Origin of the sequence: Pseudomonas sp. 18175, from assembly GCF_050432925.1 — a bacterium.
Lineage (GTDB): Bacteria > Pseudomonadota > Gammaproteobacteria > Pseudomonadales > Pseudomonadaceae > Aquipseudomonas.
On the sequence record NZ_JBKFTO010000016.1, the window covers coordinates 1 to 115343 of the forward strand.

Consider the following 115343-nt stretch of genomic DNA (forward strand, 5'->3'; position numbering starts at 1 on the left):
GCGAGCGCGAGCCTGTGAATAAACAAGTCACTTGAGATCTGACGCGACAACTACGTTGACACACACCGCTCTTTTCCAAAAGTGACCCGCCGTAAGGGCGGAACCCATATCAGCCTTAACCTAAACAATGGATATGTACTCCGACCAAACCCCTCTAGCGCCTAACACATAGCCATCGGGAGCAAGCCCCCTCCCACATGTTGACCCAGTGAAGCCCTCAGGATCTGTTTGGCAATTGCCCCCCAGCCAATCCAAAATGAAGCTTTCATGACAAAAGTTCGGTAGCTCCCGCCCATCCCCGTCTTGCCTATGTAACGCGCTGGATACGATCAAAAGTCGTCTCCGCAGCCGTCAGCAGGACGCCAGGAGTGGGGCAAATGGGAACTATGGAACGTTACTCGAAAGTCGGCATGCAGGAGCTCGATCAGCGCCTGTCAAAGATCGTCGAAGCCGCGCGCAAGAAGCCGGTTTCGGTATACCGCTACGGCGCGCCGTGGGTGTGGATCGTCTCCCAGGAAGACTGGCAGGGCGCCCTGAAGGAAGTCTCCAGCTACATCCCGGCGGGGCATTCGCTGGTGTTGTTGCGCCCACAGATCGACGAGGTGCTCGACCAGCATCGCGACTGGTTGATGGCCGAGCCCGGCATGTTGATCGCGCCCCACACCCTGGTGCACATCCTGCTGTTGCAACTGCTGTATTCGGTACCCAGCGAACAGCAACTGCATGAACAGCTCAACTACAACCTGCTGTTTCGCTGGTTCGTCGGCCTGGACCTGAACCAGAAGGTCTGGAGCATCCACGTGCTGACCCGCGACATCGCCACGCTGCTGGGCAGCCCGCGTGCGGTGCAACTCATCCAGAAAATCATCGGTGAAGTGTTTTGTGGCGCCTTGCTGCACATGCCGGAGTTCTCGCTGAACTTCGCCTTGCTGCACACCTGGCTGGCCCGGCACAGCCATCTTTCGACAACCGGCAATTGAGCAGGCCAGACGCCGTGTACACGGCGATGGCGCAAAAACTTAGGAAATCAGGGGGCGGTGTGGAGCATCTGTTCAAGTCAACGCTGGCGCTGTGCTGCCTGACGCTGTGGGCTTCATCCCACACTGCGCAGGCCGACGAAGAGGGCGCGGCACGCCGGGTAGACGTCAATGAGTACTTTGTGCGCGGCAATACCGTGCTGGATGCGGCGGCCATCGAAGAAGCGGTGTACCCGTTCCTGGGCCCGCAGAAGACCTTAGGCGATATCGAAGGCGCCCGTGACGCGTTGCAAAAAATCTACCAGGCGCGGGGCTACCAGTCGGTGTTTGTCGAGCTGCCGGAGCAGAAGGTTGATGACGGCATCGTCTACCTGCAAGTCAGCGAAACCAAGGTGGGGCGTGTGCGCGTGGTGGGCGCCAAGCATTACTCGCCGGTGGAAATCCGCGACGAAGTACCGGGGCTCAAGGAAGGCGCGGTGCCGGACTTCAATAGCGTGCAAACCCAGTTGGCTGGGCTCAACCGCGGTGTCGGCCGGCAGGTCACGCCGCTGGTGCGCGAAGGCCAGCGCGCCGGCACCATGGACGTGGATTTGCAGGTGGAAGACCAGAACCCCTGGCACGCCAGCCTCGGCCTGAACAACGACTACAGCGCCGACACCGAAAAACTGCGCTCGGTCGCCACCCTCGGCTACGACAACCTCTGGCAACTGGGCCACAGCATTTCCCTGACCTACTTCACCGCGCCCCAGGACAGCAACAACGCCAAGGTGTGGTCCGGCTCCTACAGCGCGCCGCTGGATGAGCGCTGGACCTTGCAGTTCTCCGGCTACCAGTCCGACAGCAACATCGCCACCGTGGGCGGCAGCAACGTGTTGGGCAAGGGCCATTCCTACGGTGTGTCGGCGATCTACAGCCTGCCGGCTGCTGGCAACTGGAGTAACTCGTTCTCCTTTGGCATCGACTTCAAAGACTTTGAAGAACAGTTGAAGTTCGGCTCCAGCAACGACCAGGTGCCACTCAAATACGCACCGTTCACCCTGGGCTACAACGGCTATCGCTACACCGAGCAATCCCAACTGGGCCTGGGCCTGAACCTGGTGGTGGGCACCCGTGCGTTCTTTGGCTACGGCAGCGACGCCGACGAGTTCGACTACAAGCGCTACAAGGCCAGCGCCAGTTTTGCGGTGCTCAAGGGCGACCTCAATTACACCTACACCTTCGCCAACGACTGGCAGTCGGCCTCCAAGGGCGCGTTCCAGTTGGCTTCGGGACCACTGGTGTCCAACGAGCAATATTCCGCCGGCGGCGCCACCTCGATACGCGGTTACCTCGCGGCGGAACGTACGGGGGACGAGGGTTACTTGCTCTCCCAGGAATTGCGCACGCCCTCGGTGGCCAAGTACCTGGGCAGTTATGTGAAGGAGTGGCGTTTCTACGCCTTTGCCGAAGGCGCACGCCTGCGCCTGCATGACCCACTGCCCGAGCAGGAAGACGAATACAGCCTGGCCAGTGTCGGCCTGGGCACCCGCGCCAGTTTGAGCCAATGGTTGTCCGGCAGCCTGGATTGGGGTTACCCGCTGCTCGATGGACCGAACACCCAGAAACAGGACGCGCGACTGCACTTCAGTGTGCAAGCGACTTTCTGACTTTTTCTTCCGGAGACTTCACCCATGCAACGCCTATTCCTGAGCCTGTTGATCTGCCTGGGCTTCACGCTCCCGGCCACCGCCCATGCCTGGTGGCAAGACGACTGGCACTACCGCAAACAGATCACCGTGGACACCACCGCCCAAGGCGCCGCGATCAACCAGGCTTTGGGCCGCACCGCGCTGCTGGTGCGCCTGCACACCGGTAATTTCACCTTTGATGGGGTCAAGGACGACGGCGCCGACCTGCGCTTTGTGAGTGCCGACGACAAGACCGTGTTCAACCACCAGATCGAAAGCTTCGACCCGCTGATGGGCATGGCCTTGATCTGGGTGGATGTGCCTAAGGTCGAAGGCGCCCAGCGCCAGGACCTGTGGATGTACTACGGCAACCAGAAGGCCCCGGCCACCAGTAACGGCCAGTTGGCGTTCGACCCGAGCTACACCGCGCTGTATCACTTTGACGGTGCCAACGGCACGCCGCCACGGGACACCACGGCCTACGCCAACACCGCGCTCAATGCCACCGGCGCGAGCATTGATGGGGTGATCGGCCGCGCCTTGCAGTTTGGCGGCCAGGCCCTGATGTTGCCGGCCAGCCCGTCGTTGCAACATGCCGCCGGTGGTGCGTTCACCTTCAGCGCCTGGCTGCGCCTGGACCAGGCCAGTGGCGAGCAAGTGGTACTGGCCCGTCGCGACGGCCCCCACAGCCTGCTGCTGGGGCTGAACCAGGGCACGCCGTTTGTGGAAGTCGACGGCCAGCGCGCCGTGTCGAACCAGCCGCTGAACCCTGGCCAATGGCAGCACCTGGCGTTCACCGCCGAGGGTGAAAAAATCGCGCTGTATGTGAACGGCCGCGAAACCGCCAACCTGGCCGTGGCGTTGCCGGCGTTCAATTCCCAACTCGCCGTGGGCGCCGACCAGCCGGACGCGGGCAGCACGCACCTGCCATTTGCCGGGGCCATGGATGAACTGCGTCTGTCCAAGGTCGCACGCCCGGCCACCTTACTGCTGGCCGATGCCAGTGCCCAAGGCGCCGAGTCGAAACTGGTGGCCTACGGGGTGGATGAAGAACAGTCCGGCTTTGGTTTCGGCAGCCTGGGCTTCTTGCTCAATGCTGTGCCGGTGGACGCCTGGGTGATCATCCTGGTGCTGGTGGCGATGATGTTCCAGTCGTGGGTGATCATGCTGCGCAAGAACCGTCAGGTCGGTCGCGTCAGCAGTGCCAACGAGGTGTTCCGCGAACATTTCGCGCAGATCGGCACGCGCTTGGAGATGTACGCCGACGACGCGCAACTGAGCGAACGCCTGACCCATTCGTCGCTGTGGCGCTTGTACCTGGTGGCGGTCAAGGAGATCCGCACCCGTCGCGCCCAAGGGGCGGACACGTCGTCGGTGTCGGCGGCCACCATCGAAGCGATCCGCTGCTCCATGGACGGCGTGCGCACCCGCGAAAACCAGGCCCTCAGTTCCAAACTATCGACCCTGTCCAACGCCATTGCCGGCGGCCCGTATATCGGCCTGCTCGGTACGGTGCTGGGGATCATGGTGGTGTTCCTCGGCACGGCCATGGCCGGTGACGTGAACATCAACGCGATCGCCCCGGGTATGGCGGCAGCCTTGCTGGCCACGGCCATGGGCCTGTTTGTCGCGATCCCGGCACTGTTTGGCTACAACCGCCTGATCACGCGCAACAAGGAAGTGAGTGCGGATATGCGTGTGTTCGTCGACGAGTTCATCACCCGTCTGGCGGAGATGCACGGCGAGAGCCAATCCAGTGAAGCCGCGCACCGCCGCGAGCATCACGCTGCCGTTCCGGCCTGAGGAGAATCGCCATGGCTAGCGTAAATGCCTCCCACGACGATGAAGACGATGCCGCCGTCGACAGCATCAACATCACGCCCCTGGTGGACGTGCTGATGGTGGTGCTGGTGATGTTTATCCTCACCGCCACCGCCCAGGTCTCGGGTATCCAGATTCATCTGCCCAAGGCCAGCGCCTCGGTGTCGTTGTCGGAGGCCAAGACCAAGGCCATCTCCGTCAACGATGGCGGCCAGGTGTTCCTCGATGCTTACCCGGTGACCCTCGGCGAGCTGGAAGAACGCTTGCGTATCGAGAAAGCGCTGAACCCGGACTTCCCGGTGATCGTGCGCGGTGACGCGATGGTGCAGTACCAGAAGGTGATCGAGGTGCTCGATTTACTGCGGCGGCTGGAGCTGTCCCAGGTCGGGCTGGTCACCGGCAAACCGAGCCAGGGCTGAGTCATGACTGCACAGATCCCGATTGCGTCGTTGCCGGTGAAAAAGAAGCCGCCATTGCGCCCGCTCAAGTGGGGCGCAGGCCTGTTGCTGGGCGCGGTGGCGGCCTGGTTTTTATGGCAGTGGGCCAATGACATGAGTGGCATACGCCGCGAAGCGCCGAAGGTGCCGACCATTATTCCATTGCCACCACCGCCGCCACCGCCCCCGGAAAAGCCCAAGGAGCCTGAGCCCCAGGTGGAGGAGAAAGTCCCGGAGCCGGTGCCTACGCCTGAGCCTGAGGAGGTCAAGCCGGCGGAGGAAGCGCCTCCTTCGCCGGCCGATGACTTGGCCAACCCGATGCAGATCGATGGCGATGCCCAGTCCGGCAATGACGGTTTCAACATTGGCGCTGGCAAGGGCGGCGGCATGGCCGGTTCCGGTGGCGGCGGCTTGGGTACTGGCACTTACAAGCAGTACCTGGCGGGCGTGTTCCAGCGCCTGCTGCGTGAAGACCCGGAGCTGCGCAAGAAGGCTTACAGCGTACAGGCGGACTTGTGGTTGAGCGCCGATGGCCAGGTCACCCGTGCGGAGTTGGCCAAGTCCAGCGGCGATGCGCAAACCGATGCCCAGGTGCTGGCCGCGCTGCGTGCGCCCCATGCCACGCAGCGGGTGCCGGCCTCCATCAACATGCCGGTACGCCTGTCCCTCAAGGGCCGTCGCCCGGATTGATCGAACCTTATTTTTGGCAATTTTCTACAGGAGTTGCGTACACATGATTTCCCCCGTGAATCGACTGACCCTGGCGGTTGGCATGGTCATCGCGACCCTGGTCGGCCAGGCGGCAGCAGCCCCGGTCGCGCCCTCGGAAAACGTCACCATCAACCTGATCCGCCTGTTGGTGCAGCAGGGTGTGCTGACCCAAGACACCGCCAACGGGCTGATCGCCCAGGCCGAAAAAGAAGCCTTGCAGGCACGCCAGGCCAACGCCGCGCCGGTGGTTGCCGCAGGCCCCACGGCGGCGCCCGGCGATGTGCGCGTGCAGTACGTGCCGCAGGCGGTGCGCGATCAGATTCGTGACCAGGTGAAGGCCGAAGTCATGGCCACCGCCAAGCAGGAAAATTGGGCCCAGCCCAACACCTTTCCGGACTGGGTCTCCCGCGTGACCTTTGACGGCGATATCCGCCTGCGGGACGAGTCGCGCTATTTCTCGGGCCGCAACGACAACACCATCACCGACTACGCCAAGGTCAACAGTTCGGGCCCTTACGACGTCAACGAAGTCACCAACTTCGAGTTCCCGCCCTTGCTCAACACCCGTGAAGACCGCGAAAACCTGTTCCGCCTGCGTGCACGCCTGGGCATGAAGGCCGTGCTCTCGCCTGAGTGGACCGCCGGCTTTCGCATCGGCACGGGCTCGGACAATAACCCGGTCTCCACCACCCAGACCTTGGGCGGCGGGTTTGGCAAAAAGGACATCTGGCTCGACCAGGGTTACCTGACCTGGAAGGCCACCGACTCCATGAGCCTGACCGGCGGGCGCATGGGCAACCCGTTCTATTCCACCGACATGATGTATTCCAACGACCTGAACTTCGACGGCGTGGCCGCCAACTTCAACCATGCGCTCAACCGCGATTGGGGGTTGTTCGGTACGCTGGGGGCGTTCCCGGTGGAGTACACCTCCGACACCGCCAGCAGCAATGGCCAGGATAAAGAAAGCAGCGACACCAAGTGGCTGTTCGGTGGGCAGATTGGCGCCGACTGGAAGATCAACCCAAGCAACAAGCTCAAGCTTGCCGCTGCCTACTACCAGTTCCAGGACATCGAGGGCAAACGCTCAAGCCCTTGCGAGCCCTACTCGGGTGCCCCCGGCTGCGACACCGATGGCACGCGCCTGGCCTTTATGCAAAAGGGCAACAGCGTGTTCCGCCTGCGCAACATCACGCCGCAGGCGAGCGACCCTGCGCGCACGCCGAACCCGCAGTTCGTCGGCCTGGCTTCCAAGTTCGACGTGCTCGACCTCAACGCGGTGTGGGACAGCGAGTTGCCCAGCGATTTCAAGCTGCGCAGCCAAGCCAACTTCATCCACAACCTGGCCTACGACAAGGGCGAAATGCTCAAGCGCAGCGAAGGCGAGATCGTCAACAACATCAACAGCGACGGCCAGTTTGAAAGTGGCGGTAATGCGCTGATGGTCTCGTTCACCCTCGGCAATGCCCTGGAAATGCGCAAGCGCGGCGACTGGAACGTATTGGCCGGCTACAAGTACATCCAGCCCGACGCCTTGCCGGACGGTTTCAACGATTCCTCGTTCCACCTGGGCGGCACCAACGCCAAGGGTTACTTCATTGGCGGCAGCTACGGCATCGACAAGAACATCTACGCCAGTGCGCGTTGGTTGAGCGCCTCCGAAGTGTACGGCCAGCCGTTTGAAGTGGATGTGATGCAACTGGAACTCAACACGCGCTTCTGATGCGCACAGGAGATGCCACATGAACACGCGAATCTGCGGGCTGCTGTTGTTGTTCCTTGCCACCGGTGCCAGCGCCGAAGGCATGGAGGAACGCCTGCGTACTCAACTGCGCAGCACCACCCAGCAGTTGCAGGCGTTGCAAAGCGAGCAGGCCCAGGCCAGTGCCGCACGTATCGCCGCTGAAACCCAGGCCAAACAGGCCCAGGCGCAAATCAAGCAGTTGACCGCCGAGCTGGAAAAGACCCGTGGCGTGGCCGAGCAAATGGCCGGCCAGCAACAAAGCCTGCACAGCCAGGCGCAAGCCCAGGTGGCGGCGAGCAACGAGCAGATCGGCAAGTTCAAGAAGGCCTACGACGAGCTGTTGGTACTGGCCAAAGGCAAGGAAACCGAGCGTGCGCGCTTGCAGGCACAACTGGCTGAACGTGACACACAAGTGCAGCAATGTTCGGTCAAGAATCAACAGATGTACGGGGTGGCCCAGCAGTTACTCGCGGCCTACGAAAAGATCGATGTGGCCGAGGTGATGAGTATCCGCCAGCCCTTCGCCAGCAGCGCCCGGGTCAAGTTCGAAGAACTGGCTCAAGGCTTTGGCGACGATCTGTACAAGAGCCGTTTCGATGCGCCCCAGGCAACCGCCAATCACTGACACACAGGGAAGAAATCACCATGAGCGAATTGATCACCAGCGTCACCACCCAAAGCCTGACCGAGTTGCTGCAGGAGGCCGGTTACCGGGTTAACCAGACCGAACAGAACGGCATTGTGCAGTTGCTCAGCGCTAGCCAGGGCATCGGGTTTGCCGTGCGTTTCGGTAACCCAGCGGCCGAGCAGGGCAGTTATGTGGACTTCACTTACAGCTGCGCGCTGCGTATCCAGGGCGAGTTGCCTGAGGGCCTGGCCCAGGTGTGGAACGCGTCCCGCCGTTTTGCGCGGTTGTCGGTGCAGGGCGAATTCCTGCTGATGGAAATGGATGTGGTGGTGGCCGGCGTCGGCGCTACGCACCTGCGCAGCCAGTTGGAACTGTGGGATCGGCTGTTGCAGGAGTTCATCGTGTACCTGCGCGAGTACAGCCAGCAGGCCGCGCAATTGCAGGCTCAGACAGCGGTTGAAGCGGTTGGCGAGGAGGCACCTGTACTGTGAAAAAACCTACCCTGATGGTCGGCGCGGGTGCGCTGGCCTTGCTGGTGGTGGCGGTGGGGTTGAGCCTGCGACCGGGCAGCGACCCGGTGGCGGCCCAGCAACCGGCGCCGGTGACCAACCCGCAACTGGCTGGGCCTGCCGTGGCGCGCCTGGGCAACCAGCAGATCGATCTGCCGGAACTGAAAACCGTGCTGGCGGCACTGCCGGCCGAGTCCCGCGAGCAATTGCGCGGCAACCGTGGCGCGCTGGAAACCTGGATTCGCTCCCGATTAGCGCAAAAGGCCGTATTGGAGCAGGCCGATGCCCAGGGCTGGCGCCAGCGCCCGGAGGTGGAGCAACAGACCCGCGCCGCCACCGAGCAGATTGTGTTCCGCGACTACATGCTGTCGGTCAGCCAAGTGCCGGCGGATTATCCCAGCGCTGCCGAGTTGCAGCAGGCCTATGACAGTGGCAAGGCGCAGTGGGTGACGCCGCCGCTGTACCGGGTGAGCCAGATATTCCTCGCGGTCAATGACCCGCAGACGGCTGACGCGGTACGCCGCCAGGCTCAGGAACTGAGTCGCCGTGCCCAGGCTGCACCGGGGGATTTCGCCGCACTGGCCACGCAGTTTTCCCAGGACCCGCAAACCGCTCCCCGTGGTGGTGATTCGGGCATGCAGCCGTTGCAGCAGTTAGTGCCGGAGGTACGTGGGGCGGTATCGCGGCTCAAGGTCGGCGCCGTGTCGGAGGTGGTGCAAAGCGCTGCCGGGTTCCATGTGCTCAAACTCACCGGCCAACAACCGGCACGCACCGCGAGCCTGGATGAATTGCGTGAGCGGCTGACCGAGGCCCTGCGTGCCCAGCGCCAGGAACAGATCGCCAAGGCCTATCTGGAAGGCATGCTCAACACCGCTACCTTGAGTATCGACGGTGCTGAATTGAACAAAGTGCTGGAGTAACAGGCGTCAACCCGCATTGGATGCACAGACCAACAAGACAGGGAGTCTCCCATGGCATTTCTAGAACCGTCTGCCCCCCACGGACCCGCTGCGTATCGCGCGCCGGGCGAAACCTACGACACCTGGCGAGGCCTGGCCCGAGAGATCGACCCGGAAGTGGCGCGCTATTTTATGGTGAGTGCGCGGTGTGGCTGTTTCATGCAGGCGGCGCGCAGTTTGAATATCAAGGCGACGTTGTTGCGCAAACGGCTGGCGCAGTTGGAGGAACACCTGCGCCATTCGCTGTTCACCTACCAGGGCAATGGCCTGGTGCTCAGCCGCGATGGCTTGCAATTGCAGGCGCAACTGATCGCCCTGGCCCATGAACGGCGCTTACCAGTGGTGGAACAGCCGCTGATCCGCCTGGCGGTGGCCGAGCCGATCCTGCATGACATCCTCGGCCGCGACCTGATCGCCTTGCTGCGCCGCAACGCCAGCGTGCGGTTGGAGATCATCTCTCTCGACAGCCATATGTCCTTGCAAGCGGTCGAGGTGGACGTGGTGCTGTGGCTCTCGGACGCCGATGGCCCGGTGCCCGGCCCCGGTTTCGCCACCGAGCCGCCGCGTTTGCTGGCGCGCCTTGAGTACCTGCCGCATATCGCCAAGCGCTATTCACGCTTGACCACGCGCCCGGACAGCGTGGACGACCTGAATGACTACATGCTGGTGCAATGGCAGCCGGACGCGCAGGTCGATGCCTTGCGGCCCTGGAACCAGGTGATTGAGCAACGCCTGGCCGCGGTGGTGCAGGTGCAGGCCTATTCGTTGATGCTGGAGATGATCCGCTGCGGCGCCTGCATCGGTTTGCTGCCGCACTACATGGCCAGCTTCGACCGCGGCCTGGTGGCCTTGCCGGGGTTGCTCGACCAAAGCATGCAGCGTCAGGTGTGGCTGGCGGTGAATGCCCAGGTGCAGCATGCCGAGGCGGTGCAGGTGATTGTGGAGTTGATCACCAGCACGTTCGAGGGGCGGCGGGAGTGGTTTGATTGAGGGTGAAATGTGGGGGATGTGTACTCATCCTCAAGGTCTGGCCCAAATCCAAATGTGGGAGTGGGCTTGCCCGCGATGGCGGTGGATCAGCTGGCATATGCAGGGACTGACCCGCCGCCTTCGCGGGCAAGCCCCAATGCCAGTCAGTTAAGGGTTAGAAAGAGTAAAAGCTAACCTGTGGCGAGGGAGCTTGCTCCCGCTGGACTGCGCAGCAGTCCCATCTTTGGGGCCGCTACGCGGCCCAGCGGGAGCAAGCTCCCTCGCCACACTGACGGTGTTTGCCCTTAACTGACTGGCATTAGGGCAAGCCCGCTCCCACAGGTAGGCCGGTGTAGCCACTGGTTCGGCGAGGCTCAGCGTTGCAGCACACCGCGAAACGTTGCACTCAATGCGCGTAATGTCTCCCGCGAGCGCGCATCACTGATGCGGCTGTAGAGCACCACCTCGCTCACCGGCAGCGCTGGCAACCCATGCAGCTCACTGACCTCCACCGCTCCCGCCGGTGCCACACGGTGGGCGAGGGCGGCCACCCCCAGCCCGGCGCTGACGGCTGCGCCTACGGCCATCACGCCGCCGCCGACGAACACTTCGGTCCAGTCGATGCGGGCTTCATCCAGCGCCCGGGTGGCCAAATGCCGAACCCCACACGGCGCCGCCATGGTCGCCATGCGCAGCGGCGTGCCGGGTGTGTGTTGCCAGGTGGGCGAGGCGAACCAGCCAAAGCGTTCCACTACCAACACTTCGCCGTCCTGGCGCTCGCCTTCGTTGCGCACGATTACCGCGTCCAGCTCATTGCGCTCGAACGCGGCCACCAGGTCGCGGGAGGAGGCGATACGGACTTCCAGAATCACCAGCGGGTCGTAGGCCGCCAGGCGGCTGAGCCATAACGGCAGGTCCGGCCCGGCCACATGGTCGCTGATGCCGATCACCAGGCGTCGTGGTGCGTGAGTGCCCATAGCGCCAAGAGCGCGTTCATGGGCATTGAGCAGCGCGCGTGCAGCGACGATAAAGTGTTCACCCTGGGGCGACAGGCGCACATGGCGCGGCGTGCGTTCCAGCAGGCGATAGCCCAGGCGTTCCTCCAGGCGCTTGAGCTTGAGGCTGATGGCCGCCTGGGACGTATCGAGCGCGTGGGCGGCACGGGTGAAACTGGCGAAATCGGCCACCAGGACGAAGGCTTGTACGGTGTCGATATCCAAAGGCTTGGGCGCATCAGTCATATCGGGTCCTTATCGCACATATATCTAGTCATATCTTGTTGAAATCATCAGCGCTGCGCAAGCTGCAGGCTCATCTTGCATGGGAGCTTTTATATGTTCGCCAAACAGTATTCACACCGCTTGCCTGCCGACTACGACATGAATGTGATCCGCCGCCGCGCCGAGCAATTGGGGCCATCGTGGGATCACGCTGAAGGGTTGCTCTTCAAAGCGTTTATCGCCCAGGAACACGCAGGCAACGTGTATTCGTCGGTATACCTGTGGGCTGACCCGCTGCAGGCCGCCGATTTTTTGCTCGGTGAGCGCTTCCAGAAAGTGCTCGACAGCTTTGGTCGCCCGCACATCGAAAGTTGGTTGCCGCTGGACGTGCAGCGTGGGCCGGCGCAGGGCGCGTTGAGTCTGTATCGCGAGGAGTGGCCATTGGCGCCGGGGGCGGACAGGGCTGGGATATTGGCCGAGGAGAAACAACACAATCAGCAGGTGGCGGATAACAGCGATACGTTTGCGGTGTTGCTGGCGCTGGATGTGCAGGCGTGGCGCCTGGTGCGCATCACGTTGTCGGCCAAGGCGCTGGACGATGGGCGTCCCGGGTCGGGCTATCAGGTGCTTTACCTGGCCCGAGCCGGGATGTTGGCACAGCGTTAATTGAATACTTTCAACGACTGTAAGGTGTCATGCATCCACTTGGGGTTGTCGGCGTCAATCTAGGCGCCGTCAGTGGTATGAGTCTGTTGGCCTCTTTAGGTGGGAGTATTCTTGGCGGGGCCGGAATAGCGAGGCCGGTAATCGACAAACTCTTCCTGTAATTCCGGAGTTTCGAGCGTTCCGGTGTTGACGACGACGCGGGCGCCGACATCTTTCCTTATGTCGTGAAGATGCTTGTTTTTGCCGAAATCCAGGCTGACTTTAGTGTTGGCCAGTCGTTTTATGTCGCGATCAGACAGCGAAGGGAAACGAGTTTTGTATTCGTCACGGTATTTTTTGAACAGCAGCACCGGGTTTTCACCAAAGATGTAGTCGATGATGATTGGGCCTTCGAACGACTTGGTACGTATGTTGGTCAGTTTGTAAATTTCGTCGCCAAGAGAGTTGGGGCCGTTTGCTCCCGAGTAACAAACGCGTAACACGATATTCTTGTACCTGCTCAGATCGAGATTTTCCGCACGCAGCTTGGCGACAATATCTTGAGCTGAGTACAACCTGCCCTTTTCCCCGACTATTTTTGCCGGCTCGCCAGGCTTGGGCTCAGCCGCATGGCCAATGATGTTGAGCCGGGGAGCATAGTTGTATGTGTCCTCTGCCGTCTGGATATCACCGTCAATCGCTTTTAGGCCCCGCCAGGGAGCGTCCATTTTGATGAGCTCATGAAACGGTGGTGCTTTAGGCTTTTCAATCAATTGGCCACTCTTGTTCATCGATTGCGCGGTGGCAGGCCGCCTGGTGTTGATGTGAAGCAGCAATGTCGCCAAGTTGACCAACAAATCTGTCGCCGCCGCCTGTTTGCCGTCTTCTGCATTGCTGGTCAGCGTGTTGATGTCGCCGAGAATGCCCTCCAATTGAAGCGCCAGGCCAATAAATGCCGCAGGCCCGCGAAGGGCGGGCAATACAGCGTTGAGCACCAGAAAACCACCTTCTTTGAAGGTCGCCCAGCGACTTTCCGAGTTGGAGACCGATTGCTGTTCGGCCAATGTGGCCAGTGCTTTGGCATTGGCTTCATAAAGGTGTTTCATCAATTCCCCGGCGCTCAGCTTGGACTCCAGCGCATGGAGGGCAGCACCTTCGGTAGCCAGTGTGGGCGCTTGAGGTGTACCCGATGCGTTGAAGTCATCGTCCACCACATTTCTACTGCGAAGGTGGGGTTCGCTGAAGCCGCCGTTGTCATAGATCGCACGGGTCAAGTCATCTGGCAGCCAGGCCAGAATATCGCTCTGCAACTTGCCTGGTTTCTGTATGGCCTCCATCAACGCCTTACGTGACGGGAACTGTTGCAGAGGAGCGTCGGCCATCAATGGCCGATACAGCAGATGCGGGCCCAGCGTGCTGTCCTTCGGCTCGATGAGGTACATGTTTTCGACCACGTCGGGCGTTGCTCCAGGCTCGCGCACGAACGCAAGCGGGCGCATCAGGATTTGTTTGCCGTCGACTATTTTTGCGCCCGGCTTGGGGTCGAGTACCGCCTTGAGATACCTGAACCCCATCGCGTTATCAAATCCGGATTCACCTTTGGCCGTCAGCTCCAGTGCCTTTATCTGTAGTTCGATCGGTATTTGCTGGGCGAACAGTGACTGGCGCTCGGTGCGTGTGGCAGGGGTGTCAAGCAGCTCGCGTTTTAGCAATGCAGGGTAGTTTTTACCGATGTCGATTGTCTGGATCAGCTCATTGAGCGCACCCTCTTTTTCCAGCGCAGGTATTGGCACTTTCGTGACTTTGTGACGAACCTCCCGACGGCCTATGGGTAACCCCGCCAGGTTCTGGATGAATGCGTCGGCCAGGGGCATGGTGCTCGGTTCGATATACCCGCTGCCCAAGGTGCCTACCGGGGTGTGGAAGACAACCTCCAGGTCGTTGATGTCGTCTGTAAAGGGTGGTGGTGATAGCGCGCTGAGTTGTTCGTTGAGGTAGGTGCGCAGGCCTGGAATGTCGCTGTTGTAGGTGCGCTCCTTGTTGCGCTGCATATAACTGGCAAGTTCCAGGCTGAGATCACGCAAAGTGATGCGCTCAGCGTCGTTGGCGTTAGTTATCCACTCGGCGGTCTTGCGTTGGGGGTGTTCTGTTGGTGTCGGACTGAGTAAAACGGGCGCGGTAGCGAGTGCGTCGTGTAATTGTTGATTGACGATGATGCTTGCCTGGGTGTGGAAGACGTCTGCCTCAGTCTTCATCAATGAGTTTTGGGCCGATTCTGAAGGGTTTTGTGCCCGAAATGTCTGCTCCAATGCTTGCCTTGCGGTATCGAGTGAGTCGTAGGGGGTTACCTGGCCGTCAGGCCCGCAGGCCAGGATGAGGGAGCGGTCTTTTAGCGTGCGTTCGATCACCACGGTTGGCATCAGAAATTGCTGGGATACCTGGTCTGACTTCGCGGCGGTGGTAAACATATAGACGTTCACGGCGGATTGTTCAGCTAGGGCCGGCCTGCCTGCCGCCTTCGGATACTTGATGACGTGCTGCAAGGTTTGGCGTTGCTGGTCATCCAATCCTGGGTGTTTCAAGCTGGCTAATAACAGGTTGCTACGCGCCATGTCGGCGATCAAGGCGCGGCGATCGCCCGCAAACAGGGGCGTGACACTGACGGCTGAATTGGGGGTCAAGCCTGGGGCAGGTTGGCTGAAAGGGGACTCGCTCCAATATTTGAGCAAGGCCGCGCGGTGCGTTTCGTTCACTTTGCCAGGCAATTCACGCAGCACGCGTTCCAGCGCCGTTTTGTCGATTGCCAGCGGCGTACCCGGAGCATTGCCGGTATGGGCCAGCAGGTCCGGCCGCGTGTCGACAAACTTGCCCTGGCCACCAAACGTCGGGGGTTCACCGCCAGCAATGTGGTTGAGCACAAGCTCTGTCAACGGGGTATGCATGAATTGCCCAGGGGTTTGCGGGTCCGGCGTGGCAAAGGCAAGTTGGTTGACGTCGACGTCGAGCTCTGGGGCTACCTGCTTGATGGCTTCGCCAAGCAGTTGGGTAACTGCGGCGTCCAAGTCGGGGGCTTCGTCAAACAGGCGGTGCGAAATCTTGGCAACCGGGTCGGCCTCTGTGCTGGCGGCATGGGCTGGCTTCACTGCCGGCAGCGCGTCTGCGGCCAACTGCTGCTTGACTGCCTGCTGCGTGGCCTGGACTTCAGCGGCTTTCGGGTGAGCGGGTGTCGCCTCTCGACGCAAGGCCGGGAATCCATCGTTACCGAGCAGCGCTTCGGCTTGTTGGACAATCGCCTTCAACGAATTTCCAGCGGGGGGCTGCCCGTAAAAGTTCAGGACTTGATCGAGTTTCACCGGGTACGCAGTATCGGGTTGAATGTATTCGTTCGTGCCAGCGGCCAGGCGCCGGACTTTTTCCATGATCGGCGCCGATACGTCCTTCCAACCGGATGTGTCCTCCAGGGTGAAGATGCGGCGTACTCCTTTGTTGTCGTAGACGGTTAACTGCCCGCTGGCCGGGTCAATTGCATGCCCCGACAGGTCGCTGGTGTCATGCTTTTTCAGGAACGCAGTCACGGCGTCGCCGGTGAGGTCGGCGAACAAGGCATTGCGTGTTTGAGCGAAAGTGGAAAACTCTGGGAGGCGACTCAGCTCGGCGGTGGCCAAGACGCCGGCGCTGCGCGTTTCTGGGCGCAGCGTCAATAGGAGGGCGCTGCATATCTGGGCCAGTTCGCGGTCTGCCTCGTCGACTTGGGAGGTGGGGGCTGGATCGGTGCTGGGGAAAAACAGAGCGTCGAATTGGGTACGGTCCAGGTTTTCGAGCTGAGATACGGCATCTTGCTGGCGCTTTCGTACTGCTGCGTATTCTGGGTTTTGCGCATTGCGCTCATCTAGAGATTCGAAAGATCTGGAGCTGACAAGTTGGCTGAGAGTGTTACGTATGCTTTCCTTCGGGTTGTTACCGTAATAGTTTGCGACGGTTTGATAGTCAGCAACCCCCTTGGCTTCATAAACCACGTCCTCCCTGCTAGCGGCTGCCACATCCTTCAACGCCGCCAGGACCTTTTGGGAAACACGGGCCCAGTCAGGATGGGACGACAGGGTGAACGTATTCCATACGCCATCGCATCGAACCTTCAGGTCCCCTGTTCCGGGGTTGAGTTGGATGTAGGGGCCATCCATCTGGTGCTCTTTTGCAAAGCTCAAGAACGGTTCGGCTTCGAACGCGTCACTGAGTCGGTGCCACGCTTGGCCAAAGCTGGAGTGGGGCGGAACTTCGTGGACATAAGGCTGAAACGTGTCGATTGTGTTTTTTTCGTTCGCGAGCATCCATTTCATCAATGTTCTGGCGGCCTGGACGGCGATCTGTTCGTCGCCTTTTTGCACCAGGTTTTTGGCCTTCTGGTGAGTTTGGCTGGCGATGATGTTGGAAATACTTCGGCGGGGACGGGAGGAGGGCGCACTCGATGGGAGCGGTGCCTGATCAGCGGTTTTGGCGTTTTCTGTAGGCTGTTGGCTTTTCGGTATTGAGGCGTTGACCAGCTGTATCGGCGCGTGTGAGCGAACGTGAATAGTGCTCATGGGACATCCTCGTATTGGTGTCGGCATCAGTGGCTTTTCACCTTCAGAGGGTTCCGCCCGCGCTAGGAGAAGGCCATCCGCCGCCTTTAGTGCGTATGTCATCGTTTGCACCCATCGGCGTCGAACCGGCTGCCTGCTTCATGTTCGTTGTAATATGTTGAAGCAGATGAGTGAATCTGCGCTGACTGCGCGTCGATACAGAGTGAAATTCTGATGCTAGCCACCCGTTTGACATTGATCTGCCATGCCGTCACACCGCTGCAAAAGCAAGGGCGTTTTTGCGATGACGAGGCAGTGGTAATGGACTGGCAAGGCGCGGCGTTATCCCTGGCGGGGCGCTACAAGAAACCCCATCGCCTGTTATGCGCACCCGAGGTCAGGGCCCACCAGACGGCACAGCTGTTCGGTGCTGATGCAGTGGTTGAGGACGCGCTACGCGACGGCGATGTGGGGCAATGGAAAGGCCAGCAGATCGCTCAACTGGAGAGCGACCTGTTGGGCGCCTGGCTTGCCGACAGCAGTAGCGCGCCCCACGGCGGCGAATCGGTGGACCAGCTATGCGCACGAGTCGGGCAATGGATGACATCCCTTGAATCCCAACCCGGCCATATCGTGGCCATCACCCATCCCTTTGTGATCCGCGCTGCGGTGCTACACGTCATGCAGTTTCCGGTTTCGATGTTCTATCGAATCGACGTTGAGCCCTTGTCTGCCACCGAGTTGCGCTTCAACACCGTCTGGCGCTTGCGCCTGGAAACTGACATGGCAAAATCCACGCCCCGCAATGAGAGCAACCCATGAAACGCATCCTGATCATCGGCATTGGCGCCGGCAACCCTGACTACATCACGATGCAGGCCGTGAAGGCGCTGAACCGCACCGACGTGTTTTTCCTGATGGACAAGGGCCAGAGCAAAGACAAGCTGATCGACCTGCGCCGCGAGATCTGCGAGACCTACATCACCGAGCCCGGCTACCGCTTCGTCGAGGCCGACTGCCCCGAGCGCGTGCGCGGCGATATCGACTACACCACCGCCGTGCAGGACCTGAACCGCGACAAGCAACACACCTTCGAGCGCATGATCAACGAGGAAATGGCCGACGGTGAAGTGGGCGCCTTCCTGGCGTGGGGCGACCCGGCGTTGTACGACAGCACTATCCGTATCCTGCAGGCGATCCTGGCCAGTGGCCGCAGCACCTTTGAATTCGAAGTGATCCCCGGCATCACCAGCGTGCAGGCCCTGGCGGCCCAGCACAAAGTGCCGCTGAACCGCATCGGCCGCTCCATCGAGATCACCACCGGACGCCGGCTGGCGGCGGGGCAGGCGAGTGATGCCGACACGCTGGTGGTCATGCTTGACGCGGAAGATTCCTACCGCACCGTGGCCGACCAGGACCTGGATATCTACTGGGGCGCTTACCTGGGCACGCCGGACGAGATCCTGATCAGCGGCAAAGTCGGCGAAGTGGCCGAAGAAATCGAACGGGTGCGCAAGGCCGCGCGCCAGGAAAACGGCTGGATCATGGACACTTATCTGCTGCGCAAACCTTGAGGGACCGTCCCATGCTCAAACTGTTTGCCCTGGCGCTGACCCTGGTGGCCGGCAGCGCCCATGCCGACGCGACGCTGCACACCGATTTGCCGCTGTCGTACCTGGAGCAGACCCAGGGCGATGCACGCAACGAGCCCTTGGTGATTTTCCTGCACGGGTTTGGCAGCGACGAGCAAGACCTGTTTGGTATCAAGGACGCGTTGCCGTCCACCTGGACCTACCTGTCGGCGCGGGCACCGATGCCGGTGGACCCCAGTGGCTATCGCTGGTTTGCCAAGAAACCCGGTGACGGTGACTACGATGGCGAGACGGCCGATTTGCAACGCAGCGCCAGGTTGATTGAAGACTTTGTGACCCAGGCTACCGCCAAGTACCACACCCAGAGTGACCGAGTGTTCTTGGTGGGCTTTAGCCAGGGCGCGATCATGTCCTACGAAGTGGGGTTGCGTAAGCCGACACTGGTGCGTGGGATTGCAGCGTTGAGTGGCAGTGTGTTGCCGGTGTTGAAGGCTGAGCTGAAACCGGACGCCTCATTGGACAGGCTGGCGATCTTTATCGGCCATGGCACGTTGGATCAGGCGCTGCCGTACGCCTCGGCAACCCGGGCCAATGAGGTGTTGCTGGGGTTGGGGTTGAAGCCTGCGTTTCATGGGTATGTGGGGATGCCCCATACCGTCAGTGAGGCGGAGATTCAGGACTTGAAGGCCTGGTTGGAACACAGCTTGAAATGAGCACGGTAAAAATGTGGGAGCTGGCTCGCCTGCGATAGCGGTACATCAGTCACCCAAGAGGTTGACTGGTAAATAGCTATCGCAGGCAAGCCAGCTCCCACATTTGATGTTTGGTGACTGGGAGGGCTGGTTACTTCCCGCCCGTAATCTGCTTCACCAGTTCAGCATGCCCCTTGGCATCATCCCCCCGGGAAATCGCCTGGATCACCAGCAAGTGGTTGCCCGAACCGCCCAGGAACGTGGAGTTCAAGGTCTTGCCGCCGCCCTGGGTGGCGGTGCTGTCTACCTGGCGTAGGCCGAGGCCCTTGAAACTCAGTTTCTTTTCACTTTGCTTCTTGAAGTCTGGCAGGGCAGCGCTCTGGTCCTTGATAAAGCCGGCGACGGCGCCGTCGAGAAACTGGGTGTCGTTGTCCTGGATCTTTACCCCGTCGTTACGCACGGTTTCGGCGACGATCACCACGCTTTTTGTGGTCTGGTTGGCGTACATCGTGCCTTGGGTATCAGCGGTGCCATCTTCGGCCTTGCCCGCCGGTAGGGTGTCGGCGGCGTACGCCTTGGGCAAGGAGAAGGTGAACTTACCGCCCAGGGTGGAGATGGTCTGGGTGGCCGGTTTGGTCGCGGCGAACACGCTGCCGGCGGCAAGCGCAAGGGCCAGCAGGGCGGCGGTCTTGGTGAAAGTGGCCATGAAGCGCTCCAGGGGATGAACGAAATTGCGGAACATTCTGTCAGAAATTTCGCAAGATCGTTCACCTGTGGCCTCACACCTTGTCGGACTCTTCCTCGAGCCGGTCCATCTCAAACAGTCGCGCCAGTTCCGTCCGCGCTTCCTGGGCGCTTTGCATCACTTTGGCGGCGTCGTCATACACCGCGTGTTGGGCGGCCAACAGTTGCAGGTCGTGGTTCTTGAAGCGGGTGATGCGTGCATCGGCCTGGGCCTGGGTCAATCCGAGGCCCACCAGGGTGCGGCGGCTCATTTCCAGGCTGGAATAGAACGTCTCGCGCACCGGTGAGGCGTCCAGGTCCACCAGGCGGTGCACATGCTGGCGGTTACGGGCGCGGGCGATGATCTTCATGTGCGGGTAGAGGTTGCGCACCAGTTCGGCGGTCTTGATGTTGATCTCCGGGTCGTCCATGGCGATCACGAAGAACTCCGCCTGATCGACCTTGGCCGCGTGCAGGATCTCGGGGCGTTGCGGGTCGCCGTAGAACACCGGCATGCCGCCGAAGCTACGGGTCAGTTCGATGGTTTCCACCGAGGTGTCCAGGGCGATGAACGAGATGTTCTGCGCGCGCAGGATCCGCGCGACGATCTGGCCCATCCGGCCCATGCCGGCGATGACCACGCGGGGCGCATCGCTTTCGATGGTGCGGTATTCCTCGGGGATTTCCACCGGTTTGACCTTGGGTTTGAACAGCTTCGGGCATACCAGCAACAGCAGTGGGGTCACGGCCATGGACAGGGTGATGGTGAGCACCAGCACGTCATAGAGGTGGGGTTCGAACAGGCCCTGGTCGCGGCCGATCTTGAAGACCACGAAGGCAAATTCACCGCCCGCCGCCAGTACCACGCCCAGGCGCAGCGCGCTTTCGCGATTGAGGTCGCCCACCAAGCGACCGACTGCATAGAGCAGGGGCAGCTTCAAACCGATCAGCAACAAGGTCAGGCCGATCACCACCAGCGGTGAACTGAGCAGCAGGCTGAGGTTGGCGCCCATGCCCACGCTGATAAAGAACAGTCCCAGCAGCAGGCCCTTGAACGGTTCGATCTGGGATTCGAGTTCGTGGCGGTATTCCGAGTCCGCCAGCAGCAAACCGGCGAGGAACGCCCCTAACGCCATGGACACGCCCACCAGCTCCATCAGCCAGGCGGTGCCGATCACCACCAGCAACGCGGTGGCGGTGGACACTTCCCGCAGCCCGGTCTTGGCGACGATGCGAAACACCGGTCGCAACAGGTAGCGCCCACCGATGATCACCACGGCAATGCTGCCGAGGATTTGCAGCACATGTTGCAGGCCCTGGGCTTCGGTGGTGGGGTGATCGCTGCCGGCGAGCAGCGGCACCATGGCGATCAGCGGGATGGCGGCGATGTCCTGGAACAGCAAAATTGCGAACGCCAGGCGCCCATGGGGTTGGTTCAACTCCTTGCGCTCGGCCAGGCTTTGCAGGCCAAACGCGGTGGACGACAACGCCAGGCCCAGGCCCAGCACGATGGCGCTGTTCCACGACTGGCCAAACAACCATAGCGCCACCACGCCCATCACCAGGCCGGTGAGCAACACCTGGGCCAGGCCGACACCGAACACCGCCTTGCGCATCACCCATAAGCGCTTGGGCGATAGCTCCAGGCCGATGATGAACAGCAGCAGCACCACCCCAAGCTCCGAGAACTGCGCCACGCTTTGCGGGTTACCCACCAAGCCTAGAACCGATGGGCCGATGAGCACACCGGCGAACAGGTAGCCCAGCACGGCGCCCAATTGCAGGCGCTTGGCCAGCGGCACGGTGAGCACGGCCGCGAGCAAAAACACCACGGCTGCTTGTAACAGGTTGCCTTCATGGGGCATGGGGAACTCCAGGATCTTCAAAACCAATCAACAGGAGCGTATTAGAGCGCTTTTTACATTTTGAAAATTGTGTTTTTGCTGCGTGTGGACGTGATATCGCGCCTTTTCTCAAAGGGATCGGCGTTCAATGCCGGGTTGGAAAGACGTACAGACAATTTCCCAGGGGCGGTGGATGGAAGCCTGGCCGCTTCATCTTCTACTTTTTAAGTTCTTGAGTTTATATTCCTTGGATGGAATATTTCATGAGCTGGGAAATTGAATACACGGATGAATTCGCAAGCTGGTGGGATGAACTCGGAACAAAGGAGCAGATTTCGGTCTCCGCCAGCGTTGATCTACTTGGGCTGTTCGGGCCAGGCTTGGGCTTCCCCCATAGCAGCGATATCAAGGGCTCCCGGCATGGCAACTTGAGGGAGTTACGCGTACAGCACGCAGGCCGGCCATTTCGAGAGTTGTATGCATTTGATCCACGACGATGCGCGTTATTGCTAATCGGCGGGGATAAGACTGGGCGACGTCGCTGGTATGAGGAGCACGTGCCGACGGCAGAAAAACTGTATGACGTACATTTGGAAACATTGCGTAAAGAGGGCCGTAACCATGGCTAAGAAATTCGCTGAGCTGCAAGCGCTTATGACGCCCGAATCCCGAGCGCAAGCCAAGCTGTTGTTCCAGCAACACCTGCAGGAAATGCCCCTGCATGAGCTGCGCAAGGCTCAGAAACTGAGTCAGCAAAGCCTGGCCAAGGCTTTGAATATCAACCAGGCGGCGGTCTCCAAGATGGAGCGGCGCACCGATATGTACATCAGCACGTTGCGTGACTACATTCGCGCAATGGGCGGTGAGCTGGAAATTATTGCGACGTTTCCCGATGGTCAGGTGAAAATCGACAATTTCGGTTGTTGAGTCAGCCGCATTGATCTTGTGTTGGCAGCGCGGGCTTGCGATACAACCCCACCGCCAACCCCACGAGGATGATGCCGATGCAGATCAGGTTCGGCATAGAAATCCGCTCACCCAGAATCACCATCGAGCTGGCAATGCCAAACACCGGAATCAGCAACGACAGCGGCGCCACGGTGGAGACCGGGTAGAGCTTGAGCAGCGAATTCCAGCCCCAGTAGGCAAAGTGGGTGGCCAGGTACACCTGGAACAGGATCGATCCGATGGCCGTGGCGTCAAGGCTCGCTGGCAGGCCTTCGAATGTGGCGCTGCCTTGCATCCACCAAGCCATCAGGAACAGGGGGATCGGCGGGAACAGGCTGGCCCACACCATGAACGAGAAGATTTCCTGCACCCCCGATTGTTTGATGATGACGTTGCCGATGCTCCAGGCCAGCGCGCTGAGCACGATCAGCATGACCCCCAGCACGGCGTGGCTGCCGTCTTGGGTGAGGATGATTCCCGACAGGCCGATCAAGGCAAGGCCGGCGCCGACCAGTTGGGCGTCACGCAGGTTTTCATTGAACAGCACGACACCCCAACCCAAGGTGAAAAAGACGCTGAGCTGGATGATCAACGAGGCGATCCCCGGACTGACGCCAGCCTGAATGCCGTAGTTGACCACCCCCCACATGCCCAGACCGAAAATCACCCCGTAAGCGGCTACATAGCGAAAGGGCACGGCGGGCCGCTTGATGAAGAACACCAGCGGTAAGGCGGCGAGGGCAAAGCGGATGCCGGTCAGTACAAAGGGGTCAATGCCGCGCAGGCCGAGTTTGGTAATGGGAAAGTTCAGGCCCCAGACGAGGGTGACGAGTACGGCAAGTGCGAGGTGTTTTTTCAGCATGGACAATCCCTTGTTCAAGCAGGCGTGATTGAAGGCGTCAAGGTTATTGCGCAACGCAGTGGCCCGCTTGCTATGCCAGGTCATAGTTTGACAATATCGGGCCATGATCCCGATTTTTACCCCTGATGACCCCCATGCAGTAGTGACGCTGCACGAATATGCGTCCGGCACGGTGTTTGCGCGGCACACCCATGATCGTGGCCAGTTCGCCTACGCCTCCACGGGTGCCTTGAAGATGTTTACCGATCTGGGCAATTGGGTCGTGCCGCCGCAGCGTGCGATCTGGGTGCCCCCTGGCGTCGCCCACGAAATGCATATGCGCGGTGATGTGGTCATGCTCAACGTCTACCTGGATGAGTGCGCCGCCCGGGCAGCCGGTTTGCAGGCGCACTGTCAGGTGTTCGAGGTGTCGCCGCTGCTCAGGCATTTGCTGGAAGCGGCGCTGGCAATCGACCCGGCTGCACCGTCCAGTGTCCGGCAGCGTTGTGTGTTGACGCTGCTGATCGATGAAATCGGCGCCATGCCCGAATTACCCCTTAGCGCGCCGCTACCCGCCGAACCTCGGTTGGCCCGTGCCTGCCAGCGCTTTCTGGAGGCCCCCATGCAATCGCTGTCACTCGATGCGATGGCTCAATGGTCGAGCATGAGCCGGCGCACTTTTACTCGACAGTTCCTTGAGCACACGGGCATGACCTTCGTGGCCTGGCGGCAACAGGTGTGCCTGCTGGAAGCCACCGCCCGGCTCAGCCATGGCGCGTCTATCACCGAGGTGGCGTTGGCATTGGGTTTCAGCAGCTCCAGTGCGTTTACCTCAGTGTTCCGCCGCAACCTGGGGGACTCCCCGGCACGCTACCTGGCCAAGTCCAGGGCCGCCTCGCTGTTCTGATGACTACACGCGCCGGTCAGGATTCATCTCGCTCTCAGCCACGCTTTGTTACTATCGCCGTCCCTTGTCACCAGGAGTCACCGGCCCATGCAGCACCAGTGGGATGAAATGCACCGCACCCGCAAGCCCACGTTTGTACTGTGTGGCGAGCCCCAGGGGGATGTGCTCAATCTCTATGTTCACGGTTATTCGGCGTTCTTTAACCGGCAACAACTGGGCAACTTCAAGCAACAGCTGGCGAGCATCGAAGGCTCGACCAACCTGATGCTGTTCTGGCCGGCGGGGCATTTCCTGGAAAACCTGTTTGCCCCGTTCAAGGACGTGATCGGCGCCATGCTCGGCGGCGGCAGCCTGGGGGCGGCGACGGTGGGGGTGGGCAAGGCGATTGCGTATTTTCTCGACCATTATAAAAGTGTCGAGGCGCGGGTGGACGAGGTGGCCAAGAGCTTGTTGCCGGAGTTGGCCAGCTACCTGCACGGTGAGTCCTTGGAGGTGCGGCGTATCAACCTGATCGGGCACTCCCTGGGGGCCAGGATTTTGGTCAAGAGCCTGCTGGCCAGCCCGGAAACCGCCCGCGAATTGCCGTTGGACAACCTGTTGCTGATGGGCGGGGCGATCTGTACGTCCAGCCCATGGGACGAAGTGGCGGCGCCGCTGAAGGGGCGGGTGATCAACTGTCACTCCAGCAAGGACTGGGCCCTGGCCATGAAGCCGGACACCGAGCGTTGCATCGGTCGTTATGCGATTCCGGTCACGCCGGCGCTCAAGGCCAAGGTCAGCAACGTGCATTTGGCCACCTTCGATCACGCAGCCTATTGGCCGCAGTTGCAGACCGTGGTGCAGTACACCGACCTGTTGCACGAGCGGCGCGGCATGATTCGCGCTGACCAGCGCAGCAGCGAGGTGCGTTTTGCCGAGGAGGATGCAGACCTGTTTGCGGCCTTGGTGCAGGCACGGCCGGAGGAATTGACGTTTCTCGCCGAGTTGATGGCGCAAAAGCGCAGTGCATCCATCGATGCCAGTGTGCGTGAGCCGCTCAAGCTGGCCATCGAGTTGCAACGCATGGGCGGCGATACCTTTATGAACCTGGCCCGTGGGCATGGCGTGAGTTACCGCCAGATCGCCGAAGATGTGGTGCAACGGCTGGGGATCAAGTTTGATGGTCCCTTGGGTAGCGTGGCGCTGGCGGACCTGGAAGCCCTGGCCGCGGAAAAACTCATCGAGCAGTACAAAGACAAACTCAGTAGCGCCGACCGGCTAATGTTCGACGCCGAACTCAAGGCCGCTGCGCAAAAAGAGCAAGGCCTGTTCAGCCGGTTCGATATCGGCCGCTCGGCCACCACCGCCTTGAGCGGTACGGCACTGGCGGGGCTGACCGGGTTTATCGTGCGTCGGGGAGCGGCCACGGCAATCCCGGTGGTAGGCCAGGCGTTGGCGGCGGCGATGCTGCTGGTGAGCGGCGTCCGCGCGTTTTCCGGCCCGGCGTATTCGATCACCACCCTGGCGGTGCTGGTGGTCGGCGTGATTCGCCAGCGCATGGAGCGTGAGGCGCTGAACCAGGAAATGGACCTGGTGGTGCAAGTGGTCGAAGCCTTCGACCTGCCGCGGGACACGGTAATGCGCACGGTTGTGTCCGACTGCTAAGCTGCGCGTCTATCGAGTGTGTTTGCCTGGGATACCGCGTGAAATTCAGCCTGCCGAAAATCGCTACCGCCCCGTTCTGCCCGCCGGAAGTGGCCGGCTCCGTCGCCGTTGACCCCAAGGCGTCTTTTTTTAAACGCATGCTGATGTTCGCCGGCCCCGGCCTGTTGATCTCCATCGGCTACATGGACCCGGGCAACTGGGCCACGGCCATCGAGGCTGGGTCGCGCTACGGCTACAACCTCTTATTTGTGGTGTTGCTGGCCAGCCTGGCCGGGATGGCCGTGCAATGCCTGTGTTCTCGGCTGGGCATCGCCACCGGCAAGGATTTGGCGCAACTGTGCCGCGAGCGCTACAGCAAACGCTCGGCCCGTACTCAATGGCTGCTGGCGGAAATCTCTATCATTGCCACGGACCTCGCCGAAGTGCTGGGTTGTGCCCTGGCGTTTCACCTGCTGCTGGGCGTATCGCTGACCACCGGCATCGTTATCACCGCCTTCGACACCTTGCTGATCCTGGCCCTGCAAAATCGAGGGTTCCGCCGCTTGGAAGCGATCATGCTGGCGCTGGTGGCAACCATTGGCGTGTGTTTCTTTATCGAGCTGGTGCTGATCAAACCCTATTGGCCGGATGTGCTCAGCGGCTTTACGCCGTCACTGTCGGCCATCAGCGATGCCGCGCCGCTGTACCTGGCCATCGGCATTCTCGGTGCCACGGTGATGCCCCATAACCTCTACCTGCACACCTCCATTGTGCAGACCCGCCTGTTCGGCAAGGACCTGGCCAGCAAGCAGGACGCGGTCAAGCTGGCGCGCATCGACACCATCGGCTCCCTGGCCTTGGCGTTGTTGGTGAACGCGGCGATCCTGGTCCTGGCGGCTGCGGCGTTTCACAACACCGGCCACGCAGATGTGGTCGAGATCCAGGATGCCTACCACCTGCTCGACCCACTGGTCGGCGGCGCATTCGCCAGCATTCTGTTCGGCGTTGCGCTGCTGGCCTCCGGGCAAAGCTCGACCTTCACCGGTACCATCGCCGGGCAAGTGATCATGGAGGGCTATCTCAATTTGCGTATTCCCTGCTGGCAACGGCGCTTGATCACTCGGGGTTTGGCGCTGATCCCCGCGTTTCTCGGTGTGTGGCTGATGGGCGACGAGGCCATTGGCAAATTGCTGATCCTCAGCCAAGTGGTGCTCAGCCTGCAGTTGCCGTTTGCGCTGTATCCGTTGATTCGCATGACGGGCGACAAACAGCTGATGGGGCCGTTTGTGAATCGGCTGCCGACCAAGGTGCTGGCGTGGTTTTTGTTTACGGTGATCAGTGGTGCGAATGCGTGGTTGATTGGGCAGTGGGTGTTTTGAGTCAGTGAGGGATCGCCCTACACCAAAATCGCCAGGGATGTGTATTGGGCGACCTGCGGATCGGCGGTTACCAGTCGCATTGGCTCGTTCAGGGCGACTGAGACAATGAGTCGATCAAATGGATCTTTGTGGTGACGTTCAAGATCTTTAACGGCTACGGCGTGTTCGGTGGTGACAGGTAGCTCGACTATCCCGCTTTCAATGCACGACTCACGAGCTTTGCTCAGGTCGATAGTGAGCTTACCCAAGCCGACCTTGATTGCCATTTCCCAGAAAGTTGCCGCGCTGACGTATATCTCGGCAGCTTCCTCAATCAACGATTGAGCTTCGCTGGAGAGCTTAGGGTCATCAGTCAGCGCCCAAAGCAAAATATGGGTGTCGAGCAGTAGCCTCATGAAAGGTTGCCTTCGAAGGCGTCCAGGAGATCGTCTGGTAGCGGCGCATCAAAGTCATCGGGAACGACGAACATGCCTTTCATTGCGCCAATGCGTGATTTTTTGGGCTTTTCCAGGGGGACAAGTTGCGCTATTGCACGGCCATGTTTGGAAATGGTGATGATTTTGCCGGATGCCGCCTCATCAACCAGTTGTGACAGATTGTTTCTGGCTTCACCCAAGGGCACGATAATCATGGGAAGGTCCCCGTGTTTTGGCCAACTATAACCAAAGGCAGGTGAGCTGTCGGAGACGGCCTGACAACTGGCCGAGGCGACTCGCTCAGCACGGGATTGTTTGTGGTACTTGAAGCTCATGGCATCTCTCCGAAAAAGATTTCGCCAAAGTCTGCCGTAGTACACGCTGCCTAAAAATAGTGGCCCGCAAAATCAGAACGGACCTACTTTCCTACATCGGAAATATCCTCAAAACCCTCCACGCATCACCGATCCCAATACGGCACCGTCCCAAAGCACTCCACAAAATAATCAATCACCGTGCGCACCTTCAGCGACAACCGCCGGCTCCCCGGCCATAGTGCCGCGATTTGCTGCGGCTCCAGTGTGGTCGCCACCTCGTACTCCGTCAGTACCGCCTGTAGCGTGCCGGCCCGCAGGCCTTCGCCAATCAGCCAGGACGGAAACACCACTAGCCCCAGGCCCTGTTCGGCGGCGTGGGTGAGGGTGTCGGCGTGGTTGCCGGTGATGGGGCCTTTGACGCTGTAGGGCGTCCAGTCGTCATTGTTGCGGCGGAAGAACCAGCGTTGTTGGCCGGTGATGCCTTTGTAGGCCAGGCATTGGTGGTGAGCCAGTTCGTCTGGGTGACGGGGCGTGCCATGTTTGGCCAGGTAGGCCGGGCTGGCGGCGATGCGAAAACGCTGGGGGGCGAAGATACGCGCCTGCATGCCGGAGTCGTTGAGCACGCCGATGCGAAACAGCAGGTCGGTGCCATCTTGCAGGGGGTCGACGTAGGTGTCGGTTTGCTGGATATCCAGTTGCAGTTTGGGGTAGCGGCGACACAACTCGCCCAGCCACGGCGAGAGATGGCGTTGGCCAAACACCATCGGTGCGTTGATGCGCACCAGGCCGCTGGGTTCGCTTTCCTGTTCCTGCAGGGCCTGGCCGGCGGCCTCCAACTGCTCCAGCATCAGGCGCGCATGGCGCCCCAGCAGGCGCCCGGCCTCGGTGGGGCTGACGGCGCGGGTGTGGCGATATAGAAGTTGTTGACCAAGGGCCTGTTCCATCAACTGGACTTGGCGGGAGATGGAAGAGGGCGCCAGGCCTTCGCGGCGTGCCACTTCGGAAAAACTGCCCAAATCCAGCACCGCCACGAACAGGCGTAGCGCCTTGAAACTTAATTCATTCAAACCCTGCATAGTGGCTCCGGTCTGTGCGTTTTGCGCAAAGGTGTTGTCTGCATGCTCCCATTTATCGCACAGCGCGGCCACCGGATAATGCGCGCCATGTTTCCTTTCTTGAAATGCGGGTGATGTATGCAGGCGAGTTCCATCGAGGGCGTGGCGCAGGCCGTGCCGAAAAAAAACGGGTTGCGGCTGCTGTTGCTGCCGCTGGTGATACTGGCGGGCATGGGCTTGTCGGTGGAGGCCGGGTTGCTGGGGCCCCTGGGTGTGCAAGTAGGGCACTTGTGGGCGACCTTGAGCATCTTTGGCGTGGGCTCGGCGATTCTGTTTTTGCTGCTTCTGTTCAGCGGCCCGCAAAAGGGCCCGGCACTGACAGACCTGCCGCGCTGGCAGTTGATCGGCGGGTTCCTGGGGCCGATGTATGTGGTGGTGCTGACCCTTGCCACGCCCCATATCGGTATTGCCATGACCATGATCGCGATTCTGTCGGGCCAGGTGGGCAAGAGCGTGCTGATTGACCACTTCGGCTGGTTCGGCACCGCACGCAAGCGGGTCAACAGTGAGCGCTGGATCGCGCTGGCGTTGATTGTGGCGGCACTTGTTTTGATTGCACGAGGGTAAGGCGATGAATTTGATTCTGTTATTGGTGCTGGTGATCGCCGCGGGCGCGGTATTGAGTGTGCAGGCCGCAATCAACGGGCGTTTGGGTCAGACCGTGGGCGTGTTGCGCAGCAGCTTGCTGACGTTTGCCGTGGGGGCATTGACCACCGCGCTGCTGATCTTTTTCTTTGAGCCGGCCCAGGCGGTCAGCTTGCTGGACGTTCCGAAATGGCAACTGACCGGCGCCTTGTTCGGCGTGGTGTACATGATGGTGATGGTCGGCGCGGTGCCGGTTGTGGGTACTGCGGTGGCGACCGTGGCGGTGATTGTCGGGCAACTGGGCATGGGCATGCTGATCGACAACTTCGGCTGGCTGGGCAACCCGGCAATTGAATTGTCCGGCAGCCGTATTGTGGCGATGGCCTTGTTGGCGCTGGCGCTGGTATTCATGTATCGCAGCAATACCCGCCAGGTCGATTAACCCCATTTGGCTTTGGGTTGTTCCAGTGGTCGGGAGGTTATTACCATGACGGCCTACCTTTGATCGATGCCCACTCCCATGGCCCTCGCTGCACCCCCCGACCTCAGTGACCACGCCGTTCCCGTGCAGCCCCTGGCCCGCACCTACCCGCGTGGTTTGTACATCGAACCCCATAGCCACGACTGGGGCCAGTTGCTCTACGCCATGAGCGGGGTGATGTGGGTCGAGACCCCCCGCGAAGCCTTGGTGGTACCCCCGCAGCGCGCCGTATGGCTGCCGCCCGGTGTGGAACATGGGATTCGCGTGGTATCGGACTTGCAGATGCGCAATATCTACCTACGCCCGGCCCTGGCGGCGACGCTGGACAGCCAGGTGCAGGTGATCGAGGTCGGTGGCCTGCTGCGCGAGCTGATCGTCACGCTGGTGGATGAGGGCGACAACGGTGACGCCGCTTACTACGACGCCTTGGTCGGCCTGGCGCTGCTGGAGTTGCAGCGTGCGCGGCGCTCACCGATCCGCATTGCCATGCCGGTGGATGCCGACCGCCGTTTGATCACCGCCTGCCAAGCAGTCATGGCGGCGCCTTCCCTGGATATCCCCTTTGAACATCACGCCGAAGCAGCCGGTGCCAGCGTGCGCACGTTGGCGCGGCTGTTCCAGAACCACTTGGGCATGGGGTTCGCCGAGTGGCGTCGCCAGGTACAGCTGGCCACGGCGGTCGCTGAGTTGATCCAGGGCGAGCCGGTCAACGCCATCGCCCGTTCACTCGGCTATTCGCCCAGCAGTTTCAGCGACATGTTCCGCCGCGAACTGGGTGTAGCGCCGTCCCTTTATTGGGGGTGAGGATTTGGCCGATAGCCTGAAGCACTTGGCCGATGCTTCAGGAATGGGCTCTCTACACTGAGCCCATCAACCCACAAGGCGCTGCTGTCATGAACTACCTGATCTCCCTCGCCATCGGCCTGTTAGTCGGCGTGATCTACGGCGCCTTGGACTTCCGCTCGCCCGCACCGCCGGCCATCGCCCTGGTGGGCCTGATGGGCATGCTGCTGGGCGAAAAGCTCTGGCCTATGGGGCGCCAGTTGGTCAACGGTTGGCTGTCCTGATCCCTTTTCCCTTCGATGGATATTGGCCATGAAAGCACTGCAATTTTCCGCCACCGGCGACCTTAATGCCTTGAGCTTCGTCGAGGTCGCTATTCCGGTGCCGGTAGCCGGCGAGGTGTTGGTTCAGATCAAAGCCGCTGGCCTCAACCCTAGCGATGTAAAAAACGTGCTTGGGCGCTTCCCCTACACCACGCTGCCGCGTATTCCCGGTCGTGATTTTGCGGGCGTTGTGGTCCAAGGCCCACAGCATCTGCTCGGCCAGGACGTGTGGGGCACGGGCCGCGACCTGGGTTTTTTTGCCGACGGTTCCCATGCCGAATACGTGAAAGTTTCAGCCAAGGGCGTCGCACTCAAACCCACCCACTTGAGCTTCGCCCAGGCCGCCAGCCTGGGCGTGCCGTACACCACCGCCTGGGATGCCCTGGAGCGCAGCGGCGTGACCCAAGGCACGCGCTTGCTGGTGATTGGGGCCAACGGCGCGGTAGGCAGTGCGGCCCTGGCCCTGGCGAAAATCCGTGGTGCCCAGGTACTGGCGGCGGTGCGTCGGCCTGAACAGGTCACGGCATTGCAGGCACAGGGTGTTGAAGCGATTGCCCTGGGCAAGCCAGACGAGCTGGGTGCGCAGGTCAACGGGGTGTTCAAGGGCGGTGCCGATGTGATCTTCGACACCACTGGGTTCTGGTTGCCGGCAGCGGTCGCAGGGCTGGCGCCGTTCGGCCGCATCGCCATCATCGCCGCGCCGGTGGACGGCCACGTGCAACTGCCGGCGTTAGCGCTGTACCGTAAGGGCGGGTCGGTGGTAGGGATCAATTCCTTGCTCTACAACTGTGAGCAATGCGCGGTCATGCTGGAGCAGTTTGGACGGTTCTTCGATGAGGGCTTGTTGCCGCTGCCCATGGGCCTGCGGGAGGTGGCGTTGGCGCAGGGGTTGCGCAGCTATGGGGCGGTGAACAGCGGTAGTGCGGACAAGATCATCTTCGTGCCTTGAAGGCTTTCGTATGGGCTGGCTTGCTGGGGTGAGCGGGCTTGCTGGGATGAGTGGGCTTGTTGTGGTGAGCGGGCTTGCCCCGCGCTGGGTGGCGAAGCCGCCCCAACAAGGGCGCTGCAGTATTCCAGCAATACCGAGGTGCCTGGATTTGGGGCGGCTTCGCCACCCAGCGCGGGGCAAGCCCGCTCACTACAAGGTCACCTGTGCCTAGGGTCTTCGCCGCGTCGGTATTCACTCGGCGTCTGTTGCATCTCGATGCGAAAGTGCCGGTTGAAGTTGGACAGGTTGGCGTAACCCACTTCAAAGCAGATGTCCGCCACCGACATCTGGCTTTGCAGCAACAGCCGGCAGGCGCGTTGTACCCGGAACTTGCGCATCAGGTCGATAAACCCATGGCCGGTATTGCGTTTGAAGAACCGCGAGAACCCAGGCTCGCTCATCTCCAATTGTTGCGCAATCTCTGAAAGGCGCACGTCACCGGTGAGTTCGCGCATCAGGTAGTCAAAGGCCTTGTTGATCCGCTCGGCGCTGCGCACGTCCAGGGTGGGGGCGTAGCAGGGGCTGGCGAGGGTTTTTATCTGGTGCGGCGGGGCATTTTTCAGGCAGTCGAGCAGCTGCAGGAACAGGATCAGTCGTTGCAGGCCGTTGGCATGGCCGATGCCTTCCATCAGGCGTGCGGCCTGCACGGCCGTTTCGCCGCTGAATTCCAGGCCGCGCCGCGCCTGGTCAAACAATGGCTGCAAATCCCCCAGTTCCGGCAGGGCCTTGCGCAAGGCGAGGAGGGCGGCGCCGTCGAATTGCAGCACCACATCGCGGCCATGCAGGTGCTCGCCGGGGGCCAGTTCGCCGATCCAGTCGTGGGGCAGGTCCGGCCCGATCAGCGCGACATGCCCGGCGCTGAACGCACCAATGTAGTCACCCGCCACCAACTTGCCGCAGCCTTGGCGGATCAGATGGATTTCGAATTCCGGGTGGTGGTTCCAGCGCGCCAGGTCGTAGGGGTAGTCGTGTTCGAACCAGCGGAAGCAGTGGTCCGGCTCGGGCAGGATCACTTCAAGTTCGGCAGGGCGGTGCTCGAACAGCTGGGCGCGGCTGGCAGGCATGAGGGGCTTCTTATGGTTCTTGGAATCGCTTCAAAATACGCGCCCAGGTCCGGTGTCGCTACCCCCGTTTTCGTGGGGGGCTGATACTTTTTTAACTTCAAGGGGGCGGTTAAAAAAGTATCAGTCGAGCATCCGCCAGGCGTTTGTGAGGGCTTGGGCAAGCTGCTGTAATCGACCTTTAACAACAAAAACAACAGGTAGAAACCGCTATGTCCAAGCTCCCGCAAGCGTTGTTCCTGCTTTCCGGCCTGGCGCTGGCCATGCCCGGCCAGGCTGCCGATACCGTCACCATCGCCACGGTCAACAACAGCGACATGATCCGCATGCAGCGCCTGTCCAAGGTGTTCGAAGCACAGCACCCGGACATCAAGCTCAATTGGGTGGTGCTCGAAGAGAATGTGTTGCGCCAGCGCCTTACTACGGACATTGCCACCCAGGGCGGGCAGTTCGACGTGCTGACCATCGGCACCTACGAAACCCCACTGTGGGGTGCCAAGCATTGGCTGGAACCGTTGACCCAGCTGCCGGCCGACTATGACGCCGACGATATCTTCCCCTCGGTGCGTCAGGGCCTGTCGGTCAACGACACCCTGTACGCCTTGCCGTTCTACGGTGAAAGCACGGTCACCTACTACCGCACGGACCTGTTCAAACAGGCTGGCCTGAGCATGCCCACGCACCCCACCTGGACCCAACTCGGTGAGTTCGCGGCCAAGCTGACGGCCAAGGACAAGGACCAATACGGTATGTGCCTGCGGGGCAAGGCGGGCTGGGGCGAGAACATCGCGCTGCTGAGCACCATGGCCAACGCCTTTGGCGCACGCTGGTTTGATGAGCAATGGAAGCCTGAGCTGACCAGCCCCGAGTGGACCGCCGCTGCCAATTTTTACGTCGATACGTTAAAAAAATATGGCCCGCCGGGGGTATCCAGCAACGGCTTCAATGAAACCCTGGCGCTGTTCAACAGTGGCAAATGCGCGATCTGGGTGGACGCCAGCGTCGCCGGTTCCTTCACCACCGACAAAAGCCAAAGCAAGGTCGCCGACAGCGTAGGTTTCGCTGCCGCGCCCACCGAAGTCACCGACAAGGGCTCGTCGTGGCTGTACGCCTGGTCCCTGGCCATTCCGGCCACCTCCAAGCACAAGGACGCGGCCAAGGCGTTTATCAGTTGGGCAACGTCCAAGGACTACATCCAACTGGTGGCCGACAAAGAAGGCATTACCAACGTACCACCGGGCACTCGCCAATCCACCTACAACGACGCCTACTTGAAGGCCGCGCCGTTCGCCCAGGTAACGTTGGAAATGATGAAACACGCCGACCCCGCACACCCTTCGGTCAAACCGGTGCCGTACGTGGGCATCCAGTACGTGACCATTCCTGAGTTCCAGGCCATTGGCACCTCGGTGGGCAAGCTGTTCTCGGCGGCGCTCACTGGTGGCATGTCGGTTGACCAGGCCTTGCTGCAGGCGCAATCCACCACCGAGCGCGAGATGAAGCGCGCCGGTTATCCCAAGTAATTGTTGACGGACATTCCCTATGAAACGACTGGAAGGTAAGAGCGCGCTGATCACCGGGTCGGCGCGTGGGATCGGCCGCGCCTTTGCCCAGGCCTATATCGACGAGGGTGCCCGTGTCGCGATTGCCGATATCAACCTGCAACGGGCGCAGGAGACTGCGGCTGAACTGGGCCCACAAGCCTACGCGGTAGAGATGGATGTGACCGACCAAGGCTCCATCGAACGTGCGATTGCTACCGTGGTGGCCCAGGCGGGCAAGCTGGATATCCTGGTCAACAACGCGGCGCTGTTCGACCTGGCACCCATTGTCGATATCACCCGTGACAGCTTTGACCGGCTGTTCTCAATCAACGTCGCCGGTACGTTGTTCACGTTGCAGGCGGCAGCGCGGCAGATGATCAGCCAGGGCCACGGCGGCAAGATCATCAACATGGCCAGCCAGGCCGGGCGCCGTGGCGAACCATTGGTGGCGGTGTATTGCGCGACCAAGGCGGCGGTAATCAGCCTCACTCAGTCCGCCGGGCTGAACTTGATCAAACAAGGCATCAACGTCAACGCCATCGCCCCCGGCGTGGTAGATGGCGAACATTGGGACGGCGTGGACGCATTGTTTGCCAAGCACGAAGGGCTGGCACCGGGTGAGAAGAAACGGCGGGTAGGGGAGGAGGTGCCGTTTGGGCGGATGGGGACGGCGCAGGATTTGACCGGGATGGCGGTGTTTCTGGCCTCTAGGGAAGCCGATTATGTGGTGGCCCAGACCTATAACGTTGATGGTGGGAACTGGATGAATTAGGACCCGTCCAGACAAAGGAGATCCCTTGTGGGAGCTGGCTTGCCTGCGATAGCGGTGATTCAGGTTATGAATGGCTGACTGACAGACCGCCATCGCAGGCAAGCCAGCTCCCACCTTTGATCCTCATTGTTGTTGGGTGGGGGCTACTCTGCAAAACTCCGATCAAAAAAATAAATCTGTCCCGGTTTCAAGACCTCCACCGTCGCCTGCGGCCTGCCGCCTTCACCATTCTTCTTGCGCCCAGTCTCACGCAAATACCCGGCCTCGGTCAGCTTTAACAAACGCTGGCGAATGCTGGTTTTCAGCACCGGCCGCGCCAGCACTTGCGAAAAGATAGTGGTCGCTTCCGGTGCACTGAATTCTCTGCCCAGGAACATCAACGGCAAGCTGCTGTACAGCGACTTGGACAACAACCGCTCCTGCACCGCCGCCACGATCAGGTTGTGATCGAACGGCAGCTTGATACTGCCATCAGCCACCGCCTCCAGCGCAAACCAGCCTTGGTGTTCAGCCAGTTGCACTTCATCCGCCACAATCGCCAGGTAGTAGGTGGACGACGACCAGCAGCGCGGGTCGCGAAATGCATCGCCGACGGTGCCCACCTGTTCGCTCCAGGCCAGGTCGAAGCCCACCTTGTCACTCGCCCGCAACCGCTCCACGGCATCCTTGAGGCTCAGGTCCTGCACGCCGCCATTGACCACCACGCCCGGCAGCGCCCAATGCCCGGCGAACGGCTCGGCTTCGCGCTTGTTCAGCAGCAGTTTGAGTTCACCCGAGGCGCGGCAATAGAACAGCACGCACAGGTCGACGGTATGCAGGTAGGCGCTAAGCGGCATGTAGGGTTCCTTTTGAACAGTGGCGGGGCACAGTCTAGCGGATCGAACAGATATGTCATGTACTGCGGGCAGCATAGATATCCAAATGTTTCTTGCAATGAAAGTACATGACGTGTACTTTTGTTTCCAGGCCACAGGAGAACCGCCATGACCCTCGCGAAAACTGCCATTGCTTCATTCGATGTCGACGCCCAGAAAAGCTTTACGCCACTGTGCCCCAACGAATTGCCGGTGGCCGGCGGCGACCAGGTCGGCGCCGAGCTTAACTTCATGGCCAGCCTTGCCGGCTATCGCGTGGGCAGCAAGGACGCCCACACGCCGCACGCGCCGTGGGTAGTGTCGCAGCACAGCGACATGCTCAAGCCCACCGGCCTGGTCCACGCCGATGTGACCTGGGTCAGCCACTGCGTACCGGGCACCGAGGGCTTCACCCTGCTGGACGAGTTGCCCACGCCCTATGACTACAATTACTTCATCTGGAAAGGCGTCGAACCCGACCTGCACCCCTACGGCGCTTGCTTCCACGACCTTCACGACAAGCTGTCCACCGGCGTCATCGAGTATTTGAAAGCCCAAGGGGTTGTCCGCGTGATCGTCGGCGGCCTGGCGCTGGACTACTGCGTCAAGACCACCGCGTTGCAACTGCTCAAGGCCGGCTTTGAGGTGGTGCTGCACTTGCCCGCCTGCCGAGGCATTACCGAGGAGGGCGGTGTGCAGGCCGTCAACGATTTGCTCAAGGCCGGTGCCGTCATCAGCAGCACCCGCGAAGAACTGGCCACGATGGCCGCGCGCTAAGGAGACACACCATGGAAAGTGCCTACGATTTTGATGCCCCGGTGATCCAGGGGTTGCTCGATACCGACTACTACACCTTCACCATGATGCAGGCTGTGTTGCACCAGTACCCCAACGTAGAAGTGGAATACAACTTCATCGTGCGTTCCAAGGAGAAACTCGGCCACCTGATCCCCGAGCTGCGCACCGAGCTTGAAAAAATGTCCGGCCTGCAGATGCGTGAAGGCGAGCTGCGCTTCCTGTTCAACCCGCGCTTTCGCGAGTACCTCACGCCCGATTACGAACGTTTCCTCGGCTTGTACCGTTTCAACCTGCGCTATATCCACGTCAGCGAAATCGACGGCCAACTGAACATCCGTGTGATCGGCCCGATGCTGCACTGCATCATGTTCGAACAGCCGGTGTTGGCGCTGGTGAGTGAGCTGCGCAACCGTGACAAATACCCCGATGTGACCCTGGAAGACGTCACCCGCAAGCTCTACCAGAAATTTGACTGGCTGGAGAAAAACCTCAGCCGCGACGAACTGGCCGACCTGCGCGTGTCCGACTTCTCTACCCGTCGGCGCCTGTCGTTCAAGGCCCAGCGCGAAGTGGTCGACATCATGCGCCGCGACTTTCCCGGCCAATTCGTCGGCACCAGCAACGCGCACCTGGCCTATGAGTTCGACCTGCCGCTGATCGGCACCATGGCCCACCAATGGCTGATGGTGCACCAGCAACTGGGGCGGCTGCGCGAAAGCCAGAACGCCGCGCTGGAAAACTGGGTGCGTGAATACCGCGGCCGTCTCGGCATAGCGCTGACCGACTGCATCAGCACGGATTTTTTCCTCAAGGACTTCGACCTGTACTTCGCCAAGCTTTACGACGGCCTGCGCCAGGACTCCGGCGACCCCATTGCCTGGGCCGATAAGGTGCTGGCCCGCTACAAGCAACTGGGTATCGACCCGATGACCAAGGACTTGATGTTCTCCGATGGCCTGAACTTCGAGAAATGCCTGCCGATCCTGCGTCACGTAAGAGGCAAGGCCAAATTCGGTTTCGGCATGGGCACCAGCCTGGCCTGTGATGTGGAAGGTGTGGAGCCGCTGAGCATCGTGATGAAACTGGTGCGAGTGCACGGCGAGCCGGTGGTTAAGTTCTCCGATGATCCGATCAAGAATGTCTGCGAAGACGCCTCGTTTTTGCAGTACGCGGCTCAGGTGTTCAATGTCGGCAGTGTGGAGGTGTGACATGCAAGACCGTATCGCACAGGAACTCAATATCAATCGGCAATTGATCGAGGGCGGTGAAGCCCAGGAAATCCAGCGGCGCATCGACTTCATCAAGACCACGTTGCGTGGCTCTGGCTGCAAGGCCCTGGTGCTGGGCATCAGCGGCGGTGTCGATTCCCTCACTGCTGGGCGGCTATGCCAACTGGCCGCTGAGCAGTTGCGCAGCGAAGGCTACGTGGCGCGCTTTATCGCCATGCGCCTGCCTTATAAAACCCAGGCCGACGAAAGCGATGCCCAGGCCTCCCTGGACTTCATCACCCCGGACCAGATCGACACCCTCAACATCGCCGCGTCTGTCGATGGCCTCATGGCCAGCCTGACCGCCACCGAAGCCAGCGCCGCCCATGTCGACTTCATCAAAGGCAACGTCAAGGCGCGCACGCGGATGATCGCCCAGTACTCCGTCGCCAACCTGCACAATGGTTTGGTGGTGGGCACCGACCACGGCGCCGAGGCTCTGATGGGGTTTTTCACCAAGTTCGGTGATGGTGCCTGTGACCTCGCGCCACTGTCCGGCCTGACCAAAACCCAGGTGCGGTTACTGGCTACAGCTCTCGGTGCACCGGACGCCCTGGTGCACAAACATCCGACTGCCGACCTTGAGGAACTGGTACCGGGAAAGTTGGATGAGCATGCTTATGGCTGTTCTTACGCAGAGATCGACGCGTATTTGATGGGCGAGCCAGTGAGTGAGCGGGTGAGGGCGACTGTCGAAAACGCCTACCTCAAAACTGCCCACAAGCGAGCGCTGCCCATTACCCCGCTCTAAGCTCCACCACGCGCTAATGTGGGAGGGGGCAAGCCCCAATGCCAGTCAGTTAAGGGTTAGAAAGAGTAAAAGCTAACCTGTGGCGAGGGAGCTTGCTCCCGCTGGACTGCGCAGCAGTCCCATCTTTGGGGCCGCTACGCGGCCCAGCGGGAGCAAGCTCCCTCGCCACACTGACGGTGTTTGCCCTTAACTGACTGGCATTAGGGCAAGCCCCCTCCCACAAAAACCTCACACAGCTTCAGATTGCCGCTAGGGCAACCGAAGTCGCGGCGGTGCGGGTCTCCACGCCCAACTTCACATACACATGCTCCAAATGCTTGTTCACCGTCCTGGGGCTCAAGCCCAAAATATCGCCGATATCCCGATTGGTCTTGCCACACGCCACCCACCGCAACACCTCAACCTCCCGCTCCGTCAGCGCAAACCGCGCCGACAACAACCGCTGTGCCGGCTCATCTTCCAAGGTCAATACACTCGGCAGCCTGGCCTCCCGTGCCGACAGCAAAATGCGCGAGGTGCGCAAATGCGCCGCCACCCGCGCCAGTACTTCGTCGGTTTGGATCGGCTTGGTCACGTAGTCACTGCCCCCCACCTCAAACCCTTGCACCACATGCTTGGTGTCCGTAAGGCCAGTCATGAACACCACCGGGATATCCGCGCTGGCAGGCATCGCCTTAAGCCGGCGGCAGGTTTCGAAGCCATCCAAGCCGGGCATCATCGCGTCCAGCAGGATCAGGTCCGGGCGCCGACGTTGCACGCGGTTCAACGCGCTGAGGCCATCGAGGGCCACCAGCACCATGTAGCCAGCGTCGTCCAGGGCATCGGAAAGCATGGCCAGGTTGTCCGGCGTGTCGTCCACGATCAACACCACGCCGGGTTCAGTGCTGTGGGTGAGTGCATTCATGTTCGGCCTCCTTGAGGGTTCGGTTGAGTTCGTCCAAGCGAAAACCCTTGAGCAGCCCGCGCACCTTGCCGATAAACGGCGCGGTGTCTGGGTGTTGTTCAAGGATGCTGTCGAGCTTGGCGTGCAGGCCGCGCACATAGCCGATGGCGTTGAGCTCGGCGAGTTCGGCCAGGTCTTCGGGGCTGGGCAAAACGTTGGGCGGTGGCGGCGGTACAAGGCTTTTGGTGCGGCGCAGCCACTGCAAGCCCAGGTGTTGCTGCACGCGGCCAAGCAGCTCCGGGGTACGTACCGGTTTGGCCAGGTAGTCATTGCAGGCGGCGGCAATGCTGCGTTCGCGGTCGTCGGTAAAAGCGTTGGCCGAGATCACGATGATCGGTGCGGTAGACAGCGCGTTGCGGCGGATCAGGCGGCTGGTTTCATAGCCGTCCAGGGTCGGCATCGACAAATCCATCAGGATCAAATCGGGCGCCAGCAGCGCCACCTGGCGGATCGCTTCCTGGCCATTACTCGCCTGGATCACCTCGAAACCCAGGGGTGTAAGCATGCCACTGAGCACCTTGCGATGGTCCACGTGGTCGTCCACCACCAGGATGCGCCGACGCTCACCCTGGTAGCCAACGATGTCGTGCTCCACATGCACCACGGCCTGGGGAGCACGCACTTGGGAGAGAAACAGCCGCACTTGGAAACAGGTGCCCTTGTCCAGTTCGCTGGTCACCCGCAGCTCGCCGCCCATCAACGCGGTGAGCATACGCGTGATGGTCAGGCCCAGGCCTACGCCGTTGTCCTGGCGCATCAGGTCGCCGCGCTCGAAGGGTTGGAAAATCCGTTCCAGTTGCCCCGGATCAATGCCGATGCCGGTGTCAATAATCTCGAAGTTGGCGGTTTCGCGCATGTAGCTGACCCGCAGGCGCACCTCGCCGCTGTCGGTGAAGTTCACGGCGTTGCCCAGCAGGTTGATCAAGATCTGGCGCACGCGTTTTTCGTCGCCGCGCACCACCGCCGGAATCTTGCCCACGCAGTCCAGGCGAAAGCGCAGCCCTTTGTCCTGGGCTTGGGGCGTGAACATCTGCTCCAAGTCGTGGAGCAATTCTGGGAAGGGAATCTCGGTGAGTTCCAAACGCAACTTGCCGGCCTCGATCTTGGCCACATCCAGCAGCCCATCGATCAACGACACCAAGTGCGAGCCGCTGCGCAATATGGTCGCCAGGGCGTCTTGATGCTGCTCGGGCATGGCGCTGTCGCGCTGCAAAATCTGGGTGAAACCGAGGATGCTGTTGAGCGGCGTACGCAGCTCGTGGGACAGCCCGGTGACGTAGCGGCTCTTGGCGGCGTTCGCTGCTTCCGAGGCTTCCTTGGCCTGTTGCAGCGCTTGGTCGGTGAGGCTGTGGGCGTCGATCTCCTGCATCAGCAGCAGGGTCTGGCGGTCGGATTCTTCCTGGGCCACACCCCGGCTTTCGCGGGTCAGCACCACCCACCAGGCAAGTACGGCGGCCAACACGGAGAGCGTCAGGAAGGCCTTGAAGAACGCCTGGTACAAGGTTTCCGAGTGGGGCAGCCCTTGGGCGGCCTGTACGTAGATCAAGGCCAGGGCACCGGCGAGCATCAGTACTAGCGCCAGCAGCAATCCAAGGTAATGCGCCAGCCGGGTGTGCAGGCGCGGCATCATCGTATTGGGCAACAACCAGCGCAGGACGCCCTCGAACTGGCTGACCAACCGCCCATGGGGTTTGCAGCGATCGCCGCAACGCGCATCCAGCGAGCAGCACAATGAACAGATCGGCGTGCTGTAGGCCGGGCAGAACGCCATGTCCGCCGTTTCGAACGGGTTGCTGCACAGCCCGCACACCGCATGGGTGGCGGGCGCCACCGGGTGGATCAGCTGTGGGTCGCTGGTGCGGGCGATGTAGTACTTGCCCTTGGTTAGCCAGGCCAATAGCGGTGCCATCACCAGCGCGGTGCCGAGGGCAACAAAGGGTGGCGCCGCCTGGGCCAACGCGCCGAACAGGCCGAAGTGGGCGAGGATCGACAGCAGCGAGGCAATCAACATCGAGCCGACGCCCACCGGGTTGATGTCATAGAGGTGTGCGCGCTTGAACTCGATGTGCTTGGGCGACAGGCCCAGCGGTTTGTTGATCACCAGGTCCGCCACCAGCGTGCCGATCCAGGCAATCGCGATATTGGCGTAGAGCCCCAGCACCTGGTCGATCACATCGAACACCCCCAGCTCCATCAGCATCAACGCAATAGCCACGTTGAACACCAGCCACACCACGCGCCCGGGGTGGCTGTGGGTGACGCGGGCGAAGAAGTTCGACCAGGCCAGGGAGCCGGCGTAGGCGTTGGTCAGGTTGATCTTCATCTGCGAGATGAACACGAACAGCACCATGGCGCCGAGTGCCCATTCCGGCGAGCTGAACACATAGCGGAAGGCAACCAGGTACATCTGGGTCGGCTCGGCGGCGCGCTCCATGGGGATTTCATGTTGCAGGGCGAGAAACGCCAGGAACGCACCGGCAAACATTTTCAGCGCGCCGGGGATGATCCAGCCAGGCCCGGCGCAGAGCAGGGCGGCCCACCAGCGTTTGCGGTTGGCGGCGGTTTTTTCCGGGAGGAAGCGCAGGTAGTCCACTTGCTCGCCGATCTGCGTCACCAGCGACAGCGCCACGGTGCAGGCGGCGCAGAACGCCAACAGGTTGAAGCCACCGCCATCGCCGCTGCGCCCGACAAAGCTGGTCCAGTCGCTGAAGGCATCGGGGTTTTTCCACCCTACAAAGCCGTAGGGCAGCACCAGCAACAGCAGCCAGATCGGTTGGGACCACAATTGCAGGCGGCTGATCAGGGTCACGCCGTAAGCCACCAGCGGAATCACCAGCAGCGAGCAGATCACATAGGCCAGGGCCAGTGGAATATGGAAATACAACTCAAGGGCCAGGGCCATGATCGCCGCTTCCAGGGCAAAGAACAGGAAGGTGAAGCTGGCATAGATCAGCGAGGTGATGGTGGAACCGATATAGCCGAAGCCGGCGCCACGGGTCAGCAGGTCCATGTCCACGCCGTAGCGCGCCGCGTAATAACTGATGGGCAGGCCGGTAAGGAAGATCACCAGGCTGATGGCAAGGATGGCCCAAAAGGTATTGGTAAAGCCGTAGCTCAAGGCCAATACACCGCCGATGGCTTCCAACGCCAGGAAAGACACCGCGCCCAGGGCTGTGTTGGCGATACGCAGCTCCGACCACTTGCGAAAGGACTTGGGGGTGTAGCGCAGGGCGTAGTCTTCCATGGTCTCGTCGGCGACCCAGGTGTTGTAGTCGCGGCGGATCTTGACGATGCGCTGGGTGCCGGGAGGGGATTGCACGGTGGGAGGCTCCGGGAGAGGACGAGGTTGGGTGAGCAAGTTCCATGCCCCAACAGACACCGAGGTCAAAATGTGGGAGCTGTCTTATTGGTGAGCTGCTTGTTGTGGTGAGCGGGCTTGCCCCGCGCTGGGCAGCGAAGCGGCCCTAAAACCTGAGACTGAGGCCTAACTGGAAAAATGGGTTGCCTGGGTTGGGGCCGCTTCGCAGCCCAGCGCGGGGCAAGCCCGCTCACCACAACCTGCCCTGAAAGGGTGCGAAGCGGCATACGTCAAATGACGTACGCGGTTACGTCAGGCTGCGTATACCCGCACTGGCCCCTTGCCGCCATGCTGAACCCCTCATTGCAGAGGAGTCGCCCCATGGCACCAAGATTGATCCGCTCCACACCGCTGTTGGCCTTGTCATTACTGGCCGCCGCTCTGTTCAGCCAGGGCGCGTTGGCCGATAACGAAGGCCTGGCCGTGACCCCCACCGAAGTCACCGTCGGCCAGTTGCACTCGGCCACCGGCACCATGGCGATTTCCGAGACCGGCTCGATCCAGGCCGAGCGCCTGGCCATCGAGCAGATCAACGCCTCGGGCGGGATTCTGGGACGCCAGATCAAAGTGATCCAGGAAGACGGCGCGTCCGACTGGCCAACCTTCGCCGAGAAAGCCAAGAAGCTTTTGGTCAACGACAAGGTCGCTGCCGTATTCGGCTGCTGGACCTCGGCCTCGCGTAAAGCCGTGCTGCCGATCTTCGAGAAAGAAAACGGCTTGCTCTACTACCCGACCTTCTACGAAGGCCTGGAACAGTCGAAAAACGTGATCTACACCGGCCAGGAAGCCACCCAGCAGATCCTCGCCAGCCTCGACTGGATCGCCAAGACCAAAGGCGCCAAAACCTTTTACCTGGTGGGCTCGGACTACATCTGGCCGCGCACCTCGATGAAGATCGCCCGCAAGCACATCGAAAACGTGCTGCACGGCACCGTGGTGGGCGAAGACTACTACCCGCTGGGTAACACCCAGTTCGGCTCGTTGATCAACAAGGTCAAGCTGAAAAAACCTGATGTGGTCTTTGCGGCGGTGGTGGGTGGCTCCAACGTGGCCTTCTACAAACAGCTGAACGCGGCCGGTGTGAACTCGGCCAAGCAAACCCTGCTGACCCTCTCTGTGACGGAAGACGAACTGCTGGGCATCGGCGGCGAAAACATGGCCGGCTTCTACGCCTCGATGAAGTACTTCCAGAGCCTGGACAACCCCAACAACAAAGCCTTCGTCGAAGCGTTCCAGGCCAAGTACGGCAAAGACGCGGTGATCGGCGACGTGACCCAGGCGGCTTACCTCGGCCCATGGCTGTGGAAGGCAGCGGTGGAGAAGGCCGGCAGTTTCGACGTGGATAAAGTGGTGGCGGCGTCCCCAGGCATCGAGCTGAAAACCGCGCCGGAAGGCTACGTGAAGATTCACGAGAACCATCACTTGTGGAGCAAATCGCGCATTGGGGAAGTACTGCCCAATGGTCAGTTCAAGGTGATTTATGAGTCGGATCTGATCGAGCCGAATCCGTTTCCAAAGGGCTACCAATAACCAACTGGCATACCCGGGTCCAAATGTGGGAGCGGGCTTGCTCGCGAATGCGGTGGGTCAGTCACCTGATGCATTCACTGACACACCACATTCGCGAGCAAGCCCGCTCCCACATAGAGCAAAAAGCAGTCTGCATTTCATCTCTCTGTTGGAGACCATCATCATGGAATGGCTATCGGAATTTGGAGCCATCGCGGCAATGCAGGGGTTCAACGGCTTGTCCGTGTTCTGCGTGCTGTTGCTGATGGCATTGGGGCTGGCGATCATCTTTGGCCAGATGGGCGTGATCAACATGGCCCACGGTGAGTTCCTCACCATCGGCGCCTACACCACCTACGTGTGTTCCAGCCTCACCGCGCACTTTGCGCCGAGCTTCCAACCCTATTACTTCTTTTTCGCCATCGCCCTGTCATTCCTGGTGGCCGGCGCCATCGGCTGGCTGGTGGAATGGGCGATGATCAGCCGCTTGTACAAGCGCCCGCTGGACACCTTGCTGGCCACTTGGGGCCTGTCGTTGGTGATGCAGCAAACCTTCCGCTCGGTATTTGGTGCCCGTGAAGTCAGCGCCGAACCGCCGGCGTGGCTGATGGGCTCGGTGAACTTCACCGACGCCATCGAGATTCCGCGCAACGGCCTGTTCATGATGGGCCTGACCCTGCTGCTGACCGCCGCGATCTTCCTGATGCTCTACCGCTCGCGCTGGGGCCTGCAAGTGCGCGCCACGGTGCAAAACCGCTTGATGAGCCGCGCGGTGGGCATCAATACGCGCAAGGTCGACCGCATGACCTTCGCCCTCGGCTGCGGCGTGGCTGGGGTGGCCGGTGCGGCGTTCACCACCATCGGCTCCACCGGGCCAACGGCGGGCTCGCAATACATCGTCGACACCTTCCTGGTGGTGGTGTTCGGCGGCGCGCAAAGCCTGTTCGGCACCATCGCCTCGGCGTTCGTGATCGCCCAGACCCAATCGCTGTCGGAGTTTTTCCTCAGTGGCTCGATGGCCAAGGTGCTCACCTTGTCCTCGGTGATTCTGATCCTGATGCTGCGCCCGCAAGGGTTGTTCTCCATCAAAGTGCGTAAGTAGAGGCGAGCGGATGAAGGCTTTAGACAAGCTGCTGGGCGGCCAGCAAAACCTGATCGGCATCGTGCTGCTGGCACTGTTGATCCTGGTGGTATTCCCCCTGACCCTGGACGCGTTCCGCCTGAATATGGTGGGCAAGTACCTGACCTACGCGTTCGTCGCCGTGGGCCTGGTGCTGTGCTGGGGCTATGGCGGCATTCTCAGCCTGGGGCAAGGCGTGTTTTTTGGCGTCGGCGGCTACTGCATGGCGATGTTCCTCAAGCTCGAAGCCTCGGACCCGGAGAGCACCAAGATCCAATCCACGCCGGGCATCCCGGACTTTATGGACTGGAACCAGATCACTGAACTGCCGTGGCTGTGGCAGCCGTTCCACAGTTTTGGTTTTACCGTTTTCGCGGTGATCGCGGTACCGGTGCTGCTGGCGTTCATCATCGGCATGGCGCTGTTCAAACGGCGGGTGGGCGATGTGTACTTTTCCATCGTCACCCAGGCGATTGCGCTGATTCTCACCGTGCTGATCGTCGGCCAGCAGGGCCTGACCGGCGGCGTCAACGGCATTACCGACCTCAAGACCCTGCTCGGCTGGGACCTGCGTACCGACAGCGCCAAGTTGGTCCTGTACTTCATCAACGCCGGTTTACTGTTTGGCTGCATCTTTATCGGGCGCTTTATCCTCGCCTCCAAGCTCGGCCGCTTGCTGATGGCCATGCGTGACAAGGAAGAACGCGTGCGCTTCTCCGGCTACGACGTGGCCAGCTTCAAGATCTTCGTGTTTTGTGTGGCCGCTGCGTTCTCGGCGATTGGCGGGGCGATGTTTGCCTTGCAGGTGGGCTTTATGTCGCCCTCGTTCGTCGGCATCGTGCCGTCGATCGAGATGGTGATCTTCGCCGCAGTGGGCGGGCGCATGTCGCTGCTGGGCGCGGTGTACGGCGCGCTGTTGGTGAACTACGGCAAGACCTACTTTTCCGAGTCCTTCCCCGAGTTGTGGCTGTACCTGATGGGTGGGCTGTTTATCGCCGTGGTCATGTACTTTCCCAACGGCTTGGCCGGTTTGTGGGACAGCCATGGGCGCCAGGCATTGGCCAGACTGCTGCGGCGAAAACCTGCGGTGAAAACCGCCAAGAGCAAAGTTTTGGAGACCCAGCCATGACCGCCGTCGGCTTCGAGATGAAAAAACCGGTGCTGGCCATCGAAGGCCTCACCGTATCGTTCGACGGCTTCAAGGCCGTCGATAACCTCAACCTGTATATCGACCGTAATGAAGTGCGCGTAGTGATCGGTCCCAACGGCGCCGGCAAGACCACCGTGCTCGACCTGATCTGCGGCAAGACCCGCGCCACCAGCGGCAGCATCCAGTTCGACGGGCAGGAACTGACCAAGATGCGCGAGTACAACATCGTGCGGGCGGGGGTAGGGCGCAAGTTCCAGAACCCGTCGATCTACGAAAACCTCACGGTGTTCGAGAACCTGGAGATGTCCTACCCGGCCGGTCGCAAGGTGTGGGGCGCGCTGTTTTTCAAGCGCAACGCCCAGGTGATTGCGCGGGTGGAGGAGGTTGCACGGGAAATCTTTCTCGGCGACCTGTTGCAGCAACAGGCCGACTTGCTGTCCCACGGGCAAAAACAGTGGCTGGAAATCGGCATGCTGCTGATGCAAGACCCGGAGCTGTTGATGCTCGATGAACCGGTGGCGGGCATGAGCGTCAACGAGCGTGCGCAGACTGCCGAGTTGCTCAACCGCATCAGCCAGGGCCGTTCGGTGCTGGTGATCGAGCACGACATGGAGTTCGTCAAAAGCATCGCCCACAAGGTCACGGTGCTGCACCAGGGCAAGGTGCTGGCTGAGGGCAGCATGGAGTCGGTGCAAAGCAACCCTAAAGTCATCGAAGTGTATTTGGGCCACTGAGGAAGCAGGCATGTTCAAGATCGACCAGTTGTCCTGCGGCTACGGGCAGAGCCAGATCCTCCACGACCTGGACCTGAACGTGGCCAAGCGTGAGATCGTCGCGGTGATGGGCCGCAATGGCATGGGCAAGACCACCTTGTTCAAGAGCCTGATGGGTATCCTGCCGCAATGGAAAGGCCAGGTGAGCGTGGACGGCCACAACGTCTCGGCGCTGGAAACCCACGAGCGGGTGGAACGCGGTATCGCCTATGTGCCCCAGGGCCGCATGATTTTCCCCAGCATGAGCGTGCTGGAAAACATCCAGACCGGTTTGCCAGCGTCGGCCCGCGGCAAGGTGCCGGAGGATTTGTACGCACTGTTCCCGGTGCTCTACGACATGCAATCGCGCAAGGGCGGCAACCTGTCGGGCGGGCAGCAGCAACAGTTGGCAATCGCCCGGGCCTTGGCCACCAACCCCAAGGTGCTGCTGCTGGATGAACCCACCGAAGGCATCCAGCCGTCGATCATCAAGGACATCGCCCGCACGCTCAAAGAGATCCGCAACCTGCGGGACTTGACCATCGTGGTGTCGGAGCAGGTGCTGTCCTTCACCCTGGAAATCGCCGACCGCTTCCTGGTGATTGAAAAGGGCCGCTTCGTGATCGAAGAGACCCGTGATCGGGTGGATGAGGCGACGATCAGTCGTTATCTGTCGGTGTAGCAGGGCGGATCATGGTCTCGGGGCGTACGCGCAGGGCGTACTCCTCGGCTGTGATAAAACCCAGTTGCACCGCCGCCTCCTTGGGCGAGAGCCCTTCATCCGCTGCCTTGCGGGTGATCTGCGCCACACGGTCGTAGCCCAGCAGCGGGTTGAGCGCCGTGGCCATCAACAGCGAGTGCTCCACATTGCGCGCCAGTTGCGGGCGGTTCACGTCCAGGCCATGCAGCAGCTTGTGGGTGAACAGGCTGATGCAGTCGCTGAGGACCTCAATCGACTGCAACAGGTTGTGGATCAGCACCGGCTTGGCCACGTTCAATTCAAAGGTGCTGGACGCGCCCGCCAGGGTGATGGTGGTGTGGTTGCCCATCACCTGCATCGCCGCCTGCACCAGCACTTCGGCGATGGTGGGGTTGCGTTTGCCGGGCATGATCGAGGAGGTCAGGCCGTCATCCGGTACGATCAACTCCCCCAAACCACAACGCGGGCCGCAGCCCAGCAAGCGGATATCGTTGGCGATCTTGGTCAGCGACACGGCCAGCACATTCAGCGCTCCGGAGGCTTCCACCAGGGCATCGTGGGTGCCCATGCCTTCGAACTTGCACGGGTTGGTGACGAAGGTTTCGCCGGTGAGGCGGCTGATCTCTTCGCAGAACGCCACATCAAAACCCGGCGGCGTGTTCAGCCCGGTGCCCACCGCCGTGCCGCCTTGTGGCAACAGGCGCAGACGCGGCATGCAGGCTTCAATGCGTGCAATGCCATGCTGGATCTGTTGAGCAAAGGCGTCAAAGGCCTGGCCCTGGCTCATGGGCACCGCATCCATCAGGTGGGTGCGGCCGATTTTCAGCACGTCTTGCCAGGCGTCGGCCTTGGCTTGCAGCCCATTGCGCAGATGCCCGAGGGCCGGCAGCAGGCGCCCGCGCAGTTCCAGCACGGTGGTCAGGTGCATCACCGTGGGGAAACTGTCGTTGGACGACTGCGAGCGGTTCACATGGTCGTTGGGATGCACCGGTGACTTGCTGCCCAGTTCACCGCCCAGCCTGAGGTTGGCGCGGTTGGCGATCACCTCGTTGGCATTCATGTTGGTCTGGGTACCGGAGCCGGTTTGCCAGATCGACAGTGGGAAATGTTCGTCGAAGGCGCCGTTGGCCAATTCCTCGGCGGCCTGTTCGATGGCCTGCGCGAGCGTTGGCGCCAGTGCGCCGAGCCGTGCATTGGCTCGGGCGCAAGCGCGTTTCTGTTGGCCAAAGGCGCGGATCAGGCAGGCGGCGAACGGCTGTTTGCTGCCGAACACCTCCAGCGCCCGTTGGGTCTGTGCGCCCCAGTAGCGGTCGGTCGGGATAGACACCGGGCCAAACGCGTCATGTTCGATTCGCAAAGTGGTCATCAACCGGCTCCGTTACAGCGCAGCGCCGGCAGCACGGCCGAGCACGCGTTGATATTCAACCTTGGCCGTTTGTTCGGAGAACTCGCCGGACCACTTCGACACCACCACCGTCGCCACGCTGTTGCCAATGGTGTTGCAGGTGGCGATGGCCATCGACATAAAGCGGTACACCCCGAACAGCAGCACCAGACCTTCTGCCGGCAACACGCCGATGGCGGTCACGGTGGCGGCAAACACCACGAAACTACCGCCCGATACCGCCGCTGCGCCTTTGGAGGTCACCAGCATGATCGCGATGATGCCCAGTTGTTGTTCCCAACTCAGCGGCACGCCGTAGGCATTGGCGATAAACAGCACGCACAGCGACATGTAGATCGAGGTGCCGTCGAGGTTGAACGCATAGCCGGTAGGCAACACCAGGCCAACGCTCTGTTTGGAGCAGCCGAATTTCTCGAGCTTTTGCAGCAGGCGCGGCAGGGCGCTTTCCGACGAGGCGGTGCCGAGCACGATGAAGATTTCATCCTTGATATAGGTGAGGAAGCGCCACAGGCTGAAACCGCTCAAGCGGCACACTGCGCCCAGCACCACAAAGATAAAGAACGCGATGCCCACGTAGAACATCAGCACCAGGTTGGCCAGGGACATCAGCACGGCGGTGCCGTTGCTGCCCACCGCATAAGCCACCGAACCAAAGGCACCCAGGGGCGCGAACTTCATGATCAGGTTGATGAACTCAAAGAAGCATTCGGAGATACGGTTCAGGCCGTCTTCGATCACTTCGCGGCGCTCAGGCTTCAACGCCAGCAGGGCGAAGCCGAACAGTACCGAGATCACCAGCACCTGCAACAACTGGCCGCCGGCGAAGGCGCCGACGAAGTTGTCGGGGAAGATGCCGTAGATAAAGTCCATGGTCGAGGCCGGTGCATGGCCCTTGGCAACCGCAGCACTGGCGGCGGCAGCAGCGGCGCTGCTTGGGTGCGCGTCGTGCATGCCCGAGCCGATTTGCAACAGGTTGCCCCACAACAGGCCGATGGCCAGGGCGATGGTGGACACCACTTCGAAGTAGATCAGCGCACGCAGGCCGACTTTGCCGACACGCTTGATATCACCGGCCGAGGCAATGCCGTGTACCACGGTGAAAAACACCAGCGGCGCGACGGCGGTCTTGATCAGTTTGAGGAAGATATCGCCGAGGATCTTGAAACTGGCGGCCAACTCAGGGGCGAGAAAGCCGAAGGCAATGCCCAGGAACATGGCGGCAACGACCTGGAAGGTCAGGTCCTTGTAGAGCGGTTTTTTGGCGGGAGTGGATGACATGTCTGTGATCTCATTGTTTTTATGATTTTGAAAACGCTGGAGAACCCCTGTGGGAGCGGGCTTGCTCGCGAATGCGGTGGTCAGTTGATGCATCGGGTGACTGATACACCGCATTCGCGAGCAAGCCCGCTCCCACATTTGGATCTCCATTGGGTTTGGGATCAGCGTTTGACGGCACCCTGGCGCGCCAGCGCGATATCCACCATCTGCGGCGCCAGCCCCAAATAGTTGGCCGGGTCGGTCAGGCGTTGCAGTTCGGCCACGTCCAACTGCGCGGTGGCTTCACCCTGGGCGAGCAGGGCGTCGAGCAGGCTGGTGCCCTGGTCGTTGGCCATGCGGCAGGCGGCGTACACCACGTCGTGGGCCACCTGGCGGCCGAGGGCCGGGGCGAGGCCCATCATCACGGCTTCGGCGACGATCAGGCCTTGGGTCATGTCGAGGTTCTTGCGCATGCGCTCGGGGCGCACTTCCAGGCCTGCGAGCATAAAGGTCGCTTGGCCCAGGGAGGCGGCACTGAGGGCGAAGGCTTCAGGGATGGCGATCCATTCCGCCTGCCACGGGCCAGTGGAGCGTTCGAAATCCTGGATCATCGCATCCAGCATCAGCCCGGCGTGCTGGCGCACGCCCTTGGCGGCGGCGTACATCAGCTCGCAGGAAATCGGGTTGCGCTTTTGCGGCATGGTGCTGCTGGCGCCACGGCCCTTGACGAAGGGTTCGTACACTTCGCCCAGTTCGCTGGTCATCATCATCATGATGTCCAGGGCGATCTTGCCCAGCGACCCGGTGACCAGGCCGAGGAAGTTCAGGGTCTCAGCCAAACCATCGCGGGCGACGTGCCAGGTGGCCTGCGGTACGCCCAGGCCCAGCTCGGCCATCAAGGCTTCCTGCACCTGCAGGCCCTTGTCGCCGAGGGAGGCGAGGGTGCCCGCAGCCCCGGCGAACTGGCCGATTTCAACCCGTGGACGCAGCTCCACCAAGCGCTCGGCGTGGCGGTCGAACATGCTCAGCCACACCGCGCACTTGTAGCCGAAGGTGATCGGTAGCGCATGCTGCAAGTGGGTGCGGCCGGCCATGGGCGTGTCGCGATAGCGCTCGGCAAGGCCGGCGAGCAGGCCGCGTACCGCCTGGATATCGCGCTCGACGATGGCCAGGGCGGCACGCACTTGCAGGACGACGGCAGTGTCCATGATGTCCTGGGTGGTGGCGCCCCAATGCACGTAGCGCCCGGCTTCGCCGCAGATCTTCGACAGTTGCTCCACCAGCGGCAGGATCGGGTAGCCGACGATCTCGGTCTCGTGCTGCATCAGTGCCAGGTCCAGGGCCTCGTACTGCGACAGCGCAGCGATTTGTTCGGCAGCCTCAGCCGGGATCACGCCGCAGCGGGCTTCGGCGCGGGCCAGGCCCACTTCCACTTCGATGTAGCGCTCGATCAACGCTTTATCGGAGAACACACCGCGCATTTCGGCGGTGCCGAACATGTCGCGGAACAGGGCGGAATCAAAAACGGTGCTCGACATGGGAAAATCCTAATTGTTATTTTTAAACCATACATATTTAATATGTCCGTACATTATGATTACGCTTGTGCTGATACACTGTCAACTCGACAACGAGGGTAAAAATGGAAAGCGTGAGCCAGAGGCGTTATGCGGCGGTGGCCAAGGACTTGATTGAGCAGATCGGCAGCGGCCACTACCCGGTGGGGTCGTTGTTGCCGACTGAATTCGAGCTGTGCTCGCTGTACGCGGTGAGCCGACACACCGTGCGTGCGGCCATTGACCAGTTGCAGGGCCAGGGCATGGTCTCGCGGCGCAAGCGCGTGGGCACGCGGGTTGAATCGTCAGCACCCAAGGGCGGCTATTCCCAGTCGATGGCCTCGGTGGGCGACCTGGTGCAAGTGGCCGAAACCCATATCCGTGATATCCAGGGCGTGCGTGAGTTCGTCGCTGACATCGCCCTGGCCCGGCGCCTGGGCCTTGAGCCGGGCGGGCATTATTTCTGCGTGTCGAGCATCAAGGTGGATGCCGGCGACGGTAACGCGCCACTGTGCTGGACCGATGTGTACGCCGAGCAAGCGTTTGCCGACGTGATCCCCGAAGCGCGCAAACACCCCGATGAGCTGATCGCCGCTCTGATCGGCAAAGCCTATTCGCGGCACATCGACGTGGTAGACCAACAGGTGCGGCCGGTGCAGTTGCCTGCCGAATTGGCCGCCAGCCTCAAAGCGCAAAACGGCGCGCTGGGCCTGGCGATCATTCGCCAGTATCGCGATGAACAAGGCGTGCTGATTGCCGTCGCGGAATCGGTGTACCCCGCCGACCGTTTTACCCTGACCATGCAGATGAAGCGCGACAAGCTCTGACCCCATACGTCATCCAACGTATTCCCCGTTTTACCTGGCTCCACGAGACTGGATCGCACGCAATCGCCATCCGTCCAGGAGCCAGTCCATGACCGAAACGCTGATCAAAGTCGACCTCAACCAGCCTGTCACCGAAAACGAACAAATCCATAACCGCTGGCACCCGGATATCCCGATGGCCTGCTGGGTCAAGCCGGGTGATGACTTCATCCTGGAGACCTACGACTGGACCGCCGGCGCGATCAAGAACAACGATGACGCCAGCGATGTGCGCGATGTGGACCTGTCTACCGTGCATTACCTCTCGGGCCCGGTGGGCGTACACGGCGCCGAGCCGGGGGACTTGCTGGTGGTGGACCTGTTGGACATTGGCGCCAAGGCCGATTCCCAGTGGGGCTTCAACGGTTTCTTCTCACGCCAGAACGGCGGCGGCTTTCTCACCGATCACTTCCCCAGCGCACAAAAAGCCATCTGGGATTTCAAGGGCATGTTCACCAGTTCCCGGCACATTCCGGGCGTCAACTTCGCCGGCTTGATTCACCCCGGCTTGATCGGCTGCCTGCCCGACCCAGTGATGCTCGCCGACTGGAACCGCCGCGAACAGGAACTGATCGACACCAACCCCACCCGCGTGCCGCCGCTGGCCAACGCGCCGCTGGCGGCCACAGCGCACATGGGCAAGATGCAAGGCCAGGCCCGTGACGATGCCGCCGCCACTGGCGCGCGCACCGTGCCGCCGCGTGAGCATGGGGGCAACTGCGATATCAAGGATTTGTCCCGGGGTTCGAAGATTTTCTTCCCGGTCTACGTCAACGGCGCCGGGCTGTCGGTGGGCGATTTGCACTTCAGCCAGGGCGACGGCGAAATCACCTTTTGCGGCGCCATCGAAATGGCCGGCTGGGTGCACATGAAGGTCGAGCTGATCAAGGGCGGCATGGCCAAGTACGGGATCAAGAACCCGGTGTTCAAGCCAAGCCCGATCACACCGAACTACAAGAATTACCTGATCTTTGAAGGCATCTCGGTGGACGAACAGGGCCAGCAGCACTACCTGGACGTCAATGTTGCTTACCGCCAGGCATGCCTGAATGCGATCAACTACCTGACCAAATTCGGCTACTCACCGGCACAGGGGTATGCGCTGCTCGGTTCGGCACCGGTACAGGGGCATATCAGCGGCGTAGTGGATATCCCGAATGCTTGCGCCACCTTGTGGCTGCCCACGGAAATTTTCGAATTCGATATCAACCCCAACGCCAATGGCCCGACCAAATTCCTCGACGGCAGCATCGACCTGCCCATCGCCCCGGACCTGTAGCCATGCCGACCTACGAATACGCCTGCGTGGCGTGCGGTACTTTTACGATGCTGCGGCCCATCGCCCAGCGCAACGAACCCAGCCAGTGCCCTTACTGCGAAGGGCCGGGAGGGCACCTTTTGGTGTCTGCCCCGGCGCTGCAAACCTTGTCGGCCAACCAGCGCAAGGCGATTGCCGGCAACGAGCGCAGCGCCAACGCGCCGCAAACTGTCGGCCAATACCAGGAAAGTCGCCGGCATCCAGCCGGTTGCAGTTGCTGCGGCACCAGCAAGAAAGTCGTACCGAGCAAGGCCAACCCCTTGGGCCTCAAGACCAAGACCGGCCCACGGCCGTGGATGATCAGCCACTAGAACAGGAGCGTTGCAATGCGCCATGGCGACATTTCCAGCAGCCCGGACACCGTCGGTGTAGCGGTGGTGAATTACAAGATGCCGCGCCTGCACAGCAAGGCCGAGGTGATCGATAACGCCAAGAAAATCGCCGAGATCATTGTCGGGATGAAGCAGGGTCTGCCCGGCATGGACCTGGTGGTGTTCCCCGAATACAGCACCATGGGCATCATGTACGACCACGACGAGATGATGGCCACCGCCGCAAGCATTCCCGGCGAAGAAACCGCGATCTTCTCGGCCGCCTGCCGCCAGGCCAACACCTGGGGCGTGTTTTCGCTGACCGGCGAGCGCCACGAAGAGCATCCCCACAAGGCGCCCTACAACACCTTGGTGTTGATCAATAACCTCGGCGAAATCGTGCAGCGTTATCGCAAGTGCATTCCCTGGTGCCCCATCGAGGGTTGGTACCCAGGGGATCGCACCTATGTGTGCGAGGGGCCTAAAGGCATGCAGATCAGCCTGATCATCTGCGACGACGGCAATTACCCGGAGATCTGGCGCGATTGCGCCATGAAGGGTGCCGAGCTGATCGTGCGCTGCCAGGGCTATATGTACCCGGCCAAGGAACAGCAGGTGCAGATGTCCAAGAGCATGGCCTGGGCCAATAACTGCTACGTGGCCGTGGCGAACGCGGCCGGTTTCGATGGGGTGTATTCGTATTTTGGCCACTCGGCGATCATCGGTTTTGACGGGCGCACCTTGGGCGAGTGCGGCGAGGAGGAAATGGGCATCCAGTACGCGTAGCTGTCGGTGTCGCAGATTCGCGATGCGCGGGCCAATGACCAGTCCCAGAACCACCTGTTCAAGTTGCTGCACCGGGGTTACACCGGCATGCATGCCTCGGGAGATGGCGACAAGGGCGTGGCGGACTGCCCGTTTGAGTTCTACCGCACCTGGGTGCTGGACGCGCAAAAGGCCCAGGAAAATGTGGAGAAAATCACCCGCAGCACCGTCGGTGTCGCCGAGTGCCCGGTGGGGCAGTTGCCCCATGGCGGCAAAGAAAAGACCGTGGGGTAGGGCATGCGCTTTACCTTTGAACCGGCCCAGGTCATGGCCTTGTTGCGCAGCCGCATCGTCGGCCAGGATGCCGCGCTGGCCCAGGTGGAAGGCTTGCTCAAGGTGGTCAAGGCCGATATCGGCGAGCGTGATCGCCCTTTGAGCGTCAACCTGTTCATGGGGCCGACCGGTGTGGGTAAGACTGAAATCGTGCGGCTGCTGGCCCAGGCGCTGCACGGTCGTAGCGATGGCTTTTGCCGTATCGACATGCACACCTTGGCCCAGGAACATTACGCGGCCGCGTTGACCGGTGCGCCGCCCGGCTATGTGGGCAGCAAGGAAGGCATCAGCCTGTTCAACAGTGAGTTGATCCAGGGCACTTACAGTCGGCCGGGCATCGTGTTGTTCGATGAATTGGAAAAGGCCAGCCAGGAAGTGGTGCGTAGCCTGTTGGGCATCCTGGAAAACGGCCAGCTCACGTTGGCCGGCGGTACGCGGACGTTGGACTTTCGCAACAGCCTGATCTTCATGACCAGCAATATCGGCGCGCAACAGGCACGGCGTCATCGCCTGCGGTTTACCCAGGGGTGGCGACGAATGCTGCGTGGTTTTGTACGCAATGAAGCGACGGTGTTGGAAGAGGCGCTGCACGGTCATTTCGAGCCGGAGTTTCTCAACCGTATCGACCGTATCCTGATGTTCGAACCCATTGACGTGCAGTGGTTGGATGCACTGTTGGAGGTGGAGTTGGTCAAACTCAACCAACGATTAGCCGCACACCACCGTTCCCTGGACATGGATGAGCAGGCGCGGGCGTGGTTGTGCCGCCAGCACGACGTGCGCTTTGGGGCGCGGGCACTGGCCAGACGCCTGCGGGTGGAGCTGGAACCGGCACTTGCCGAGTGCCTGTTGCAAGACAATGCCCGGCACCTCAAGGCAACAGTGCGCAATGGCTGCCTGGTGGTTGAAGCCGAAAGCGCAGGAAGATGGGATCCAATTACGGTATAACCCTCGGACGCTTTAGTGACCCCGAGGCCCCGTTTTTCATGCAAAGCCCTTTGCAACGCCCGCTGTGGCAGGTCTACCTGATCTTTCTGGCGCCCATGGTGCTGTCCAACTTTTTGCAGAGTTTTTCCGGCACCCTGAACGGTATCTACGTCGGGCAAATGCTCGGCACCCAGGCGTTGGCGGCGGTGTCGGGGATGTTCCCCATCGTGTTTTTCTTTATCGCCCTGGTGATTGGCTTGGGTGCGGGCGCGTCGGTGTTGATCGGCCAGGCGTGGGGTGCCCAGGAGACGGGGCTGGTGAAGGTGATTACCGGCGCCACCCTGACCTTGGGCGCACTGGTGGGCTTGATTGCGGCCGTGCTGGGCAGCCTGTTTGCGCGCCCGGCCTTGCAAGCATTGGGCACGCCGGTGGATGTGCTGGACGATGCGGTGGGCTATGCCCAGAAGATGATGTTGATCATGCCGCTATTGCTGGTGTTCATCCTCTATACCCAATTGTTGCGCGGGGTCAGCGATACGGTCTCGCCGCTGCTGGCGCTGGTGGTCTCGACCCTGGTGGGCCTGCTGCTGACCCCGGCGCTGATTCGAGGCTGGATCGGCCTGCCGCCCATGGGCATCCAAAGTGCGGTGTACGCCGGGTTGGTCGGTAACGCGTTGGCGATGCTGTTTCTGGTGCTGCGCCTGCGGCATAAAAACCATGTGATGGCGCCGGACCGGGAGCTGATTGCAGCCTTGCGGTTGGACCGTGCCATTTTGGGCAAAGTCTTGCGTATTGGCCTGCCCACCGGCTTGCAGATGGTGGTGTTGTCACTGTCTGAATTGGTCATCCTCGCTCTGGTCAACGGCCACGGTTCCCAGGCCACGGCGGCCTATGGGGCGGTGACGCAGATCGTCAACTATGTGCAGTTTCCGGCGCTGTCGATTGCCATCACCGCATCGATCCTTGGGGCCCAGGCCATTGGCGCGGGGCGCCTGGAACGGATCGGGCCGATCCTGCGTACGGGGCTGTTGATCAACACCTGCCTGACCGGGGGCCTGATTGTGCTCGGCTACGGGTTGTCCCATTGGCTGTTGGGCCTGTTCATCACCGACGACGCGGCACGGGTCAAGGCTGAACACCTGTTGCACATTATGTTGTGGAGCATCCTGGTGTTCGGGTTCCAGGCAGTGGTGGGCGGGATCATGCGCGCCAGCGGCGTGGTGTTGATGCCGGTGGTGATCTCGATTTTTTGTGTGCTGTGCGTCGAGTTGCCGATGGCGTATCTGTTCAATGCCCACTTTGGCCTGGAAGGGGTGTGGATGGCGTTTCCGGTGACCTACCTGGCCATGCTGGCGTTGCAGGTGGCGTATTACCGCCTGGTGTGGCGGCATAAGCAGATCAAGCGCCTGGTGTGATACAAGGTGGCGCAATTTAAGGATTGAAGGCGTTCTACCCATGGCAAATCCCTATGCCGCGTTGTTCGAGGTGCCGGGTGCCCGGGCGTTTGTGCTGGCGGGCATGCTGGCGCGCATGCCGGTATCGATGACCGGTATCGGCCTGATCACCATGTTGTCCCAGGTACACGGTGGTTACGGCCTGGCGGGCTCGGTGGCGGCGGTGTTTGCCCTGGCCACGGCGTTTTGCGCACCGCAGGTGTCACGCCTGGTGGACCGCTACAGCCAGGGGCGGGTGCTGCCCATCGCTGCGCTGATCGGTGGCGGAGCATTGCTGATGTTACTGCTGTGCACCCGCTTGCAGGCGCCGAGCTGGACGCTGTTCCTGTTCGCCGCCCTGGCCGGTTGCATCCCGAACATGTCGGCCATGGTGCGGGCGCGCTGGACCGAGTTGTACCGGGGCCAGCCCAAGCTGCAAACCGCGTTTGCCCTGGAGTCGGTGCTCGATGAGGTGTGCTTTATCATCGGCCCGCCGATTTCGGTAGGCTTGAGCGTGGTGCTGTTTCCCGAGGCCGGGCCCTTGGTGGCTGCGTTGTTGCTGGCAGTGGGTGTCACTACCTTCGTGCTGCAACGTGAGACCGAACCCCCGGTGCACGAACACCACGAGCACCACAGCGGTTGGCTGATCGCTTCACCGTCAGTGCTGATCCTGATGATCCTGCTGCTGGCCATGGGGGTGATCGTCGGTGTGGTGGACGTGGTCAGCGTGGCCTTCGCCCAGCACCAAGGCCAACCGGCGGCGGCGAGCATCGTGCTGTCGGTGTACGCGATCGGTTCGTGCCTGGCGGGCTTGGCCTTTGGCACCCTCAAGCTCAAGGCGCCGTTGCCCCGCCAGTTCCTGATCTGCGGCGTGGCCACGGCGCTGACCACCTTGCCGTTGCTGCTGGTGACCAATATCCCTGGTCTTGCAGTGGCGATCTTTATCTCCGGGCTGTTCTTTGCACCCACGTTGATCGTGTCCATGGCCCTGGTGGAGCGCATTGTCCCACCCAGCCGCCTGACCGAGGGCATGACCTGGCTGATCACCGGCCTCAGCATCGGGGTGGCCATTGGCGCTGCCAGCTCCGGCTGGATGATCGACCACTTTGGCGCCACCAGCGGGTTCTGGATGGCGCTGGTGGCAGGGGCGGTGGTATTTGGGGCTGCGGTACTGGGATATCGGCGGTTGGGGTAGTCAGCCCATCGCCGGGCAAGCATCCCCGCTGTGGTGTTGCAGGAACTCGCTCAGCGCCTGGCGTGTCAGGTCATTGAGCGTCACTTTCTTGCGGGTCGCCGCCAACGCAGCGGCCAAGTGCAGGTCATGCCCAACGCGCACATTGAATGAGCCTTTGCAGGGTTTCTCGGGCGTTTGCCCGAGGGCTTGGCAGGTGGTCAGATAGTCTTCCACTGCTTCCCGGAAGGCCGCGTCCAGTTCAGCCACGGTTTTGCCTTCGTAGCTCACCAGCGCCTTGATGAACAGCACCTTGCCGAACAGGCAGTTGTCTTCGAGGCTGGCTTCGATGGAGCCGATGTAGCCGTTGTGTTTCAGTTGGTTGTTCACTGAATCAGTTCTCCTGATTTCAATTGTTCGATGATCTGGCGCCGAATGTAGTGTTTCAGTTCGTTGCCGGGGTGAGGCCTGTGCAAGGTAATCATTGCACTGGGGTCGCCGATGTCGAACTTGACGCGGCTCCCAGCCCCCTCAATCTGTGTGTAACCCAGCCAACGCAGCAGCGTTACAAGCTCGGGCCAAGTGAAGGCCATTTGTTCGTTAAGCAATTTGGCGAGCAGCTTTTCATTTTTCGACACGGCGATCCCTGCGTGTAACTAAATGTAGTTGCAAAAAGTGGTGTTCGTCAATGCTAGCTCGGGTTCGCATCGCTTTCCTGGGATTGATGTAACCCCTGATGACACCTCGCGTCACGTCCTCCATCCCCCGCTAATTTTTCCCCGGCCGGTTCGTTTTATAGGGACGACGTGCCTTTGTGCTTCCTGCCTATTGCTCCGGATCCCAACAAATGAATGCTGAAGACTCCTTGAAACTTGCTCGCCGGTTTATCGGGTTGCCCCTGGAAAAGCGCCAGTTGTTCTTGCAGGCACTGCAAAAAGAAGGGGTGGATTTTTCACGGTTTCCGATACCGGCCGGGGTGGAGGCAGAGGATCGCCAAGCGCTGTCCTACGCGCAGCAGCGCATGTGGTTTTTGTGGCAATTGGACCCGGCCAGTGGCGCCTATAACCTGCCGGGCGCGGTGCGGCTCAAGGGCGCGTTGAATCTTTGCGCCCTTGAGCAGGCGTTCGTCAGCCTGGTGGCGCGGCATGAGACCTTGCGCACGGTGTTCCAGCGCCAGCCCGATGAGCGCCTGTTGCAAGTGGCGGTCGAGCCACAGTTGGTCGTGCAACAACTGGACCTGAGCCACTTGGCCATCGAGGCGCGCGAGCAGGCAGTCAATGATGCGGCGATCAATCAGTCATTGCTGCCGTTCGACCTGGCTAACGGCCCGCTGCTCCGCGTGCAATTGCTCAAGCTCGATGCGCAGGAGCATGTGCTGCTACTGACCTTGCACCACATCGTTTCAGACGGCTGGTCGATGAATGTACTGATCGACGAATTCATCCGTTTCTATGACGCCCATGAGCGCAACGAAGCGCCCCAGTTGGCGGCGCTGCCGATTCAATACAGCGATTACGCTCTATGGCAGCGTCGCTGGCTGGAAGCGGGGGAGCAGGCCCGTCAGTTGGAGTACTGGCAAGCGCGCCTGGGCGACGAGCATCCGGTGCTGGAGCTGCCGACGGACCATCCGCGTCCAGCTATGCCCAGCTATCAGGGCACCCGCCACAATTTCGCGATTGACCCGGCGTTGGCCACACAACTGCGCAGTTACGCACAAAAACACAACGTCACGTTGTTCATGCTGTTGCTCGGTGCCTTCAACGTGTTGCTGCATCGCTACACCGGCCAGGGCGATATCCGCATCGGCGTGCCCATCGCCAACCGTAACCGCAGTGAGGTCGAGGGGCTGATCGGCTTCTTCGTCAACACCCAGGTGCTGCGTACCGAACTGAGCGGGCAAACCCGCGTCGCCGAGCTGCTGCAAAGCATCAAGGAGCATGCGCTCGGTGCCCAGGCCCATCAGGAGTTGCCGTTCGAGCGTTTGGTGGAAGCCCTCAAGATCGAGCGAAGCCTCAGTCATACGCCGCTGTTCCAGGTGATGTACAACCACCAGCCAGTGGTGGCCGATATCGCCTCGGTCAGCACCGCTTCCGGCCTGGAGCTGGCGTTGGTGGAGTGGCAGGGCCGTACCACCCAGTTTGATCTGACGCTGGACACCTACGAAAAATCCGGCACCTTGCACGCCGCGTTGACCTACGCCAACGATCTGTTCGACGCCCGCTCCATCGAGCGCATGGCCCGACACTGGACCCGCCTGTTGCAAGCGATGGTTGCTGACGGCGAACAGCGCATCGGTGAGCTGGCGATGCTCGACGACGAAGAACAGCAGGTGCTGGTGCGCGATTGGAACCAGACTGCCGAGGCGTACCCGACCGCGCGCGGCATTCATCACCTCATCCAGGATCAGGTCCAGCGTACGCCCGATGCGCCGGCGCTGGTGTTCGGCGCCACGATCCTGACCTACGCTCAGCTTGACGCCCGCGCCAACCAGTTGGCCCATGCCTTGGTCGAGCGGGGCGTGGGTCCGGACGTGCTGGTGGGCATCTGTGTCGAACGCTCCATCGAGATGGTGGTGGGCCTGCTGGCGATTCACAAGGCAGGCGGCGCCTACGTGCCACTGGACCCGGAGTACCCCCAGGAGCGCCTGGCCTACATGATCGAGGACAGCCGCGTTCAGTTGCTGCTCAGCCAGCACAGCCTGTTGCCGCTGTTGCCGCTCGAAGGCATCCAGGTGATTGCCCTGGACCAGGCGCCAGACTGGCTCGATGCCTACAGTCGTCAGGCGCCGGTGGTGGAGGTCGATGCGCTGAACCTGGCCTACGTGATCTACACCTCCGGTTCTACTGGCAAGCCCAAGGGCGCAGGCAACAGTCATCGCGCCTTGGTCAACCGCCTGTGCTGGATGCAACAGGCCTACGGCCTGGAGGCGAATGACGCGGTGTTGCAGAAAACCCCGTTCAGCTTTGACGTGTCGGTCTGGGAGTTCTTCTGGCCACTGATGACCGGGGCCCGCTTGGTAGTCGCGGCCCCTGGTGAACACCGTGAGCCGGCGCGCCTGATCGAGACGATTGGCCGCCATGGCATCACCACCCTGCATTTCGTGCCGTCGATGCTCCAGGCGTTTATCCATGAGCCTGGCGTACAGGCATGCTCCAGCCTGCAGCACATTGTCTGCAGCGGCGAGGCATTGCCACTGGACGCACAACTGCAAGTGTTCGCCAAACTGCCCCAGGCCGGGCTGTACAACCTTTATGGTCCGACCGAAGCGGCCATCGACGTAACCCATTGGACCTGCGTTGACGAAGGCGCCGACAGCGTGCCCATTGGCCGTCCCATCGCCAACCTTGGCACCTGGGTACTCGATGCCCAGCTCAACCCGGTGCCCGCCGGTGTGTCTGGCGAGCTGTATTTGGGCGGTGTCGGCCTGGCCCGCAGTTACCATCGGCGTCCGGCGCTGACGGCCGAGCGATTTGTGCCCAGCCCCTTTGTCGAAGGCGAGCGCCTCTATCGCACCGGCGATCGCGTTTGCCAGCGTGCCGACGGGGTTATTGAATACCTTGGCCGCCTCGACCATCAGGTCAAGTTGCGTGGCCTGCGTATCGAGCTGGGGGAAATCGAGACCCGCCTGATGCAACACCCGTCGGTACGTGAGGCGGTGGTGTTGGTGCAGGGCGGCAAACAGTTGGTGGCCTACCTGGTGTTGGAGGGCGAAGCCCCTGCCGACCTCAAGGCCTGGCTGCTCAAGAGCTTGCCTGAGTACATGGTGCCGACCCACATGGTGTACTTGGAGAAACTGCCGGTGACCGCCAACGGCAAGCTCGACCGCAAGGCTTTGCCGGTGCCGGATGCGGCGCCGCAGCAGGCGTATAGCGCGCCGGAAAATGCCTTGCAAATAGCCTTGGCAGCCATCTGGAGCGATGTGCTCGGCACCCCGCAGGTGGGCCTGGATGATAACTTCTTTGAGCTGGGCGGTGATTCGATCATCTCCATCCAGGTGGTCAGCCGTGCACGCCAGGCCGGGATTCGCCTGAGCCCGCGTGACCTGTTTCAATACCAGAGCGTACGCAGCCTGGCATTGGTGGCGACGTTTGAGCAGGCCACCGTCATTGACCAGGGGCCGGTCACTGGCGAGGTGATTCTGACTCCGGTGCAGGCGAGCTTCTTCGAGCAGGCCATCCCGGCACGCGGCCATTGGAACCAGTCGTTGCTACTGACGCCCCGTGAGCCGCTGGACGCGGCGCGCCTGGACGCGGCCTTGACCCGCCTGATCAACCATCACGACGCCCTGCGCCTGCGCTTTACCCAGCGGTCCGAAGGGTGGCAGCAAACCCACGCCGGGCCGGTTAGTGAGTCCGGCTTGTGGGTGTCCGAGGTGGACAACGACGCCGAGCTGGCGGCGCTCTGTGACGAAGCCCAGCGCAGCCTCGACCTGCAACAGGGCCCCCTGTTGAATGCCGCCCTGGTGCAGATGGCCGATGGTACCCAGCGCCTGCTGTTGGTCATCCATCACTTGGTGGTAGACGGTGTGTCCTGGCGCATCTTGCTTGAAGACCTGCAACAGGCGTATCGCGATCAAGCCCTGCCAGCCAAGACCAGTGCCTACCAGCACTGGGCTCAACAGTTGCAGAGCCATGCGCACACCCTTGAGCACGAGTTGTCGTTCTGGCAGGCGCAGTCCATCGACGCCGACTTGCCACGTGACAACCTGCAGGGCGGCCTGCAGAACCGTCTGGGCATCAAGCTTGAAACCCGCTTGAATGCCGATCAAACCCGGCAATTGCTGCAAGACGCCCCGGCGGCGTATCGCACCCAGGTCAATGACTTGCTGCTGACGGCATTGGCTCGGGTCATCAGCCGTTGGAGCGGTCAGCAGGCAGCGCTGATCCAGCTGGAAGGCCATGGTCGTGAGGACCTGTTCGACAGCCTCGACCTCACCCGTACAGTCGGCTGGTTCACCAGTTTGTTCCCGGTACGTTTGCAAGCCGATGGCGAGCTGGGCAGTGCGATCAAATCGGTCAAGGAGCAACTGCGTGCGGTGCCCGCCAAAGGCATTGGCTACGGCCTGCTGCGTTACCTGGGCGCGGCGGATGTGCGTGACGCCCTGGCCACTCAGGCAGCGCCGCGAATCACCTTTAACTACCTCGGTCAATTCGACCGCCAGTTTGATGAGGCGGCGCTGTTTGTGCCGGCCGCTCAAGGTAGCGGCCAGGCCCAGGATGGCGAGGCCCCGCTGGCCAACTGGCTGACCGTGGAAGGCCAGGTGTATGGCGGTGAGTTGTCGATGCAATGGGGCTTCAGCCATCAGATGTTCCTGCCGGCAACCATTCAGGCATTGGCCGATGCCTATCAGGACGAGCTGCGCGCCCTGGTTGAGCATTGCTGCGCATTGGCGCAGCCCCAGGCCACCCCTTCGGACTTCCCGTTGGCCCTTATCGATCAAGCCGGCCTGGATCGCTTGCCGGTGCCTCTGAGCGAGCTTGAGGACCTGTATGCCCTGTCGCCGATGCAGCAGGGCATCCTCTTCCACAGCATGCTGCAAGCCGAGGGCGGCAGCTATATCAACCAGATGCGCCTGGCTGTGCAGGGCCTGGACCCTCAGCGCTTCCAGGCCGCTTGGCAGGCAACCTTGCAGGCGCATCCGATCCTGCGCAGTGGTTTCATTTGGCAGGACGAGCTAGAACGCCCGGTGCAAGTGGTCTACCGCCAGCGTGCGTTGCCCTTGCGCGTTGAAGACTGGCGTGGCCGACAGGATGTCATGCCGGCGCTGGATGCACTTGCAGATGAGGAGCAAGCGCGGCCTTTCGACGTACTGCAGGCGCCCTTGCTGCGCCTGGTGCTGGTGCAGACGACGGAGCTGGATTGGGAAATCATCTACACCCATCACCATGTGTTGATGGATGGCTGGAGTAACTCGCGGGTGCTCGGCGAGGTATTGCAACGTTACAGCGGGCAGGCACCGGCACCGGCGATTACGCAGTACCGCGATTACATCGGCTGGTTGCAACGCCAGGGCCGCGCCGCCAGCGAAGCGTTCTGGCGCGAGCAACTGTCGGGTTTGCAGGCGCCTACGCGTTTGGTCAATTGCCTACCTGTGGCGTCGGCGCAGGAGGGCTACGGGGACTGTCATGTCAGCCTAGACGCGACCAACACCGAGCGACTACAGCGTTTTGCGACAGCGGCTCACGTAACCCTCAATACGTTGCTGCAAGCAGCATGGTTGCTGGTGTTGCAGCGCTACAGCGGCCAAGACAGCGTGTGCTTCGGTGCCACTGTGTCCGGGCGCCCGGCGCAGTTGGAGGGCGCCGAGCAGCAGATCGGTCTGTTCATCAATACCCTGCCAGTCATTGCCGCACCGCGTGGTGAGCTTAGCGTTGCGCAGTGGTTGCAGCTCGTGCAGCAGGTCAACCTGCAGGTGCGTGATTTCGAGCATACGCCGCTGGCCGATATCCAGCGTTGGGCAGGGCAGGCGGGCGAGGCGTTGTTCGATAACATCCTGGTGTTTGACAACTACCCGGTGGCCGAGGCCCTGCGTGAAGCGGGCGACACGTTGCAGTTCGGTGCCGTGCGTAACCGTGAACGCACCCATTACCCGTTGACGCTGGTGGTAGGGCAGGGCGCGGGCCTCACGCTGCACCTGAGTTTTGATCGGATGCATTTTCAGGCCGATACCGTCGAGCGCTTGTCTCGTCACCTGGTGCACATGCTTGAACAGCTGAGTGTCAGCGCCGAGCGTCGCCTTGGTGAGTTGCCGCTACTGGGGGCTGACGAGCAGCGCACGCTGCTGGGTTGGAACGCCACGGCAGTCGACTACCCTCTGGACCAAACGGTGCAAGCGCTGATCGAAGCGCAGGTTGCCCGCACACCGGATGCTCCGGCATTAGTCTTCGGCACGCAGCAGCTCAGTTACGCGCAGCTCAATGCGCGAGCCAACCGCCTTGCACATCGCTTGATCGCCGCAGGCGTCGGTGCCGACGTGTTGGTGGGGATCGCCGCCGAGCGCAGCCTGGAAATGGTGATTGGTCTGTTGGCCGTGCTCAAGGCGGGTGGCGCCTATGTGCCCGTGGACCCGGATTACCCGGCCGAACGCCTGGCGTATCTGTTTGCCGACAGTGGTATCGAGCTGCTGCTGACCCAGCAGCATCTGTGTGACCGCCTGGCATTACCGGCAGCGGTGCAGGTGCTGGTGCTGGAGCAGGCGTTGGACAGCTACCCGGCCAATGATCCACACGTCAGCGTCGGGCGTGAAAACCTTGCCTATGTGATCTACACCTCCGGCTCCACTGGCCAACCCAAGGGCGCGGCCAACCGGCATGTGGCGCTGACCAATCGCCTCTGCTGGATGCAGCAGGCTTATGCGTTGGACAGCAGTGATGCGGTGTTGCAGAAAACCCCCTACAGCTTTGACGTGTCGGTGTGGGAGTTCTTCTGGCCACTCATGACCGGCGCGCGGCTGGTGATCGCCGCCCCTGGCGATCATCGTGACCCGGCCCGCCTGGTGGCCTTGATTAAACAGCACCAGATCAGCACCTTGCATTTCGTCCCCTCGATGCTGCAGGCGTTCATGCAGGACGAGCAGGTCGGCGACTGCCGCTCATTGCGCCGCATCATCTGCAGTGGCGAGGCACTGCCGGTGGATGCCCAGCAACAGGTATTCGCACGCCTGCCCGATGCTGCGCTTTACAACCTTTACGGGCCGACCGAAGCGGCGATTGACGTTACCCACTGGACCTGCCGCGAAGAAGGCAGTGACACCGTGCCCATCGGCCAGCCCATCGCTAACCTGAGCTGCTTTGTGCTCGACAGTGATTTCAACCCACTCCCGGCCGGTGTCATCGGCGAGCTATACCTGGGGGGCGAGGGCTTGGCGCGTGGTTACCATCGCCGGGCTGCGCTGACGGCTGAACGCTTCGTGACCAGCCCGTTCGGCCTGGGTGAGCGCCTGTACCGCACCGGTGACCTGGCGCGCCAACGCGCCGACGGGGTGATCGAATATGCCGGGCGCATAGATCATCAGGTGAAGATCCGTGGCCTGCGTATCGAGCTGGGTGAGATCGAAGCGCGGATGCTGGAATATCCAGACGTTCGTGAAGCGGTAGTGGTCGCACTGAATCAGCAATTGATCGGTTATGTCACCGGCCCCGTGGATGTGGAGGCCCTCAAGGTACGGTTGCGCGCTGCGCTGCCTGAGCACATGGTGCCTGCCACCTTGCTGGTGCTGGAGAGCATGCCGTTGAGTGCTAATGGCAAACTGGATCGCAAGGCGCTGCCGTTGCCGGATTTTCAGCAGCACCAGCAGCATTACGTCGCTCCGGTCACGCCGGCGCAGCAGGCCTTGGCGCAGATCTGGCAGCAGGTGTTGAAAATCGACAAGGTTGGCCTGCACGACAACTTCTTTGAACTGGGTGGCGATTCGATCATTTCCATTCAGGTGGTCAGTCGGGCGCGTCGACTTGGCCTGCACTTTTCGCCGAACGAGCTGTTCCGCCACCCCACCGTCGAAGGCTTGGCCGGCATTGCCGAGCGGGGCGCGCTGACACAGGTGGAGCAGGGACCCGTGACCGGCGAGTTGGCGTTGCTGCCCGCTCAGCACTGGTTCTTCGATCAGGCGATTCCCGAGCCTGGGCGTTGGAACCAGTCCCTGGTGCTGGATGTGCAAAAACACCTGGATGCCGAGGTGCTCGCGCAGGCGCTACGCCTGATCGTGCAGCATCACGATGGCCTGCGCCTGCGCTTTAACCAGCAGGCGGGCGCTTGGGCTGCCCATTTCGAACCCGCTTATACGCCGATCCTGTGGCAACGGGAACTGGCCGACGAAAGCCAATGGGAGGCGCTGGCCGATGAAGCCCAGGGCAGCCTCGACCTGCGGGACGGGCCGCTGTTGCGCGCGGTACTGGCCAGCGTCGCGGGCGAGCAGCGCTTGATGTTGGTGGCTCATCACTTGGTGATCGATGGCGTGTCCTGGCGCGTGTTGGTGGAGGACCTGCAAAGTAGCTATCTCAATGTGCTGGCGGGCCGGTCGGCCGGGCTTGCCGCCAAGACGCATTCGTTGCAGGCGTGGCGCACGGCGCTGGCAGCTCACGCAACGAGCCCTGCCTTGGCCGCGCAACTGCAGCAATGGCAAGCCTTGCTTGCGGGTGCAGAACCGGCGCTACCTTGCCCACGTCCACAGGGCAGCCGCCAGCGCCGTCACCTCGGTGTGGTCGAGGTCAGCCTCGATGCAGGGGTGACCCGCCAACTGTTGCAACAGGCTCCTGCGACGTATCGCACCCAGGTCAATGACCTCTTGCTGACAGCCCTGGCCAGAGCCGTTACCCAGTGGTCCGGCGGTGACGAACTGTTGGTACAGCTCGAAAGCCATGGGCGCGAGGTCGAGGGCGTTGACCTCGACCTAACCCGCACCCTGGGTTGGTTCACTGCGTTCTACCCGGTGCGCCTCAAGCCCGTCGGCGGGTTGGGGGCATCGCTCAAAGCGATCAAGGAGCAATTGCGCGCGGTGCCGGGTAAAGGCAGTGGCTTTGGCGTCTTGCGCTACCTTGGCGATGAGTCGGTGCGCAGGGTGCTTGCCGATTTGCCGGTACCGGCCATTACCTTCAATTACCTGGGCCAGTTCGACGTTGGGTTCGCCGAGCAAGACGCGCTGTTCACATTGGCCGCGCATGCCGGCGGGCGCGAGCAGTCGCTGGACGCACCGTTGGCCAGTGAATGGTCCATCGATGCACGGGTCGAGGCGGGCCAGTTGCAACTGGTATGGACATTCAGCACCGAGCGTTACGACACCGCGAGCGTTCAAGCGGTTGCCGATGCTTATGCCCATGAGTTGTCAGCGCTGGTCGAGCACTGCTGCGAACCGGGCCAGGGCAGTGCCACGGCGGCCGACTTCCCGCTGTCCAGCCTGACCCAGGCGCAGTTGGACGCCTTGCCCGTGGCGCTGGGCGAGGTGCATGACATCTACCCGTTGTCGCCCATGCAGCAGGGCATGTTGCTACACAGCCTGTTCGATGCTGGGCGCACCGATTACATCAACCAGATTCGCCTGGATGTGACGGGGCTGGACAGCGTGCGCTTCGTACAAGCTTGGCAGGACAGCCTGGATGCCCACGAGATCCTGCGCAGCGCATTTCATTGGGCGGCCGATACACGCCAGCCGCACCAACTGGTCATGCGCCGGGCAGTGCTGCCGCTGACCCGCAGCGATTTGAGTGGCCAAGCACCGCAGGCTTTCGATGCGCTGGCCGAGGCTGAACGTCAGCGCGGTTTCGACGTGCTGCAGGCGCCGTTATTGCGCCTGCACCTGGCGCAGATGGCAACAGACCGCCAGCATGTGGTGTTGACCTATCATCACGCACTGCTTGATGGCTGGAGCACTTCACAGTTGCTCGGCGAGGTCCTGCAGCGTTATGCGGGCCTCAGCGTACCAGCGCCTCAAGGTCGTTATCGCGATTACATCGGTTGGCTGGCGGGGCAGGACATGCACCTGGCCGAAGCGTTCTGGAAAGAACAACTGGCCGTGTTGCAAGGCCCGACGCGCCTGGTCGATGCGATTGGCTTGGCCGACCCGCAAGGCGTCGAAGGTAGGCAGCAGGACCATCAACTGCGACTCGATAGCGGCCTGAGCGATCGCCTGCAGCGTTTGGCGCGTGAGCGCCAGGTCACACTCAACACGGTTGTGCAGCTGGCGTGGGGGCTGTTGTTGCAGCGCCTGACCGGCGAAACGGCGGTGACCTTCGGCGCCACCGTCGCTGGCCGGCCCGCAGCGCTGCCGGCGGTGGAGCAGCAAATCGGGCTGTTCATCAACACCTTGCCGTTGACCTGCGCACCCACGGCTGAGCAACACCTGGGCGAGTGCCTGGCGCAATTGCAGGCGAACAATGCCCGCTTGCGTGACTTCGAACACGCGCCTTTGTCGGATATCCAGCGCTGGGCTGGTCAGCCAGGCGAAGCGTTGTTCGATCATATTCTGGTATTCGAAAACTATCCGGTTGCCCAAGCGCTGCGCGAAGGGGCACCGGGAGGGTTGCAGTTCGCCAACCTGCAAGCGCCGGAGCAGACCAGCTACCCATTAACGGTGCTGATCGCCCAAGACCAGGGGCTGAGTGTGACCTTGCGCTATGCCGTCGAGCGTTTCAGCGAGGCCGCCATGCGCGGTCTGGTCGAAGGCTTGCGCGACGTGCTGAACGGCTTTGTCGACAACCCCGATGCGCGTATCGGCGAGATCAGTGCGGCGCTAAACCACGCGCAGCGTCAGCAGGCAGCGCATTGGAATGCGACCGCTGAAGACTTCGCGCTGAATGCTCCGGTGCAGCGCTGGATCGAGGCCCAGTCGCCCGGCGCGACTGCCTTGCTGTTCGGTGATCTAAGCCTCAGCTATGGCGAACTCAATGCCCGAGCCAATAGCCTGGCACACGGTTTGATCGCCCGGGGCGTAGGGCCCGAGACGCTGGTTGGGGTCGCCTCCGAGCGCAGTCTGGAGCTGGTGGTGGCCTTGCTCGCGGTACTCAAGGCCGGGGCCGCTTATGTGCCACTGGACCCGGAATACCCGGCCCAGCGCCTGGCCTACATGCTCGAAGACAGTGCGGTGCATTGCCTGTTGGCGCAACGCGGGCTGGACCTGCCCGTACCCGACAGCGTGACCCGGCTGGACATCGAGGCGGATTGGTCGGCTTACCCGACGACCACGCCGCAGGTGGATATCGACCCGCAAAGCCTGGCGTACATGATTTATACCTCGGGTTCCACCGGCCAGCCCAAAGGCGCTGCCAACCGTCATTCGGCGCTGACTAACCGGCTGTGCTGGATGCAGCGCGCCTATGGCCTGACGCCGGGCGATACGGTATTGCAAAAGACCCCGTTCAGCTTTGACGTCTCGGTCTGGGAGTTCTTCTGGCCGCTGATGTTCGGCGCTCGGTTGGCCATCGCGGCCCCGGGTGATCATCGCGATCCGGCGCGCCTGGTGGCGTTGATCGAACAGCACCAGGTCACCACGTTGCACTTTGTGCCATCAATGCTGCAAGTGTTCCTGCTGGGTGACGGCGTGCCTCGCTGCCGTAGCCTGGCGCGGATCATTTGCAGTGGCGAGGCCCTGGCGGTGCAAACCCAGCGCCAGTGCCTGGCAAGCCTGCCGGCGGCGACCTTGTACAACCTCTATGGGCCGACCGAGGCGGCCATCGATGTGACCCACTGGACCTGCCGCGAAGAAGGTGTGGACCAGGTGCCGATCGGCGAGCCGATCAGTAACGTCACCACCTGGGTGCTGGACGCCAACCTTGAGGTGCAGGCGCCGGGTGTCGTCGGTGAGCTGTACCTGGGGGGGGAGGGCCTGGCGCGTGGTTATCACCGCCGCCCGGCGCTGACCGCCGAACGTTTCGTGACTAGCCCATTCGGTCAGGGCGAACGCTTGTATCGCACTGGCGACCTGGCGCGCTACCGCCCAGGCGGGGTGATCGAATACGCCGGGCGCATCGACCATCAAGTCAAGATCCGTGGCTTGCGCGTCGAGTTGGGGGAAATCGAAGCACGGCTGATGGAGCAGCCGCAGGTGCGCGAGGCTGCGGTGCTGGCGGTCGATCAGCAACTGGTGGCCTATGTCACCGGCGCGCCGGTGCTGGAGGCACTCAAGTCCGAGCTGCGCGCCGTGCTGCCCGAGCACATGGTGCCGGCGCAGATCGTGGTACTCGACAGCCTGCCGCTGAGCCCCAATGGCAAGCTCGATCGCAAAGCGTTGCCGCTGCCGCAGGCAACAAGCCGGCAGTTCCGTGCGCCGCACAGCGAATTGCAATGCCAGGTCGCTGCGCAATGGGGTGAATTGCTAGGGGTTCAAGCCGTAGGGCTGGATGACAACTTCTTTGAGCAGGGCGGGCATTCGCTGCTGGCCACACGCCTGGTCATGGCCTTGCGCAAGGACCTGGCGCTGGATATCCCGCTGGAAGCGCTGTTCGCCACGTCTCATCTCGAAGCGTTCTGCGCACGCATCGAGGCCCTGCGCGGGGCTTCGCAACCGATTCTGGATGAATTGGCTAAATCCTTGGAGGCACTCAAACGTCTATCTAGCGAAGAGCTTGAAAATATGACTCATTGACAGGAGAGGTCGCGTGCAAGATCTATTGGAATCGGTGGCATCGCTCAGCCCGCGCGAGCGCAAAGCGCTGGCGGTGATGCTGGGCAAGAAGGGGATCAATCTCTTCGGCATTACTCCGATTCAGCCGCGTGACCGGGACGAGCCGGCACCGTTGTCCCATGCGCAAGAGCGCCAGTGGTTTCTCTGGCGTCTCGACCCACAGAGTTGTGCCTATAACATGGCGGCAACCCTGCACATCCGGGGTGTCCTCAATCTGCAGCGCCTGGGCGACGCGTTTGGGGCGCTGGTCGCTCGTCATGAAGTGCTGCGCACCACGTTTGCCGAGCAACCTGACGGGCCGGTGCAGGAGATCGCGGCGCAGGGCGCGTTGCTGATCGAACGACTGTCGGGCGTGGGCAATGATGAGCAGGACCGGCGAACGGTGGAGGCGTTTCACGCTCGCCCGTTCGACCTGGCCAATGGCCCTTTGCTGCGGGTGGCAGTCCTTGAGCGTGGCGTCGACGATTGCCTGCTGCTGCTGACCCAGCATCACATCATCTCCGATGGCAGTTCCACCCAAACCCTGATCCGAGAAGTCATGGCGCTCTACGCTGACCAGGTGCTGCCACCGCTGCCCCTGCAATATGCCGACTATGCCGCCTGGCAACGCCAGTGGCTGGATGCCGGGGAGCGCGAGCGACAACTGGGCTGGTGGCGCGAACGTCTGGGCGGGGAGGCGACGGTGTTGCCGCTGCCGTTCGACAAGCCGCGACCGGTCCAGGCTGACGCGCGTGGTGCGGCGCTGGGTGTCCGTTTGCCTGATGAGCTGGTGCAAGCCCTAAAGGCTCGTGCGCGCGCCAGTGATGCGACGGTGTTCATGCTGCTGCTGGCGGCGTTCCAGGGTTTTCTGTATCGCTATAGCGGCCAGGCTGACGTGCGTGTCGGCGTGCCGGTGGCTGGGCGTAGCCGGGGTGAGCTGGAGGGCTTGCTTGGGCTGTTCGTCAACACCCAGGTATACCGGGCCCAGGTCGATGGCCAGGCGGGTTTCGCGCAATTGCTTGAGCAGGTCAAGGCGGATGCGCGTCAGGCGCAGTCCTATCAGGACTTGCCGTTCGACCAACTGGTCGAAGCCTTGCAGCCCCAGCGCCAGCTCAATATCAGCCCGCTGTTCCAGATTTTTTTCAACTACCAGGGCGAGCAGGCCCCCAGCGCAGTGTTACCAGGGCTCGACTTTCAGCACCTGGACTGGTCGACGCCCTCGGCGGCCTTCGACCTGACCTTGTACATGCGTGAAACCGTAGACGGTCTGAGCGCCGAATTCATTTACCCAACCGCGTTGTTCAATGCCGGCACCGTACAGCGCTTGCTGGAGCACTGGCTTGTTTGGCTGCACGCGGTGATCGGTGAGGGTGACCGGCGTCTGGATGAAGTGCCGTTACTGGCGGCAGGTGAGCGCGATCAGTTGCTCCATGCCTGGAACCCGCCCGCCACGGCGCTCGCGGTGCCACCGCCGATTCACGTGCAATTTGTCGAGCAGGCCCATCGTACGCCATACGCCACTGCGCTGGTGTTTGGTGGGCAGTCCGTGAGTTATGCCCAAGTCGAGCAGGCCAGTCGCTCGCTGGCCTTGGCGCTGCTGGCGGCGGGCGTGACGTCTGAGTCGCTGGTCGGGGTAGCAGTGCAGCGCGGGCCGGAACTGGTCGTTGCGTTGTTGGCGATCCTGCGTGCGGGGGCGGCGTATGTGCCCATGGACCCGGAGTTCCCGGCGCAGCGCCTGGCCTACATGCTCGAACAAAGCGGCGTAGGCCTGCTGTTGACCCAGCAAGCGGTGCAGGCGCAGTTGGCTGTGCCCGACACGGTGCAAACCCTGTGCATTGATGGGTGGTTACAGCGTGCGCCCTGCGATGTCAGGTTGGACGTTGCCTGTGTTGACCCGGATCAGTTGGCCTACACCCTCTATACCTCCGGGTCGACCGGACAGCCCAAGGGTGTGATGGTCAGTCACCGCGCCTTGAGCAACTTCATCGCGGCCATGGATCAGCGGCTGCAACTGGTCGCCGGTGATCGATTGCTGTCGATGACCACCTTTTCCTTCGATATTTTCGGCCTGGAGCTGTACCTGCCGCTGACGATCGGTGCAACTGTCGTGCTGGCCTCCCCAGAGCAGGCTAAAGACCCGTTGCGCTTGCGTGAGCTGCTCGAAGAATGCCCGGTGAAAGCGATCCAGGCGACCCCTTCGGCCTGGCGCATGCTGCTCGATAGCGGGTTGCAGTCGGTATTGAGAAATGTGCTGGTGCTGTGTGGCGGAGAGGCGCTGGCCCCTGATCTGATGGTGCGCCTGCAGGCGCTGAGTGATCAGGTGTGGAACCTGTATGGGCCGACCGAAACGACTATCTGGTCGTCGGCACAACGCATCCTGCCCGGACAGGCGCAAGTGCTGCTCGGCCAGCCGCTGGACAATACCGCGTTGCAAGTGTTGGGGCAGGATCTCGGCCCTGCACCGTTGGGCGCGGCGGGCGAGCTATTGATCGGTGGCCTGGGTCTGGCACGGGGTTACCTGGGGCGTGCCGCGCTCACTGCCGAGCGTTTTGTGCCCGACCCGGCCCGCCCAGGCCAGCGCCTCTATCGCACCGGTGACATTGCGCGCTATCGCGAAGGTGGGGAGCTCGACTACTTGGGGCGTGCCGACCAGCAAGTAAAAATTCGTGGTTTCCGTATCGAGCTCGGCGATATCGAAGCGCAGCTGCTATTGCTGCCGCAGGTACGCGAGGCGGCTGTCAAAGTGGTGCAGGCCGCTGGCGGCGCGCAACTGGCGGCCTGGGTCGTCGCGGTCGAGGCCTTGGCGCCCGCCGTGCTGATCGAGTCGCTCAAGCACGCCCTCGGCCAGCGTTTGCCGGCCTATATGCTGCCCAGTCAATGGGCGGTACTTGACGCCATGCCGCTGACCCCCAACGGCAAGCTCGACCGCAACGCTCTGCCGGCCATCGAATGGGTTGCCGCAGGCCCCGCTCGAATGCCCGGCACTGAACAGGAAAAAGCCGTCGCCGCTATCTGGGAGCAGGTGTTGGATGTGGCGCAACTGGGCCTTGACGCAGACTTTTTCGAGCGCGGAGGGCACTCCCTGTTGGCGACCCGGATCACCTCACGCGTGCGCGAAAGCCTGGGTGTCGACGTGCCGCTCAAAACCCTGTTTGAGCACTCCACCCTGGGAGCCTTCGTCCTTGCTGTCCAGTCATTGGGTGGCGCACGGCACAATCTGCCGTTGTTGCGGGCGCCGGCTGAGGAGCGCAGGCGTCCTTCATTCGCCCAGCAGCGCCAGTGGTTGCTCTGGTGCCTGCAACCCGATAGCCATGCGTACACACTGCCGGCGGCACTGCGTCTGCATGGGCCGTTGGATCTTGACGCGCTGGGTGCAGCATTCGACCAACTGATCATGCGTCACGAGCCTCTGCGCAGCCGCTTCATTGCCACGGGCGATGGGGTTGAAATCGATGTGCAGGAACATACGCCACTGAGCGTGTCGGTTACTTCTGTCGATGAAAGCCAAGTGCGCGCCGTTATTGGCGAACAGTTACACCAGCCTTTCGACCTGGCCCAAGGGCCGTTGCTGCGCCTGGGTGTCTTGCGCCTGGGTGCGCAAGAACACGTGCTGGTGTTGACCCAGCACCATATTGTTTCCGACGCCTGGTCGATGCAGGTCATGGTCGAAGAGCTGCTGGAACTGTATGCCGCACGGGTCGAACGTCGTGCCGTAACACTGGTGGACGCGCCGATCAGCTACTCCGATTACGCCTGGTCGCAACGTGAGTGGATGGCCGCCGGTGGCGCAGAGCAGCAACTGGCGTACTGGCGTGAACAGCTGGGTGAAGAACAGCCGGTATTGAACCTGCCGTTTGATCGCGCCCGGCCCGCTCAGCCGAGCCGGCGCGGCGCTGTGGTGCTCCATGCATTGGGCGCCGAGCTGAGTGCCGCACTGGCGGTTGAGGCCCGTCGGCAGGGGTGCACGCCGTTCATGCTGCTGCTGGCGGCCTATCAGGTGCTGCTGTGGCGCTACAGCGGCCAGGCGGATGTGCGTGTCGGCGTGCCGGTGGCGGGCCGCAATCGCCTGGAAACCGAGCGCCTGATCGGGTTCTTCGTCAATACCCAGGTGCATCGAGGTCAGCTCGATGCCCAGCAGAGTTTTGCGCAGTTGCTGCACGCCGTGCGCGAGACCGCGTTGCAGGCCCAGCAGCACCAGGACCTGCCTTTCGAACAGTTGGTCGAAGCCTTGCAGCCCCAGCGCAGCCTGGCACACAGCCCTTTATTCCAGGTGCTGTTCAACCACCAAGCCGACACTGCCAGCACGCCCTGGCAAGCGCCGCTGGGCGGGTTGCTGGCCGAGCCGTTGGCGTGGCCGCAAGACAGCGCCAAGTTCGACCTGACCTTGGAAACCCGCCAGGCCAACGGTGAGATCACGGCATCGTTCATCTATGCGTGCGACCTGTTCGACGCGTCGACCATCGAGCGTATGGCAGGGCATTATCGCCAGGTGCTCGAAGCGCTCGTCGGGCAGCCCCACAGCTTGCTGGGCACGTTGACCCTGGAAACCCACCGTCAGCCGTGCCTTGTGGGGGCTTCCAGCGAGCATTCGCAGATCAGCGTATTCGACCTGTTTGCCCAGCAGGTTCGCCAGGTGCCGCAACGTGTGGCGCTGGTCGAGGGCCAGCAGCGGATTACCTTCGAGCAGTTGCACGGCCGGGTCCTGGACCTGGCGCGCGCCATCGCCGATGCGGGGATCGCCCGCCAGGGTCGAGTGGCCGTGGTTGCCGAGCGCAGCATCGACTTTGTCGTCGCCGTGCTTGCCTGCTTGCATCAAGGTGTGGTGTTTATTCCCGTGGACCCGCGCCAAGCCGGGCAACGGACCTTGCAGGCGCTGCAGGACAGTGCGCCGCAATTACTGGTGGGCGCCGCTCAGTTGCTGGCGCCATACGCAGGGCAAGGCAGTACCGTGCTCGATCCGGCCAGCGTCGTGCCAGCGCCTGAGTACCTGCGTCGGGCAATGACACCAATCGCCGTCAACGCCGACGAGCTTTGCTACCTGCTCTACACCTCGGGCTCCACCGGTACCCCCAAAGGCGTGGCCGTGCGCCAAGGCGGCTTGTTTAACTACATACAGGCGCTGGGGCAATGGTTGCCTTGGGCCGACATCGACACGGTGGCGCTGGTCTCCACCGTGGCGGCGGATCTGGGCTACACCAGCCTGTTCGGCGCGCTGTGCCACGGTCGGACCTTGCATCTACTGGCCACCGAACTGGCGCTTGACAGCCTGGCCATGGGCGCCTACATGAGCGCCGAGCGCATCGACCTGCTGAAAGTGGTGCCGTCGCACCTGCAGGCCTTGCTGGAAGGCGCGGGCGTCGACGTGCTGCCACGGCGCGCCTTGGTGTTGGGTGGCGAAGCCACGCCACCGGCATTGCTGCAACGGATTGCCGAGGCGAGCCCAGGCTGCGAAGTGTTCAACCACTATGGCCCGACCGAGACCACCATCGGCGTACTCAGCACGTCCCTGGCCGAGCTCCCTGGCGATGCCTTGGTACCGTTAGGGCAGGCCATGGCGAACCTGCACCTGGACATTGTCGATGCGCAGTTGAATCCTCAGCCCGAGGGCGTCTTCGGTGAATTGCTGGTCGGTGGTGCCGGCCTGGCCCAGGGGTATTGGGGCCAACCAGGGCTCACCGCCGAGCGTTTCATTCCGGCGGCGTCGGGTACGCGCCGTTACCGTACCGGCGACCGTGTGCGCTTGCAGCATGACCAATTGGTGTTCGCCGGCCGCCTGGACGACCAGATCAAAGTTCGTGGGCACCGCATCGAACCGGCAGAAATCGCCGCTGCGATCAAGGCGCTCCCCGGCATCAGTGATGCAGTCGTCGGCGTACCTGGCGGGAATGCCGCTGGCGGCCTGGTTGCCTGGGTGGTCCCGCGTGCCGGCAGCCCGCTGCCCTTGCCTGCCACGATCCTGGGGCAACTGGCGCAACAGTTGCCGGACTACATGGTGCCGGCCCACTGCGTGGTCCTCGGCCAGCTGCCGTTGACCGCCAATGGCAAGCCGGACCGTCGTGCCTTGCCGGCCCCGGACACCACCCTCAGCGCCCGCCCATTCGAGGCGCCGCAGGGTGAGCGTGAAGTGCAAGTGGCCGCTATCTGGCAGGTGGTGCTCAAGTGCGAACGCATTGGGCGCCAGGATAATTTCTTTGAATTGGGAGGCCACTCATTGCTCGTCATGGGTGTGGTCTCGCGTGTGCAGTTGGAACTTGGAATAAAAATGAGCCCACAGTTGCTGTTTACCTACCCAACGCTTGGGGCGTTGGTCGAACACCTGGAACCACACTCCGCTCCCCTGGATGCGACGCGGCTTAGCCGCCTGGAAGACCTGTTCGACGAGGTGGATGCGTAATGGACAATCAATCGGCTGCACACCGTATCGCCCGTCGTTTTGTGCTGATGCCGCAAGACAAGCGGCGCCTGTACCTGGAAAAAATGGCCGAGGAAAACCTGTCTCCGGCCAACTTGCCGGTGCCCGAATGCCAGTCGGCCCTGGACACCTTGCCATTGTCCTACGCCCAGGAACGCCTGTGGTTTCTCTGGCAACTGGAGCCCGACAGCGCGGCTTACAACCTGCCACGCGCCTTGCGTATGCGCGGTCAGCTTGACCTTGAGTCACTCGGCCTGGCGTTCGATGCATTGGTGGCGCGCCACCAACCCCTGCGCACTGTGTTTGCCTTACGAGATGGCAAGGCGTGCCAGGTCATCCTGCCGCCGTCGCGCGTGACCCTTGAAGTTCAGGAACTCGCCACGTCATCCCTGCTCGACAGTGATCTGCAAGGGCATATCGAAGCAGAAATCCACCGCCCCTTCGACCTGTTGACTGGCCCGTTGCTGCGGGTACGCCTGCTTCGCCTGGCGGCTGATGATCACGTACTGGTGCTGACCTTGCACCACATCGTCTCGGACGGTTGGTCGATGCAACTGATGGTCGATGAACTGGTGCAGGGCTATTTGGCCCGCACGGGTGCAGGGCAGGGCGCGCCTTTGGCCGATTTGCCGATCCAGTACGCCGACTACGCGATCTGGCAACGCAGCTGGATGGAAGCGGGCGAGCTTGAACGGCAATTGGCGTTCTGGCAGGGCGAACTGGGGGGCGAACAACCGGTGCTGCAGTTGCCGGCCGACCACATGCGCCCGGCCTTTCCAAGTGGTCGCGGTGGTGGCGTTGAGTTACAACTGCCGCCTGCTTTGAGCGCGGCCTTGCTGGAGCTGGCCAAGGCCCGGGGCGTGACGGTGTTCATGCTGTTGCTGGCCTCGTTCCAATCGCTGTTGTATCGCTATACCGGCCAGGCCGATGTGCGGATCGGCGTGCCCTCGGCCAACCGTAACCGCCCGGAAATCGAAGGGCTGATCGGCTTCTTCGTCAACACCCAGGTATTCAAGTCGCAACTGGATGGAAGGCTGCGTTTCAGTGACCTGCTGGAGCACGTGAAGCAACGTTCCATCGAAGCCCAGGCCTATCAGGACCTGCCGTTTGAGCAACTGGTAGAACACCTGAGCCCGGAACGCAGTCTCAGTCATTCACCGCTGTTCCAGGTGATGTTCAATCACCAGCGTGAAAGCGCCGCGCAAAGTTTGTTGGAATTGCCGGGCCTGCGTATCGAAGGCGTTGCCTGGCGCAACCAGACCGCCAAGCTCGACTTGGCCCTCGATACCCGCGAAGCCAACGGCCAGCTCAGCGCACGCTTTACCTATGCCAGCGACCTGTTCGAGCCTGCTACGGTCGAGCGTCTGGCGCATCACTGGCAACAGTTGCTGGCCGCGATCGTCGCCCACAGCGATTGTGCCCTGGGTGATTTGCCGTTGCTGGACGACACCGAGCGCAACCTCGCCCTGCAAGCCTGGCAGCACGGGCCAATGGACGCCGTGTTTGTACCGGTGCACCAACGTATCGCCGCACACGCGCGCCAGACGCCCGCCGCGACAGCTATCATCTGTCAGGGCCGCACCCTCAGCTATGCCGAACTGGATGCACGCGCCGAGCGCCTGGCGTCGCGTCTGTACGCCCATACCCGTGGCGCAGCGGTGCGTATCGGTATTGCATTGCCGCGTGACGAGCAGGTGTTCGTGGCCTTGCTGGCGGTGCTCAAGGTCGGTTGCGCCTACGTGCCACTGGACCTGCAACACCCGCCACAGCGGCTGGCCTACCTGATGCGTGATGCGGGCATGCCGCTGTTGCTGACGCATGCAAGTGTCAGTGCCGGCTTGCCGACCGACGTGGGCGTGATTGCTCTGGATATCGACGCACTGCTGGCCGAAGCCGCGTCTGACGCATTGGCGCCGGTGCTGTCCATCGCAGCCCAACAACTGGCCTATGTGATCTATACCTCTGGCTCCACGGGCGAGCCCAAAGGCGTAGAGGTTGCACACCAACCGATTGCCCTGCATTGCCAAGCCATCGGCGAACGCTACGCCATGACCCCGGCCGATTGCGAGCTGCTGTTCATGTCGCTGGCCTTTGACGGCGCCCACGAACGCTGGCTGACCACGCTCACCCATGGTGGCCGCCTGCTGCTGCGCGAGGAGGGGTTGTGGACGCCGGAACAGACGCTGCAGGCCATGCACGCCCACGGCGTGAGCGTTGCGGCGTTTCCTCCGGTGTACCTGCAGCAGTTGGCCGAACATGCCGCGGTCCATGGTCCGGTTCCAGCCGTGCGGATTTACTGCTTTGGTGGCGACGCGGTGCCCAATGCCAGTTTTGAGCGTGTGCGTGAGGTCTTGCGCCCACAACACATCATCAACGGCTATGGCCCGACCGAAACCGTGGTGACCCCGTTACTGTGGAAGGCCCCCGCCGACCAGGCGTGCCCAAGTGCCTATGCGCCTATCGGCAGCCCGGTTGGTGTGCGTACTGCCTGCGTGTTGGATGCCGAGCTGAACCTGGTACCGAGCGGCGCCAGTGGTGAGCTCTACTTGGGCGGCCTGCTGGCCCAGGGATATCTCAACCGTCCGGGCATGACGGCCGAGCGTTTTGTCGCCGACCCATTCAGCTCCCGTGGCGAACGCCTCTACCGTACCGGCGACTTGGTACGTCTACGGGCCGACGGCCAATACGACTACCTGGGACGCGTCGACCAGCAGGTGAAAATCCGCGGGTTCCGTATCGAGTTGGGCGAAATCGAATCACGCCTGCTGGCCCATGCCGCGCTGGAAGATGCCGTCGTGCAAGCGCGCGACGGTCAAGGGGGCAAACAGTTGGTTGCCTATGTGGTTGCGCGTCACGGCCAGGAGCACGCGACATTGGTGACCCGCCTGCGTGCAGCGCTCAAGGCCGAATTACCCGACTACATGGTGCCGGCGCATTTCATGCTGCTGGACAGCCTGCCGCTGACACCCAATGGCAAGCTGGACCGCAAGGCGCTGCCTGCACCGGACTTCAGTGTGCGGGACGAAGACCATGTTGAGCCGGCCAATGGCCTCGAACAGCAAATCGCCACGTTGTGGCAGGACATCCTCGGGCGCACAGCGATCAGCGCGACTGCCAACTTCTTCGAACTGGGCGGCGACTCGATCGTGGCCATCCAGGTGGTAGGGCGTGCACGTCAGGCGGGTATTCGTTTCACACCCAAAGACATGTTCCTGCATCAGAGTGTCCGTGAACTGGCGCAGGTCGCGTGCGCCGTGGGGTCTGAGGGGATCGTCGAACAGGGGCCGGAACAAGGGCAAACGCCGCTATTGCCGATTGCCCAATGGTTCTTCGAACAACCGATGCCCCAACCGCAGCACTGGAATCAGTCGCTGGTGCTTAAGCCGCGCCAGGCGCTGGACGCCGGGCACCTGAGGCGAGTCCTGGAAGCGCTGGTGCACCAACATGACAGTCTGCGCTTGCGCTTTGATCGGACCGGTACGCAGGTGAGCGCGCACTACAGCGAAGCCATCGATCCTGCGCAATTGCTCTGGCACGAACCACTGGACAGTCTTGAGCAATGGCCGGCGCTTGCCGAAAAAGCCCAGCGCAGCCTGGACCTGGCCAACGGTCCACTGTTACGCGCGGTTCTGGTGAGCCTGCCGGACCACGAGCAGCGCCTGCTGTTGGTGATTCACCATCTGGTGGTGGACGGAGTGTCCTGGCGCATCCTGCTGGAAGACCTGCAGGACAGCTACCGTCGTGTCGCCCAGGGGCAGGCACTGGCGTTGCCAGCGCGCACTTCCAGCATCAAGGCGTGGGCGCAGCGCCTGAGCGCAGCGCTGGTTGAGCCACATTGGCAAGACCAGATCGGCTACTGGGAGCAGTTGGCCGCAGGCGATTGCACCGAGTTGCCTTGCAAGGCCCGTGAGATTGTCGCGCGCAACCGCGATGCCTGCCAACTGCATGTCGAACTCGACCAGGCGCAGACCCAGCGCCTGCTGCAGCAGGCGCCGGCGGCCTACCGTACCCAGATCAATGACCTATTGCTGGCGGCCTTGGCCTTGGCGGTGCACGGCTGGACCGGGCACGCCGATACCCTGGTGCAGCTTGAAGGCCATGGCCGCGAGGAAGACCGCTTCGACGGCATCGACCTGACCCGCACCGTAGGCTGGTTCACCAGTACTTACCCGGTGCGCCTGCGTGTGGGCGCAGGCCTTGGCGATACGCTCAAATCCGTCAAGGAATACCTGCGTGGGGTGCCCGACAAAGGGCTGGGCTTCGGCGTACTGCGGCATCTGGCCGATGCACCGACTCAGGCGCGCCTGGCAGCGTTGCCCCAGCCACGTATTACCTTCAACTATCTGGGGCAGGTCGATGGGGGCTTTGCCGAAGACTCCAGCGCCTTGTTCCTGCCGGCCGAGCAGGGCGCCGGCAGCAACCAGGACGAGGATGCGCCGCTGGGTAACTGGCTGACAATCAATGGGCGGGTCGAAGGTGGCAAGCTGTCAATGGCGTGGAAGTTCTCGACCCGCCAGTTTGACGAGTTTGCTATCGCACGCCTGGCCGATGACTACCTGCGTCATCTGGAGGCGCTGGTCGACCACTGTTGTGCGCCGGATGCGGGCGCATTGACCCCGTCGGACTTCCCGTTACTGGCGGTGCAGCAGGACCAGCTCGATCAATTGGCGGTACCGGCGCGTCAGGTGCAGGATCTGTATCCGCTGTCACCGATGCAGCAGGGCATGTTGTTCCACAGCCTCTATCAGCAGGGCGCGGGTGACTACATCAACCAATTGCGCACCGATGTCGAGGGGCTTGAGCTGGAGCGCTTTGCCGAGGCCTGGCAGCAGGCCATGGACCGCCATGACATCCTGCGCAGTGCGTTCTTGTGGGGTGGCGCTTTCGAACAGCCGGTGCAACTGGTCCACAAACACTTGGCGTTCCCGCTGCAGGTAGTGGATTGGCGCGACCGTCCGTTCGATGACGCGGCCCTGGATGCCCTGGCCTTGGCGCAACGCCAGGCGGGCTTCGATCCGGCGGCAGCACCGTTGTTGCGCATGGTGTTGGTGCGCTTGGCCGAGCAGCGCTATCACCTGATCTACACCAACCATCACGTACTGATGGATGGCTGGAGCAGTTCCCAGTTGTTCGGCGAGGTGTTGCAGGCCTACGCCGGTCAAGTCGCGGCGCCGGTGCACGGGCGATACCGCGACTATATCGCGTGGTTGCAGCGCCAGGACGGCCCGGCCAGCCAGCGTTTCTGGCAGGCGCAATTGGCGCCGTTACCTGCGCCGACGCTGCTGGCCGACGCCTTTGCCCAGCGCACGCCTGCCGATTCGTCCCAGGCTGCCAGGCACCAGGCCGAATACCGGCTGGATGAGCGCGCTTGCGAGCGCCTGGGTCAGTTCGCCCGTGGCTGTAAAGTCACGCTTAATACCTTGGTGCAGGGCGCCTGGAGCTTGTTGTTGCAACGGTGCACCGGGCAGCCGGTGGTGGCGTTCGGGGCCACGGTGGCGGGGCGCCCGGCGGAGTTGGCGGGCATTGAGCAGCAAGTCGGATTGTTCATTAATACGTTGCCAGTGGTGGTCGAGGTCGATCAGGTGGTGCCCGTGGCCATTTGGTTGCAAGGCCTGCAAGCGCGCAATCTGGCGATTCGCGAGCACGAGCACTGCGCACTGGCGGATATCCAGCGCTGCGCCGCGTTCGAGCCCCAGGCGCTGTTCGACAGCTTGCTGGTGTTCGAAAACTACCCGGTTGCCGAAGCCCTCAGCGCCGGTGCTCCGGCGGGCCTGCGGTTCTCCACGGTCAACAGCCGTGAGCAGACGCATCTGCCGTTTACCCTCACGGTGCACCACAGCCACGAGTTGGCGCTGGGGCTCAGCTGCGTTGGCTTGGCCGACGGCATGACCGCCGGGCGCCTGTTGGCGCAATTGGCAACCTTGCTGGAAAACCTGTGCGAGCACCCGGACCGTTGCCTGGGTGAGTTGCAGGTTCTGAGCCGCGAGGATGATCAGCGCGTGGTACGTGACTGGAACGCCACGCACCGGCAGTACCCGGATGCGCAGCCAGTGCACCGACTGTTCGAAGCCCAGGCGCGGTCGAACCCGCGCGCCGAGGCATTGGTATTCGCCCAAGAGCGTTTCGACTACGGCCAGCTCAACGCGCTGGCTAACCGTCTGGCTCATCAACTGATCGAGCAGGGCGTCGGCGCAGAAAGCCGCGTGGCGGTTATTGCCGAGCGCAGCCCACAGATGGTGGTGGCCTTATTGGCTGTGCTCAAGGCCGGCGGCGCCTACGTGCCCATCGACCCTGAGTTGCCTGCCGAACGCCTGGCCTACCTGGTGCAGGATTGTGCGGCGCAATGGGTCGTGGCACAGGCCAACCTGCGTCAGCGTGTTCCGCTGGCCGCGTCCCAGGCGTGCCTGTGGCTCGATGGCCTGTCGGACATCGCTGTGGGTTACCCCGAACAAGATCCGCAGGTGCCACTGGCCCTGGAAAACCTTGCCTATGTGATCTACACCTCGGGCTCAACCGGCCTGCCCAAAGGGGCCGGTAACAGCCACGGGGCGTTGTACAACCGCTTGGCCTGGATGCAAGAGGCCTATGGCCTCAGCGCGGGCGACAAAGTGTTGCAGAAGACGCCGTTCAGTTTTGACGTGTCGGTCTGGGAGTTCTTCTGGCCGCTGATGATGGGCGTGCCACTGGTGCTGGCGTTGCCGGGCGAACACCGTGACCCGGCCCGCCTGGTGACGAGGATCGTTGAGCAGGGCATCACCACGCTGCACTTCGTGCCCTCGATGCTCCAAGCCTTCATGCAAGACCCGCAGGCATCCCGTTGCAAGGGCTTACGCCGCATCATCTGCAGTGGTGAAGCACTGCCGGTGGAAGCCCAGCGACAAGTGTTTGAACAGTTGCCGGGTGTCGAACTGCACAACCTGTACGGCCCGACGGAGGCGGCCATCGATGTGACGTTCTGGCAGTGCCGCGACGAGCACAGCGACAGCGTGCCCATTGGCCAGCCTATCGCCAACCTGCGTACCTATGTGCTCGACAGCGCCCTGCGCGCGTTGCAGCCAGGCCTGGTCGGCGAGTTGTACTTGGGCGGGGTGGGGCTTGCGCGGGGCTATCACCAGCGCCCGGCGTTGACTGCTGAGCGTTTCGTCGCCAGCCCATTCGGCGCTGGCGAGCGGCTGTACCGCACTGGCGACTTGGCCCGTCAGCGTGATGACGGCGTGATCGAATATGTTGGTCGTATCGACCATCAGGTGAAGATCCGTGGCTTGCGCATCGAGCTGGGCGAAATCGAAGCACGCCTGCTGGAGAACCCGTGGGTACGTGAAGCGGTGGTGGTGGCCCGCGACGGTGCCCACGGCAAGCGTCTGATCGCTTACCTGGTGGCCACGGCGCAGGCACCGCAGGATCGATTGCAACTGACTGCCGCCATTGCCGAACAGCTGCAAACCGTGCTGCCCGACTACATGGTGCCAGCCCATTTGCAAGTACTCGACAGCATGCCGCTGAGCCCCAATGGCAAGCTCGACCGCAAGGCGCTGCCCGATCCCGAGGTGGTGCTGGCGCCGTCGCGCCCGCCGCAGGGAGAACACGAAGTGGCGTTGGCACGCATCTGGGAAGCGGTGCTGGGTCTTGAGCAAGTGAATGCTGAGGACAACTTCTTCGCCCTGGGCGGTGATTCCATCGTGTCGATTCAGGTGGTCAACCGCGCTCGTCAGTTGGGATTGGCGATCGAACCCAAGGACATCTTCGAACAGCAGACCATTTCCCGTCTGGCCCTGAAGGTCGGCAGTGCGTTGGCACCGGCGCCTGCACCGGTACCGCAGAGCTGGCATGGCCTGAGCCCCGCCGAAGTCGACGCCTTGCCGCTGCCCCCAGGGCAGGTTACCGGTCTCTATAGCCTGTCGCCGATGCAAAAGGGCATGTTGTTCCTGGGCCTGGATAGCCCCGACGCGCAGCTGTATGTCAACCAACTGAGCCTGCCCGTCGAAGGCCTGGACCCACAGCGTCTGCGCGCTGCGTGGGCGCAGGTGGTGCAGCGCCATGACATCCTGCGCACCGGCTTCCTCTGGCAAGGCCTGGAGGAACCCCTGCAGTTCGTGTTGCGGGACGTGGCGTTGGACTTTACCGAAGTTGACGGCAGCGACCGCGACCCCAAGCAGGTGTCCGAGCTGGCCCGTATCGAGCGCGAACGGGGCTTCGACCTGGCCGAGCCGCCGCTGCAACGGGTGTTGCTGGTGCGTCTGGCCGGTGGTGGGCATCAACTGATCTGGACCTACCATCACTTGTTGATCGACGGGTGGAGCACCTCCCAACTGATGGGTGAGATCCTCTCGCTGTACGCGGGCAAATCACTGCCGGCCGCAGTTCCGTATCGCGACTATATCGGTTGGTTGCGCTGCCAGGACTCGGCGGCTGGGCAAGCGTTTTGGCGCGAGCAGACCGAGCAATTGGCCGAGCCGACACTGTTGGCCGCAAGCCAACCGCACCGTGCCACGGGGCAGGGGCACCAGGCGCTCTACACACGTTTGGACCGCGACGTTACCGAGCGCCTGAAAGCCTTCGCCCAACAACAGCGCATCACCTTCAACACTTTGGTGCAGGGGGCGTGGTTGCTGCTGCTCAGTCGCTACAGCGGCCAGGCCACCGTGGCCTTTGGCGCAACCGTGGCGGGGCGGCCAGCGAACCTGGCAGACAGCGATGCGATTCTAGGGTTGTTCATCAATACCTTGCCGGTCATCCACGAAGTCCACCCGGCGCGGTTGGTGGGCCAATGGCTGCGCGACCTGCAATCACGCAACCTGGCCATGCGTGACTTCGAGTTCACACCGCTGGCCGATATCCAGCGCTGGGCCGGACGTGCCGGCCAGGCGTTGTTCGACAGCATCATCGTGTTCGAAAACCAGCCGGTCGACCAGACATTGCGCGACTGGCAAGACGAGAGCTTGCGTTTTGGCGAAATGGACAGCGTTGGCCTGACCAACCTGCCGATGGACCTGATGGTCACCCTGGGCGATGTATTAGTGATCGAGTACATGTTCCTGCGCGAGCACTTCGACGAGCAGGCGGTCATGGCAATCCGCCTGGCGATGGAAAGCCTGTTGCTGGCGTTGGCCGATGATGCCGAACGGCCGTTGGGCGGTATTGGCCTACCTTGCCTGGCGCCAACGCAACCGGTCGAGCCTGCCGGGGCGGTGACTGAACTGGCAGTGCACCAGCGTATTGCCGGCTGGGCTCGGCAGACACCACACGCCATCGCGCTGATCTGTGCCGACGGTGCCAGCCTGAGTTTTTCTGAACTGGATCTGCGGGCCAATCGCCTGGCGCACTGGCTGGTCGGCCAGGGTGTGGGGCCAGAGGTGCGGGTCGCGGTGGCGTTGCCACGTCATGAACATCTGTTGGTCGCCTTGTTGGCAGTGCTCAAGGCCGGGGGTGCCTACGTGCCGCTGGATGTCGACTACCCACGCGACCGTCTCGCCTGGCAGATGCAAGACTCCGGTGTTGCGCTGGTGTTGACCGATGCCGTGCAGCGCGACCGCTTACCGATCCCACATGGTGTCATGGCAGTGGATGTGCCCGGCTTGGACCTGACGGCCCAGCTTGCGCATGAGGTCGACGTGGCAGTTGATCCGCGCAACCTGGCGTATGTGATCTACACCTCCGGTTCCACGGGATTGCCTAAAGGTGTTGCGGTCAGCCATGGCCCATTGGCGATGCATTGCCTCGCAGTGGGTGAGTTGTATGAGATGAGCCCGGCGGACTGCGAGCTGCATTTCATGTCGTTTGCGTTCGACGGTGCCCATGAACGCTGGCTCACTGCGCTGACTCACGGTGGTCGGCTGTTGTTGCGCGGTGACAGCCTATGGACGGCCCCGCAGACCCTGGAGCAGATGCGTCGACATCACGTGACTGTGGCCGCGTTCCCTCCGGTGTATTTGCAGCAACTGGCCGAGCAGGCCGAACAGGACGGTGATGCTCCGCCGGTGCGGGTGTATTGCTTCGGTGGCGATGCGGTACCCAAGGCTTCGTTCGAACGGGTCAAGGCTGCGCTCGCACCACAGTGGATCATCAACGGCTACGGTCCGACCGAAACCGTGGTCACGCCGCTGATCTGGAAGGCGGGTCATGCGCAGCCTTGCGACACGGCTTACGCGCCTATCGGCTCCACCGTGGGCCGGCGCAGCGCCTATGTGCTCGATGCCGACCTGAACCTTTTGCCTGCGGGCCTGGCCGGTGAGCTTTACCTGGGCGGCGAGGGCTTGGCGCGGGGCTACCTGGACCGTCCGGGGCTGAGTGCCGAGCGGTTCGTCGCCGATCCATTCGGTGCCCCGGGACAACGCTTGTATCGTACGGGCGACCTGGTGCGCCTGCGCGCCGACGGCGGCCACGATTATCTGGGACGTCTCGACCAGCAGGTCAAGGTGCGGGGGTTCCGCATCGAGCTGGGAGAAGTCGAAGCGTGCCTGAAACGCTGCGTCGGGGTGCGTGATGCTGTGGTGGTTGCGCACCCTTCGGTCAGCGGACAACGCTTGGCCGGTTATGTAGTGATGCTCGACCCCGGGCAGCCGGGTGATCCGCGAGCCGCCTTGAACCAGGCGCTTGAGCAGTCACTCCCTGACTATATGCGGCCATCGAGCTTGACCGTGCTGGAGAGCCTGCCCTTGACCCCCAACGGCAAGATCGACCGCCGCAGCCTGCCGGTGCCTGGCACTGAGCAGCGCCACTATGTAGCGCCGCAGACGGAACTGCAAAAAGCCTTGGCGAGTATCTGGGCACAGGTGCTCAAAGTGGAACAGGTGGGTTTGAGCGACAACTTCTACGAGCTGGGCGGGGACTCGATCCTCAGCCTGCAAGTGGTGGCCAAGTCCCGCAGCCTCGCTCGCCTTGGGCTGCGCCTGAAACTGCGCGACCTGGTGAGCCGGCCGACCATTGCCGAGTTGACCTCCGAGCAAACGGCCGGCCCGACGCTGTCTGCGACCTTGCCGCTCAATAGCGCGGTGGCCCATGCACCGGCACTGTTCTGCCTGCATGCAGGCTTTGGCACGGTATTCGACTACGAGCCACTGGCCCGGCGCCTGCAAGGGATACGCTCCGTGGTAGGCCTGCCGTGCCGGATGCTGTTGGACCCGGCGCATCGAGATCTGTCGTTGCAGGCCATGGCGGTGGACTACGCCGCCGCCATACGGGGTTATCAGGCACAAGGTCCCTACCACCTGCTGGGTTGGTCATTGGGCGGTACGCTGGCGGCACTGGTGGGTGCGGAACTCGAGCGCCAGGGCCAGCACGTGGCGTTTATCGGCTTGGCGGACAGCTTTGTACCCGGTACCGAACAGGTCGACATGGATGCTCCAGGTGATTGGCATGCCGACCTGCAGGCTCTGTTGGGCTGGATGACAGCGGACTCACCAGCTGTAGACCTTGCTCGTGAGGCCAATGAAGCAACCGCCCTCGACTATCTGCGCACAGCCATGAGCCAGGCCGACCGTCAAGGCGGCGCCTATGTTGCACTGAGCCTGGAGGAGTGGCTGAACCTGTTCAACACTGCGCGCCAACTCAAACGCCTGGCCCTTGGGCAAGACCGGTGCCTGCCGCTGCAAGCTGCTGTCCACAGTTGGTGGGTCGCAGGGCGTCAGGCACATCGCCAGACCATGGCCGAGCAACTGGGCAAAGCGTTCGGCGAGGCCCACACATTGGCCTGTGGGCACTTCGAGTTACCTCGCAACGAGGACTGGCTTGACGCGGTTGTCGATGCATTGAACCCGCAGTTGGTGATGCTGGCGACTGACTGACTTTTCTTTCCACCTGAACATGCCCGGCCATTCGGCCGGGCATTGGAGTTTCCCTTTGAACCTCAATCCCGATATTGCGGCCTACCTTCAGCTGGTCAACGCGGCGCGTGAGAGCGGCAAGGTCCAGGCCATGCACCAAATGACCCCGCAACAGGCCCGCGACGCTTTCGATCAATCCTCGGCGTTGATGAGCCTGGGGGGGGATGAAGCGGTCCAGGTCGAGCACCTTAGCTTTACCGCCCGTGACGGCCATGCTTTGCAGGCGCGCGCGTATACCCCAGGCACACGGGTTGCCGGCACGCGTTCGGCGGCCGTGGTGTATTTCCATGGCGGTGGTTATGTCGTGGGCAGCCTAGACTCCCACGATGCCCTGTGCCGTGACTTGGCCCTCGATTGCGAACTGCCGGTGCTGGCCGTTGACTATCGGCTTGCGCCGCAATGGCGCTTTCCGACCGCCAGCCACGATGCCGAGGACGCCTGGGCCGCGGTGGTCGAGCAGGCCGACCGGTTGGGTTTCGACCCGCAGCGCCTGGTGGTGGCGGGGGACAGCGTCGGCGGTAGCCTGGCGGCCCAGGTCGGCACCACAGGCGTGTTACCGCGCCTGCGGGTGCTGATCTATCCGGTCACCGATGCCACCAGCCAGACCCCCTCATTGCAACGTTTCGCCACTGGGCACTTGCTGGAGACCGCGACCCTTGAGTGGTTCTACCAGCATTATGCGCCCGACCTCGCCCAGCGCCTGGACCCACGGCTGTCGCCACTGCTGGGGCCTGTAGCAACGCCGCAGGTGCCCGTGCAGTTGGTACTGGCCGATTGCGACCCGTTGTTCGACCAGGGCCTGGCGTACTTCAAACATTTGACCCAGGCGGGCGTGTCCGTGCAATTGCAGGTGTGCGAAGGCATGGTCCATGACTTCTTGCGCATGGATGCGATTGTCGATGACGCGAGTGATGTGCGCCTGGCAATTGCCGAAGCAGTCCGGCGGGCTGTAGCAGAGGTATAGGCAGGGAGGATGCAAAATCGCCGTGCCGGGCGGCACGGCGATGATCAGGCTTTAGAACTTGGCCCGCAGGGTTACGGTGAAGTTACGTGGGTCACCGTAGAAGTTGTTGTAGTTGTTGTACTGCACGGTCTGGTAGTACTTCTTGTCGAAGGCGTTGTTCAGGTTGTACTGCACTTCGTAGTTTTTGTTGAACTCGTAGACTGCATGGAAGTTGGTCAGCGCATAACCGGACTGTTCAACCCGGAAGGTGCCGGTCTCTTCGTACATGTGGGTCTGCGCTAGCAAGCTACCGCCGATGCGCACATTGTTGACGGGCGCCGGCAGGCGGTAGTCAGTGGAGAGCTTGAACAGGTGGCGTGGGATGTAGGTCGAGGCGGCGGTGCCTTTGGTGGTGCCACCGGCATACTTAGGTGAGCTGTAGGTATAGCCGGCCGAAATGTTCCAGTCCGGCAGCAGCTCACCGTAGGCTTCGACATCGATACCGCGGGTACGGATTTTCTGCGACGGCTTAAAGCAACTGAGCACGCCTTCGCTGCAAGGGCTGGTGGTCTCGGCAACACCGGTCAGGTCGGTTTGGAACAACGCAACCGAACCGCCGAGACGCTTGTCCAGGGTTTCGCCTTTCACACCGATCTCGTAGTTGCTGCCGGTGGCCGGGTCAAGTAGCGAGCCGTTGACGTCGACGTTGTTCTGCGGCTTGAAGATTTCGGTGTAGCTGGCGTAGGCCGAGAAGTTTTCGTTCAGGTCCTGGACGATACCGGCATACGGCACCACGTTGCCGTTCTTGGCGTACTCACCCTTGACGCCAACCAGATCGGTGGTGGTCTTGTACCAGCTGACGCGGGAGCCCAGGATGAGCTTGGTGGAGTCGGTCAGGCTCAGGCGGGTGGCCAGGTAGGCGCCTTCCTGTTCGGTGGTGTAGTTGTACTTCCACTGGCTGTAGTTGATGTTCGGTGCCGGCGGGTTGAAGCCGCTCAGGTCGTTGACGTTGAAGATGTAGCTGTAGCTGGCATCACGCCCGCCGTGATAGTCGAAGTCATCGTGGCGTGCGTTGATGCCGAAGATCAGGTCATGCTGGCGGCCCAGCATCTGGAATGGCCCGCTCAGGTAACCGTCGACGCTGGTCTGAGTATCGTTGTAGCGAAAGCCACGCGGGTTGAGGGTGAACGAGTCGGGGCTGCCGGCGACGGGCCAGGTGTAGTTGGCGAGGAAGTCGGACTTGGCCCAGATCTGGTTGGCGGACAGCACCAGTTTCCAGTCGTTGTCAAAGCGCTTCTGGTAGTCGGCGAACACGTTGGTGTTGGTCTTGTTCAGCTTGGCCCAGTCAGCCGTCAACGCAGTGGAGCGGGAGAACGGGTAGAAAGTGCCGTTGGTCTTGGTCGGCAGGCCACTCCAGTCGTAACCTGGGTTACGGTCTTTCTGGTAACTGAAACCCACGGTGACCATGGAGGTGTCATCCAGGTCGGCCTCAAGGATGCCGTAGACCAGGGTATTTTCCTTTTCTGCCTCATCGCGGTAGCTGTGCCCCTTGCTGTAGGCCACCACGGTACGTCCGCGAATAGTACCGGCATCGTTCAGGGCGGAGCTGGCGTCGACGGCGTTGCGGTACGTGTCCCAAGAGCCCACCGACGAGGTGATCTGCACTTGAGGCTCAACCGTTGGGCGCTTGCGCACCAGGTTGATTGCCGCCGAAGGGTTGCCTGCACCCTGCATCAGCCCGTTGGCGCCGCGCACGACTTCAATGCGGTCGTACAAGTCGGTATTGGGCTTGGAAATGGCATCGAGGGAGTAGGAGTTTGAGATGTTGGTCGGCACGCCGTCGATCTGCAACGTGTCGATCTGCTGGCCGCGAGCATAGTAGTTGGAGCGCTCCGAACCGTTTTTGGTCAACGTGACGCCGGTGGTGTTGGTCAGCACGTCATCCAGGTTCACCAGGTTTTCGTCTTCGATGCGCTGGCGTGTTACCACGGTGACCGACTGCGGGGTTTCACGAATCGACATTGGCAGCTTGGTGGCCGTGTTCGTGCTGCCCGTGGTGTACGAATGCGTCCCTTCGGTAGTCGCTGCCAAGCCGGCGCCGGTGATCGTAGTGGCGCCCAGTTGGACTGCGGCGCCAGCGGGTGCGATCAAGGTCACGGAATTGCCCTGGATGTCGAACGACAACCCGGTCCCGGCCAGCATCTGCGCCAGGGCCTTGGCCGGCTCCATGCTGCCATGGACCGCCTGGCTGCTCAGGCCCTTGGTCTGGTCCGGGCTGTACAACAGCTGGGTGTTGGCTTGGGTGCCGAAGCGTTGCAAGGCCGTACCCAGCGACTGTGCAGGGATATCGAAGTTGACTTGCTGGGCTTGGGCCATTGTCGGGAAGGAGACGCAGGCACCCAGCAGCAACGCGGTTGGGAGGCGGTGACGGCTCAGGCATTGCTTGACCAGCAATGTCGCGAGTGGGGTCATCTTGGGGAAGACGTGCATTAACAAGCGCTCTTTTGTGAAGGTTGTGTTGTTGGGATTGGTTCTTATTCTTTATAGAACGAACGAACACGTGAAAACCGGATAAATTCTTTGAGTTTTTTCAGGAAAACTAAGACGTTGGGCAGAAACGTCGGGTGTTTGCGCTGCCCGAAACGGCCGAGGGCCGGGTCAGTGACCCGGCCCTCGTGAGGTGCCTATCAGGCGGCGACGGTTTTTTCGCTGTGTACCCGACCGGCTTCCATGCGCACCAGTTGGTCAGCGACGTTGAAGTAACGATCGTCGTGGGAGATCACGATGATGGTCTTGCCCAGGCGCTTGAGGTCCGGCAGCAACTCGGTATAGAAGATGCGTCGGAACGTCGGGTCCTGGTCGGCAGCCCATTCATCGAACACCAGCACCGGGCGCTCTTCCAGCCAGGCGTTGACCAGTGCCAGGCGCTTGCGCTGGCCGGTGGACAGGTCCGTGGTGGTGAATTTGCCGTCTTGAACGCTGACCTTGTGCGCGATCTCCAGGCGTTGCAGGTATTTATTGGCATCTTCCGGGATGTGCTGGTCGCCTTGGACCACATCGTCGAACAGGTAATAGTCGGCGAAGATGGTGGTGAACAGTTGACGGTAATCGTCGCGGTTGACCGCATCCACCAGGTGCCCATTGAGGCGCACTTCACCCTGTTGCGGTGGGTACAGGCCCAGCAGCAATTTGATCAAGGTGGTCTTGCCGCAGCCGTTCTCGCCGACGATGAAGATGATCTCGCCTTCATTGATCGTCAGGTTCACCGGGCCCAGGCGGAAGGCGTCACTGCCGGCCGCCGGTGGGAACGCGAAGCTCACATCACGCAGTTCCAGATGATGTACGGGGCTGGCCTTGAAACCCTTGTCGGCGAGCAGCAGGTGGGGTTCAGGCGACGAGAATTGCTCGGACAGCTCGGCGATACGGCGAAACGCAATCTGTGCGCGGCTGACGATGGGCAGTGTGCCGATCAGGTGTTCCAGCGGGCCTTTCATGTACAGCAGCACCAGGACAAAGCCGCTCATCACGGTTTTATCACTGCTTGGCCAGAACGATTGCAGTGCCAGGGCCAGCCCGATCACCACGAAAAACAGCATGGAGCCAAACGTTTTGGCGACCACGAAGGTGTTGATCGACTTGATCTGGGTCTTGCAGATGAAGTCGGCAGTGGCCTTGATGCCCGAGTCAAACATGCGCTGGCGGCGTGGGCGATGGATACGCAGCTCCTTGGCACCTTCGGCAATGGCGTTGTAGTGCTTCTGCAACTCGTCTTCGGCGTCACGTGCGGCAAAGAAACCCTTTATGCCACGGCCTTGGGCCAGGTATTGGACGGCGGTGCCGATGATGATCGCGACCACCATCATCAGGAACATCGGCCACGACAGCATTGCCAGGTAGCCCAGGCAGCCCAGGGTCACGGTCAGGGAGATAGCCAGGGGGGCGAAGGCAAAAGCGAAATCGCTGATGGTGTCCACGTCGTGGGTCAGCACGGGGATCAGGCGATGGCTGCGATAGCGCTCGATTTGCTCCATCGGCGCGGAGAGCACTTTTTCACCCAGCTCTTTGCGCAGCTTGGCAATGATGTGCTGGCCGACATAATTGGTGCCGATGTCGGAACAGATCGAACTGAACAGCGCCAGCAGGCATAACCCGGCAAACAGCAGCACCACGCCTTGGGTCAGACCGTCCTCGGAGTGCAAGGCGCTGTTGATGGTCGCCAGCAGCACCGTCACGCTCAATCCACCGACCATTCCGAGCAGGATCGACAGGCTGACAATAAAACGGAAGGGTTTGAGCAGCACGAACAATTCGTGAAGGGCGCCGCGTGGAGGATGGTTCATGGGAGGACGGTTCCTTGGGTCGCAGAGGCAGATACCCTGTAGAACGTCTGGTCACGCGCTTAATTTAGACGGTCGCCGATTAACGGCGACCTCGGACCTGCGGGCTTCGCTCAGAGGTCACGCACGACGCGAAATCCAATCCAGTCGCCGCGTCCGTTCGGGTAGATATTGTTGCGGTTGCCCGAGCGTGAAAATACCGGCGCTTCGCCCCAGTCATTCCCCCGTATCTGGTACAGCTTGCAGCCGGGCTCGATCCAGGCGCTGCCATCGGTAGGCGCGCCGATGTAATTGGGGTGATAGCAGTCGGCTACCCGCTCATAGACATTCCCGTGCATGTCGTACATGCCGAACGCATTCGGCGGGTAGCTGCCCACGGGCGACGAATAGCTGTAGCCGTCCGCCGGCCCGTAGGTATTGGCATGTTTGGCGATGCTGTAGCCTTTGCCTTCGTCGAACGGGAAGGGGAACGGCCCGGTGGAGCCAGCGCGCGCGGCGTATTCGCGCTGGGCTTCGCTGACCATGTGGTACTGCTGGCCGGTCTTCTTCGACAGCCATGCCACGTAGGTCTTGATGTCATCCATGTCCATGCACACCGCCGGCTGGCGCGGGCTCTGAGGGTAGCGCGGCTTGCTGGCAATGCATTCACGGCCGGGGCGGGTGTCACCGTCGGCGATCTTTACGCCGGTCTGGCGGATATAGCTGTCCCACTCGCCGGCAGTGATATGGAAGCGGCTCATGGCGAAGGGGTTGGCGAACGTCACCTCGTGCATCGGGCCTTCATCCGGCTCGCGACCCACTTCATCTTCCGGAGTGCCCATGGTGAAGGTGCCTGCGGGCAATACCACCATTTCCGGGCAGTCCTTGCAGTCCTTGAACACTTTGCCGGCCTGTGGCGCAGCGGCCTGGGCCAAACCTGGCAGCAGCGCACCACACAGGGTGGTCAGCGCCACGGCGGCCAGGGGTTTGAGGCGGGATGGATTCATGGTGGCATCTCGTTCAAAGGAAAATATGAGCATTACAGGCGCTGGCTGAGCAGCGCCATGAAGCGCTGAATCTCGTCGTAGGAGTTGAGCAGCCCAGGGGCAGCACGGATTACCGGGCCGACATCGCGGTTCACTTCGTCGATGACCACGCGGTTTTTTATCATGTGTTCGACCACCGCAGCGCTGTTCTGGCCCTTGACCCGGAAAAAGGTAAAGCCCGCCGACAACTCGGGGCTGCGCGGAGTGACCAGTTCGATTTGCGTGTGGGCCAACAGTTGGCTTTTCAATTCACTGTTGAGTGCATGAATGCGCGTCTGCACCTCGGCCTTGCCCAGCTGCAAGTGCAGCTTGAAGGCTTCATCCGCCGCCCAGCGGTGTTCAAACGCGTGGTAGCCGCCGGGGGTCATGGTGGTGGCGAAGTTGGTGTCCTCGGAAAACGTCGGCACCATCGGTGTGACGTATTTGTTCTCGGCATCGCGGGCGCACACCAGGCCGGTACCGCGCGGACCGAACATCCATTTGTGAGTGCCGGCGATAAAGAAGTCGCAGTGCATGTCCGGGAAGTCGAGATTGTCCACGCCAAAACCATGCACCCCATCGACGACATAGAGGATGCGGTCCTTGTCATCGCGGTTGCGATTGCAGTCTTGCACCAGTTTGCCGATCTCGCCGATGGGCAGTTTCACGCCGCTGCCGGACTGTACCCAGGTCATGCCGAGGACGCGGGTGTTGGGCCGAATGCTGCGCTGGATGTTGCCGAGTATCTCGTCGCTCGACACGCTGTTGGCGTGCTGGAAGAGTTTGATTCGGCGCACTTGGGTGGCTTGCTTGCGTACACGAAAATCCAGGCTGTACTGGGTCGCGTAGTGCTCGTGCACGGTGGTGAGGATTTCCTGGTCAGGCCGCACCTGGATTCCACCGTAGATCATTGCCAGGCCTTCGGAGGTACTCCCGGTGAGGGCGATTTGCGCTGGCGTCGCGTTCAAGTAGCGGCCGGCCCATTCGCGCACCTGGCCCTCACGCTTCCAGGTTTCCTCCAGGTTCCAGTCCATCGCCAGCCCGGGGTTGCGATCGATCTGCTGGCGATAGCGCTCGATGGCGTCGCGGACCGGCTTGGGGTGCGACGTCACCAGGAAGTTGGAAAAATGTAGGTAGCTCGGGTCCTGGTCGAACAGTTGCTTGAGCCCCGCCCACGGGTCCTGTGTCGAGGACGTTGAGGATGCGGCCTGGGCCTGTGGCAAGAGGGCGGACCCCAGCGGCAGGCTCGCGGCGAAGACGCCGGCCTGCTTGAGAAATGTACGGCGGTCGGTCATGGACTTACTTCATTGGGGGTTAGCGGTTAGCCAATGGCTTGGCGGCTTTTTGTACCTGGTCCCACACCCGCAGGAAGTTACCTCCCCACAGCTTGGCGATATCGGCTTCGGAGTAGCCGCGCTGGATCAGTTCGGCCGTGACATTGCGGATATCGCCGACGTTCTCCCAGCCTTTGAGGCCGCCACCGTCGTTGAAGTCCGAGGCGATGCCGACGTGATCGATACCGATCTTGCGCACCGTATAGTCAATGGCGTCCCCCAGGTCCTTGAGCGTGGCCTTGGGTTCTTCTTCAAGGATGGCGTACAGCGCGCTGGCGTACTGGCCAAACTTCTGCTCGGGCCAGGCAGTGATGATCGCGTCGCCTGGCATCAATGCCATGGCCAAGTTAGGCAGGGGCGGCAGGTCAAAGCGTGCGCGCAGGGCGTTGAGCTTGGCCTGGGTCGGCAGGCTTAGTGGGCGTAGGTAGGCGGGGAACCCCACCACCTGGACCACGCCGCCGCTATTTTTGATCAGCTGCAGTTCCTTGTCGCTGAGGTTGCGTGGGATATCCACCGCTGCACGGGGGGCGGAATGGGAGGCCACCATCGGCGTACGGCTCAACTGCGCGACTTGTTCCAGGGCCTTGGTCGACATTTGCGACACATCAATGATCACACCCAGGTCATTGAGGCGCTGCACAGCTTGCTTGCCGATGTCGGACAGGCCGTCAAGGGCATCAGGGGTGTCGTTGAGGAAGGGCAGCGGCCGCGATGAGTCGGACCAACTGTTGTTGCCGACGTAGCTGAAACCGAACATGCGCATGCCGCGCGCCGTCCAAAGGTCCAGTTGGTTCAGGTCATTGCCCAGCGGGTAGGCGTTGAGCATGCTGATAAAAATCGCGAACTTGCCTTCGCCATGCAAGCGGCGGAAATCGTCCGGGGTATAGGCAATGTCCACTTTGTCAGGAAAGTCGCGCACCATGCCGGTGATGATCTTGAAGCGTGCTTCCTGTTCGTGGCGGGCCTCTTCGACAAACCCTTCGGTGGGCTTGTGCGGCGCATTCGGCCCGTTCCAGATCTCCGGCCAGCCAAAGATCGTCAAGGCTGCGCCCGACAGGCGCCCACGGTTGGCTTTGGCCAGGTCGAACTGGCCGCTGCCATCCTTGTCCGCTTCATTATGGGCGGTGCCGAACGTCAGTGGCACGGTGATGTGGCTGTCGAACGACAGCAGGCGATCCTGCATTTCATTGGCCTGCTTGATCACCTCCAGCGAATAGCCGGCATTCCCCCTGAACCAGTGATCCCAGACCAGGAAACCGGCCCCGGCGCCGATAGCCAATGCCAGCGGCAGCCCGATGTACAGCGCCTTTTTCGAACGTGTTTTTGTCATTGCCATCTCAGTCAGTTGAGGCCTTTGCTATCTGGGAAGAACGAGCGATGACCGGGGAAATTTAGGTGTTGGGCGCGAGGCGGTAAATTTCACCGGCCTGCAAACGTTCTAGCTCTGATTAAGCCGTTTCCTAAGGTAAACAATGACGATCTCTCGACGTGGGTTCATCGCAGGCCTGGCGCTGACCGGTGCAGCCGTGCCGGCGGCCTATTACGCCCATCGCGAGCTGACGCGAGAAGAATTCCCCATTACCCCCGGCGAAGCCACGGTGGACCTGGCCGACACGGCGGGCCAGCACCTGGCCAATACCTTGCGTGGGGTTTGGAGCTTGCGGATGGAGGGGCGCGATGCCGGGCTCAAGGGCTTGCCGATGCAAGGCCTGGAGCTGCTGCTCGATATCGCCCCCCGTGGACGCGGGCTGCGTGGCTACCTCGACACCGCCGACAACCTGCGTGCCGACGGCGAGCCCCGCTACCGCGTACTCGGTGATTTGCTGACAGGCGAGGGCGCCTTGCTCTATTGGCGGCTGATCGACCGCGACTCGGCCGACGGCGCGCCCGCCTATGAATTCAAAATGACCCTCGACGAGGTATGGGGTGCCTTCGGCAACGCTGGCAGCGGCACCCTCAGCGGGCAGATCCTGAATCTCGACCGCCCGCTGGCGCTGACCGAGCGCGACAACCGTTTTGTCGCCCACAAACAACTGTTTCCCGAAGCCCGCGAGCGCATTGGTCTCAATGCGACCTTGCTGGCCTGGCTGATCGCCCCGGAACATCGGTTGTTCCATCAACTGTGGCACGCCACTCGCGACCAGTGGCACAAGCTGTCTGAAGACAAGCGCGACGCTCTGCGCGGTATCGGCTGGCAACCCGGCCCGCGCGGCCAGGAACGCGACGCCAGAGGCAAACGCAAGGACCGCAACGGTTCGGGTATCGACTTCTTCTTTATGCACCGGCATATGCTCGGCGCTGCGCGCTCCATGCAGCACTTGCCATCATGGCCGCAGTTCCCGGAGCCCCAGCCGGCGCTGGAGCGTGACCGCCTGGGCTTTGTGCGCTACTTCGACAACCATGATGGTTTTGCGCTGCCGCCCACTTGGTCGGCGCCGCGCGACAGCGCTTACACCCAGTGGGTCAGTGACATCAAGTCAGAAGAGACGTACCACAGCAATTTCCAGGTATGGGAGTCCCAATACCGCGACCCGCGCTATCTGGCCAAGATGACCTTGGGTCAGTTGGGCTCCGAGATGGAATTGGGCTTGCACGATTGGCTGCACATGCGTTGGGCCTCTGTGCCGCGTGACCCTTCCAACGGGGCGCCGGTGCCGTTCGCACGTGACCCGGCGGATTTTTCGGCGCGTTGGTATGCGCCAGAAAATGACTTTCTCGGCGACCCGTTTTCGTCTCACGTAAACCCGGTGTTCTGGCACTTCCATGGCTGGATCGACGACCGGGTCGAAGACTGGTTTCGCGCCCACGAACGTTTCAACCCCGGGGAGGTGAGCCGGCTGGAAGTCAATGGCGTGGCCTGGTTTGCCCCAGGACGCTGGGTAGAAGTAGACGACCCCTGGCTGGGGCCGGATACCCACGGCTGCAGCACCACGCCGGGTTTGCAGATGGGCAAGTCGATGGAAATGGACCCGGAAACCATGAAGCTGGCGCTGCGCATTACCTTTGGTGCGGACGACGATGTATTGAAGGGCCTGTTCAAACGCGTGCCGGAGCGGCCTTGGTATGCGCGGCATTTGAAGGTTAAGCCACGTGACACGTGACACCTCCGGTATTGCGTTGGCTCTGCGCGAGCAAGATGTGGGAGGTGCTTACCTCCGATTAGGCCTTTGGTTACGCAGGCGCTTGGCTGATTTCACATCTCTCCAATCCACTGCTATGGCTGGACGACAAAAGCACGATCAGGAAGTGCCTGTCTCGTAAAGTCGAATTTTCCGACATTATTCAGGGATAACAAATCTTTACGCTCTGGACTCTTGCGTCCAGGAGTAAAGGAATGGATACCAGCCCACCACCGAGTGCTTTTTTCGACCACAGCCGCCACACCCTGCGAGTGCGCAACCTCAACGCTCAGCTCGACGTTCTGTCCTTCGAAGGCCACGAACAGCTGAGCCTACCGTTCAACTACTGCGTGAAATTCACCAGCACCGAACGTGACCTGGCCGCCGACTCACTGCTGGGGCAAGACGCCCATTTCAGCCTGCACGCGCCGCCGCAAAAGTTACCCCTGCTGAGCCTGAACCCACCACCGATCAAACCGCTACGCACCCTGCACGGCGTGATCAACGGCTTCAAGCGCCTGTCCGGTTCCAACGACCAGGCCACGTACGAAATCACCCTGCAACCGCGCCTGGCCCTGTTGGATCGCGGCCACCAGTTCCGTATCTACCAGCACCAATCCGTGCCACAGATCGTCGAAAACGTCCTGCGCAACCGCCACGGTTTTGAAGGCCAGGACTTTCTGTTCAGGCTGGTGCGCGACTACCCCCAACGCGAACAAGTCATGCAATACGGCGAAAGCGACCTGCACTTCATTGCCCGCCTATTGGCCGAAGTCGGCATCTGGTACCGCTTCACCAGCGACGAGCGCCTGGGGATTGATGTGGTCGAGTTCTGCGACGATCAGCGCCACTACCAGTTCGACGTCAAACTGCCCTACCGCCCGCAATCCGGCCTCGGCAGCACGGGCCAAGACGCGGTGTGGCAACTGCAATCGCAGCACAAGGTGGTCGAACAACAGGTGTACTTTCGCGCCTACCACCACCGCGATGCCCGCGCGCGCCTGAGCGGCGAAGTCGATCAAACCCGAGGCGCCACCACCACCTACGGCGAGGCCTACCACTACGCCGAACCCTACACCGTGCTCGGTGACCGGCTCGACCAGGACGAAGACCTGCAAAGCGAAAGCGGCTACTTCTACGCCCGCCTGCGCCACGAACGCTACCTCAACCCCCAGACCCAACTGCGCGGCACCAGCAGCAGCGCCGTGCTCGCGCCGGGGCAGGTGCTCAAGATCACCGGCGGCGCCCCCCAGGCCTTCACCCCCGGCGCGGTCATCACCGGCCTGACCCTGACGGCCGCCCGCGACCAAAGCCTGGAAACCACCTTCGACGCCATTCCCTATTGCGAAACCGTGTGCTTTCGCCCGGCGCTGGAACAAAAGCCCAATATCGCCGGCACCGTTCCGGCCCGCGTCACCAGCCCCCAGGCCAACGACCTCTACGGCCACATCGACCTCGAAGGCCGCTACAAGGTCAACTTCCTGTTCGACCGCGACACCTGGCGAGCCGGCGCGGAAAGCGCCTGGCTGCGCCTGGCCCGCCCCTACGCTGGCGACACCCACGGCCTGCACCTGCCCTTGATTCCGGGCACCGAAGTGGCAGTGGCGTTTGAACAAGGCGATCCAGACCGGCCGTACATTGCCCATGCGTTGCATGACAGCGAACACGTCGATCATGTGACCCTGCGCAACTACAAACGCAACGTGCTGCGTACGCCCGCCAACAACAAACTGCGCATGGATGACACGCGGGGGCAGGAGCACATCAAAGTCAGCACCGAGCACAGTGGCAAGAGCCAGCTGAATTTGGGGCATTTGGTGGACAACCAGCGTCAGCCCCGTGGCCAGGGCGCTGAGCTGCGCACCGATGGGCATGCGGCTATTCGGGCGGGCAGCGGCATTTTCATCAGCGCGGATGCCCAGCCAAAAGCCCAGGGGCCGATGCTTGAAATGAGTGCCGCGGTGGGGCGGTTGCAGCAGGCCGGTGAGCAGTTGGAAACCTTGTCGGCCGATGCCCAGGCCGCCCATGCAGACCCGGCCGATGTGCAGGCACAGCTGAGCATGCTCAAACAGGATCTGGAGCAGCTCAAATCCTCTGTGTTGATGCTTAGCGCGCCCGATGGCGTGGCCATGACCAGCGGCCAGCACCTGCAACTGGCCGCCCAAAAAAACCTGATGATCAACGCCGGTGCCCAGGCGGATATCAGCGTGGTCAAGCGCCTGTTCATCGGCGTGGGGCAGGGGGTAAGCCTGTTTGTGCGCAAGCTGGGCATCAAGCTGATCGCCAATCAGGGCGCAGTGAGTATCCAGGCACAGAACGACACACTGGAACTGATCGCACGTCATGGGTTGAGCATTACGAGCACTGAAGACGAGATCCATATCACGGCGAAGAAGAAAATCACCCTCAATGGCGGTGGCAGTTACATCACTCTGGATCAGAGCCGCATCGAATCCGGAACCCTCGGCGACCACTACATCAAGGCCGCGTATTTCGAGTTCCAAGGGCCTGCGAGCATGCTGGCCACTCACCCGCAATACCCTCAAAGCCTGACTAAACAGTCGCTGCGGTTAACCCTGCCAGTGATCCCCAATGCCTCCAGCCACGGCTGGGCAGGCATGCCGTACACGCTCTATGCCGACGGCGCAGTGCTCACGCAAGGCGTACTGGATAAAACCGGGCAGTTGACCATTGATCATCAGGTGGTGACCCGGCAGTACAGGTTGGAGATGGTCAACGGAGTCAGCTTCCAGCTACCGGTGCCCACCGATTATCGCAATGCCGAGCAAGCGACCCTGGCTAATGGCGGTTTGCACAACCATCACTGGCAAGCTGCGAGCGGCGTGAGCCAACCAACTTCCCACACAGACTATCGCGGCTTGTACGCCACAGTGATCAGCCCAGCCAGTGACCAAGAAGGTGGCCTCTCATGAATCGACGCCCCATCGTCGTACCCGTTGCCCTGCAACACACCCAATCAGCAACGTGCACCCCACCGTGGTACGTGCAGGACACCGAATACCCGCCTGCACTCGCCACCTACCAGCCTCTGATCAACGGCGAAGAAACCTTCAAGGCCGTGCACCTGGCCATCGCCAACGCCAGAAAAACCATCGACATCATCTGCTGGGGCTTTCAGCCATCGATGTATTTCATCCGCGACGGCAAGCATCCCTGCATTGGCGAGCTGTTGGTGGCTAAGGCAAAGGAAGGTGTCGAAGTTCGGATACTGGGTTGGGAAATGCCCTTCAACAGCGCTGGAAAAGCGGGTGAAGCCAATTTGCCTGGAAAAGGTCCGCTGCGTATGGGCGACCGGGCGCTGCAAAGCGCGACCCAGGATCAGTACGCTTATGACCGCTTCTGGTTTGCCAACCATGCGGTTGCTGACTACATGGCAGCGGGGCTGCGCGAGGCACGTAAAATTCCGATATTTGTCAGTCGTGGCTTCAGCCTGTATGAGCGAACCGAAATTGCCTATCAGGCCAAATATAAAAGCCTCGACCGACGCTTGAGTGACGCCACGCTGGCGACGCTGAGCGCAACCGCCACGCACCATCAGAAGACAGTACTGGTCGACTACGAAGACGCGGACAGTGCCATCGGTTTTGTCATGGGTCACAACATGCTCGATGAATACTGGGACAAGGATAGCCACTCAGCATTGAATCGGAGCGAGGGCAGGAAACCTGCACCTAATCTTGGCGCGCGCGGCGACACACCGCGCCAGGATATTTCCAGTCAGGTCAGCGGACCGATCCTGGAGCATTTGCACCACAACTTTGCCACTGCCTGGTGCAAGGAAACGGGAGAAGACTTGCTCGCGTCGCGTCAGTCAATGCAGGTTGGCCCAACCCTCAAATGCACCCCTGGCGCGACTCGCCAAATTGCTCAACTGCTGCGCACCCAGGCGCAAGAGGGCAAGCGGGACATCGAAAGGCTGTACCTCAATGCAGTCAACAACGCGACCCAGTTCATCTACATCGAGAACCAATACTTTCGCTGGCCACCGTTGGCCGAAGCGATCAACAAGGCGGCTGCCGATCAGACGCGGGGCGGGCGCGATCCTGGCCTGCACGGCAACTTGCATTTATTTGTGATCACCAACGCCACAAACGATGGCATGGGCGCCGGTACGGTGAACACCCAGCGCATGCTCGAAAGTCTCGGGCGCGGCGACACCATTCCTGAAATCACCAAGTTGCAGCGTATTCAGCAGGCCACAGCCCAAACGAATGCCCAGACCCAAAGCGTCGCGGAGCTTATTGAACGACAGGCGTTGATTGCCCTCACCCTGCTGACCGACACACTGGGCGGTGGAGAGCTAAGCGACAAGGCCCGCGAGGCGCAACGCGACACCAGGTGGATGAACGAGCGGGAGCAGGCCGAACTCGGCCAGCAGATCAAGGCAATCGAAACGAGCACCGTGCGCCCGCAGCTACGCCCTGGCCTGAAAGTGCATGTGTGCTCGCTGGTAGCGAAGGACTCTCCCGCCGGCAAGCCGTGGATGCCGGTGTATATCCACTCCAAGCTGATGATTGTCGACGACGCGTTTACCACCCATGGCTCGGCCAATATCAATACCCGCAGCATGCAGGTGGATAGCGAACTGAATATTGCCCATGAGTGGATGAGTGTGACGCAGGGGTTGCGCCGCAGGTTGTGGGATCTGCATACAGAGGGGAGGGGGGGGCAGGATGATCCGGTGGAGGCGTTTGAGGCTTGGCAGGACATCATCGAAACAAATAGAAAACGCCAGGAAAATCAAGAGCCTTCTTATTCCGGCCTCGTCGAGTTCTATTACGGAGAAAACGTATTGAAGGATCTTGACTGATGCGCTGGACCATCTTGCTATCAAGTCTACTGTGCGTCTGCGTCACTGGCAGCGCAGTTGGTTTTCAGACTAAGGAGAACGCTTTGAACCCACTAACCAAAATCAAAGCCAAACTGGCGTTTAGCTGTACGCATGAAGACATACCTAAACCGTCTACGGACCTTGATGAGCTGTTTCAATACGCCCGCTGGTTACAGAAGAACAACCTGCTCAAACAGGACAAAACCATTGATCTAGAGATTGAGCGGCTATATCGAATTGCTGCTGAAAATGGCCATTACAAGGCCAATATCAACTTGCAGAATGGCACCATGCGTGGACAGTTCAGTCTCCGTGGTGAGGAGCATTTGCGGTTCAGCCAGCTACTGATAGACGCGGGCATAGCAACCGGCTATTACTTCATCGGAATTTTTTTGAAGAACGGCTCTGCCGGGCTAAAGCAGGATCGGGAAATGAGCCTGCGTTACTTTCGTAAAGCCGCTGATCTGGGTAACGCTCCCGCTCAAGCTTATGTCGCAGATATCTTAGCGCCTCGTGACATTGCACCTCTAGTTGCACGGCAAATGCGTTCATGTGCCGCCGAACAAGGACATGGCAAAGCTGCCGTTATTTTGTCGATATATCTTCAGGACGAAGAGAAATACGGCGAGGCAATGGAAGTATTGCAGATGGGAGTTATGGCAGGTGATGAAAACGCCGCCGGTCGATTGGGAAAGGCGTTTCGTGGGCCACTTCCCAGTAATGAACTTTATTACCTTGGTCAGCAGGAAGATCGTGAGCGCGCTGATCGCTATGAAAAAATTTGGCGGACCCTAGCCAACTACTCCTACGCCGATCCCAAAGTCCCCGAAATCAACGAAATCCTCCCCCTGCCACCCGCCAAACTGCCCGCCTGGGACGGCAAGCTGCAATGGCTGGAAGCGCGCCTGGCCAACGTACCGCCTGAAAAGCCCATCGAAGAGCTGATCCACCAACTGGCCAAGGCCAAGCACCTTGAGCCTGCGACCGGCAGACCCACACCTGACTCGCCCGCGTTCATCAAAGTCGGTTTTCCCGCGCCGACCTGCTCCAGCGGGCAACCCTGCCCGCAGACAGGCTACTGGAGGGCCGTACGCTTGCATCGCGCACCCGACTTGACGATAGAAAATGCAGTTATCCGCCGTTTCGAGGAGAAGGAGATCATGCCCACCCTGATGATTGAGCATCACAAACCGCGCTTTTTGCGCCCCGACAGAATTACGGTCAATGAGGAAAGCATCGAGTGGCGGCTGCTGGGATGAATCGCATACAGACCATCGCGCCTTTGTGACCAAAAGTGAGGCCTCTCATGAATCGACGCCCCATCGTCGTACCCGTTGCCCTGCAACACACCCAATCAGCAACGTGCACCCCACCGTGGTACGTACAGGACACCGAATACCCGCCTGCACTCGCCACCTATCAGCCGTTGATCAACGGTGAAGAAACCTTCAAAGCGGTGCACCTGGCCATCGCCAACGCCAGCAAAACCATCGACATCATCTGCTGGGGCTTTCAGCCATCGATGTATTTCATTCGTGATGGCAAGCATCCCTGCATCGGCGAGCTGTTGGTGGCCAAGGCAAAGGAAGGTGTCGAAGTTCGGATACTGGGTTGGGAAATGCCCTTCAACAGCGCTGGAAAAGCGGGTGAAGCCAATTTGCCTGGAAAAGGTCCGCTGCGTATGGGCGACCGGGCGCTGCAAAGCGCGACCCAGGATCAGTATGCGTATGACCGCTTTTGGTTTGCCAACCATGCGGTTGCTGACTACATGGCAGCGGAGCTGCGCGAGGCACGTAAAATTCCGATATTTGTCAGTCGTGGCTTCAGCCTGTATGAGCGAACCGAAATTGCCTATCAGGCCAAATATAAAAGCCTCGACCGACGCCTGAGTGACGCCACGCTGGCGACGCTGAGCGCAACCGCCACGCACCATCAGAAAACGGTACTGGTCGACTACGAAGACGTGGACAGTGCCGTCGGCTTTGTCATGGGTCACAACATGCTCGATGAATACTGGGACAAGGATAGCCACTCAGCATTGAATCGGACCGAGGGCAGCAAGCCTGCACCTAATCTTGGCGCGCGCGGCGATACCCCGCGACAGGATATTTCCAGTCAGGTCAGCGGACCGATCCTGGAGCATTTGCACCACAACTTTGCCACTGCCTGGTGCAAGGAAACGGGAGAAGACTTGCTCGCGTCGCGTCAGTCAATGCAGGTTGGCCCAACCCTCAAATGCACCCCTGGCGCGACTCGCCAAATTGCTCAACTGCTGCGCACCCAGGCGCAAGAGGGCAAGCGGGACATCGAAAGGCTGTACCTCAATGCAGTCAACAACGCGACCCAGTTCATCTACATCGAGAACCAGTACTTTCGCTGGCCACCGTTGGCCGAAGCGATCAATAAGGCAGCTGCCGATCAGACGCGGGGCGGGCGCGATCCTGGCCTGCACGGCAACTTGCATTTATTTGTGATCACCAACGCCACAAACGATGGCATGGGCGCCGGTACAGTCAACACCCAGCGCATGCTCGAAAGTCTCGGGCGCGGCGACACCATCCCTGAAATCACTAAGTTGCGACGTATTCAGCAGGCCAACGCCCAAACGAATGCCCAGACACAGAGCGTGGCTGAGCTTATCGAGCGACAGGCGTTGATCGCCTTCACCCTGCTGACTGACACACTGGGCAGTGGAGAGCTAAGCGACAAGGCCCGCGAGGCGCAACGCGACACCAGGTGGATGAACGAGCGGGAGCAGGCCGAACTCGGCCAGCAGATCAAGGCAATCGAAACGAGCACCGTGCGCCCGCAGCTACGCCCTGGCCTGAAAGTGCATGTGTGCTCGCTGGTAGCGAAGGACTCACCCGCCGGCCAGCCGTGGATGCCGGTGTATATCCACTCCAAGCTGATGATTGTCGACGACGCGTTCACCACCCATGGCTCGGCCAATATCAATACCCGCAGCATGCAGGTCGATAGCGAACTGAATATTGCCCATGAGTGGATGAGTGTGACGCAGGGGTTGCGCCGCAGGTTGTGGGATCTGCATACAGAGGGAAGAGGGGGGCAGGATGATCCGGTGGAGGCGTTTGATGCTTGGACGGGCCTAATCAAAAAAAATAAAGATCGTCAAAATAATAAATATAAACAAGGGCCCGATAGTCCACTTCTCGGTTTTTTTTACGGAGAAAAAACCCTGAAGGATCTTGACTGATGTGCTGCTCCGTATTGCTGGCATGCCTGATGCTGGCTGGCTGTGATAACAGCACAGCCTTTACTCAATCAAAACAAGGTATGGCTATGAACCCACTGACGAATATCAAGACAAAACTGGCATTCAACTGCGTGCATGAGCAAATTCCGACCCCGCCTGACGGAACAGATCAATTATTTCAGTACGCCCGTTGGTTGCAAAAGGACAACCTGCTTAAACAAGACGAGGCCGTCTATGCCGAAGTTGAGCGACTTTATCGAATTGCTGCTGAAAATGGTCATTACAAGGCCAATATCAACTTGCAAAACGGCTCTATGCGCGGCCATTTCAAAATTGGTGGCGATGAGCATTTGCGCCTTAGCCAACAATTGATCGAAGTTAATGTGGCGACGGGATATTACTTCGTCGGTATTTTCCTTAAAGACGGCTTGGCGGGATTGAAACAGCACTCAGAAAATGCGCTGCGTTATTTTCGTAAGGCAGCCGATCAGGGCAGCGCTGAAGCTCAATATTATGTAGCTGAAAAGCTGGCGCCGAGTGACGTTGCGCCGGACGTCGCTCAAAAAATGCGCCGCTGCGCAGCTGAACAAGGGCAGCGGGATGCAGCCTCCGATCTAGGCGTTAATCTTCAAGGGCAGGGCCTATATAAAGATGCACTTGAGGTATTCCAATTGGGCGTAGCGGCAGGTGATGAAACTTCTGCTGGTTGGCTAAGGAGAGCATTTCGCGGCCCTCTATCTTCGGACTCAATGTATTACCTCGGCCTGCAAGAGGACTTTGAACGCGCTGATCGCTATGAAAAAATTTGGCGGATCCTAGCCAACTACTCCTACGCCGACCCCAAAGTCCCCGAAATCAACGAAATCCTCCCCCTGCCACCCGCCAAACTGCCCGCCTGGGACGGCAAGCTGCAATGGCTGGAAGCGCGCTTGGCCAATGTCCCGCCCGAAAAGCCCAGCGAAGAGCTGATCCACCAACTGGCCAAGGCCAAGCTCCTTGACGCTGCGACCGGCAGACCCACACCTGACTCGCCCGCATTCATCAAAGTCGGTTTTCCCGCGCCGACCTGCTCCAGCGGGCAACCCTGCCCGCAGACAGGCTACTGGAAGGCCGTACGCTTGAATCGTGTAGCCGACTTGACGATAGAAAATGAAGTTATCCGCCGTTTCGAGGAGAACGAGATCATGCCCACTTTGATGATTGAGCATCATAAGCCGCGCTTTTTGCGCCCCGACAGAATTACGGCCAACCAGGAAAGTATCGAGTGGCGACTGCTGGGATGAGTGTGACGCAGGGGTTGCGGCGCAGGTTGTGGGATCTGCATACGGAGGGAAGAGGGGCGCAGGATGACCCGGTGGAGGCGTTTGAGGTTTGGCAAAAAGCCATTAACGACAATAAAAAACGCCGAAAAAACAACTTAGCTCCTGGCGGTCCGCTTGTGGAGTTTTATTACGACGAAACCACCCTAAAGGACCTCGATTGATGCGTAGGGCCTTTCTGCTATTAAGCCTGCTGCTTACCGGCTGCGATACCGGCACAGCCCCTAATCATCCAACTCCTGGAGCGTCAATGAATCCACTGAAAGAAATAAAGGCCAAGCTGACTTTTAGTTGTGTGCATGAGCAAATCCCTTCACCGACTACCGAGGCCGACGAACTGTTTCAATACGCCCGCTGGTTACAGAAGAACAACCTGCTCAAACAGGACAAAACCATTGATCTAGAGATTGAGCGGCTATATCGAATTGCTGCTGAACATGGCCACTACAAGGCCAATATCAACTTGCAGAATGGCACCATGCGTGGACAGTTCAGTCTCCGTGGCGAGGAGCATCTGCGGCTCAGCCAACTGCTGATCGACGCGGGTGTTGCGAGTGGCTATTACTTCATCGGTATCTTTTTGCAGGACGGCTCGGCGGGGCTGAAACAGGACTCGGCGATGGCTCTTCGCTACTTCCGTAAGGCGGCAGATCAGGGAAGCGCCCAAGCCCAGTATTACGTGGGCGACAAACTTGAACCTATTGATATTGCGCCGACGATTGCAATGCAAATGTATCGTTGCGCCGCTGAACAGGGCAATGGTAAGGCAGCGATGGCACTGGGTATTGACCTTAAGTACAACGGGCGATATCAGGAGGCACTTGAGGCCTTTCAGATGGGCGTTGCATCAGGCGACTCGGGCGCTGCTAGTTGGTTAGAGGATGCGTTTCGTGGTCCTCCGCCCTCGAATACACGGGATTATCTCGGTCAGCAGGAAGACCTTGAACGTGCAGAACGCTATAAAGCTATCTGGCGGATCCTCGCCAACTACTCCTACGCCGACCCCAAAGTCCCCGAAATCAACGAAATCCTCCCTCGGCCACCCGCCAAACTGCCCGCCTGGGACGGCAAGCTGCAATGGCTGGAAGCGCGCCTGGCCAACGTCCCGCCCGAAAGGCCCAGCGAAGAGCTGATCCACCAACTGGCCAAGGCCAAGCACCTTGAGCCTGCGACCGGCAGACCCACACCTGACTCGCCCGCATTCATCAAAGTCAGTTTTCCCGCGCCGACTTGCTCCAGCGGGCAACCCTGCCCGCAGACAGGCTACTGGAAGGCCGTACGCTTGCATCGCGCACCCGACTTGGCGCTAGAAAATGCAGTTATCCGCCGTTTCGAGGAGAACGAGATCATGCCCACTTTGATGATTGAGCATCACAAGCTGCGCTTTTTGCGCCCCGACAGAATTACGGTCAACGAGGAAGGCATCGAGTGGCGTCTGCTGGGATAAACCATGAAAACAATCATGGCCGTGTTACCACCGAGTTGTTCAATCCAGTTTCGGTTAAATGGAGATCCAATGGTGTGAGCGGGCAGGCCCGCTCCTGCATGTTGAACTGAATCCGGCAGGTCATTTCGGTCGTCTATCAGGCCTCGATGCGAGGCAGCCTCTCCCTTGTCCCCGCTTCCCATGTCACCTCCCTCCCGCCAAATCCCTTAATTTTCCCACCCAGCCAGGCGCTCCTTAGCGCCGTGGCTGTGCCCGCGTTTTGCCGGGCCAACCAGCACACCCGACACAAACGGCAGCTGAAAACGGACTTTCTCCTCAACCGTGACTCATCAGGCAGGTTACCCCCCATGCAGTTCAGCGAATTATTGGCAGCGATTTCCACCCATGCGATCCGGCTGCAACTGGAAGACGGCGACCTGATCATCCTGGGTGACGACGAGGCATTGGATGAGCGGGTGTGGGATCAGTTGATCGCCCACAAGCCTCAACTGCTGAAGTGGGTGGGCGAGCATGGCGGTGACTGGCTCAGCCCTGCGTACCGCATCACCCCGGAGATGCTGCCCCTGGTCAGCCTCGATCAGGACGCCCTCGACCGTATCGTCGCGACCATCCCCGGTGGCGCGGCGAATGTGCAGGACATCTACCCGCTGGCACCCCTCCAGGAGGGCATGCTGTACCACCATCTGTCGGCGGAACAGGGTGATCCGTATGTGCTGCACGCCCAGTTTGCGTTCGACAGCCGCGCCCGTCTGCAGGCCTTTGCCGAGGCACTGCAATGGGTGATCGACCGTCACGACATTCTGCGCACCTCGATGGTCTGGGAGCGCCTTGATGCGCCGCTGCAAGTGGTGTGGCGCAAGGCGACGCTGGTCTGCGAAGAGGGTGAATTCGATGCGCGTACCCAGCGCATGGACTTGGGCCAGGCGCCGCTGCTGCGTTTGGTATTCCGGCAGGAACCGGCCGATGGGCGTGTTAGCGCGACGCTGCTGTTTCACCACACCATCCTCGACCACACCGCACTCGATGTGGTGCGCCACGAGATCCAGTTGTACCTGAATGGCGAGCAGGCACACGCAGGTGTGCCAGTGCCGTTTCGCAGCTACATCGCCCAGGTGCTGCACGGCGTCAGCGAGCAGGATCACGAGGCGTTTTTCCGCGAAATGCTGGCGGATATCGACGGGCCGACACTGCCCTTCGGCTTACAGGATGTACAGGGCGACGGCCAGGGTATCGATGAAGCGCGCATCCCTGTCGACAACGTGTTGAGCCTGCGTCTGCGCAGCTTGGCACGACCGCTGGGGGTCAGCGTGGCCAGCATGATGCACCTGGCATTGGCCCGGGTGCTGGGGGTGGTCTCTGGTCGTGAAGCGGTGGTGTTCGGCACCGTGATGCTCGGCCGCATGGGCGCAGGCGAGGGCGGTGAACGGGCGTTGGGCATGTTTATCAACACCTTGCCGCTGCGGGTGGATGTGGACGGGCAGGGCGTGCGCGCCGGGGTCCAGGCCACGCATGCACGGCTCACGGCGTTGCTCCATCATGAACACGCTTCCCTGGCCCTGGCTCAGCGGTGCAGTGGCGTGGCGGCGCCAGCGCCGTTGTTCAGCGCCATGCTCAACTACCGTCACAGCGCCGCCACCGATATGGCCGCCGTGATCGACATCGCCGACGGCATCCAGGTGCTCGGCGCCGAGGAGCGCACCAACTACCCGCTGACGGTCAACGTTGACGACCTGGGTGAAGGCTTTGCGCTGACGGTGATGGTGGACGCCTCCATCGGCGCCCAGCGCGTGGCCGGTTACCTGCATACGGCCCTCCATAGCCTGGCTGATGCCCTGGAGCAGCGACCGGATACGCCACTGAACGGCCTCACTGTCCTGTCTGCCAACGAACGTCACCACCTGCTGCACCACCTCAACCACACCCCGCATGCCTACGCCGACAACGTCCTGATCCACCAACACGTCGAAACCCACGCCGCCGCCCAGCCCGAAGCCATCGCCCTGCGTTTCGACAGCCAACGCCTCACCTATCGCCAACTCAACGAACGCGCCAACCAGGTTGCCCATCGCCTGCTGGCCCTGGGCGTGCGCCCCGATGACCGCGTGGCGATCTGCGTGGAGCG

The 115343-nt window shown here is 61.4% G+C and carries 75 protein-coding genes and 1 pseudogene (1 of these 76 running past the window's edge); 54 read left to right on the forward strand and 22 right to left on the reverse strand.

What is annotated here, in order from left to right; genetic code table 11:
- Nucleotides 1-386: 386 nt before the first annotated feature.
- Genes ACLD1Y_RS21185 through ACLD1Y_RS21230 form a run of 10 tightly spaced genes read left to right on the forward strand, consistent with a single transcriptional unit; the run spans nucleotide 387 to nucleotide 10443 of the window.
- Nucleotides 387-980: a transposase gene (locus ACLD1Y_RS21185; RefSeq protein ID WP_429479835.1), complete on the forward strand. Its 594-nt coding sequence runs from the start codon at nucleotides 387-389 to the stop codon at nucleotides 978-980.
- Between the two features lie 59 nt (nucleotides 981-1039).
- Nucleotides 1040-2623, forward strand: a complete 1584-nt coding sequence (locus ACLD1Y_RS21190) for a ShlB/FhaC/HecB family hemolysin secretion/activation protein (RefSeq protein ID WP_429479758.1) — start codon at nucleotides 1040-1042, stop codon at nucleotides 2621-2623.
- Between the two features lie 24 nt (nucleotides 2624-2647).
- Nucleotides 2648-4447, forward strand: coding sequence for a DUF2341 domain-containing protein (locus ACLD1Y_RS21195; protein WP_429479759.1), 1800 nt, complete (start codon nucleotides 2648-2650; stop codon nucleotides 4445-4447).
- A gap of 11 nt (nucleotides 4448-4458) precedes the next feature.
- Entirely contained in the window at nucleotides 4459-4884 is a 426-nt protein-coding gene (locus ACLD1Y_RS21200) for an ExbD/TolR family protein (RefSeq protein ID WP_429479760.1), read from the forward strand.
- A 3-nt stretch (nucleotides 4885-4887) separates the two neighbouring features.
- Complete coding sequence (locus ACLD1Y_RS21205) at nucleotides 4888-5592, forward strand: energy transducer TonB family protein (protein ID WP_429479761.1); 705 nt, start codon at nucleotides 4888-4890, stop codon at nucleotides 5590-5592.
- Between the two features lie 43 nt (nucleotides 5593-5635).
- The gene (locus ACLD1Y_RS21210; protein ID WP_429479762.1) at nucleotides 5636-7336 is read left to right on the forward strand and encodes a putative porin; all 1701 of its coding nucleotides are present in this window, start codon (nucleotides 5636-5638) and stop codon (nucleotides 7334-7336) included.
- Nucleotides 7337-7355: 19 nt separating this feature from the next.
- Entirely contained in the window at nucleotides 7356-7982 is a 627-nt protein-coding gene (locus ACLD1Y_RS21215) for a DNA repair protein (protein ID WP_429479763.1), read from the forward strand.
- A 20-nt stretch (nucleotides 7983-8002) separates the two neighbouring features.
- Nucleotides 8003-8476 carry a YbjN domain-containing protein gene (locus tag ACLD1Y_RS21220; RefSeq protein WP_429479764.1) on the forward strand — a complete coding sequence of 158 codons (474 nt, stop codon included), beginning with the start codon at nucleotides 8003-8005 and terminating at the stop codon, nucleotides 8474-8476.
- A complete protein-coding gene (locus ACLD1Y_RS21225) occupies nucleotides 8473-9414 on the forward strand; it encodes a peptidylprolyl isomerase (protein WP_429479765.1) in 942 nt (313 codons plus the stop codon). The genes ACLD1Y_RS21220 and ACLD1Y_RS21225 overlap by 4 nt, the downstream gene beginning before the upstream one ends.
- Nucleotides 9415-9465: 51 nt before the next feature.
- Nucleotides 9466-10443: a LysR substrate-binding domain-containing protein gene (locus ACLD1Y_RS21230; protein ID WP_429479766.1), complete on the forward strand. Its 978-nt coding sequence runs from the start codon at nucleotides 9466-9468 to the stop codon at nucleotides 10441-10443.
- Between the two features lie 353 nt (nucleotides 10444-10796).
- Here ACLD1Y_RS21230 and ACLD1Y_RS21235 read toward each other — a convergent pair whose 3' ends face one another.
- A complete protein-coding gene (locus ACLD1Y_RS21235) occupies nucleotides 10797-11663 on the reverse strand; it encodes a LysR family transcriptional regulator (RefSeq protein ID WP_429479768.1) in 867 nt (288 codons plus the stop codon).
- A gap of 93 nt (nucleotides 11664-11756) precedes the next feature.
- Between ACLD1Y_RS21235 and ACLD1Y_RS21240 the strand changes: the two genes are divergently transcribed.
- The gene (locus ACLD1Y_RS21240) at nucleotides 11757-12308 is read left to right on the forward strand and encodes a DUF4865 family protein (protein WP_429479769.1); all 552 of its coding nucleotides are present in this window, start codon (nucleotides 11757-11759) and stop codon (nucleotides 12306-12308) included.
- Nucleotides 12309-12403: 95 nt separating this feature from the next.
- Here ACLD1Y_RS21240 and ACLD1Y_RS21245 read toward each other — a convergent pair whose 3' ends face one another.
- On the reverse strand, nucleotides 12404-16867 hold the full coding sequence (locus tag ACLD1Y_RS21245; protein WP_429479770.1) for a hypothetical protein: 4464 nt from the start codon (nucleotides 16865-16867) through the stop codon (nucleotides 12404-12406).
- Between the two features lie 213 nt (nucleotides 16868-17080).
- On the opposite strand from ACLD1Y_RS21245, the gene ACLD1Y_RS21250 reads away from it, so the two are divergent.
- The 3 genes from ACLD1Y_RS21250 to ACLD1Y_RS21260 are packed head-to-tail and all read left to right on the forward strand — an operon-like array spanning nucleotide 17081 to nucleotide 19151.
- The gene (locus tag ACLD1Y_RS21250; protein ID WP_429479771.1) at nucleotides 17081-17668 is read left to right on the forward strand and encodes a histidine phosphatase family protein; all 588 of its coding nucleotides are present in this window, start codon (nucleotides 17081-17083) and stop codon (nucleotides 17666-17668) included.
- Nucleotides 17665-18420, forward strand: coding sequence for a precorrin-6A synthase (deacetylating) (gene cobF, locus ACLD1Y_RS21255; protein ID WP_429479772.1), 756 nt, complete (start codon nucleotides 17665-17667; stop codon nucleotides 18418-18420). The genes ACLD1Y_RS21250 and cobF overlap by 4 nt, the downstream gene beginning before the upstream one ends.
- Before the next feature lie 11 nt (nucleotides 18421-18431).
- Complete coding sequence (locus ACLD1Y_RS21260) at nucleotides 18432-19151, forward strand: alpha/beta hydrolase (protein WP_429479773.1); 720 nt, start codon at nucleotides 18432-18434, stop codon at nucleotides 19149-19151.
- A 130-nt stretch (nucleotides 19152-19281) separates the two neighbouring features.
- Here ACLD1Y_RS21260 and ACLD1Y_RS21265 read toward each other — a convergent pair whose 3' ends face one another.
- A complete protein-coding gene (locus ACLD1Y_RS21265; RefSeq protein ID WP_429479774.1) occupies nucleotides 19282-19836 on the reverse strand; it encodes a hypothetical protein in 555 nt (184 codons plus the stop codon).
- 73 nt (nucleotides 19837-19909) lie between these two features.
- Nucleotides 19910-21718, reverse strand: a complete 1809-nt coding sequence (locus ACLD1Y_RS21270) for a monovalent cation:proton antiporter-2 (CPA2) family protein (protein ID WP_429479775.1) — start codon at nucleotides 21716-21718, stop codon at nucleotides 19910-19912.
- Between the two features lie 242 nt (nucleotides 21719-21960).
- Between ACLD1Y_RS21270 and ACLD1Y_RS21275 the strand changes: the two genes are divergently transcribed.
- Nucleotides 21961-22326, forward strand: a complete 366-nt coding sequence (locus ACLD1Y_RS21275) for a type II toxin-antitoxin system RelE/ParE family toxin (protein WP_429479776.1) — start codon at nucleotides 21961-21963, stop codon at nucleotides 22324-22326.
- Nucleotides 22319-22624: an XRE family transcriptional regulator gene (locus ACLD1Y_RS21280; RefSeq protein ID WP_429479777.1), complete on the forward strand. Its 306-nt coding sequence runs from the start codon at nucleotides 22319-22321 to the stop codon at nucleotides 22622-22624. Before ACLD1Y_RS21275 ends, ACLD1Y_RS21280 begins: the two co-directional genes overlap by 8 nt.
- Before the next feature lies 1 nt (nucleotide 22625).
- On the opposite strand, the gene ACLD1Y_RS21285 is transcribed toward ACLD1Y_RS21280, so the two are convergent.
- Nucleotides 22626-23507 (reverse strand): EamA family transporter, encoded by an 882-nt coding sequence (locus tag ACLD1Y_RS21285; protein ID WP_429479778.1) that lies wholly within the window; start codon nucleotides 23505-23507, stop codon nucleotides 22626-22628.
- A 103-nt stretch (nucleotides 23508-23610) separates the two neighbouring features.
- Between ACLD1Y_RS21285 and ACLD1Y_RS21290 the strand changes: the two genes are divergently transcribed.
- From ACLD1Y_RS21290 to ACLD1Y_RS21300, 3 genes are all read left to right on the forward strand, one after another.
- Nucleotides 23611-24393 carry a helix-turn-helix domain-containing protein gene (locus ACLD1Y_RS21290; protein WP_429479779.1) on the forward strand — a complete coding sequence of 261 codons (783 nt, stop codon included), beginning with the start codon at nucleotides 23611-23613 and terminating at the stop codon, nucleotides 24391-24393.
- Nucleotides 24394-24480: 87 nt separating this feature from the next.
- On the forward strand, nucleotides 24481-26037 hold the full coding sequence (locus ACLD1Y_RS21295) for a DUF726 domain-containing protein (RefSeq protein WP_429479780.1): 1557 nt from the start codon (nucleotides 24481-24483) through the stop codon (nucleotides 26035-26037).
- A gap of 38 nt (nucleotides 26038-26075) precedes the next feature.
- Nucleotides 26076-27395 (forward strand): Nramp family divalent metal transporter, encoded by a 1320-nt coding sequence (locus tag ACLD1Y_RS21300; protein WP_429479781.1) that lies wholly within the window; start codon nucleotides 26076-26078, stop codon nucleotides 27393-27395.
- 17 nt (nucleotides 27396-27412) lie between these two features.
- Here the strand turns inward: ACLD1Y_RS21300 and ACLD1Y_RS21305 are convergent, their stop codons facing one another.
- The 3 genes from ACLD1Y_RS21305 to ACLD1Y_RS21315 all read right to left on the reverse strand — a co-directional run bounded on the left by ACLD1Y_RS21305 (nucleotide 27413) and on the right by ACLD1Y_RS21315 (nucleotide 29204).
- On the reverse strand, nucleotides 27413-27790 hold the full coding sequence (locus ACLD1Y_RS21305) for a type II toxin-antitoxin system VapC family toxin (protein ID WP_429479782.1): 378 nt from the start codon (nucleotides 27788-27790) through the stop codon (nucleotides 27413-27415).
- Nucleotides 27787-28146: a type II toxin-antitoxin system Phd/YefM family antitoxin gene (locus tag ACLD1Y_RS21310; RefSeq protein ID WP_429479784.1), complete on the reverse strand. Its 360-nt coding sequence runs from the start codon at nucleotides 28144-28146 to the stop codon at nucleotides 27787-27789. Before ACLD1Y_RS21310 ends, ACLD1Y_RS21305 begins: the two co-directional genes overlap by 4 nt.
- Nucleotides 28147-28271: 125 nt before the next feature.
- Nucleotides 28272-29204, reverse strand: a complete 933-nt coding sequence (locus tag ACLD1Y_RS21315; RefSeq protein ID WP_429479786.1) for a LysR family transcriptional regulator — start codon at nucleotides 29202-29204, stop codon at nucleotides 28272-28274.
- 117 nt (nucleotides 29205-29321) lie between these two features.
- Between ACLD1Y_RS21315 and ACLD1Y_RS21320 the strand changes: the two genes are divergently transcribed.
- The 5 genes from ACLD1Y_RS21320 (at nucleotide 29322) to ACLD1Y_RS21340 (ending at nucleotide 32364) form a co-directional block, all read left to right on the forward strand.
- Entirely contained in the window at nucleotides 29322-29810 is a 489-nt protein-coding gene (locus tag ACLD1Y_RS21320; protein WP_429479787.1) for a DMT family transporter, read from the forward strand.
- Between the two features lie 4 nt (nucleotides 29811-29814).
- Nucleotides 29815-30270 carry a DMT family transporter gene (locus ACLD1Y_RS21325; protein ID WP_429479788.1) on the forward strand — a complete coding sequence of 152 codons (456 nt, stop codon included), beginning with the start codon at nucleotides 29815-29817 and terminating at the stop codon, nucleotides 30268-30270.
- 78 nt (nucleotides 30271-30348) lie between these two features.
- Entirely contained in the window at nucleotides 30349-31113 is a 765-nt protein-coding gene (locus ACLD1Y_RS21330; protein WP_429479789.1) for an AraC family transcriptional regulator, read from the forward strand.
- An 89-nt stretch (nucleotides 31114-31202) separates the two neighbouring features.
- Nucleotides 31203-31376 (forward strand): DUF1427 family protein, encoded by a 174-nt coding sequence (locus ACLD1Y_RS21335; RefSeq protein ID WP_429479790.1) that lies wholly within the window; start codon nucleotides 31203-31205, stop codon nucleotides 31374-31376.
- A gap of 28 nt (nucleotides 31377-31404) precedes the next feature.
- The gene (locus tag ACLD1Y_RS21340; protein WP_429479792.1) at nucleotides 31405-32364 is read left to right on the forward strand and encodes a quinone oxidoreductase family protein; all 960 of its coding nucleotides are present in this window, start codon (nucleotides 31405-31407) and stop codon (nucleotides 32362-32364) included.
- 197 nt (nucleotides 32365-32561) lie between these two features.
- Here the strand turns inward: ACLD1Y_RS21340 and ACLD1Y_RS21345 are convergent, their stop codons facing one another.
- Nucleotides 32562-33467 carry an AraC family transcriptional regulator gene (locus ACLD1Y_RS21345; protein ID WP_429479793.1) on the reverse strand — a complete coding sequence of 302 codons (906 nt, stop codon included), beginning with the start codon at nucleotides 33465-33467 and terminating at the stop codon, nucleotides 32562-32564.
- A gap of 209 nt (nucleotides 33468-33676) precedes the next feature.
- Between ACLD1Y_RS21345 and ACLD1Y_RS21350 the strand changes: the two genes are divergently transcribed.
- A complete protein-coding gene (locus ACLD1Y_RS21350; RefSeq protein ID WP_429479795.1) occupies nucleotides 33677-34987 on the forward strand; it encodes an ABC transporter substrate-binding protein in 1311 nt (436 codons plus the stop codon).
- Between the two features lie 19 nt (nucleotides 34988-35006).
- Nucleotides 35007-35780 carry an L-iditol 2-dehydrogenase gene (locus ACLD1Y_RS21355; protein ID WP_429479796.1) on the forward strand — a complete coding sequence of 258 codons (774 nt, stop codon included), beginning with the start codon at nucleotides 35007-35009 and terminating at the stop codon, nucleotides 35778-35780.
- Nucleotides 35781-35923: 143 nt separating this feature from the next.
- On the opposite strand, the gene ACLD1Y_RS21360 is transcribed toward ACLD1Y_RS21355, so the two are convergent.
- Nucleotides 35924-36616, reverse strand: coding sequence for an NUDIX hydrolase (locus ACLD1Y_RS21360; RefSeq protein WP_429479797.1), 693 nt, complete (start codon nucleotides 36614-36616; stop codon nucleotides 35924-35926).
- Between the two features lie 147 nt (nucleotides 36617-36763).
- Between ACLD1Y_RS21360 and ACLD1Y_RS21365 the strand changes: the two genes are divergently transcribed.
- The 3 genes from ACLD1Y_RS21365 to nadE are packed head-to-tail and all read left to right on the forward strand — an operon-like array spanning nucleotide 36764 to nucleotide 39451.
- Nucleotides 36764-37411, forward strand: coding sequence for a nicotinamidase (locus ACLD1Y_RS21365; protein ID WP_429479799.1), 648 nt, complete (start codon nucleotides 36764-36766; stop codon nucleotides 37409-37411).
- Nucleotides 37412-37422: 11 nt separating this feature from the next.
- Nucleotides 37423-38640: a nicotinate phosphoribosyltransferase gene (pncB, locus tag ACLD1Y_RS21370; protein ID WP_429479800.1), complete on the forward strand. Its 1218-nt coding sequence runs from the start codon at nucleotides 37423-37425 to the stop codon at nucleotides 38638-38640.
- A 1-nt stretch (nucleotide 38641) separates the two neighbouring features.
- Nucleotides 38642-39451, forward strand: a complete 810-nt coding sequence (gene nadE / locus ACLD1Y_RS21375; protein WP_429479801.1) for an ammonia-dependent NAD(+) synthetase — start codon at nucleotides 38642-38644, stop codon at nucleotides 39449-39451.
- A 238-nt stretch (nucleotides 39452-39689) separates the two neighbouring features.
- Here the strand turns inward: nadE and ACLD1Y_RS21380 are convergent, their stop codons facing one another.
- Complete coding sequence (locus ACLD1Y_RS21380; protein WP_429479802.1) at nucleotides 39690-40355, reverse strand: response regulator; 666 nt, start codon at nucleotides 40353-40355, stop codon at nucleotides 39690-39692.
- Nucleotides 40330-43713 (reverse strand): ATP-binding protein, encoded by a 3384-nt coding sequence (locus ACLD1Y_RS21385; RefSeq protein ID WP_429479803.1) that lies wholly within the window; start codon nucleotides 43711-43713, stop codon nucleotides 40330-40332. Before ACLD1Y_RS21385 ends, ACLD1Y_RS21380 begins: the two co-directional genes overlap by 26 nt.
- A 360-nt stretch (nucleotides 43714-44073) precedes the next feature.
- Between ACLD1Y_RS21385 and urtA the strand changes: the two genes are divergently transcribed.
- The 5 genes from urtA to urtE all read left to right on the forward strand — a co-directional run bounded on the left by urtA (nucleotide 44074) and on the right by urtE (nucleotide 48965).
- Nucleotides 44074-45282, forward strand: a complete 1209-nt coding sequence (urtA, locus tag ACLD1Y_RS21390; protein WP_429479804.1) for an urea ABC transporter substrate-binding protein — start codon at nucleotides 44074-44076, stop codon at nucleotides 45280-45282.
- A gap of 163 nt (nucleotides 45283-45445) precedes the next feature.
- Nucleotides 45446-46363 (forward strand): urea ABC transporter permease subunit UrtB, encoded by a 918-nt coding sequence (gene urtB / locus ACLD1Y_RS21395; protein WP_060755338.1) that lies wholly within the window; start codon nucleotides 45446-45448, stop codon nucleotides 46361-46363.
- 10 nt (nucleotides 46364-46373) lie between these two features.
- The gene (gene urtC, locus ACLD1Y_RS21400) at nucleotides 46374-47510 is read left to right on the forward strand and encodes an urea ABC transporter permease subunit UrtC (protein WP_429479805.1); all 1137 of its coding nucleotides are present in this window, start codon (nucleotides 46374-46376) and stop codon (nucleotides 47508-47510) included.
- Entirely contained in the window at nucleotides 47507-48265 is a 759-nt protein-coding gene (urtD, locus tag ACLD1Y_RS21405) for an urea ABC transporter ATP-binding protein UrtD (protein WP_025855702.1), read from the forward strand. Before urtC ends, urtD begins: the two co-directional genes overlap by 4 nt.
- Before the next feature lie 10 nt (nucleotides 48266-48275).
- On the forward strand, nucleotides 48276-48965 hold the full coding sequence (urtE, locus tag ACLD1Y_RS21410; RefSeq protein WP_135289768.1) for an urea ABC transporter ATP-binding subunit UrtE: 690 nt from the start codon (nucleotides 48276-48278) through the stop codon (nucleotides 48963-48965).
- On the opposite strand, the gene ACLD1Y_RS21415 is transcribed toward urtE, so the two are convergent.
- The 3 genes from ACLD1Y_RS21415 to ACLD1Y_RS21425 all read right to left on the reverse strand — a co-directional run bounded on the left by ACLD1Y_RS21415 (nucleotide 48943) and on the right by ACLD1Y_RS21425 (nucleotide 53183).
- Nucleotides 48943-50349, reverse strand: a complete 1407-nt coding sequence (locus ACLD1Y_RS21415; protein ID WP_429479806.1) for a class II fumarate hydratase — start codon at nucleotides 50347-50349, stop codon at nucleotides 48943-48945. The genes urtE and ACLD1Y_RS21415 overlap by 23 nt on opposite strands.
- Before the next feature lie 12 nt (nucleotides 50350-50361).
- Nucleotides 50362-51666, reverse strand: coding sequence for a cation:dicarboxylate symporter family transporter (locus tag ACLD1Y_RS21420; protein ID WP_429479807.1), 1305 nt, complete (start codon nucleotides 51664-51666; stop codon nucleotides 50362-50364).
- A 161-nt stretch (nucleotides 51667-51827) separates the two neighbouring features.
- A complete protein-coding gene (locus ACLD1Y_RS21425; RefSeq protein ID WP_429479808.1) occupies nucleotides 51828-53183 on the reverse strand; it encodes a class-II fumarase/aspartase family protein in 1356 nt (451 codons plus the stop codon).
- Between the two features lie 113 nt (nucleotides 53184-53296).
- Between ACLD1Y_RS21425 and ACLD1Y_RS21430 the strand changes: the two genes are divergently transcribed.
- The 7 genes and pseudogenes from ACLD1Y_RS21430 to ACLD1Y_RS21460 all read left to right on the forward strand — a co-directional run bounded on the left by ACLD1Y_RS21430 (nucleotide 53297) and on the right by ACLD1Y_RS21460 (nucleotide 60349).
- Nucleotides 53297-54028 (forward strand): GntR family transcriptional regulator, encoded by a 732-nt coding sequence (locus ACLD1Y_RS21430; protein ID WP_429479836.1) that lies wholly within the window; start codon nucleotides 53297-53299, stop codon nucleotides 54026-54028.
- 88 nt (nucleotides 54029-54116) lie between these two features.
- Complete coding sequence (fmdA, locus tag ACLD1Y_RS21435; protein WP_122673366.1) at nucleotides 54117-55346, forward strand: formamidase; 1230 nt, start codon at nucleotides 54117-54119, stop codon at nucleotides 55344-55346.
- A gap of 2 nt (nucleotides 55347-55348) precedes the next feature.
- Nucleotides 55349-55696 (forward strand): FmdB family zinc ribbon protein, encoded by a 348-nt coding sequence (locus tag ACLD1Y_RS21440; protein ID WP_429479809.1) that lies wholly within the window; start codon nucleotides 55349-55351, stop codon nucleotides 55694-55696.
- Nucleotides 55697-55711: 15 nt separating this feature from the next.
- Nucleotides 55712-56755 (forward strand): annotated as a pseudogene (locus tag ACLD1Y_RS21445) (aliphatic amidase).
- A gap of 3 nt (nucleotides 56756-56758) precedes the next feature.
- Nucleotides 56759-57742, forward strand: a complete 984-nt coding sequence (locus ACLD1Y_RS21450; RefSeq protein WP_429479810.1) for an AAA family ATPase — start codon at nucleotides 56759-56761, stop codon at nucleotides 57740-57742.
- Between the two features lie 38 nt (nucleotides 57743-57780).
- Nucleotides 57781-59136, forward strand: a complete 1356-nt coding sequence (locus ACLD1Y_RS21455; RefSeq protein WP_429479811.1) for an MATE family efflux transporter — start codon at nucleotides 57781-57783, stop codon at nucleotides 59134-59136.
- A gap of 40 nt (nucleotides 59137-59176) precedes the next feature.
- Complete coding sequence (locus tag ACLD1Y_RS21460; protein ID WP_429479812.1) at nucleotides 59177-60349, forward strand: MFS transporter; 1173 nt, start codon at nucleotides 59177-59179, stop codon at nucleotides 60347-60349.
- On the opposite strand, the gene ACLD1Y_RS21465 is transcribed toward ACLD1Y_RS21460, so the two are convergent.
- Nucleotides 60350-60715, reverse strand: coding sequence for a type II toxin-antitoxin system HicB family antitoxin (locus ACLD1Y_RS21465; protein ID WP_429479813.1), 366 nt, complete (start codon nucleotides 60713-60715; stop codon nucleotides 60350-60352).
- Nucleotides 60712-60963 carry a type II toxin-antitoxin system HicA family toxin gene (locus ACLD1Y_RS21470; RefSeq protein WP_429479814.1) on the reverse strand — a complete coding sequence of 84 codons (252 nt, stop codon included), beginning with the start codon at nucleotides 60961-60963 and terminating at the stop codon, nucleotides 60712-60714. Before ACLD1Y_RS21470 ends, ACLD1Y_RS21465 begins: the two co-directional genes overlap by 4 nt.
- 209 nt (nucleotides 60964-61172) lie before the next feature.
- Here ACLD1Y_RS21470 and ACLD1Y_RS21475 point away from each other — a divergent pair, with 209 nt between their 5' ends.
- The 4 genes from ACLD1Y_RS21475 to ACLD1Y_RS21490 are packed head-to-tail and all read left to right on the forward strand — an operon-like array spanning nucleotide 61173 to nucleotide 92616.
- Entirely contained in the window at nucleotides 61173-73400 is a 12228-nt protein-coding gene (locus tag ACLD1Y_RS21475; protein ID WP_429479815.1) for a non-ribosomal peptide synthase/polyketide synthase, read from the forward strand.
- 13 nt (nucleotides 73401-73413) lie between these two features.
- Nucleotides 73414-79812, forward strand: a complete 6399-nt coding sequence (locus tag ACLD1Y_RS21480) for an amino acid adenylation domain-containing protein (RefSeq protein WP_429479816.1) — start codon at nucleotides 73414-73416, stop codon at nucleotides 79810-79812.
- Nucleotides 79812-91613: an amino acid adenylation domain-containing protein gene (locus ACLD1Y_RS21485; protein ID WP_429479817.1), complete on the forward strand. Its 11802-nt coding sequence runs from the start codon at nucleotides 79812-79814 to the stop codon at nucleotides 91611-91613. The genes ACLD1Y_RS21480 and ACLD1Y_RS21485 overlap by 1 nt, the downstream gene beginning before the upstream one ends.
- A 55-nt stretch (nucleotides 91614-91668) precedes the next feature.
- Entirely contained in the window at nucleotides 91669-92616 is a 948-nt protein-coding gene (locus tag ACLD1Y_RS21490; protein ID WP_429479818.1) for an alpha/beta hydrolase, read from the forward strand.
- 51 nt (nucleotides 92617-92667) lie between these two features.
- Here ACLD1Y_RS21490 and ACLD1Y_RS21495 read toward each other — a convergent pair whose 3' ends face one another.
- The 5 genes from ACLD1Y_RS21495 to pvdM form a co-directional block, all read right to left on the reverse strand.
- The gene (locus ACLD1Y_RS21495) at nucleotides 92668-95085 is read right to left on the reverse strand and encodes a TonB-dependent siderophore receptor (protein ID WP_429479819.1); all 2418 of its coding nucleotides are present in this window, start codon (nucleotides 95083-95085) and stop codon (nucleotides 92668-92670) included.
- Between the two features lie 197 nt (nucleotides 95086-95282).
- Complete coding sequence (locus ACLD1Y_RS21500) at nucleotides 95283-96935, reverse strand: cyclic peptide export ABC transporter (RefSeq protein WP_429479820.1); 1653 nt, start codon at nucleotides 96933-96935, stop codon at nucleotides 95283-95285.
- 110 nt (nucleotides 96936-97045) lie between these two features.
- Nucleotides 97046-97918 carry a formylglycine-generating enzyme family protein gene (locus tag ACLD1Y_RS21505; protein ID WP_429479821.1) on the reverse strand — a complete coding sequence of 291 codons (873 nt, stop codon included), beginning with the start codon at nucleotides 97916-97918 and terminating at the stop codon, nucleotides 97046-97048.
- Between the two features lie 32 nt (nucleotides 97919-97950).
- A complete protein-coding gene (locus tag ACLD1Y_RS21510) occupies nucleotides 97951-99231 on the reverse strand; it encodes an aminotransferase class V-fold PLP-dependent enzyme (RefSeq protein ID WP_429479822.1) in 1281 nt (426 codons plus the stop codon).
- Between the two features lie 19 nt (nucleotides 99232-99250).
- Entirely contained in the window at nucleotides 99251-100600 is a 1350-nt protein-coding gene (gene pvdM, locus ACLD1Y_RS21515) for a pyoverdine-tailoring dipeptidase-like protein PvdM (RefSeq protein ID WP_429479823.1), read from the reverse strand.
- 142 nt (nucleotides 100601-100742) lie between these two features.
- Between pvdM and ACLD1Y_RS21520 the strand changes: the two genes are divergently transcribed.
- From ACLD1Y_RS21520 to ACLD1Y_RS21560, 9 genes are all read left to right on the forward strand, one after another.
- Complete coding sequence (locus tag ACLD1Y_RS21520; RefSeq protein ID WP_429479824.1) at nucleotides 100743-102371, forward strand: PvdJ/PvdD/PvdP-like protein; 1629 nt, start codon at nucleotides 100743-100745, stop codon at nucleotides 102369-102371.
- A gap of 233 nt (nucleotides 102372-102604) precedes the next feature.
- The gene (locus ACLD1Y_RS21525) at nucleotides 102605-105322 is read left to right on the forward strand and encodes a type VI secretion system Vgr family protein (protein ID WP_429479825.1); all 2718 of its coding nucleotides are present in this window, start codon (nucleotides 102605-102607) and stop codon (nucleotides 105320-105322) included.
- Entirely contained in the window at nucleotides 105319-107220 is a 1902-nt protein-coding gene (locus ACLD1Y_RS21530) for a phospholipase D-like domain-containing protein (protein ID WP_429479826.1), read from the forward strand. Before ACLD1Y_RS21525 ends, ACLD1Y_RS21530 begins: the two co-directional genes overlap by 4 nt.
- Nucleotides 107220-108500 carry an SEL1-like repeat protein gene (locus tag ACLD1Y_RS21535; RefSeq protein WP_429479827.1) on the forward strand — a complete coding sequence of 427 codons (1281 nt, stop codon included), beginning with the start codon at nucleotides 107220-107222 and terminating at the stop codon, nucleotides 108498-108500. Before ACLD1Y_RS21530 ends, ACLD1Y_RS21535 begins: the two co-directional genes overlap by 1 nt.
- Before the next feature lie 47 nt (nucleotides 108501-108547).
- Nucleotides 108548-110455 carry a phospholipase D-like domain-containing protein gene (locus ACLD1Y_RS21540; RefSeq protein ID WP_429479828.1) on the forward strand — a complete coding sequence of 636 codons (1908 nt, stop codon included), beginning with the start codon at nucleotides 108548-108550 and terminating at the stop codon, nucleotides 110453-110455.
- An 86-nt stretch (nucleotides 110456-110541) separates the two neighbouring features.
- Complete coding sequence (locus ACLD1Y_RS21545; protein WP_429479829.1) at nucleotides 110542-111738, forward strand: SEL1-like repeat protein; 1197 nt, start codon at nucleotides 110542-110544, stop codon at nucleotides 111736-111738.
- The gene (locus ACLD1Y_RS21550) at nucleotides 111735-111938 is read left to right on the forward strand and encodes a hypothetical protein (protein WP_429479830.1); all 204 of its coding nucleotides are present in this window, start codon (nucleotides 111735-111737) and stop codon (nucleotides 111936-111938) included. The genes ACLD1Y_RS21545 and ACLD1Y_RS21550 overlap by 4 nt, the downstream gene beginning before the upstream one ends.
- Nucleotides 111938-113221: a DUF6396 domain-containing protein gene (locus ACLD1Y_RS21555; RefSeq protein WP_429479831.1), complete on the forward strand. Its 1284-nt coding sequence runs from the start codon at nucleotides 111938-111940 to the stop codon at nucleotides 113219-113221. Before ACLD1Y_RS21550 ends, ACLD1Y_RS21555 begins: the two co-directional genes overlap by 1 nt.
- Before the next feature lie 347 nt (nucleotides 113222-113568).
- A protein-coding gene (locus tag ACLD1Y_RS21560; RefSeq protein WP_429479832.1) for an amino acid adenylation domain-containing protein crosses the window boundary here: on the forward strand, nucleotides 113569-115343 show its 5' portion. The gene runs 11038 nt beyond the window's last position; only the first 1775 of its 12813 coding nucleotides appear in the window; its start codon is at nucleotides 113569-113571; its stop codon lies beyond the right edge, outside the window.

Bases quoted from the DNA above. Each gene is read 5' to 3' on its own strand.
- ACLD1Y_RS21185 (WP_429479835.1), top strand. From the start codon at position 387: ATGGAACGTTACTCGAAAGTCGGCATGCAGGAGCTCGATCAGCGCCTG.
- ACLD1Y_RS21195 (WP_429479759.1), top strand. From the start codon at position 2,648: ATGCAACGCCTATTCCTGAGCCTGTTGATCTGCCTGGGCTTCACGCTC.
- ACLD1Y_RS21200 (WP_429479760.1), top strand. From the start codon at position 4,459: ATGGCTAGCGTAAATGCCTCCCACGACGATGAAGACGATGCCGCCGTC.
- ACLD1Y_RS21205 (WP_429479761.1), top strand. From the start codon at position 4,888: ATGACTGCACAGATCCCGATTGCGTCGTTGCCGGTGAAAAAGAAGCCG.
- ACLD1Y_RS21210 (WP_429479762.1), top strand. From the start codon at position 5,636: ATGATTTCCCCCGTGAATCGACTGACCCTGGCGGTTGGCATGGTCATC.
- ACLD1Y_RS21215 (WP_429479763.1), top strand. From the start codon at position 7,356: ATGAACACGCGAATCTGCGGGCTGCTGTTGTTGTTCCTTGCCACCGGT.
- ACLD1Y_RS21220 (WP_429479764.1), top strand. From the start codon at position 8,003: ATGAGCGAATTGATCACCAGCGTCACCACCCAAAGCCTGACCGAGTTG.
- ACLD1Y_RS21230 (WP_429479766.1), top strand. From the start codon at position 9,466: ATGGCATTTCTAGAACCGTCTGCCCCCCACGGACCCGCTGCGTATCGC.
- ACLD1Y_RS21235 (WP_429479768.1), bottom strand. From the start codon at position 11,663: ATGACTGATGCGCCCAAGCCTTTGGATATCGACACCGTACAAGCCTTC.
- ACLD1Y_RS21240 (WP_429479769.1), top strand. From the start codon at position 11,757: ATGTTCGCCAAACAGTATTCACACCGCTTGCCTGCCGACTACGACATG.
- ACLD1Y_RS21245 (WP_429479770.1), bottom strand. From the start codon at position 16,867: ATGAGCACTATTCACGTTCGCTCACACGCGCCGATACAGCTGGTCAAC.
- ACLD1Y_RS21250 (WP_429479771.1), top strand. From the start codon at position 17,081: ATGCTAGCCACCCGTTTGACATTGATCTGCCATGCCGTCACACCGCTG.
- cobF (WP_429479772.1), top strand. From the start codon at position 17,665: ATGAAACGCATCCTGATCATCGGCATTGGCGCCGGCAACCCTGACTAC.
- ACLD1Y_RS21260 (WP_429479773.1), top strand. From the start codon at position 18,432: ATGCTCAAACTGTTTGCCCTGGCGCTGACCCTGGTGGCCGGCAGCGCC.
- ACLD1Y_RS21265 (WP_429479774.1), bottom strand. From the start codon at position 19,836: ATGGCCACTTTCACCAAGACCGCCGCCCTGCTGGCCCTTGCGCTTGCC.
- ACLD1Y_RS21270 (WP_429479775.1), bottom strand. From the start codon at position 21,718: ATGCCCCATGAAGGCAACCTGTTACAAGCAGCCGTGGTGTTTTTGCTC.
- ACLD1Y_RS21275 (WP_429479776.1), top strand. From the start codon at position 21,961: ATGAGCTGGGAAATTGAATACACGGATGAATTCGCAAGCTGGTGGGAT.
- ACLD1Y_RS21280 (WP_429479777.1), top strand. From the start codon at position 22,319: ATGGCTAAGAAATTCGCTGAGCTGCAAGCGCTTATGACGCCCGAATCC.
- ACLD1Y_RS21285 (WP_429479778.1), bottom strand. From the start codon at position 23,507: ATGCTGAAAAAACACCTCGCACTTGCCGTACTCGTCACCCTCGTCTGG.
- ACLD1Y_RS21290 (WP_429479779.1), top strand. From the start codon at position 23,611: ATGATCCCGATTTTTACCCCTGATGACCCCCATGCAGTAGTGACGCTG.
- ACLD1Y_RS21295 (WP_429479780.1), top strand. From the start codon at position 24,481: ATGCAGCACCAGTGGGATGAAATGCACCGCACCCGCAAGCCCACGTTT.
- ACLD1Y_RS21305 (WP_429479782.1), bottom strand. From the start codon at position 27,790: ATGAGGCTACTGCTCGACACCCATATTTTGCTTTGGGCGCTGACTGAT.
- ACLD1Y_RS21310 (WP_429479784.1), bottom strand. From the start codon at position 28,146: ATGAGCTTCAAGTACCACAAACAATCCCGTGCTGAGCGAGTCGCCTCG.
- ACLD1Y_RS21315 (WP_429479786.1), bottom strand. From the start codon at position 29,204: ATGCAGGGTTTGAATGAATTAAGTTTCAAGGCGCTACGCCTGTTCGTG.
- ACLD1Y_RS21320 (WP_429479787.1), top strand. From the start codon at position 29,322: ATGCAGGCGAGTTCCATCGAGGGCGTGGCGCAGGCCGTGCCGAAAAAA.
- ACLD1Y_RS21325 (WP_429479788.1), top strand. From the start codon at position 29,815: ATGAATTTGATTCTGTTATTGGTGCTGGTGATCGCCGCGGGCGCGGTA.
- ACLD1Y_RS21330 (WP_429479789.1), top strand. From the start codon at position 30,349: ATGGCCCTCGCTGCACCCCCCGACCTCAGTGACCACGCCGTTCCCGTG.
- ACLD1Y_RS21335 (WP_429479790.1), top strand. From the start codon at position 31,203: ATGAACTACCTGATCTCCCTCGCCATCGGCCTGTTAGTCGGCGTGATC.
- ACLD1Y_RS21340 (WP_429479792.1), top strand. From the start codon at position 31,405: ATGAAAGCACTGCAATTTTCCGCCACCGGCGACCTTAATGCCTTGAGC.
- ACLD1Y_RS21345 (WP_429479793.1), bottom strand. From the start codon at position 33,467: ATGCCTGCCAGCCGCGCCCAGCTGTTCGAGCACCGCCCTGCCGAACTT.
- ACLD1Y_RS21350 (WP_429479795.1), top strand. From the start codon at position 33,677: ATGTCCAAGCTCCCGCAAGCGTTGTTCCTGCTTTCCGGCCTGGCGCTG.
- ACLD1Y_RS21355 (WP_429479796.1), top strand. From the start codon at position 35,007: ATGAAACGACTGGAAGGTAAGAGCGCGCTGATCACCGGGTCGGCGCGT.
- ACLD1Y_RS21360 (WP_429479797.1), bottom strand. From the start codon at position 36,616: ATGCCGCTTAGCGCCTACCTGCATACCGTCGACCTGTGCGTGCTGTTC.
- ACLD1Y_RS21365 (WP_429479799.1), top strand. From the start codon at position 36,764: ATGACCCTCGCGAAAACTGCCATTGCTTCATTCGATGTCGACGCCCAG.
- pncB (WP_429479800.1), top strand. From the start codon at position 37,423: ATGGAAAGTGCCTACGATTTTGATGCCCCGGTGATCCAGGGGTTGCTC.
- nadE (WP_429479801.1), top strand. From the start codon at position 38,642: ATGCAAGACCGTATCGCACAGGAACTCAATATCAATCGGCAATTGATC.
- ACLD1Y_RS21380 (WP_429479802.1), bottom strand. From the start codon at position 40,355: ATGAATGCACTCACCCACAGCACTGAACCCGGCGTGGTGTTGATCGTG.
- urtA (WP_429479804.1), top strand. From the start codon at position 44,074: ATGGCACCAAGATTGATCCGCTCCACACCGCTGTTGGCCTTGTCATTA.
- urtB (WP_060755338.1), top strand. From the start codon at position 45,446: ATGGAATGGCTATCGGAATTTGGAGCCATCGCGGCAATGCAGGGGTTC.
- urtC (WP_429479805.1), top strand. From the start codon at position 46,374: ATGAAGGCTTTAGACAAGCTGCTGGGCGGCCAGCAAAACCTGATCGGC.
- urtD (WP_025855702.1), top strand. From the start codon at position 47,507: ATGACCGCCGTCGGCTTCGAGATGAAAAAACCGGTGCTGGCCATCGAA.
- urtE (WP_135289768.1), top strand. From the start codon at position 48,276: ATGTTCAAGATCGACCAGTTGTCCTGCGGCTACGGGCAGAGCCAGATC.
- ACLD1Y_RS21415 (WP_429479806.1), bottom strand. From the start codon at position 50,349: ATGACCACTTTGCGAATCGAACATGACGCGTTTGGCCCGGTGTCTATC.
- ACLD1Y_RS21420 (WP_429479807.1), bottom strand. From the start codon at position 51,666: ATGTCATCCACTCCCGCCAAAAAACCGCTCTACAAGGACCTGACCTTC.
- ACLD1Y_RS21425 (WP_429479808.1), bottom strand. From the start codon at position 53,183: ATGTCGAGCACCGTTTTTGATTCCGCCCTGTTCCGCGACATGTTCGGC.
- fmdA (WP_122673366.1), top strand. From the start codon at position 54,117: ATGACCGAAACGCTGATCAAAGTCGACCTCAACCAGCCTGTCACCGAA.
- ACLD1Y_RS21440 (WP_429479809.1), top strand. From the start codon at position 55,349: ATGCCGACCTACGAATACGCCTGCGTGGCGTGCGGTACTTTTACGATG.
- ACLD1Y_RS21450 (WP_429479810.1), top strand. From the start codon at position 56,759: ATGCGCTTTACCTTTGAACCGGCCCAGGTCATGGCCTTGTTGCGCAGC.
- ACLD1Y_RS21455 (WP_429479811.1), top strand. From the start codon at position 57,781: ATGCAAAGCCCTTTGCAACGCCCGCTGTGGCAGGTCTACCTGATCTTT.
- ACLD1Y_RS21460 (WP_429479812.1), top strand. From the start codon at position 59,177: ATGGCAAATCCCTATGCCGCGTTGTTCGAGGTGCCGGGTGCCCGGGCG.
- ACLD1Y_RS21475 (WP_429479815.1), top strand. From the start codon at position 61,173: ATGAATGCTGAAGACTCCTTGAAACTTGCTCGCCGGTTTATCGGGTTG.
- ACLD1Y_RS21485 (WP_429479817.1), top strand. From the start codon at position 79,812: ATGGACAATCAATCGGCTGCACACCGTATCGCCCGTCGTTTTGTGCTG.
- ACLD1Y_RS21495 (WP_429479819.1), bottom strand. From the start codon at position 95,085: ATGCACGTCTTCCCCAAGATGACCCCACTCGCGACATTGCTGGTCAAG.
- ACLD1Y_RS21500 (WP_429479820.1), bottom strand. From the start codon at position 96,935: ATGAACCATCCTCCACGCGGCGCCCTTCACGAATTGTTCGTGCTGCTC.
- ACLD1Y_RS21505 (WP_429479821.1), bottom strand. From the start codon at position 97,918: ATGAATCCATCCCGCCTCAAACCCCTGGCCGCCGTGGCGCTGACCACC.
- ACLD1Y_RS21510 (WP_429479822.1), bottom strand. From the start codon at position 99,231: ATGACCGACCGCCGTACATTTCTCAAGCAGGCCGGCGTCTTCGCCGCG.
- pvdM (WP_429479823.1), bottom strand. From the start codon at position 100,600: ATGACAAAAACACGTTCGAAAAAGGCGCTGTACATCGGGCTGCCGCTG.
- ACLD1Y_RS21520 (WP_429479824.1), top strand. From the start codon at position 100,743: ATGACGATCTCTCGACGTGGGTTCATCGCAGGCCTGGCGCTGACCGGT.
- ACLD1Y_RS21525 (WP_429479825.1), top strand. From the start codon at position 102,605: ATGGATACCAGCCCACCACCGAGTGCTTTTTTCGACCACAGCCGCCAC.
- ACLD1Y_RS21530 (WP_429479826.1), top strand. From the start codon at position 105,319: ATGAATCGACGCCCCATCGTCGTACCCGTTGCCCTGCAACACACCCAA.
- ACLD1Y_RS21535 (WP_429479827.1), top strand. From the start codon at position 107,220: ATGCGCTGGACCATCTTGCTATCAAGTCTACTGTGCGTCTGCGTCACT.
- ACLD1Y_RS21540 (WP_429479828.1), top strand. From the start codon at position 108,548: ATGAATCGACGCCCCATCGTCGTACCCGTTGCCCTGCAACACACCCAA.
- ACLD1Y_RS21545 (WP_429479829.1), top strand. From the start codon at position 110,542: ATGAACCCACTGACGAATATCAAGACAAAACTGGCATTCAACTGCGTG.
- ACLD1Y_RS21550 (WP_429479830.1), top strand. From the start codon at position 111,735: ATGAGTGTGACGCAGGGGTTGCGGCGCAGGTTGTGGGATCTGCATACG.
- ACLD1Y_RS21555 (WP_429479831.1), top strand. From the start codon at position 111,938: ATGCGTAGGGCCTTTCTGCTATTAAGCCTGCTGCTTACCGGCTGCGAT.